This is a genomic window from Streptomyces sp. NBC_01214 (assembly GCF_026340975.1).
GTDB lineage: Bacteria > Actinomycetota > Actinomycetes > Streptomycetales > Streptomycetaceae > Streptomyces.
In genome coordinates this window covers 2,002,007-2,117,349 of the sequence record NZ_JAPEOS010000002.1, presented here as the reverse complement: position 1 = coordinate 2,117,349, position 115,343 = coordinate 2,002,007, and the positions used below count along the sequence as shown (strand labels likewise).

The following is a 115,343-nucleotide window of genomic DNA, read 5'->3' as shown; positions in this document are numbered from 1 at the left end:
CGAATCGTACGGTCCGCCGCTCTCCTGGGCGCTGGAACGGGTGCGCACGACCGGTACCGGCTGGATCCGGCTCGTACCCGACCTCCCGCCCGGGGCCCTGCCGGGTCTCGGCCGGGCCGACGAGGCCGAGTGGATCTCCTACGCCGGTGTCGTCCAGGAGCTGGTCCTGTGGTTCGGCCTGCACTTTGAGCCCGCACCGGTCACCGCGCGCAAGGCCACCGTGCTGCCCGCCCGCGCCTCGCTCACCGCGCGCGGTCTGCCCGAGCCGTCCGTGCGGCCCCCGGGCCGCTACGTGTACGTGCCGGACCCGGCCGTGGTCCACGCCGGCCTGGTCGCCGAGGTCGCCGAGGACATCGCCGGCGGGCCCCTCGACGGCGGCGGCACCCTCCTCACCTCCGACGAGCTGCGGCACACGCCGTTCGCGACGGCGTACGAGGTCATCAGGGTGCCGCCGCACGCGCCGGTGCCGGAGGAGTCGGAGGAGTTGGTGGAGTCGGTGGAGTTCGTCGTCGCCCGGGCGGACGGCCCCATGACGCTGAGCACCGTTCCCGTCCCCGTGCCCGTACCCGCCCCGTTCCCGCAGGCGCCCTGAGGGCCCCGCAGGGCGCTCGCGGAACGCCGGAAACCGTGCCCCGCGCTCCGTTCCCCGCGCTCCGTTCCCCGTACGGACGACGCGAACGGCCCCCGCCCCTCCGGGAGGAGGGACGGGGGCCGCCGGGTGGTGCGGGGGTGGATCAGACCTGCAGGGCCTTGATCGCGGTCGGGGCGTGGCCCGGCTCCGTCGCGAGCTCTTCGAACTCGGTGACGTCGCTCATGTCGACCGTCTTGCTCATCGCGATGTTGGTGATGCGCTCCAGGATGGCCTCGACGACGACCGGGACCTGGAACTCCTGGGCGAGCTTCTTGGCCTCCTCGAAGGCCTCGCCCAGCTTGTCCGGGTCGGTGACGCGGATGGCCTTGACGCCCAGGCCCTCGGCGACCTTGACGTGGTCGACGCCGTAGACGCCCAGCTCGGGGGTGTTGACGTTCTCGAACTCGAGGTTGACCTCGAAGTTGATGCCCAGGCCGCCCTGCGCCTGACGGATCAGACCCAGGTAGGCGTTGTTCACGAGGACGTGGACGTAGGGGACCTTGTGCTGGGCGGCGACCGCCAGCTCCTCGATCATGAACTGGAAGTCGTAGTCGCCGGACAGCGCGACGATCGGGGTCTGCGGCTCCGCGGTGGCGGCACCGATGGCGGCCGGGATGGTCCAGCCGAGCGGGCCGGCCTGGCCGCAGTTGATCCAGTTGCGCGGGCGGTAGACGTGCAGGAACTGCGCCGCCGCGATCTGGGAGAGGCCGATGGTGGTGACGTAGCGGGTCTCGGGACCGAACGCCTTGTTCATCTCCTCGTAGACGCGCTGCGGCTTCAGGGGGATGTTGTCGAAGTGCGTACGGCGCTGCAGGGTCGCCTTGCGGTCCTGCGCCGACGCGGCCCAGGCGGAGAAGTCCGGCAGCTTGCCCTCGGCCTTGAGCTCCTTGGCGATCTCGATGAAGAGCTCCAGCGCGGCCTTGGCGTCGGAGGCGATGCCGAAGTCCGGGGCGAAGATCTTGCCGAGCTGCGTGGGCTCGATGTCGACGTGGACGAACGTGCGGCCCTTGGTGTAGGCGTCCAGGTTGTAGCCGGTGTGACGGTTGGCCCAGCGGTTGCCGATGCCGAAGACGAAGTCCGACTCCAGGAACGTCGCGTTGCCGTAGCGGTGCGCGGTCTGGACGCCGACCATGCCGGCGGCCAGCTCGTGGTCGTCCGGGATGGTGCCCCAGCCCATCAGGGTGGAGATGACGGGGACGTTCACCAGCTCGGCGAACTCGACCAGCAGGTCGGACGCGTCGGCGTTGATGATGCCGCCGCCGGCGACGATCAGCGGGCGCTCCGACTCCAGCAGGAACTGCAGGGCCTTGGCGGCCTGTGCGCGGGTGGCCCGCGGCTTGTAGACCGGCAGCGGCGCGTAGGTGGCCGGGTCGAACTCGATCTCGGTCAGCTGGACGTCGATCGGGAGGTCGATGAGGACCGGGCCCGGACGGCCGGAGCGCATCAGGTGGAAGGCCTCCTGGAACACGCCGGGGACCTGCGCGGCCTCCAGGACGGTCGTGGCCTTCTTGGTGACCGGCTTCGCGATCGAGGCGATGTCGACGGCCTGGAAGTCCTCCTTGTGGAGCTTGGAGACCGGGGCCTGACCGGTGATGCACAGGATCGGGATCGAGTCCGCGATGGCCGAGTACAGGCCGGTGATCATGTCGGTACCGGCCGGACCCGACGTGCCGATGCAGACACCGATGTTGCCCGCCTTGGCGCGGGTGTAGCCCTCGGCCATGTGCGACGCGCCCTCGACGTGCCGGGCCAGCGTGTGCGCGATGCCGCCCACGTTCTTGAGCTCTCGGTAGAACGGGTTGATCGCAGCACCGGGGACACCGAACGCTTGTTCGACACCCTCGAGCTTGAGGATCTCCACTGCAGCGGCGGCGGCTGTCATACGAGGCATCGAGTTCTCCTGCGGGTCTGGCGGTCAGGCTTTTCCGTAATCCGGAAGTTTTGTTCTGCTATACGGAACAAGCTAAGCGGCGACTCCTGCGGCGTCAAGGCGGTGGGGGACCCCGGAAGCCACCAAAAGCCGCATCTCGGTCGGCGACTTGTACAAATCACTGATGCGCCGGCGGGAATCCCCCGGAAAAGGCGCGCGACCTCCCCCCGGCGGTCGCCGGTGGTGGAGCATGGACCTACGCACAGCGACGGAGGGGGTCCAGGTCTCATGGCGGAAGCGGTACCAATGCGCTGCCCGGCGTGCCTGCGCGAGAACGGCTACACCGCCCCGGTCTTCCCCTGCGCCTGCGGAAGTCCGGTCCATCCCCCGCTGGACCTGGCGGCGCCGCCGGTTCCACTGACCCATCGGACCTGGTCGGACACCTGGGTGACGGTGCGCTGCACGACGTGCGGGCGGGAGAGCGAGTGGCCGCATCCCGAGCTGGGCTGCGGCTCGTGCGGGACGGTGGTGCTCATTGCGGTCCACCCGCCGGAGGAGACGGGGACCCGGGCGGATCCGGCGGGCGCGCCCACGGCGGCCGCCCGGCCGGATTCGGGCGGGCCTGCCAACGGGCCCGCCGACGGAGTCACGGGCGGAGCCACGGGCCGGCGCCCGGCGCACATCCCGCCGCCGCCGGCCCCACCGGTGCCGCGGCCCGCGTTCCGGCCGGTGACCATCCGTACGGCCCGCGACGCGGTGGCCACGGCCGCGCTGTACCTGCGCTGGCTCGGCTTCCGCGACGTACGGCAGCCCGACGGGCGCCCGATCCCGGCGGCGACCGTGGACCTACGGGCTCCGGGCCTGGTCGCCCAGGTGGACCCGACCACGGCGCCGGCCGGGCTGCGGGCGGTGGAGTGCATCTGGCTGAACGGGCTCACGGCGTCCGCGACCAGCGTCTACTTCGCGCTCGCGGGATACACGGAGGAGGCCCGGGCCCGCGCGGACGATCTCGGGATACCGCTCTTCGTCATGGACCTGACGGGCATGCCACAGCCGGTCAACGATCCGGCGGACGCGCTGGTCGGCCCGGACGCGTAGGCCCTCCGGGAACGGGTGGACCCGGCAGGATCGAGGAGCTACCCCCTAAGCTCGTAGGCATTGCCTACTGCCTGCCCAGGAGAGCCCGATGAGCCTGTACGACATCCCGCTGACCACGCTGTCCGACGAGCCCACCAGCCTCGCCGCCCACAAGGGCAAGGCGATCCTCCTCGTGAACACCGCCTCGCAGTGCGGGCTCACCCCTCAGTACTCGGGACTGGCCCGCCTGCAGTTCGCGTACGAGGAGAAGGGCTTCACGGTCATCGGCGTGCCCTGCAACCAGTTCGGCGAGCAGGAGCCCGGCAACGCCGAGGACATCCAGACCTTCTGCGCCACCGGCTTCGGCGTCACCTTCCCGATCCTGGAGAAGTCCGAGGTCAACGGCGAGAACCGGCACCCCCTCTACACGGAGCTGGTGAAGACCCCGGACGCGGACGGCGAGGCCGGGGACGTCCAGTGGAACTTCGAGAAGTTCCTGATCTCCCCGGCCGGCGAGGTCGTGGCGCGCTTCCGCCCGCGCACCGAGCCCGAGGCCCCCGAGGTCATCGCCGCGATCGAGGCGCACCTGCCCGCGTAGCACGCGCGCGCCCTGCCTGGGTACTCCCGTACGGGCTGCTGCGCGACCGCAGCAGCCCGTACGCGCTCCGCTCGCTCCGGGTCGGCTCAGTCCAGGTCCGCCTCGTCGTACTCCCCCGCCGACCCGGCCGCAGTGAGCTCCCGCAGCTCCACCCGGCGGATCTTGCCGGACACGGTCTTGGGGAGCTCGGCGAACTCGATGCGGCGGATCCGCTTGTACGGGGACAGCACCGCGCGGGAGTGCTCGAACAGCACCCGGGCCGTCTCCGGCCCGGGCTCCCAGCCGCCCGCGAGGGTGACGTACGCCTTCGGGACCGCCAGCCGCAGCGCGTCCGGGGCCGGAACGACGGCGGCCTCGGCCACCGCCTCGTGCTCCAGCAGGGCGCTCTCCAGCTCGAACGGGCTGATCTTGTAGTCCGAGGCCTTGAACACGTCGTCGGAACGCCCGACGTAGGTGAGGTACCCGTCGGCGTCGCGCGCGGCGATGTCGCCGGTGCGGTAGAGCCCGTCCGCCATGGCCTCGGCCGTGCGCTGCGGATCGTCGCGGTAGCCGGTCGTCACCCCGGCCGGCCGGGTGCGCAGGTCCACGCAGAGCTCGCCCTCGTCGGGGGACTCCTTGCCGGTGACCGGGTCCAGCAGGACGATCTCGTAGCCGGGTGCCGGCCGGCCCATGGAACCGGGCTTGACGGGCACCCCGGGGAAGTTCCCGACCTGGAGCGTGGTCTCGGTCTGGCCGAAGCCGTCGCGGATCGTGACGCCCCAGGCGGCGCGGACCCGCTCGATGACCTCCGGGTTGAGCGGCTCCCCGGCGGCGACGGCCTCGCGCGGGGGCCGGGCCAGCTTGGTGAGGTCGGACTGGATCAGCATCCGCCACACGGTGGGCGGGGCGCAGAAGGTGGTCACGCCGTGCCGGTCCATCTCGGCCATCAGTCGCTCGGCGTCGAAGCGGGTGTAGTTGTGGACGAAGACGGTCGCACCGGCGTTCCACGGGGCGAAGAGGTTGGACCAGGCGTGCTTGGCCCAGCCGGGCGAGGCGATGTTGAGGTGCACGTCGCCGGGGCGCAGCCCGAGCCAGTACATGGTGGAGAGGTGCCCGATGGGGTACGAGGCGTGCGTGTGCTCGACGAGCTTGGGGCGGTCGGTGGTGCCGGAGGTGAAGTAGAGCATGAGCGGGTCGGTGGCGAGGGTCTCGCCGTCCGGCGTGAAGTCGCCCTTGGCGGCCGCCATGTCCGCCAACCTCACCCAGCCGTCGGGGACCTGCTCCCCGACGGCGATCCGGGTGTAGCCGCCCGGCACCTCGTCGAACTTCGCCGTGTCCAGGGCGCGCGCGATGACGTGGCGCACCTGGCCGCGTTCGACCCGGTCGCGCAGGTCGGCCGGGCCGAGCAGCGGGGTGGCCGGGATGACGACGGCGCGCAGCTTCATCGCGCCGAGCATCACTTCCCACAGCTCGCGCTGGTTGCCGAGCATGACCAGGATCCGGTCGCCGGGCGCGACGCCCTGTTCGCGGAGCCAGTTGGCGACGGCGCCCGACCGTACGGCGAGTTCCGCGAAGGTGAGGCCCCGGCTGGTGCCGTCCTCCTCGACGATGCGCAGGGCGTCGGCGTCGTTCCCGGCGGCGATGTGGTCGAACCAGTCCAGGGCCCAGTTGAAGCGGTGGGGGCGGGGCCAGGTGAATCCGGCGTGGGCGGCCGCGTAGTCGCCGCGGCGTTCCAGTAGGAAGTCCCGGGCGGCCAGGAAACGGGCGGTGGCGTCGTCCTGCGTGCTCTCGGTCGTCATGACGGGCATCGTGCCGCCTTCGCCGTACGGACCACCAGTGCGGCGTCAGCCGTGAGTTGACCGCCCGGGACGGCCCGGGGCCGACCGGGGGCCCGTGTCAGGGGTTGATCGCCCCGAACCGTACGGCCGCACCACCGCCCCCGTCGGCGCGCCCTCCCGCCGTCCCGTCCGCCGTCCCTTCCGTCATCCCTTCCACCATCAGCTCCCCTTCGGCGACGATCTCCTCCTTCGCCCCCTTCCGGACCGGACCGAACAGCTCGACGGTGAGCACCTGCCCTTCCAGCTTCCACAGGCCGGCGAGGAAGCCGTCCACGAGCAGGGTGCAGTGGGCCTGGTTCCCGGTCCACGTGCGCCCCTTGATCTCGGGGGCGACCACGCGGGCGCGGTCGGCGTGCGACAGCAGGAGGTTGTCGAACTCCGGGAGGAAGCGGGGCGGGGCCGGGACGTCCGCGTCGGGGCGGGGGGCGTCCGGGAGGTCGAAGAGCTCCACGCCGTTCTCGTCCTGGAAGACGAGGAGGCCCGGGCGCAGCCGCTCGAACGCCTCGCGCAGCCGGGTCAGTCCCGCCCAGGTCTGCATGTCCTTGACGGAGGCGGGCCCGAAGGCCGCGAGGTAGCGCAGCACGACCTCGTCCACGGGCTGCGCCGAACCGGAGGGCTTGCCGAGCCAGGTCTCGACGGTGGTCAGCCGGACCTGGCCGCTGCGCCCCCACACCCCACGGGGGGTGACCTGGACCAGCGGCAACCGGCAGCGGGCGGCGACGGACAGGGACTGCGGGTCGGCTTCGGGCCATTCCTCGAGCAGTTCCTCGCGGATCTCGCCCATGGTGCGGGGCTCGCTCTCGACGAAGGCGCGGGCGCGCTGCGCGAGCCGGTCCAGATCCACCCCCGCCAGCCCCTTGCGGAAGTAGGTGACCTCGCGGTCGCGGGCGGGCTGGACGAGGGGCCTCAGGGTCAGGGCGTCGTGGGCGGTGTGCGTGTGGATCGTCGACCGCATGGTGACCATCCGGACGACCTCGCGGGACTCCATGAGCCCGGCCAGCTCGGCGGGCCGGAAGCCGGCGAGCCGGGCGTGCAGCTGGAAGTAGGGCGGCTTCACGTTCTGCGCCTGGAGCCCGAGCAGGTGCGCGACGGCGTCCCCCGCGGACATCTCGGCACGGCTCAGCAGCAGTTGGCGGGCGAGCGTGGCACGGTTCAGAGCGCGGGTGCCGAGTACGGGGTGTGTCGTCCTGGAAGCCATGACAGCAAACTAGTCCCCCTTGCGGACAGCTTCCGTCCGCAACCCCGGCCCCACCCCCGAAGCGGACCGGAACCCCTGCCCGACCCCGGGTAGCGAGGGGCGCGGCCGGGTCGGGCCGCCCGGGAACATCACCGCACGGCTGACCGAATACGGTCGGACGGGGGCAAATGAAGTTGTCGGCGACGTCGCGGGCGTGTATTCCGATCATGGCCGACCGGACGCCGTACGGACCTCCAGGAGATCCTCTCGCGGCCTGCCGGGAGGCGACGAACCGACCCATGAACGGAGAGGCAACACGGTGCCCAACGACATGGTCCGATGGCTGAAGGAACACGCCCACCCCTTGAGCACCCTGACTCCCGGCGCGCCCGTGGAGGACCTGAAACCCCTGGGCGAGGCGCTGCGGGGGACGCGGATCGTCGGTTTGGGCGAATCCACCCACGGCACGAGCGAGTTCTTCCGGCTGAAGCACCGCATCGTGGAGTTCCTGGTCCGCGAGGAGGGGTTCACCACCTTCGCCATGGAGGCCAGCCAGTCCGCCGCGCGTGCGCTCGACGCGTACGTCCGCTACGGCACGGGCACCCCCGAACGGCTCGTCGCCCGGCTGGGCTTCTGGACCTTGCGCACCCGCGAGATGGTCGACCTCGTCGAGTGGCTGCGCGCCCACAACCGCGACTTGCCCGAAGAGCGCCGGACCCGCTTCGTGGGAACGGACCCCCAACTCTGCGCCGACTCGGTCGAGGCCGTCGCCGCCTTCCTGCGCCGGACGGCGCCCGATCAGGCCGGGCGCGTCCGCGCCGTGGACGTACTGGCCCGGGCCCGCCCGGGCTCGCTTCCGGACCCGGACAAGGCCCTGATGCGGCGCGCCGAGGAGATCGCCCGCCTCGTCGCGGACCGCGTCGAGCGGTCGGGTCCCGGCGACGGCGCCGACGAGGCCCTGGAACACGCGCGGATCCTGGTCCGCGCCGCCGACCTGGTGACCCGCCCCTTCGTCGCCCCGGCCGGCGAGGACGGCGTGTACGCCGCGCGTGACCGCTACATGGCCGAGGCCGTCGCACGGCTCGTGGACGACGACCCCGGGGCGCGCGTCATCGTCTGGGCGCACAACGGGCACATCGCGAAGGGCACGTACGGGGAACAGGTGCCGGCCCTCGGTAGCGGACTCCGCGAACGGTACGGCGACGCCTACTACGCGCTGGCCCTCCTGTTCGGCAAGGGTTCCTTCCTGGCCCGCCGGGGCAACGACCTTCAGGGCCCGCCGGCGCGCCACCGCATCGGCGCCGGCTTCCGCTCCGTGGAGGCGTGGCTCGCGGACGCCGTGCCCGGCGACTACTACGCGGACCTCCGCGCCGCGGTTTCACCCGCCGGAGCCGCGCCCTGGCTACACGCCCCGCACGCACAGCGCAGCTTCGGCGCCAACGTCCAACGGTTCTCCTACCGCTTCAACACGGCCCCGCTCGTCCCGGCCGCGGACTACGACGGCATCGCGTTCGTGGCCCGCTCGACCTGCTCCCACCTGCTGCCCCCGACAGAGGACTGAGGCTCGGTTCACCGTCGGGGGGCGATGGTGCGGGAGGCCCCGCATCAGCCGGCCTGGGCGGCCACGAAATCACAGAGTGCGTTGAGCGCCTGGAGCGCCGGGCGGGACGGGAGGTCCAGCAGGGCCGCTCGGGCCCGTTCCAAGGCTGGCCACGCCTGCGGTGATGTCCTTGATCGTCCGCCACCTGGAAGGCGAAGCCCAGTTGTTCGGCGTACTCCTCCAACGCCCGTGCCACCTGCTCGGGGCGCCCGCCTGCTGGGCTCCGATCCGCAGCGACATGGAAAGCAGGGCCGCGGTCTTGCCGGATATGACCCGGAGGCAGTGGCCGATGGGGTCCTCACCCGCACCGGGGGTCGGCGGCGAGCCGGGCGGCCTCGGCCAGGAGGAGATCGCCCACCTGCACCGCGAGCCGCTCGCCCCAGCGGGCGTTCACACTCGGTACGCCGTGCCGGGCGACGGCGGCGTCCATGACGTACCGCCTGAACCATGGCCACTGGCCCGGCCGGCCGATCGGCGCCACCACTGCTTGGCAGGAAGATGCCATCGGCTGGTCGCGGCGGGGTGACATGTCATCTTCCTGCCAGGCACGGAAAGATCAACTACACGGAATCCCCACCCTGTTACGTTCCCCAGCGAACTCACCGAGAGGGAACGGGACCTTGCACAAGAACAGAATGCTCTTCGCGGCCGCCGCCGCGGCCATGGCCGTGCTGGCCGGAACCGTAGCGCCGGCGGCCGCTTCCGGGACCGGGACCGGGACCGGGCAGCAGGGCACCACCTGCACCGACGTCAAGCTGCCGGGCACCCTGCCCGTACCGCCGCCCGGGATGTCCGCACAGCAGGACGTGAGCATCGGCGCGGACTGTGCTCCCGTCCTGGGGCAGGTGCGGTTCGTCCCCGTCGTACCTGCGGACCGGGCCCGTTCCCTCGCGGTGGCGGGCGCCGACGCGCCCACGGGGCGCCAGGTGCGCAGCTGGTCGGAGATGTACGACTGCTGCAAGATCCGCATGACGGCCCTCTACACGACGTCCACCTGGGACACCGTCAACGGTCAGGTCACCAACCCCGTGACCGAAGTGAGCCACGCGGCCAACCGCGAGCCGTGGAACGCAGGATGGTCACTGACGACGTCTCACAAGAGCGAGCAGGAATCCGGTGCCGTCGTGACGGCCCACGCGGAATTCGGCTACCGCGGAATCTTCGACATCAGCGGGAACTGGTATGCGAACACGCACGACACGACCGTGCGGCTGAACGGCGACGGGACCGCCTCCTGCACCTTCGACATCACGCTGCGGCACACCTTCATCGGATGGAACTCGGTCCGCGGCTGCTCTTGAGCGGACCTGCCCTTCCCCGGGGCAGCCCGAGGTCGCGCGTTTCCCCGGTGCCTGCACGGGGGAAACGCGCGGCCCCTGCTGTTACTTGACCGCGGACCCGGTGGCCATCGCCGGTTCTCTCTGCTCGTCAGCACTGCCGAGCTCGGCACCGGGGTGCACTACGGCGCCCGGGCCACCAGGCCTTCGCGCCGAGCATCGTGGTCACCGTCGGCACGAGGAGCAGGGCCATGACGAACTCCGACGAGGTCAAGGCCGAAGGTACGGCCTCGCCGCGGAGGGCTGCGTGACCTGCTCACCCCGTTCGATACGGATCGCCGAGCGCCTGGTGGACGACATCTTCAACGCGCCCGGCGGCGGAGGGAAGATCGTCGAATTCCACGCAAGGGGCCCGTATCACTGCGTAACCTCGACGGCATGGGGGCACCTGCACAGCAGTCATTACCGGAAACCCAACGTGACGACACGTGGCAACGGCTGAACGCCTACGCGTACCTCAGTGCGCCGGAGCGGCTGGAGTACGTCGCCGTGATGCGGGTCTTCTGCAGCACGCTCCTCGCCGACCTCGCCGTGCCGGACGTACTGGCGAAGCTGGCGGAGTCCGGTGGGCCGACGGTCGCGCTGGACGCCGAGACGCTCACCGCCCGGCTGGAACGGCTGGTGCACTGGGGCGCCCTGCTGCGGAGCAGTCACTCGGTGAAGGCGTCGAGCATCACCGAGTACCAACGGTCCCGGTCCCGCTACCAGTTGTCGAAGCTGGGCGAGCGGATCCAGCGGGACGCCGACGAGGTCCTCGCCGGGGCGGACGCAGCACGCGAAGTCAGCAGTGAGCTGCTGGCGCTGGTCGAGCGGGGACTGCGCGAACTGAACGACGCGGTCCAACGGCCCGGAGGGGCGGAGCCGCAGGACGCGCTGGAACGCGTCAGCACGCTGTTCGTCCAGTTCACCGAGTTCGCCGACTCCGTGCGGGACTTCTACGCCTACCTCGGGCAGGTGCTGGCGCGCTACGACCTGGACAGCGCCGAGTACCAGGGCTTCAAGGAACTGCTGCTCGACTACGTCGAGGCGATCAGGGAGGACGTGGCCTTCCGCGCTCCCCGCATCGCATCGGTGCTCGAGCTGCTGTGGCCGCACCTCCCCGGCCTCCTGGAGCGCCTCGACGCCCACGCCCGCGGTCTGTCGGGGGTTCCGGGCACCGGCGGCCAGCCCGAGGTCCGGGTACAGCGCAGTCGGGGCCGGGAGAAGGCCGACTGGGAGGGGCTGCGCGGCTGGTTCACCGACGTCGACGGGCAGGCCAGCCAGGTCGATCAGCTCCGTGACGCGACCATGCGCGCGCTGCAGTCCTTGCTGACCAACGCCAAGCGGATGCTGCGCTCGGCCTCGGGGGAGCTGTCGCGGCGCAAGGACCTCCTGCGGCTCGCCCGATGGTTCGACGAGGCGGCTCCGGAGGACGCGCACGACATCGCGGTCGCTGCCTTCGGCCTCTACGGCGCCCGCCACCTGGGGGTCCCGCCGGCCTCTGACGAGGCGGTTCCCGCCTACACCAGTTGGTGGAACGGCCCGGTGGTCGAGGTTCCGGTGGCGCTGCGCGAGCGGGGCAGTCGCGCGCAGCGGGGCCGGGCATCGGCCATGGAGGACCACTCGGCGCAGAAGCGGCACCTCCAGGAAGCCGCCCGCGCACAGGCCGAGTCCAGAAGGGCGGCCGCGGACGAACTGCGCAGCGCGGCCGGTCGCTTCGCCGACGTACGCCTCAGCTCCGCCGCCCTCGGGCTGCTGCTGGAACTGCTGGCGACCGCACTGGGGAACGCCCGGCTGCGGCGCACGGGACCGGGAGCGGAGGCGGGGGCGGGGGCGGGAGACCTGGACGGGGCGGCGCCGGAGTTCGGCCTGGAGTCCGCGCAGAGCGCGGACGCCGAGCTCGGGATCCAACTCACCGTACGTCGCTCCTCGGGTGCGGGGACGGTGCTGCACTCCGCCGACGGGGACCTCGTACTGGACGACTTGGAGCTGGAGATCGGACGCGCGGCCGAGGCCACACTCGGAGCCGAAGCCGAAGCCGAAGCCGAGGTGAGCGTGTCGTGACGCTCCCCTCGGCACACGACGTGGCTCTGGCCACCGAACGCCGCGCCGCCGGGCGGCTGCTCCTCGCCCACCCCCTGGTGACGTCGGTCGGCCCCCACGCGGACCTGTTCCCCCTGATCCGACGGCACGCCGACTGGCTGGGCAAACGGTTCCAGCAGGTGCTCGGCTACCGGCTCCTGGTCGACACCTCCTACGCCCGGCTGTTCAAGGCCGGGTTGGGCGCCGGCGCAGGGCACCGGCTGGAGCGGTCCACCGGTGCCGCCTTCACTCCGCGCACCTATTCCTGTCTCGCGCTCGCGCTCTCCGTGCTGGTGACGGCCCCGGAGCAGATGCTGCTTTCCCAGCTGGTCGCTGACATCAGGGCCGCAGCGGCCGACGCGGGCATCGAGCTGGAGGAGACGGGCCGGGCCGTGGAGAAGCGGACCCTGATCGCCGCCCTACGCCAGTTGATCGACTGGGGGGTCCTGACGGAAACCCACGGCAGTGTGGGCTCGCTCGTGCAGGACGAAGGCGGCGAGGCCCTGATCACGGTGGACCGCGAGGTCGCCCGGATCATCGTTGCCGGTCCGCTCGCGCAGAGCCTGGACGGGGCGGACCTGGTGAGGCGGGCTGCCGACCCCGGGTTCGGCGGTCCCCGCACCTACGTGCGCCGGATACTCGTGGAAACGCCCGTCGTGTACCTGGACGAGCTGACCGATGCCGAGCGGGACTGGCTGCGGACCAGACAACGCCGCGAGTCCCAGGCGTTCTCCGAGCTCCTGGGACTCGAGGCCGAGATCCGCGGCGAGGGCGTGGCGCTGGTGGACCCCGAGGAGGAGCTCACGGACGTGCACCTGCCCGGCACCGGAACCGTCGCCCAGGCCTCGCTCCTCCTGGTGGAGCGCCTCGTGGAACGACTGCGGCCTGCCGAGCCGGGACACCCGGCAACAGGAGGGCGACTCGTCATCGGGGTCGCCGTTGCGGACGGCCTGGTGGACGAGCTGCTGGCCGAGCTCATCACCGAGTACGGGCAGCGCGGCACCTGGCAGCGCGACTACCTGGAGGACCCCGCCTCGCTGCGGAAGGCGGTTTTGGACCTGCTGAGCCGGATGCGGATGGTGGCTCCCGCCGGCCCGCTCCGCTCCACGGGTCAGGGGCTGCCCGAGGGGTACGCGGACACGGTCCCGGAGGGCCGCTCCGTCACCGACGTGCTGGGCGCCCGCGCCGCCGACACCCACTGGGTTCTCCTCGCCGCGGCTGCGCGCTACGCCACCCACGTCACCGAACGCCGGCCCGCCGGAGCGACACCCGGCATCGACATACAGCAGGAGCTGCCGCTATGACCCCGGGCGCGAACGGCCCCATCCCGCTTCAGCGGTCCGCCACTGCGGCCGGCACGCGCTTTCGCCTGCACCGCGCGGCCATCCTCAACGTCTGGCAGTACGACGAGCAGGAATTCGACTTCGGCGACGGACGGTTGCTGCTGCGCGGCAAGAACGGCGCCGGCAAGTCGAAGGCCCTGGAGATGTTGCTCCCGTACCTGCTGGACGGCGACTCGCGCGCGCTGGACGCCACGGGTACGGGCCGAACGAGCCTGGTCTGGCTGATGCTGGACGGCTTCGAGCAGACGAACCGCCTCGGATACCTGTGGGTCGAGTTCCACATGAGGACGGACGACGGTGATGACCGGTACCTCACCCTCGGAGCGGCCATCCGGGCTTCGAAGTCGACGAAGAAGGCCGTGCCGGTCTTCTTCGTCACCCCGCTGCGGGTCGGCGAGGACTTCCACCTGGTCGAGGCGGGCAGGCCCTTGCCGGTCGACCGCCTCAAGGAGGTCGTCGGCGCGGAGAACGTCACGGACCGTTCCGTCCAGCACCGCGCGCGGGTCGCCCGCGAGCTGTTCGGCATCACCGATGCAACGAGGTACCGCAACCTCACACAGCTCCTCCACCGGCTGCGCCGTCCCACCGTCGGGGACCGGATCGAGTCCGGCGGGCTCGCCTCCCTCCTGAGCGAGACTCTGCCGGGCCTCGACGACGACGTGGTGGAGAAGGTGGCGCGCAACCTCCACGACCTCGACGCCGTCCGGGAGGAGCTCGGCCGCTTGGAGCGTACCGACCGGGCCCTTCGCACCTTCCTGGGCGACTACCGCGGCTATCTGTCCGGAGTGCTGCTCAGGACCGCGCAGCAGGTCGACGGGGAACTGGACGCCCTGGGTCAGCGACGCCTACAGGCCGGAGAGGCTGCGAAGAAGACGGGCGCCCTGAAGGAACACGAAGCCGAGGCCGCCGCACGGCTGCACGCGCTGCGCGAGGAGGAGCAGGCCGCCCGGACCGAACTCGACGCCCTGCGTGCGAGCAGCGCGTACCGCAGTTTGGAAGAGCTGTCCGAACGCCGGACCACGGTCGGCGCCCTGGGCACGGCGGCCGGCACGTCCTTCGCCGCGCTCACCACGGCGCACGACGCGGAAGAGGGCGCGGCAGACCGCCTGGCCGAGGGCATCGCACATCTGGGCGAACGCCTCGGCGAACTGGCTACGGATCACCGCGAGCTCGTGGTGCAGGCCGAGCGGGCAGGACTCCCCACCGGGCACCTCGGCGAGGCCGTCGGCCAACCCCGAACGGACGTGGCCGGAGCTTCCACGGCGGAACTCACGGGACCTGACGCGGACGTCCACGTCGTGCGCCACCAACGGGTGGTCGCCGTGGACGCCGCGGCAACGGAATCCGCGCTGCGGTCCTGGCAAGGACAGCTGGAGGACGCCGGCACGGTGGTGAAGCACCGGACCCGCAGGGTCCAAGAGGTGGTCGGCCTGGTGGCACGGGCGGCGGAGGCACGGGAGCGGGCGGCTGCTGCGGATGCCGAACACGAACGGCTCGAAGGGGAGGCGGAGGATGCCGCGGGCCGCCTCGAGGGCCATCGGGAAAAGGTGGCCGAGGAGAGCGGGGGCTACGTCCGTCAGGTGGAGGCCTGGCTGGAGCACGTCCGGGCCGTGGCCGGCGCGGACTGCCCTCCGTTGGACCCCGTCCGAGCGACCCTCGCCCGGGAGACCTCGGTGCAGGCCCCCTTCGCGGAGCGCGTGCTGCCGCCCGACATCGACGGGCAGGCGAAGCGGACCGCCCTGACGGTGCTGGAGCCGTACGGTGTGCGACTGACCCGACAGCGCGACGCCCTCGCGCTGCGCGTCGCCCGGCTCACCGAGGAACGCGACCTCCTGACCGCGGAGCAGGAGGAGTGGGAGCGGCGGACCGATCCGCAGCCGCCGGTCCCCCACCACCGCTCCGCCGAACGCGGTCCGGGGACCGGAGCGCCCTTCTACCGGCTGGTGGACTTCGCCGACGAGCTGTCCCCGACCGACCGGGCAGGTCTGGAGGCAGCGCTCGAAGCGAGCGGGGTCCTGGACGCCTGGGTGACTGCGGACGGAACGCTCCTCGATCCCCTGACGCGAGACGTTCTGCTCCAGCCCGCGACCGTACTGCCGGACGGTTCGACGCTGGCCGCCGCGCTGCGCCCCGCCGCCCCACCGGACGGCGGCATCGCCCCCGAACGGGTCCAGCACCTCCTGTCCGCCATCGCCCTCGCCCCGGCCCGGGAAGCCGTCGCCACCAGCTCGGTGCACTACGACGGCAGCTGGCGCCTCGGTCCCCTCCGCGGCCACCATGCCAAGGCCGGTGCCGAATACGTGGGCGCCGCCGTACGCGCCGAGACACGACGCCGAAAGATCGCCGAACTGGAAGTCCGGCGGGCGGAAACGGAGGAGTTGCTGTCCGACCACCGCGGACGACTCGACGGGCTCGACGCCCTCCGCCGGAACCTGGCGTCGGCCGAACGCGACTTCCCCCGGCCGCAGTCCCTCACCCGCGCCTGGCACGAGCTCGACTCCGGGGAGAAGGACCTGCGGACCGTGACCGCCAAGGCGACGAAGGCGGCCCGCCTGGCCGAGGAGGCGCGCACCCTGGCCGTGGCCGCCCGGAGCGAAGCGGAGGCGACCGCGACGGCCCACGACCTCCCCACCGATGCCGGCGCCCTGGGAGGCGTACGGATCGCCCTCGCCACCCTGCTCGGCGGCATCGGAGGCATGTGCCGGGCCATCCGGGGCGTCGCCGACGGGCTGGACCGGCACCGGGCCGATCACACCAGGTACGCACGGGCCCACCGCGACCGCCTGGAGGCAGCGGAAGGCTACGGCCTGCGACTCGGTGAACTGCGCAGGGCCCAGCAGGACCTGCGCACCCGCGAGGAAGCCATCGGCTCCTCCGAGGAGGAGGTCCTCGCCCGCGAAGAGGAAGCCAAGCAGCGCGTCTCCGCCGCCGCCCGGGCACTGCCGGGAGCCCAACGGGGGCACGAAGAGCTCCGCGACCAGAGGGTCCGCGCGGAAGAGGAGGAGAAGCGGAGCAGCGAACTGCTGCGGGACCAACAGACGGCCGTCATCACCGCGGGAAGCGCCCTGCGCGGTGCGGTCGGTCGTCCGGAGGTGATCCGTGGCGCCGGGCTGGACCGTTCTTCCCTGCCCGCACTGCTGTTGGACGACCCCGGCGCGAACGTCCGTGACCGCATCCGGTCCCTGCGCGAGCTGGCCGATGCGGTACGGGGCGGCCTCGCCCCTTCGAGGAAGGAGGTCTCGGACAGCACGCTCCTCAACGGGCACACGGCGCTGCGCGACCAGTTGGCCGGCGGGTACGACGCGCAGCTCGAGGAACTCACCGGGATCAAGGTCTGCCGCCTGGTCGATGACCACGGTCCGCACGACGTCGCCGTCGTCGGAGAACGCATTGCTGCTCGGGCCGCCGAAGCGCGCGGTCGACTCACCGAGCGTGAGAGCGAGGTGTTCCAACGCTTCCTCACCGGCGAACTCGGTGACCACCTCTCGACGCAGGTCGTCACCGCCGCCAACCTCGTCTCGGCGCTGAACGACACCCTCAAGACCGTACGGACCTCACACGGGCTCGGCGTGGAGCTGCAGTGGAAGCTGGACGAGGACGTCGACGCCGACGTGCGGGCGGCCGTCGAACTGTTGCGCAGTCCGTCGATCCTGCGCACCCGTGAGCAGGGCGAGCAGCTGCGCGAGGTGCTACAGCGCCGGATCGAGGAAGCCCGCCGGACCGATCCGTCCGCCGGGTACGCCGCCCACCTGCGCACCGCGCTGGACTACCGCGACTGGTTCCGCTTCTACACCTTCGTGGTCGAGGACGCCGTCCCCGGCCGCAAGCGCAAGCTCACCGGACGCACCGGCCTCAGCCAGGGCGAACAGCGCGTGCTGTCCTACCTCGTGCTCTTCGCCGCGGCCGCGGCCCACTTCACCACCCTCGGTGAGTCAGCGCCGCACGCTCCCCGGCTGATCCTCCTCGACGACGCCTTCGCCAAGGTCGACGAACCCACCCACGGCCGGCTCGGCCGCATCCTCGTCGACCTCGACCTCGACTTCGTACTCACCAGCGAGAGGCTCATGGGCAATTGGCCCGAGGTGCCCTCCCTGCACATCTACGAGTGCCTCCGCGACCCGCACGCACGCGGGGTCGCCACCTTGCACTACACGTGGAACGGTCGGCATCGACGCCTGGTGTCCGTATGAGCCGGCTCCCCGCCGCGACGCGCGACTGGCTGGCCGGGCCCGGCCTCGTCCGGCTCTGGGAATCGGCGCGCAAGCGCCTGGAGGGCAACGGCCTCCGGGCCACCGGTTCGGTGCGGCTGTCCGGACTGGCGGTACAGGAGAGGAACGACCTGTCGCTGTTGCTCGGCAAGCCGGTCACGGGGGCCGTCGCGGCGGTGCGGCTCGACTCGCTCGACACCCGGCTGCGTTCCTCGGCAGCCGGCCTCGGTCTCAAGGACGTGCTCCAGGAACTCGGACCGCCGCTCACCGATCGCCGCGCCGTCCGGACGCAGGCCCTGGCGCAGCGCGATCAGGTGTGGTCCTCGCTCGCCTCGTCCCTGGAGGGTTGCCGACTCGGCGACGAGGACTGGGCCTGGCGGTGGTACGACGGACTGCGCCGCGCGGGCGTACCCCGCGGTGTTCCCCCCGCAACGGCGGTCCGCACCCTCCAGCAGGCGGTCCAGGTCCTCGTCCTGCTCTTCGGTCCCGAGCGGGCCGATGCGTGGGGCCGGGGCGACCTCGCCGCCGAAGCCACCGGATCCGCCCACGGCCTGGACGACGGGACCTGGCTGGCGCGCCTCGTCCAACGGGGCATCGCCCTCGCCCACGACATCGAGCTCCCCGACGACGCGGCCGGACGCCGTGCCGTGTGGCGGCTCGCCTCCGTCACACCGGACGAGGTCTCCAGCACGGTGCTCGCCTACGGCTTGCGCCCCGACGGCGGAAGCTGGCGGGAACGCGCCCTGTACGAACGGGCGGTGCACCACGTGGAGACCCACCTCACCCTGCGCGACGTGCACGCCCTGCGGCTCTCGCTGCCGGCCGGCACGCTCATCCGCATCTGTGAGAACCCGCGCGTGGTGGAGGCCGCGGCCGACGCCGCCTGCGCACGACCCCTCGTGTGCACCTCGGGGAGTGCCGCGACCGTGGTCCTCACCCTCCTCGACGCCCTCGCCGCCACCGGCTGCCGCTTCGCCTACCACGGGGACTTCGACTGGCCGGGCATCGCCCTGGCCAACCGCGTGGTCCACCGCTACGGCGCGGAGCCGTGGCGGATGGGCGCCGCGGACTACGAGCAGCTCGCCGCGCGCACCCGGGCCCGCAACGTCCCGCAGCACCCGCTCACCGGCGCACCGACCACCGCGGACTGGGATCCGGGCCTCGCCCCCGCCATGACCGCGCTCGGCATGGCCCTCCACGAGGAGGCCACGCTCGACCTGCTCGTGGCGGACTTGGCCTGAGCCCTGCCGGACGCGTCACTCGCCGAGCTCCCGACCCCGTACCTTCGGCAGCGCGAAGACCAGGACCAGGCAGCCCGCGCACAGGACGGCCTGGAGCACCCGGCTCGATTGGCTCGAATCGCTCGGTCGGGCGGCGGGGAGACGGGCCCGCCCGTTCCTGGTGGCCCTCAGCAGTTCGGCACCCAGGCGTGGGAGCGCGGCGGGGCCGTGCCGCTCACGTTGGTCCTCGTCCGCACCTTCACGCAGCCCAGCGGCTCCTGCTGGGCCGGCTGGCCGTAGTAGACGACGTCGACCTTGGTCGCGCCCTCGGTGAGGTCGAACCCGTTGTTGAAGACCGAGCGGGGCGCGCTGCGGGCCGTCCAGGGGCAGGGGGCCGGGCCGTCGATCCAGTCGGCGCTGCCGTCGACCCACGAACACATCTCGCCCCGGCCGTCCTCCTCCGAGAAGAAGCAGACCGCCCCGCGCCAGCACCGGTCGTACCCCAGTACCCCGGCGGAGTCTCCGAAGTGGAACAGGCCCGAACCCCATACGGCGCCCAGGCCGGCCGCGAGCGCCACCGCCCCGGCCGCGATCAGCGCGCGGCGCCGCCGATGCGGTACGGGAACGGGCGGGGTCGGCGGGGCGGGCGACGGGGCGGCGACCGCCGCCGCCACCCGGCTCAGCAGCGACGCGGCAGTGTGCGCGGCCCGGTCCTCGTGTCTTCGGGCCAGGCAGTCGCGGACGATGTCCCGCCAGTGCTCCGGGAGTTCCGGCGACAGCCGCAGCTCCTCCTCGCCCCTGGCGTAGCGCAGCGCGGCGTCCCGGCGGGCGGCGGGGGTGCCGCCGGGCAGCGGTAGGGCGCCGGTCAGGACGACGTGGGCCAGTACGCCGAAGGCCCAGATGTCGGCCGTCGGGCGGATCTTCGTACCGCGTTCGCCGACCTCCGACCAGAGCAGGTCCGGCGGGGTGTAGTCGGGCGTGGCGAAGGCCGGGGAGTAGGCGTGGGTGCCCTCCAGCTCCGCGGCCATGTTGAAGTCGCCCAGTCGTGCCGTGCCGTCGGCCATCAGCAGGACGTTGCCCGGCTTGAGGTCGCCGTGCACCCAGCCCGCCCGGTGCAGTTGGTCGAGCCCCTCGCAGACCTGGGCGAGCAGGGCGGGCCCGGTCCGTGGCACTCCGTCGGCCAGCAGGGTGTCCAGGGAGCCCTGCGCCTCCTCCAGGACGAGGACGGTGGCGCCGTCGAGTTCGGGCCGGCCGGGGTCGTCGACCGTGAGCACCTCGTACAGCCGGATCAGCCGGGGCGTGCGCACCCGGCGCAGTACCTCGGTCTCGCGCTCGGCGAGTTCGACCAGGTGCCGGAGCTGGCGCGGGGTGCGGGTGCCGGTCGCGAGGACCTTGAGCGCGGCCCGGCCGGGCAGGCCCGGTTCCGGTACGGCGCGCAGGGCCGCGTAGACGCTGCCGAAGGCGCCGGCCCCCAGCAGCTGCCCGACGACCCAGGGGCCGATGCGGTAGCCGGCCGGGACCCGGAGGGCGCCGGGGGGCCCGGCTCTCCTGGTCAGCGGGCGGTACCGGTCGGGGCGGCCGGCAGGGCCGCCAGGTCCGTCTCGCGGACGAGGTCGAAGCGCAGGGCCAGCGAGACCAGGGTCTCCTTCTTGCCGACCAGTCGCGGCCCCGGATCCACCGTGTCGGGACCGGGCTTGAGGCGCAGTTTGACCGCGAGGTAGTCGATGTTCCACTGCACGGCGGCGCGGTTGGCCGCGGGCCAGGACGGCTTCAGCCGTTCGACCACCTGCTCGACGGTGGGCAGGGGTGCGTGCGGTTCGCCGCGCAGCCTCGGCTCGCAGAGTGCGGTGAGGACCAGGAAGTACCGGCTGGAGCGGTCGAGCGGGAAGGGCAGTGCGGTCGGCTCCCCGTCGGGCTCACCGGGATCGTCGCGGTCGGCGTAGTCGTGGCGCGGCGCCCAGACGTCCAGGGTGAGCAGTTCGGAGCCGGCGGGCAGGACGAGCCGGGCGAATTCGAACGGAACGGGTGCGTCGAGGCGGCCGGGGGCGATCTTGATGTGTTCGCCGGCGCCCTCGGGGTTCTCCACCACGTACGTCGCCGAGCGGGAGAAGTTGCTGAGCGACCAGTACGTGGCCGTGGCGGTGATCTCCCCCGCCGAACGGGAGACGCCGGCGTGCGGGACGTGCAGGGCGTGCGGGCCGCTCCCGGTGCCGGTGCCGATACCCGTACCGATACCGGTGCCGTTGCGCCGAAGGGGTTCACGGCCGAACCGGAGGGTCTGCCCCGGTGCCAGGCGGATCTGTGCGGCCGGGGACATGGTGGGTCCCGGAACCACGATGATGCTGTTCACGCTGCTTCCTTCCCCGAAGGTGCAGGGGAAGGTTAGCCAGCGGAATCAATCGTTCCTACAACAATGGCCTGTCTTCCGCCCTTCAGCACTCTCCTCGCCATTGGAAGCGCTCGATGGTCCGCCCCCCGGCGGGGAGGTTTCCGCGCCCCTCGTCCCAGCCGCGGTGCAGGCAGGCGCTGCCTCCCTCCCGGAAGTACACCTGCACGTGGTCGTAACCCGGCTGCGGCGTGCCGTTGTTGAAGAAGGACCTGCGCAACCCGCACGTGCTGCGGGGCTCGTCGACGGCGGAGCGGCAGACGGTGCCCGTGCCGTCCGCCCCCGAGTAGAAGCAGACGTAGCCGGGCGGGCAGTCCTGCCAGGCGGGGGGCGGCGTGCCGGTGCAGTTGCGGCTGGTGACGGTGGGCCATTCCTTCGCGTCGCCCGCGTACTCGACCCCGTCGAAGTGGACCGGGACGCGGTGGCTCTCGTCGGTGAAGTCGCCCGAGGCCAGGTAGCGCTGCTCGTAGTGCAGGTGGGACCAGGTGGAGGCGCCCGAGGTGCCGATCCGGCCGATTCGGGTGGACGGTTGGACGGCGTCGCCCTTCTTGACGTACGTCGCCGGGTCGTCCTTCAGGTGGTAGTAGGCCGTGAACCAGCCGTTGCCGTGGTTGATCTGGATGGTGTTGCCCGAACCGTTGGTCCAGTACGTGGCGGCCACCGTGCCGGCGGCGGACGGCAGGACGGGCAGCCCGTCGGAGCCGGTGTTGCCCTCCACCACGATGTCCAGCGCCGGGTTGTGGCCCCAGGTGTTCAGCTGCCAGTTGGTCCCGCACGGGAACGGCAGCTGGAACAGCGGCTTCGCCGCAGCAGGGGCGGGGACCGGGGCAGGAGAGGGGGCGGTGGTGGACGCGGAGGCGGGTGCGGGCGCACCCGCCAGCACCAGCCCCGCCAGGCACATCAGCACCAGCGCCCGCAGCCTGCTCGGATACCGCAGCACGTCTTCCCCTCCCGGCCCGTGGACGGCGCCCGGACGGGCGGTCCCCCGCGCCATGCTGGGGGACGGGGCCCGGGCAGCACCACCTCGTAGCTACGAGGGTGGGGGGCGAACACCCCCTACGGCTCGATGAGTCCGACCCGGATCGCGTACCGGGTCAGCTCCAGCCGGTCGCGCATCCCCAGCTTCTGGAGCAGATTGGCCCGGTGGCGCTCCACGGTCTTGGCGCTGATGACGAGGAGGTCGCCGATCTCCTTCGAGGAGTGGCCTTCCGCGACGAGCTTGAGGATCTCCTCCTCGCGCTCGGTGATCGCCCGGGCGGGCAGCGGATCGCCCTGGCGGGCCCGGTCCAGGTAGTTGCGGATGAGGGTGGTCTCGGCCCCGGGGTAGATGAACGGCTCGTCCCGGATCGCCGCCCGGCACGCCTCGACCAGATCGCGGTCGGCGACCGACTTGGGGACGTATCCGGCCGCCCCGGCCTTGAGCGCCTCGAAGAAGTACTGCTCGTTGTCGTACATCGTCAGGATGAGGATGCGCAGCTCCGGCCGCAGCCGGGAGAGTTCCCGTGCGGCCTGCAGTCCGGTCATCCGGGGCATGGCCACGTCGAGGACGGCGAGGTCCACCTCACCGGTACGGGCCAGGGCGACGGCCTCCGCTCCGTCCCCGGCCTCGGCGACCACCGTCAGGTCCGGCTCGGCGTCGAGGATGAGCCGGACCCCGCGCCGTACGAGGGCGTGGTCGTCGGCGAGCAGGACGCGGGTCGGCGCGCGCTCCGGGGTGGTCAAGGGTTCCCCTCCGTGGTCGCGGCGGCGGCCGTGGTGATGGCGGGCACGTCCAGCCGTACGTCGGTGCCGCCCTGCGGGCCGCTCCCGATGGCGAGGTCCGCGCCGATCAGCAGGGCCCGTTCCCGCATGCCCTGGATGCCCGCGCCCTCACCGGCGGGACCGATGCCCCGGCCGTTGTCCCGCACCAGCAGCCGGACCGCCCCGCCGGGCCGGGCCGACAGGTGCACCTCGACCTCGCTCGCGCCCGCGTGCCGGGCGGCGTTGGTCAGGGCCTCCTGGGCGACCCGGTAGACGACGAGTTCGGCCGCTTCGTCCAGCGGGAGCACGCGGGGGCCGATGACGTGCCGCACGGTCAGCGACCCGCTGGTGAACTCGGCCGTCAGCGCGCGCACGGCACTGTGCAGCCCGAGCTCCTCCAAGACCCCCGGGCGCAGCCTGCGGGCGATGCGGCGGATTTCGTCCAGGCTGGTGCGGGTCGTCTCCTGCACCTGGCGGAGCTCGTCCCGCAAGGGGGCCGGGGCACGGTCGGCGGCGTGCTTGAGCTGGAGCAGGACCGCGGTGAGGGTCTGGCCGACCTCGTCGTGGAGTTCCTGGGCGATGCGCCGTCGTTCGGCTTCCTGCGCGGAGAGGGCGCGGGCGCTGCTGCCGGCCCGTTCGGCCTCCAACCGGCCCAGCATGGCGTTGAAGGAGGTGGTCAGCTCGGCCACTTCGGCGGGGCCCTCCACCCGGGCCCGGCCGCCGGGGCGCAGCAGGTCGACCGCGCTCATCGCGCGGGTCAGCCGGCCGAGCGGTGCCAGGCCGATCCGGAGCAGGGCGGCGTTGGCGATCAGCATGGCGGCCAGGCCGGCGAGCAGCACGACGGCCTCGCCGAAGAGGACCGGGGTGGAGACGGTGACCGGGCCGAACAGCAGCAGGACGGCGGTGACGAGGACGGCCGCGTTGAGCAGGAAGATCCGCCAGTACAGCGACACGGGCGTCCCTCCGCTCGTTCCGGGATCCGCCGCTCCGACGGACCGCCTGCTTCCACTATCCCCGCCGATACGCTCCCGCACCTGCGGTGACCTGCGGTGGGACCGGTGTCCCCGCCTCAGCCTGTCGTCCGCCGGGGCGCTTGTCCATCCGTGCCGACACCCATATCCCACCCCCTGTGCGAGGTGGCACCATGAGCCCGCGCAGCAGCTGAAGCCCGCCTTCTGCCGGAGCTGCGCCGCACCACCGTCGAACACGAAGCAAGGGGGGACAGAGCCGTGCCCGCTCCACGGATGAGCACCACGCCACTGCCCGGCATCGGGGTCCAGTACGACCTCACCACCCGCGAGCGGCGCCACCTGTCGGTGATCGCCCACCGCGACGGCACCCGTACGGTGAACGTCTACCGCGCGGACGATCCTGATGCGTGCGCCCAGTCGCTGCACCTGTCCGGGGCCGAGACCACCTCTCTGATCGACGCCCTGATGCCCGCGCACCACAGCCCCAGCCTCCTGCACACCACCGACCTCGGGCTGGTCGCCGAGCGCATCGAGCTGTCCGCGCACTCGTACTGGAACGGCCGGCTGCTGGGCGAGACCCGGATGCGGACGGAGACGGGGGTCTCGATCGTGGCGGTCCTGCGGCGGGCCGAGGCCCGCCCCTCCCCCGCGCCCGACTTCCGCCTCGCCGGCGGGGACACGCTCATCGTGATCGGCACCCGCGAGGGCGTCGACGCGGCCGCCTCCCTACTCGGACGGGAGTGATCGCCTGTGCACTCTGCTCTCTTCCTGATCGAGTTCGGTGCGATCATCCTGGGACTGGGCCTGCTGGGCAGGCTCGCCGGACGCTTCCGCTTCTCCCCGATACCCCTGTACTTGCTGGCCGGTCTCGCCTTCGGCACGGGCGGGCTGCTGCCCATGGGCGCGAGCGAGGAGTTCGTGGCGATCGGCGCCGAGATCGGCGTCATCCTGCTCCTGCTGATGCTGGGGCTGGAGTACACGGCGACCGATCTGGTCTCCAACCTCAAGACCCAGTACCCGGCCGGGCTGGTCGACTTCACCCTCAACGCCGTACCCGGCGCGGTCGCCGCGCTGCTGATGGGCTGGGGCCCGGTCGCCGCCGTGGTCCTGGCGGGGGTCACCTGGATCTCCTCCTCCGGCGTCATCGCCAAGGTGATGGGCGACCTCGGCCGCCTCGGCAACCGCGAGACCCCGGTCATCCTCAGCGTCCTGGTGCTGGAAGACCTGGCCATGGCCGTCTACCTGCCGATCGTCACCGCGCTGTTGGCCGGGGTCGGCCTCGCGGCGGGCAGCCTGACCCTGGCGATCGCGCTCGGCGTGGCGGGCACGGTGCTGTTCGTCGCCGTCCGCTACGGGCGGCTCATCTCCCGGTTCGTCTCCAGCGACGACCCGGAGAAGCTGCTCCTCGTCGTCCTGGGTCTGACCCTGCTGGTCGCGGGCATCGCCCAGCAGCTCCAGGTGTCCGCCGCGGTCGGCGCGTTCCTGGTCGGCATCGCCCTGTCCGGTGAGGTGGCCGAGGGTACGCACACCCTGCTCAGCCCGCTCCGGGACCTGTTCGCCGCGGTGTTCTTCGTCTTCTTCGGCCTGCACACCGACCCGGCCAGCATCCCGCCCGTACTGCTGCCAGCGCTCGCGCTGGCCCTGGTCACCGCGGGTACGAAGATCGCCACCGGGTACTGGGCCGCGAAGCGCGCCGGGGTCGGGGTCAAGGGCCGCTGGCGGGCCGGCGGAACCCTCGTCGCCCGCGGGGAGTTCTCGATCGTCATCGCCGGTCTCGCCGTCACCGCGGGCATCGAACCGGCCCTCGGGCCGCTGGCCACCGCCTACGTGCTGATCCTCGTGGTGATCGGGCCGCTCACCGCCCGCTACACCGAGCCGCTGGCCGGCTGGTTCCGGGGGCGGCGCGCCGTGGACACCCCGCTGCTCTCGGCGGTACCCTCCCCCGCGCGGTCCCCGGAGGCCGTCGCGGAGCCGACTCCCGACCAGGATCCCGCCGGCCGGCCGTAGCGCATCCCGCCGGGCGGACGGACCCGGTCTGGTTCCGGCGGGGCCCGTACGAGACGACCTGATGGTCAGGGCGGAGTCATCGGCTTCGCCCTGCGGGCCGTACGGGGCTCCGCACCCAAGCGGTTCACCGCCAGCGCGGCCACGACCAGGCCGGCCGCGAACACGAGGCCGTTGGGCAGGGTGGCCCCGGCCACGGTGCACCAGACCCCCAGGAAGACGGCCAGCCAGGCGCCGGCCCGGCGGTGTGCCCGGGGCCGGTGCGGGCTCTGCGGTGACCGCGGGCTCTGCGGCAGCCTCGGGGGCCTCGGGCGCTCTGCGCGGGGGCTCCGGCCGGGGCCGTCGGCCCTCGTACCGTCGGATCGTGACATGCGCGGCACGGCCCCGCTCCTTTCCGTCGACCGGGCGACGGCGCGGGAGCGGGGGCCGCTCCAGGTCAACGCCGTCGGGACACGGGGGTGTTCATCGGCAGGGAGGGGCTGGCTTCGCGGACACCCCCAGCATCGCCCGGCCCACCGCCACCGCACATCGGGGCCGGCACCCATCTTCGGCACCCGCCTTCGGCACCCGTTCTCGGTGCCGGTCAGCAGATGCGCGGCAACTGCTCCCCGATCGGCAGGTCGACCACGCGGGTGCCGCCGAGGGCGGTGCGGGCCACGACGAGGCCCGGGTGGGCGTCGACGGCCTCACCGATCACCGCCGCGCGGCGGCCCAGCGGATGGGCGCGCATGGCGTCGAGGACGGCGTCGGCGTGCTCGCGGGGGACGAAGGCGACCAGCTTGCCCTCGTTGGCCACGTAGAGCGGGTCGAGCCCGAGGATCGCGCAGGCGTTCGCGACGGCCGCGGGGACCGGGACGCGACCCTCGTGGATCACGACACCGGTGCCCGAGGCGGCCGCGATCTCGTTCAGGGAGGCCGCGAGGCCGCCCCGGGTGGGGTCGCGCAGGACGTGGAGGTCCGGGGTGACGGCGAGCATGCTCCGGACGAGGCCGCCCAGGGCCGCGCAGTCGCTCTGGACGTCCACGCCGAATTCGAGCCCCTCGCGGACGCTCATGATCGCCACGCCGTGGAGCCCGATCTCACCGCTGACGATGACGACGTCTCCGGGTACGACGCGCTGCGGGCGCAGGTCCACCCCGTCGGGGATGAGCCCGATGCCCGCGGTGTTGATGTAGATGCCGTCCCCGTGGCCCGCTTCCACGACCTTGGTGTCTCCGGTCGCGACCTCCACGCCCGCCGCGCGCGCGGCCGCGCCCATGGCTTCGGCCACGCGCGCCACCACCGACATCTCGACGCCCTCCTCCAGGATGAATCCGCAGGACAGGTACGCCGCTTCGGCTCCGCTCATGGCCAGGTCGTTGACCGTGCCGTTGACCGCGAGGTCGCCGATGGAGCCGCCGGGGAAGAACAGCGGCCGCACCACGTAGGAGTCGGTGGAGAAGGCCAGCCGGACGCCGCCCAGGGTGACGGTCGCGGAGTCCCCGAGCTGGGCGAGCACGTCACCGCCGAAGGCGGGGGCGAAGAGGTGCTGGACCAGTTCGGCGGAGAGTGCGCCCCCGCCGCCGTGGCCCATCACCACGCGGGGGCGGTCGCGCAGCGGGGCCGGGCAGGTCCAGCCCGTGATGTCGAGTGCGGTGTCAGACAACGGGGCTCGCCTCCAGCGGGGCGCTCGCAGCGGTCGGGGCGGTCGCGGCGGCGGGCACGGTCCCCAGCTCCAACCGACGGTAGAGGTAGTACGCGGCGCAGGCGCCCTCGCTGGAGACCATGGTGGCGCCGAGCGGGCTGCGCGGAGTGCACAGCGTGCCGAAGGCCTCGCACTCGTGCGGTTTCAGCAGCCCCTGGAGCACCTCGCCGCTGCGGCACTCGGCCGGTTCACGGGTGTTGATGCCGGTGACCGAGAAGCGGTGTTCGGCGTCGAAGTCCCGGTAGCGCTCCGACAGCCGCCAGCCGCTGTCGGGGATGACGCCGATGCCCCGCCAGGCCCGGTCGGTGACCTCGAAGACGTCCTCCAGCATGGCGAGGGCGGCCGGGTTGCCCTCGGGGCGCACGGCGCGCGCGTAGGCGTTGTCGACGGTGTGTTCGCCGCGCTCCAGCTGCCGTACGGCCCGGCGTACGCCCTCCAGGATGTCCAGCGGTTCGAAGCCCGTCACCACGATCGGCACCCGGTGGCGCGCCGCCAGTTCGGGGTACTCGCGCACGCCCATCACGCTGCACACGTGCCCGGCGGCGAGAAAGCCCTGGACCCGGCAGCTCGGCGACTGCATGATCGCCTCGATCGCCGGGGGCACCCGGACGTGGGAGACCAGCAGGCTGAAGTTGGGGATGCCCAGCTTCTTCGCCTGGTGGACGGTCATGGCGTTGGGCGGCGCAGTGGTCTCGAAGCCGATGCCGAAGAAGACCACCTGGTGCTTCGGGTTCTCCCGGGCGATCCGCAGGGCGTCGAGCGGGGAGTAGACGACGCGTACGTCGCCGCCCTCGCTGCGCACTTGGAACAGGTCGCGGCCGGTCCCGGGCACCCGGAGCATGTCCCCGAAGGAACAGAAGATCACATCGGGGCGGGAGGCGATCTCCAGCGCCTTGTCGATGACCTCCAGCGGGGTGACGCACACCGGACAGCCCGGTCCGTGGATCAACTCCACTTGTTCCGGCAGCAGTTGATCGATCCCGTGTCGGATGATGGTGTGGGTCTGGCCGCCGCACACTTCCATCAGGGCCCAGGGGCGGGTCACGGTGGCGTGGATGTCGTCCAGCAGCCGGCGGGCGAGGGCGGGGTCCTGGAACTCCTCGATGTACTTCACGGCTGGACTTCCTCCTGCGGTGCGGTGAGGGCGGGCGCGGGCGCGGGTTCGGGACCGGGGTCGTCGGCGAAGGGCCAGGGGTCGCCGCCGGCCGCGGCGGCCTGCTCCCACGGGTCGCCGAACTCCTCCTGCAACATCCCGAGTTGCGTAAAGAGTTCGAGGGTCTGCTTGGCCGACTCCTCGTCGAGGCGCTGGAGGGCGAAGCCCACGTGGACGATGGCGTACTCGCCCACCTGGAGGTCCGGTAGGTACTCCAGGCACACCTCCTTCTGCACACCGCCGAAGTCGACGGTGGCCATGCGGGTGCCGTCCTTCTCCCCGATGTCGAGCACTCTGCCGGGCACCGCCAAGCACATGGGCTTCTCCTTGCTGTGGGTGTGTCGGGGGGCGTGTCAGGGGGCGTGTCAGGGGGCGTGGTGCGCGGCGGCCACCATGAGCTGGCCGAGGGCCAGCCCGCCGTCGTTCGGGGGGACCCGGCCGTGCCGCAGGACGGTGAATCCGGCGGCGCCCAGGCGCCGGGCGCACGCCGAGGAGAGCAGGGTGTTGGCGAAGACCCCGCCGGTCAGGGCGACGGTGTCCAGGCCGTGCCGCTCGCGCGCGAGCGCGCAGAGCGTGGCGACGAGGGCGGCGACACCGGTGTGGAAGCGGGCCGCGATCAGCGCCGGGTCCGTGCCGGCGCGGACGTCGGCCACCACGGCGGCCAGCACGGGCGCCGGATCGGCGGTGACCGGCCCGCCGTCGGGGCCGGGCGGCTCGTGCAGGCCGAAGGCGTAGCCGGGTCCGGGATCGGCTCCGCCCGCGCCCAGGGCCGCGCCCTCCAGCTCGATGGCGGCCTGCGCCTCGTAGCCGGCCAGGTGGCAGATGCCGGCCAGGGAGGAGACGGCGTCGAAGAGGCGGCCCATGCTGGAGGTCGGGACGCAGTTCAGGCCCCGCTCCAACTGGCGCTCCAACACCGCGAATTCTTCCGGCGGACAGGCGGCCGTGCAGGGCAGATCCGGGGTCCGGTCGATGCCCGCGGCCCGCAGATGGGACAGCGCCATGCGGTACGGGCGGTGCACGGCCGCGTCGCCGCCCGGCAGCGGCACGTAGGCCAGGTGGGCGAACCGGGTGAACCCGGCGTAGTCGGCGAGGAGGACCTCGCCGCCCCACACGGCGCCGTCGTCGCCGTAGCCGGTGCCGTCGAAGGCGACCCCGATCACCGGGCGGCCGGCGCCCCGGCCGTGTTCCGCCAGGGCGGAGGCGATGTGCGCGTGGTGGTGCTGGACGCGGACGAGCGGCCGGGCGCCCGCGGCGCGCTCCGCCCACCGGGTGGAGCGGTAGCCGGGGTGCCGGTCGGCGGCGAGGAGCACGGGGGCGACGCCGGTGATGGACTCCAGCTGCCGCTCGGCGCCTTCGAGGGCGTACTGGGTGGCGAGGTCGTCCATGTCGCCGATGTGGGCGGACAGCCAGGCCCGGCGCCCTTCGCCGAGGCAGAAGGTGTTCTTCAGGTCCCCGCCCGCGGCGAGGCTCGCGGGGACGGGCACGGGCAGGGTCAGCGGGAGCGGGGCGTACCCGCGCGAGCGGCGTACGGTCAGCGTCTCGCCGTCGCACACCCGCACGACGGAGTCGTCGCACGGGACGTGGATGGGGCGGTCGTGCGTGAGCCAGGCGTCGGCGAGGGCGGCGAGCCGGTCCAGGGCCTCGGCGTCGTCGGTGACGATGGGCTCCCCCGAAAGGTTGCCGCTGGTCATGACCAGCAGCCGGGGCCCCGGCGGGTCCCCGGGCAGGCCGAGCAACAGGTGGTGGACGGGGGTGTAGGGGAGCATCACGCCGAGGTCCGGAGCGCCGGGGGCGACCCCGTCCGGGCCGTCCGCGCCGGCGCGCCGGCGGAGCAGCACGATGGGCCGTACGCCGCCCGTGAGCAGCTCCCGTTCCTCGGGGCCGATGTGCACGAACCGCTCGGCGTCGGCCAGGTCCCGGGCCATCAGGGCGAAGGGCTTGTCCCCGCGGGCCTTGCGCCGGCGCAGCTCGGCGACGGCGCCCGGCTGGGTGGCGTCGCAGGCCAGGTGGTAGCCGCCCAGGCCCTTGACGGCGAGGATCGCGCCGGCCGCCAGGAGCCGCCGGGCCCCGGCGACCGGGTCCGCGTCGGTGCTCTCGCGGGGTGGTCTCCCGGTGAGCAGCCTGAGGCGGGGGCCGCAGGCCGGGCAGGCGACCGGCTGGGCGTGGAAGCGGCGGTCGGCCGGGTCCCCGTACTCCCGGGCGCAGTCGGGGCACATGGGGAAGGGGGCCATGGTGGTGTGGGCGCGGTCGTACGGCAGCCCGGTGACGATGGTGAAGCGCGGCCCGCAGTGGGTGCAGGTGATGAAGGGGTGGCGGTGGCGCCGGTCGGCCGGGTCGGCGAGTTCGGTGAGGCAGTCGGTACAGGTGGCCACGTCCGGGGAGACCAGCGTGCGGGCGGGGCCGCCGGTCCGGGAGGCGATGATGGTGAATCCGGTGCCGCCCGCGACGGGTACCTCCCAGTGGTCGACGGCGTCGACCACGGCCAGCGGGGGTGCGTCCGCCGCGAGCCGTTCGCAGAACCGCGACACCGCCGCCGGGGCGCCCTCGACCTCCGCGACGACGCCCTCGGGGGTGTTGGTGACGTGCCCGGCCAGGCCCAGACCGGTCGCGCGGGTGTAGACGTAGGGCCGGAAGCCGACGCCCTGGACCACGCCCCGGACGGTGACCCGGCGCCGCTGCACCGCCTCCATCAGCGGGTCTGCGCGACCGTGTGGACGTGCGGGTGATCGTGATCGTGGCCGTGGCCGTGGCCGTGGTCCTCGTCATGGTCGTGCTCGTGCTCGTGCTCGTGCTCGTGCTCGTGCTCGTGCTCGTGGCCATGCCCGTGGTCGTGGCCGTGGCCGTGCGCGTGCGCCTGCTGCTGACGGGCCATCACCGGTTGGTGCGTCCCGGTCCCCGCCCCGGCCGCCAGCGCCCGGTCGAGCAGGACGCCCAGGCCCGTACCGGCGCGCGCCGAGGTGAGCACCACCTCCACACCGGGATTGACCTGCTCGACGTTGGCGCGGAAGGCGGCCTCGTCGAACTCGACGGCCCGCGCGATGTCGGTCTTGGTGACCACCACCAGCTGGGCCAGTCCGAAGGCGGTCGGATACTTCAGCGGCTTGTCCTCGCCCTCGGTCACCGAGGCCAGCACCACCCGCAGCGATTCCCCCAGGTCGTAGCCGGCCGGGCAGACCAGGTTGCCCACGTTCTCCACGAAGAGCAGCCGGGTGTCCCGGGGCAGCCAGCCGTTCAGGTGCCGGCCGAGCATCGCGGCCTCCAGGTGGCACAGGCCGTCGGTGAGGACCTGCTTGACCGGTACGCCCGAACGGGCCAGCCGCAGCGCGTCGTTCTCGGTGGCCAGGTCGGCCGTCAGCGCCGCCACGGCCACGCCCCGCTCCCGCGCGAGGAGCAGTTCGCGCTCCAGCAGCGCCGTCTTGCCGCTGCCGGGGCTGGAGAGCAGGTTGACCACCGTCGTACCGCGGGCGGTGAGTTCGGTGCGCAGGACCTGGGCGGTGGCGTCGTTCTTGGCGAGCACCGCCTGCCGCAGATCGACCACTCGGCACATGGTTCAGGCCTCCTCGGGAATCGGTTCGCGGGTAGGTGCACCGGCGGGGCCGTCTTCCCAGCGCACGCTGAGGATCTCCAGCTCACGGCCCGAGAGCAGTTCCACGTCCGTGGCCCTGCCGCATCCGGGGCAGCACAGTTCGGGGGGCATGCCCACCGCCCAGGCGCCGGGGCAGGAGCCGCAGCGGGCGCGGGCCGTCACGGACTCCGTGACGAGTTCGGCGCCTTCGAGGACCGTGCCGGCGCAGGCCAGTTCGAAACAGAAGGCCAGGGCGTCGGGGACCACCCCCGCCAGCTCACCGACCCGCAGTCGTACGGAGGTGACGGCCTGTGCGCCGCCCGACCGGGCCGCCTCTTCCACCTGGCCCACGACGGCCATGGCGATCGACATCTCGTGCATCGGACTCCGTCCTGCCGGGGCTCATTGAACCGGCGGGACGGAGTCCGTGCGGTCGGGCACGCCGGTGCGCGGCGCGCCCCGTACGCCATTCGGGCGCCCGGGTGCGGACCCGCGCCCGTCGCCGCGCCCGCGGCGGTGTCACATCCGGCGCATGCGCAGGTAGCGCCGGAGGTCGGGGAGGATCTGCAGCAGGACGGCGGTGACGGCGACGGCCGCGGCCCCGCCGATGAAGGCCTTCTTCACGGTGTTCTCCTCAGTTCGCGGCCAGGCCGGTCGGTTTCGTCGTGGGTCCGGCCGTGGATCAGGTCCAGGGCCGTGCGTACGGCCTCCGGTACGGCGGCGGCCACGGGTACGCTCAGTCCGATGCCCTCCTCGATGCCGGCCGGTTCGCAGCCGAGCACCAGCGTGCGCCGCGGCGGGGTGGCTCCGGTCCCGGCGCACAGGGTGTCCAGCAGGGCGAGGACGGCGTCGGGGGACATGTGGTGGCCGTCGAGGACGGGCGGAGGCGGTGCCCCGGCGCCGGCCGGGCCCGCGCCCGGTCCCGCGCCGCCGTCGGCCTCGATCAGGTAGAGGGTGCCCGGCTCGCCGCCGCGTGCGGTGGCGTCGACCAGCAGGAGCGTGTCGTAGCCGTCGAGGAGCTGGTAGGCGAGGTGGACGCCGCGCACTCCAAAGTCCACCACCTCGACCCCGTCGGGCAGGGGGTGCTCGGCCAGCGCCCGTACGGTCTCGACGCCGAAGCCGTCGTCGCCGAGGAAGACGTTGCCGATGCCCGCGATCAGGACCCGCTCGTTCACGCGTCCTCCAGGGGGGTGACCTCGTCGGGCTGGAAGTAGAGGAACCGTCCCTGTTCCCGCCGGATGTCCGCGCCCGGGTCGTCCTCCACGGTGACGGCGAGGTGCACTCCCCCGTCGACGTCGTGCAGCACGGCCTCGACCAGGGCGGTACGGCCCTGGAGGAACAGGTCCTGGGCGTCGGTGCGGCGCAGTCCGGGGCGGAGCAGGACGCGGCTGCCGGGGCCCACCGCGGCGCCGTCGACCGTGACCCGGTCGCGGGCCGGGTCCGCGGTGTCCGCCCGGGCCGGGTCCCACCAGGGGGTGTCGGGCCGGAACACCACGTCCTCGGATGGGAGTTCCGTGAGCAGCGGCGGCTGCTCCGGGCCGGTGACCTCCCGCAGGGCGCGTACGGCGCCGTGCAGCCGCTCCAGCACTTCGGGGGGCATGGAGTCGGCGAGGTCGATCACGGCGGCCGCCCGGGGGTCGGTACCGCGGGCCTCGCGCTTCTCCTGCTCGGTCAGGGCGGCCGTGCGCAGCGCGAGGATCTCGTCGATCTCGGTGGCGTCGTACATGGCGCCCGCGCTCTCGGGGGCGATGGCCGGATGGTCCTCCAGGATGATCGGGGAGGACAGGACCACGTCGGCGCGGCCCGGTTCGCCCGCGAGCACCGGCCAGGTGTGGCGGTTCTCGCAGGCGGCCACCGCCTGCCTGGCCCATTCGGGCGGGTCGGTCATGGACAGGAACGATCCGCGGTCCAGGCCCAGCAGCAGGTGGGCGGCGACCAGCGAGTGGGGCAGGGCGGCCTCGCGGTCGGCGGGTCCGGACCCGGCGGGCGGGGTCCAGGGGCTGGTGTTCTCCACCACGGCCCGGAGCCGGAGCACCCGGTAGGCGCCGGGGAGTTCGGTGGCGTGCAGCCGCAGCACGCCCTCGATCTCCTCGGTGCGGCGCACCAGGCGGCCCACGCTGCGCCCGTCGGCGTCCAGGACGGGCTCGGGGTCGACGCGGGCGGGGCGGCGGAAGGGGAAGGTGACGCCGTTGTCGCCCAGCAGCTCGGCGACGGGGACGCTCACCGCCACCCGTTCCTCGGCGCCCTCGTCCCAGGGCACGAGGACCCGGTCGGCCAGGTGCAGTTCGGCGACCTCCGTGAAGGCGCCGTCGCCGGTGGCCCGCTGGACCGTACGCCGCTGCGCGTGCAGGAAGCGCAGTTCCAGGGCGAGGGTCGCCGTGCCCCGCGGTTCCATCAGGACCTCGGTCTGCTGGAAGACGTGCTCCTCGTGCGCGCGGCCCCAGGCCGGGGGCACGAGGACACCGAACTGCCAGCGCAGTCGGTTCTTCGCGGCCGAGGCCCGGTACGGGTAGAGCACGTACCCCTCCAGCAGGACCGCGTCGGCCACCTGCCGGGCGACCGCGAAGCGGGAGTCGGGGGTGGTCGTCGTGGTCACGGGGCCGCCCTCTCGGTGAGGCGCGGCAGGAGGGCGCCCAGCCGGACGGGCCCGGGCGGTTGCGGCGGGGCGGCCGCGTCGAGCAGGGCCCGTACGGTCGCCTCCCACGAGGCGAGGGCGTGGCGGGAGCGGAAGGCGAGCAGCTCGTCCATGGTGTCGCGGGGCAGCCGCAGCCAGCCGCAGCCGGGGAAGTGCTGTTCGACCATTTCGCGCCACACGGCCACGGGCATCCGGTACGCGGCTTCGCGGTCCCAGGGCACCGGCTCGACGCGGAATCCGGCGTCACCGGTGAAGGCGGTGCCGGAGAACAGCATCAGCAGCGGTACCTCGCCGTCCGTCAGGGCTTCGAAGTACCGGGTGGCGGCGATGTCCATGTCGTAGGTGCAGGGCACGACCAGATCGGTCTCGGTCTCCCCGGTGAAGCTCGGCACCATGACGGAGACCTGCGCGAACTGCACGGGCTGGAGGGTGTTGCCCCACCGGGAGCGTTCGCCGAACAGGTCCGCGAGCCCTTCCGCCTCGGCGGGGCCGTAGCCGCGCCGGGCCGGTTCGATGCGGATCTGGCAGCGCAGGGCGATGGCGTGCACCCGGGCGCCCCCGGCCGCGGTGATCCGCAGCCGGAAGACGAGGGTGGGACCGGCGGCGTACGCGTCGGCGCGCACCCCGGTACAGGTGAAGGCGAATTCCGTCATCGGATCCCGTCCTCGCCCTCGTCCTCGACCGCGGTCCGGGGCAGGGCCCTGGCCCGCCGTTCGACCTGCTCGAAGAAGGTCTTCAGGGCGGCCCGGGCCTCCGCCCCGCCGTCGAAGCCCTGCCACAGCAGCCGCATCCGCCCCACCAGCTCGTAGCAGATGTCGATCGGCACCAGGTAGCAGTCGGTGCGGTCCTGCGTGCGGCGCAGCAGCAGCGCCTCGACGTCGGGTTCGAGGAGCGCGGCCAGCCGGCCGCTGCCGAGCACGGTCTGCCAGGTCTCGGGGTCGAGTTCGCTCTCGGTGGCCCCGGCCGGACTCGGGTAGAGGGCGACCAGCCGGTCGAGGGCGGCATTGCGGAAGAAGAACGCGACGCCGACCGGGATCTGGAGGAGTTCCCACGCGCCGTCGTCGAGCCGGTGGTCGGGGTCGGTGAGGTAGCGGTCCGGTACGGCCCGTAGGCGTCCGGTGCCCGCGCCGGGCCGGTCGAACAGCAGGGCGCAGGCGGTGCACGCGCAGATCAGCGCGCGCTGTTCGGTCTGCACCAGGTGGCGGTGGCCGTCCGGGGACACGGCGACCCCGCACAGTTCGCAGGTCTCGGGCCGGGGCGGGCGCGGGCCCGCGAACCGGCGCAGCCCGCGCGGGGCGCGCGGGCCGTCGTGGAGGAGACCGGGCCCGCTCACGGCACCCGCGCCGGGCTCGGGGGCCGGGTGCCGATCTGCAGGAGGGCGGGGGCGGGGGCCGCGGCCGGCTCCCGCTCCACGCTCGTCACCTCGGGGGCGAAGCAGGCCAGGGTGTCCTCCAGCGTCCGCCCGGCGTCGCTGCCACCACCGGAGCCCGAGCCGCAGCCGGTGGCGGCGGCGGGGCGCAGCCGCAGGACGCCGGTGTCCGCGTCGAAGCCGAGCTGTTCCACCGGTTCGCCGTGGGCGGCCAGGGCGCGGTCGATGCGGGTGTGCACGTCCTCGGGGTGCAGGCCGTGCAGGGAGAGCAGGCTCGCCACGAGTTCGTCGTCGTGGACCGCCTTGAGCGGGCCCTCCCCGACCTTCTCGACGATCCGGGCGAGCCCGGCGCCGTAGAAGTCCATGAGGACGCGCACCAGTTCCTCGGCCGCCGCGCACGCCGCCCGGTCGCCGGTGGCGGCGAGCCGGTCGAGGACCTCCTCGACCCGGCGCCCGGCCCGGGGGCCGTCGATCGTGGCGCTCATCCGCCCAGTCCGCTCAGGCCGGTGGGCACGTGCATCGTCTTGACCGTCTTGCCGCCGCCGACGTACATGTGGACGCCGCAGGGCAGACAGGGGTCGAAGCTGCGGACCGCGCGCATGATGTCGATGCCCTTGAAGTTCTCCGGGGCGTTCTCCTCGAAGATCGGGGTGTTCTGCACGGCGTCCTCGTAGGGGCCGGGCGTGCCGTAGGTGTCGCGGGTGCTGGCGTTCCACGGGGTCGGCGGGTACGGGTGGTAGTTGGCGATCTTCCCGTCGCGGATCACCATGTGGTGCGACAGCACGCCCCGTACGGCCTCGGTGAAGCCGACGCCCAGCCCCTCGTCCGGGACCTCGAACTTCTCCCAGGTCTGGGTGCGGCCGGCGCGGACCTCGGCGAGGCCCTTCTCGGCGCAGTGCAGGGCGATGGCGGCCGCGTAGGCCTGGAAGTAGGTGCGCGCGCGGTTGCGTTCCAGCGCGTTGCTCCACTTCGGGATCTGCCACTCGAAGCGGGTCTCGGGCTTGGTCATCGTGCGCGGCAGGGTGATCACGACGCTGTGACCGGTGGCCTGTACGTAGTCGGTGTGGACCAGCCCCGACAGGGCGGTGGACCACAGGCGGGCGAGGGGGCCGCCGCCGGTGTCCAGGGGCAGGTGGTCCTTGCCGTCGAACCAGCGGGGGGACATGACCCAGCTGTACTTGTCGTCGAAGTTGCGCTTCTGCGGGGCCGGGATGGTGTGCTGGTTCCACGGGTGGCGCGGGTCGACCGGGTTGCCGAGCGGGTCGTGGGTGACGAACTGCTCCTGGCCCTGCCAGTCGTCGTAGTAGGAGCTGCCGAGCAGGATGCGGATGCCGAGGTTGATCTCGGTGAGGTCGTTGGTGACCAGTTTGCCGTCGACGATCACGCCCGGGGTGACGAACATCTTCCGTCCCCAGTCGGTCATGTTGGCGTACGTGAAGTCGCAGTACTCGGGGTCGTTGAGGGCGCCCCAGCAGCCGAGCAGGACGCGCCGGCGGCCGACCTCCTCGTACCCGGGCAGGGCCTCGTAGAAGAAGTCGAACAGGTCGTCGTGGAGGGGGACGACCTTCTTCATGAACTCGCAGTACCGCATGAGGCGGCTCATGTAGTCCGTGAAGAGCTGGACGGAGGCGATGGTGCCGACGCCGCCCGGGTAGAGGGTGGAGGGGTGCACGTGGCGGCCCTCCATCAGGCAGAACATCTCGCGCGTGTAGCGGGAGACCTGGAGCGCCTCGCGGTAGAACTCGCCCTCGATGGGGTTGAGGGAGCGCATGATGTCGGCGATGGTCTTGTAGCCGTGCTCCCCGGCGTGCGGGGCGGGCGTGCGCTCGGCGAGCTCCAGGACGCCCGGGTTGGTCTCGCGGACCATCTTCTCGCAGTAGTCGACCCCGACCAGGTTCTCCTGGAAGATGTTGTGGTCGAACATGTACTCCGCGGACTCGCCCAGGTTGATGATCCACTCGGCGAGGTGCGGCGGCTTCACCCCGTAGGCCATGTTCTGCGCGTACACCGAGCAGGTGGCGTGGTTGTCACCGCAGATGCCGCAGATGCGGCTGGTGATGAAGTGCGCGTCGCGGGGGTCCTTGCCGCGCATGAAGACGCTGTAGCCGCGGAAGACCGACGAGGTGCTGTAGCACTCCGCGACCCGCTTCTGCTTGAAGTCGATCTTCGTGTGGATGCCGAGACTGCCCACGATCCGGGTGATCGGATCCCAGGCCATCTCCACCAGGCCGCTGCCGTCTGCGGCCGCCTTCGTCTGCGGTGTCATCGTTTCTGCCGTGACCCTTCTTCGGTGCGGAGAGCGGGAGTTGGGGGGGGTGCTTCCGTGGGACTGGGGCCCGGGGACCGTCACCAGGGCGGGCGGTAGCCCGTGGTCAGGCTGCGGCCGGTCTGCCTCCACTTCGGTTCCTCGTCCACGGTGTGGGCGGTCACCGACCGGAGCCTGCGGATCAGCGCGCCGTACGCACCGCTGGCCGCCACGGACACCCTGGCGCCGGGGGGTTCGTCCATGAAGGGCATGAACTTGTCGGGGAAGCCGGGCATCGTGCAGGCGATGCAGATGCCGCCGACGTTCGGGCAGCCGCCGATGCCGTTCATCCAGCCGCGCTTGGGGACGTTGCACTTGACGACCGGGCCCCAGCAGCCGAGCTTGACCAGGCAGCGCGGGGAGTCGTAGGTCTCGGCGAACTCGCCCTGCTCGTAGTAGCCGGCGCGGTCGCAGCCCTCGTGGACGGTGGCCCCGAACAGCCAGGTCGGGCGCAGCTTGTCGTCGAGGGGGATCATCGGGGCGGAGCCGGCCGCCTGGTAGAGCAGGTAGGTCAGGGTCTCCGAGAAGTTGTCCGGCTGGATCGGACAGCCCGGCACGCACACGATCGGGATGCCGGCCTTCGAGGTCCAGTCCCAGCCCAGGTAGTCGGGCACGCCCATGGCACCCGTCGGGTTGCCCTCCATGGCGTGGATGCCGCCGTACGTGGCGCAGGTGCCGATGGCCACGACGGCGAGGGCCTTGGGGGCGAGCCGGTCGATCCACTCGCTGGTGGTGATGGGCTGACCGGTCTCCGGGTCGTCGCCGAAGCCGCACCAGTAGCCCTCGGGCTTGATCTTCTCGTTCGGGATCGACCCCTCGACCACCAGGACGAAGGGATCGATCTCGCCGCGCTCGCCCTTGAAGAACCACTCGATGAACGTGTCGGCGCCGCCGACCGGGCCGCATTCGAAGTCGATCAGCGGCCAGTGCACGGCGATCTTCGGCAGACCGGGCAGGACCCCGGTGACGATCTCCTCGATGCTCGGCTGCATCGCCGCCGTCAGGGACACGGAGTCGCCGTCGCAGCTCAAGCCCGCGTTGATCCAGAGGATGTGGATCAGCGGGTCCTCGACCGGGTCCTTAGTCGCAGTGGCCATGGGACGGCTCCTCGGGGAGGTGATCGGGAAGGGGCGCGGGGAGGCGGCCTGCCTCGCCCACACCTTTCTTGCTAACAGCAGTCCGGGGCGGGCGCCGCGTCAGGTGCGGCCAGTCCAGTGACGGCGCGCGGCCTGACGGCCGACCCGCTCAGGTGGAACGGCGTGGCGGCCGGGCGCTCCTTGCGGACGAAGGCGCGGCGCAGGGCGTGGTAGGGGGCGTCGGGGTCGAAGAAGGTCCGCCGCATCAGGGCCAGCTCGGCCCGGCGGTGGTCGGCCAGCGGCCGCTGCGCCTCGTCGCGCTCGCGCGCGGCCTTCTTCGCGGCGATCCGGGAAGCGGTGGCGGGCAGGGCGGCGAGGCGCAGCGCGAGGCCCTGCGCCTCGCGGGCGAAGTCCCCGGGCGGGCAGGGGACCGTACGGTCGACCAGTCCGAGCCCCTGGGCTGCGGCGGCGCTCAGCGGGAGGGCCTCGGTGGTGAGGCGGTCCGCGAGTGCGGGGCCGACGCGGCGGGGCAGGGTGTACGTCCAGTACTCGGAGCCGTGCAGGCCCATCAGGCGGTAGTGCGGGTTCAGGACGACGCCCGAGCGGCACCAGACCTCGTCGGCGGCGAGGGCGAGCATGGCTCCGCCGGCGGCGGCGTTGCCGCCCAGCGCGCTGACCACGAGCCGGTCGGTGGTGGTCAGCACCGCCTCGACCAGGTCGTTCATGGCGTTGATGTTGGCCCAGGACTCCTCGGCCGGATCGGTCGCGGCATCGATGACGCCGAGGTGGATGCCGTTGGAGAAGAAGTCACGGCCGCCGCCGAGGACCAGGACGCTGGTGGGGCGGGTGAGGGCCGCCCGGTACGCGTCCAGCAGGCGGCGGCAGTGCGCGGTGCTCATGGCGCCGCCGGGGAAGGAGAACGACAGGAATCCGGCTTGGCCCTCCTCGTCGTAGCCGATGTCGGACCAGTTGCTCCGGCGGGGTCCGCAGGGCGGCGGCGCGGGGACCTCGGGGAGCGGGGGCAGCCGGTCCCCGAGCGCGAGCGTGGCGGGCAGCTTGGGGGCGGCCGGGCCGCCCGGCCGGCGGCGCGGGCGCAGTTCCGGGATCCAGACGGCCCCGTCGGCCGTGGCCCGGCAGAGCGCCCCGGTCCGGGTGGCCAGCAGCGCGCCGGGGCGGCCGCGCAGGTGCTCCTCGCGGTGCCCCCCGTGCAGGTACCACTCGCCGCCGAGCAGGTCGTCGCGTACGCCGGGCTGCGAGTCGGCGGCGCGCAGCACGCGCAGGACGTCCTCGGTGGTGTCGTGCTCCCAGTCGATCCGGCGGTCGTCCTGGCGCAGCAGTGGCCGGGCGCGGCCGCTCGTCTGGGGCTGCGGGGCGTACGTGCCGGAGGCGAACCGTTCCACCGCGAGCAGGACGGCCTCCAGCGCGGCGTCGGCGATCTCGCCGCGGTAGAGGTCGCTCTTGCCGACCGGCGGCAGGGGGCACGCGACGCTCGCCCAGACGTCGCCGGCGTCCATCTCCGCGTTGGCTTGCAGGACCGTCACCCCCCATCGGGGCTCGCCGTCCTGGACGGCCCGGTCGAGGGAGGACGGGCCGCGGTCGCCGACCGGACCCGGGTGGACGACCAGGCAGGTGTGGGCGGCCCAGACCTCCTCGGGGATGGCGGTGCGCAGCATCGGGGCGATCACGAGGTCGGGGCGGTGGCTGCGTACGGCGTCGGCCAGGGCGGCGCCGGGGAGGGCGAGTTCGACCGCGACGTGGTGGCCGTGGTCGCGCAGCTCGGCGTGGACTCGCTGGGTGAGGCTGTTGAACGCGCTCGCCACGAGCAGGACGTACACGTGATCTCCCAGCGGCGGCCCGGAGCCGCGCGTGCGCGGTGCCCGGCCTGGTCGGCGGCCTGGCCGGAAGATGACCGGCCGCCTGAGATGGTCGGGGAGTTCGGGGCGCCCCCGGCCGAGCCCCGCGCGACGGGTCACTCGAAAGCGCCCGTTCCGGGGTCCGCTCGGCCCAAGGAGGCGCCGGCTAGGACCTAGGTCGTCTCTTTCGGATCGTGTCGGCCGAGCCCGCGGCGTCCGGTGCCATGGGGTCTCCCCAGGCCCGCAGGGCCGAGGGGAAGCATCGCAAGGCGGAGGTGCGCACCTGGACGTACTCGGGCGCCCCGACAACGCGGCGAGGTGCGGTGCCGGGCGTCGCGGGCCCGGCAAGTTCCGAAAGAGACGGCCTAGTCGCCGTCCTCGATGCCGATGGCCTCGGCCAGCTCCCGCTGCGCGCGGCCCGGCTCGCCCTCGTACTGCTCCAGGAGGGCGGCGGCGATGGCGTCGAGTTTGCGCTGGATGGCGTGCTCGGCCCGGCGTTCGGAGTTCTTCAGCAGGGCCAGGAGCAGCAGGGCGACGGCGCCCATGGCGTCGCCGAACAGGTGCTGCCAGCTCACGTCCAGGTGGGCGAGGTGGGCCGCGACGAATCCGGCCACCAGCAGGACGCAGAACACGGAGAAGGCGGGCGAGCTGGTGAAGTTCGAGGCCAGCTCCGCCAGCTTCTCGAAGGGTCCGAGCCGCCCCTGGCCGCCCTTCTTCGCGGGATGTTCGAAGGCCATGCCCTGCACGTGCCCGCTCGGACCGCATCCCATCCCCTCCGGGCCGTTCGAGCACCCGACCGGCCCTGTGGGGAACGGGCCGGCCCGTCGCAGGTGCAGGATGCGCAACCGGTAGGTCGACCTGTTCCGCCGACGCTCCGGTGGAGGAGACGCCCGCGTACCGGGACGGCCGGGACATGGGCATCGCGCTGCATGAAGAAGGTGGCTGGCCGGGCGCCGACCTGTCCGAGGCAAAGGAGCCGTGCCGCTTCCCCGCTCGGACCGACGGGCTCGAAGGCGCAGAGGCGGACGCCTACATCGCTGGTTGTGTGGACGGGCCCCTCGCGCACTGATCGGCGCCGACGCCGGGCGGCCGGGCGTCGACGAACCCTGCGCCCGCCGAGCCACGGGAGCCGAACCGTCTCCCGGACGCGGTCCGCAACGGCACGGGCCGCGACCGGCCCCGGGCGGTCAGCCCGGCGGTACGGGGGCCCACAGGCTGACGCTCCACACGTCCCCGTGCCCGGCGTGGTAGCCCCGCTCCTCCTCCGCGTCGTCCACGACGATCACCGAGACGTGGGACGCCGCAGCCCGGTACTCCAGGAAGCCGCCCTGGTCGCCGACCTCGAGCTCCGGGGCTCCTGGAACGCGCGCGAGCTCGTCGCGCACGTCCTCCCAGGCGACGTACCGGGGGAACTCGACCCCCGTGGTCCGGGCCCATCCCTCCGCCATGTCCGGGCCGGACGCGAGCCGGTGCAGTTCGATGGAGCCGCCAGACATCACCCACTCGTCGCCGGGGTTGAAGTAGAACTCGACGAATCCGTAGTCGCGGCGCAGCGACTCGCCCTCCTCGTCGACCACGTCGACGAAGCGGTGGCGGACGGCCCGGTCGACCTCGCCGAGGGTGGAGCCGATGCCGATCCCGTGCAGACGGCCGGTCCTCAGGAACGAGGCGAGGAATTCGATGCCGGTCACGGCCGCCGGTTCTCCCATGTGTCGATCAGGGGCTTGCACGGGCCCGGAACGGTTCTTCGGGTCGGCCCCTCGAGCCGCAGGCCCCGAAGCGGCGCCTCCGCAGCCACCCGTCCGTGGCGAGGAGGGCGACCTCCGGCTGGTAGTCGGTCAGCGGGAAGTCGAGGAGCACTTCCGGAGGTACGTCCGGACCATACTGCCACCGTCCGGCGGCCGACAGGCCGGGGCCGGAAACCGTTGGGCGTCGTCCGCGATGTGCGCAGGATGGCCACGAGCGAGGGAGGTCGGTCATGTCATCCGCCGAAGTGACCACGGAGACGGTGCGCTCCGCGGACGGGGCCACGGTCCGGGTCCGGTTCCACCGGAGGCCCGACGATCCGTCGGCACCCGTGCTGGTGTGCATGCCCGCCATGGGCACCAGGGCCGTCTCCTACACCCCCCTGGCAGAGGCCCTCGTCGAGGCGGGGTTCCAGGTGGCCCTCGGGGAGTTGCGGGGCCAGGGCACGAGCTCGGTCCAGGTGCGGCGCGGGGTGCGCTACGGCTACCACGAGATGGTGGCGTACGACTGTCCCGCGCTCTTCCGGGCGGTCGCGGCCGCGTTCCCCGGGGCGCCGCGCCACCTGCTCGGGCACAGCCTCGGCGGGCAGCTCGGCGTGCTCTACCTCAGCCAGGAGCCGCACATGGCCGCGGGCGCGATCCTGGTCGGCGCCCCGTCCTGCCACTACCGCGGCTGGCCCTTCCCGCAGAACCTGGGCATGCTCGCCGGGTTCCAGCTCGCCGCCGCCTTCGCTTCCGCGTACGGGTACTTCCCCGGCCGCCGCCTGGGGGTGCTGGGGAACGACTCCGCGCAGGTCCTGCGGGACATGGCCACCCAGGTCCGGACGGGCCGCTACGACGTGCCGTCCTCACCGGTGGACTTCGAGCCCCGGCTGGCCACGATGGACCTGCCGGTGCTGGCGGTGGCCATCGAGGGCGACCCCATGGCACCGACCGGTGGGGTGCGGGGGCTCTGCGACAAGCTCACGAGCGCGCGGGTGACGTACGAGGAGCTCGCACTCGGCGAAGGGGCGCCGGGCGGCCGCCACTACGGCTGGATCCGCGACAGCGCCGTACTCGTCGACCGGGTACGGGACTTCGTGGACCGGGCCTGACACACCTCAGCGGTGTCAGCCGAGCCGGGCCGGGGAGGAGGCTCCGGGGGCCAGCAGCCGCGGGGTGCCGCTGCCGTCGGCGGGCACGGTCCACAGGTCCGTGCTGTCGGCGGCGCCGTCGGTGGGCAGGGCGTAGGCGAGCGTACGGTCGTCGAGCCACGCGGCCTGGTCGTCCACGCTGCGCTTCTCCGCGAGCGCGTGGTCGCGCAGCGTCCCGAGGTCCATCACGTGCTCGCGCCACAGTGAGGCGCCGGCCCGGACCCGCTTCTTGTACGCGATGCGCGTCTCGTCCGGGGACAGGGAGGGGCATTCGACGTTCTTGACCAGGGTTTTGACGCTGCGCCCCGAGATCGATCCCTTGACCAGGTGGGTCTCGCCGCCGGTGGAGACGGTGGCGTAGAAGGTGTCGTCGTCCTTGGAGAAGGTGACCCCCCAGAAGTTGACGTCCTGGGCGCGGTGCTCCCGGCCGTCCATGTCGATGGCGAACTCCTCCAGGTTCGCCTCCAGCTTCCAGGTGCGGGTGTCCACGATCGCGGTACGGGTGGAGAAGAACGCGGCGCCGTAGGACTCGCCGGAGACGAAGACGGTCCAGGCGGCGAACCGGCCGCTGGGCGAGACGCGGGCCCGGCTCGGGGTGCCCGCGAGGGGGAAGCTGCGCAGCGTGCGCAGTTCGGCGTCGACGATCAGGGCCTTGTTGTCCTGGGCGAGCGCGCCGGGCGTGGAGCGCAGGCACACGCCGGTGCCCGCGGCGGCGTAGAAGCGCTGGCAGCCCAGTTCGGAGGCGGTGCGCGCGGACTCGGGTGCGTCGGCCGGGACCGAGGCGAGGGTTCCGCGGTGCGGTCCCTGCCCGCCGTTGAGGAAGGTCAGGGAGCCGGGCCGGTCGAGCGTGACGGTCCCGGCGGCGATCGTCGGTCCGCCCGCCGACGGTTCGTCGTCGCGGGTGGCGGAGCGCAGCACCAGCGCGACGGCGAGGCCCCCGAGCAGCAGCACCGCCACCGCGAGGACGAGCAGGCGGCGTGAGTTCGACAGCGTCATCTGGGGGGCCTCACGGGCTTCGGGTTCGACTTCGGGTTCGGGTCCGGGTCCGGGTCCAGGTCCGGGTCCGGTTCGGGTCCGGTGTCCCGGGGCGCTGCCGGGCGCAGGACGAAGCCGGCGACGGCGGCGCAGCACAGCAGGCCGACCGCGGCGGCGGCCAGCGCCGGGCCGGTGCCCCAGAGCGTCCAGGCGGCGCCGAAGGCCAGCGAGCAGCCGAAGCGGGCCAGCGCCTGGCCGGTGCCGACCAGGGCCATGCCGGTGGCGCGCAGCTCGCCGGGGACGGTGGCGGCGACGGCGGCGGGCAGCACGCCGTCGGTGGCGGCGTAGAACATGCCGTGCAGGGCGAGGACGAGGTAGGGCAGCGCGGGCCAGGCGGGGGCCCACAGCAGCAGCCCGTAGCCGGCCAGCAGGAGGGCGTGGCCGACGAGGAAGACGGTGCGCCGGCCGATCCGGTCGGCGAGGGCTCCGGCGGGCACGGCGAGCAGCAGGAACACGGCGGCGGTGCCCAGCGGCATGAGCGGGAACCACTGGTCGCCGATGCCGGTGCGGCGTTGCAGGAGCAGGTAGACGAAGGCGTCGCTGACGGTGGTCAGGCCCAGCAGGACGGCGCAGACGGCCAGGTTGCGCAGGCGGGGCAGGCGCAGCAGGCCGAGCGCGTCGCGCAGGCGTACGGGGGCCGGCCGGTCCGCGCCGGGGACGGCGGCGGCTTCTGCGGTGGCAGGAGCGGCGGCCGGGGCCTTGGCGGTGGCCTTGGCGGGGGCCGTGGCGGGGGCCTTGGCGGGGGCTCCGCCGGACGGCCCGGGCCGGATGTCGCCGCCGGACGGGACGAACAGCATGAGCACCACGACACCGAGTACGGCGACGCAGGCGCTGACGCCGAAGACGGCGTCGTAACCGTCGACCGTCAGGCTCAGGATGAAGAAGGCGGCGAGCGGGCCGAGCAGCGCCCCGGTGGTGTCCATCGCCCGGTGCACGCCGAAGGCGCGCCCTTGTAACTCGGGCGGTGTGGACAGGGAGATCAGCGCGTCGCGCGGGGCGGTGCGCAGTCCCTTGCCGGTGCGTTCCAGCGTGAGGATCACGCTGATCGGGCCCAGGCTGTGGGCGAACAGGAGCAGCGGTTTGCACAGGGCCGACAGGCCGTAGCCGATGCCGGCGATCAACTTGTGGTTGCGGACCCGGTCGGCGAGGTGGCCGCCGGTCAGCTGCACGAGGGCGCTGACCCCGTTGTAGACGCCGTCGAGCGCCCCGAAGCCGAGGGGGCTCAGGCCCAGACCGGCGATCAGGTACAGGGGCAGGACGGCGGTGACCATCTCGGAGGAGATGTCGGTGATCATGCTGACCGCGCCCAGGGCGAGGACGGTCGAGGCGACCGCGGGAGCCCGGACGGGTCCCCGCTCCGCAGCGGTCTTCGCACCCTCGGGCGCGGGCGCGGAGCGGTCCGCGAGGTACATGCTCTGGCGCTCCCGATGCCGACGGATTGAGTTCACTCGAACGTGCGAGTGGAACCCTAATGGTTGTACGGGCCAACGGTGCGGCGTACGAACAGATTCGGCCGTACGCCCGCGCATCGGCCGGGGGTTCAGCCCTCCCGGCTGCTCTCGTCCCGCAGCCAGGTGGAGAAGTCCTGGTCGCGGATGGCCTTGCGGGAGCCCCGGCGGGCGGCGAGCGCGGCCACCACGAACACCACCACCCCCGGCAGCAGCGCCGGTTGGGCGCGCAGCAGGGCGCGCAGATCGGCCGTGCCGGTGCGCGCGGTCTGCTCCGACACCTGCTCGGGTGCCGCCCCCGGCGCCCCACCCCGTCGCGCCGCCTGGAAGCGCTCGAACTCGGCGGAGGAGGTCGCCGCGCGGACCCGCCGCCTGATCAGGTCGGACCAGGTGCGCGGCGGACGGACGACCACCCGGGCCTCCTCGACCACGCGCCGCTCCCCGGGCCCGAAGGCGAGGGACGCGGCCAGGTCGTCGGCCATCAGCGGGGGCAGCGCGGCGATCCGCGCGTGCCCCGCCTCGGTCACGGCGATGACCCCCCGGCCGAAGAGCCCCTCGCGGACGGCGGGCAGCCGTTGCCACACCCGGTAGTACGCCCGCACCGGCCAGGCGCAGCCGCCCAGCGGGACCTCCCGGCCGGGGGCTGCGGCGAGCAGCCCCGGGCTCCGGTCCAGGGCGTCCACCAGGGCCCCCACGTCGGCGGCCCCGACGACGACGTCGGCGTCCACGTACAGCCGGGGGAAGCTCCGCGCGTGCTCGTCGCCGACCCGGAGCGCCCGGTGTTTGGAGGGGGTCGGGATCTCGACCACCCGTACGCGGTCGCCGCGCTCGCCCGCCACGCGGGCGGTGTCGTCCGTACAGCCGTTGCACACCACGACGATGTCGGGCGCGGACACCGAGGTGTCGGCCAGGAGCGCGTCGAGGAGGCGGCCGATGACCCGGCCTTCGTTGTGGGCCGGTATCACGATGCTGGTCACCCGGGCAGTATGCACCGTCGAACACCCGCTCCAGGCGATTACGTCAACTCTGCCCGGGGGTACGCCCGGTGGACTAGATTGAGCGGCGCCGACCGGATTCGGCACGCTTCGGCGGAGCCGGTGTCCGGCAGCGGGCATAGGCGGTAAGCGGTACGGGTTCGGCTGCTCGTGGGGAACGGGCGGTCGGGCCGGGGGGCGAAGCACGCGGATCACGTAGGGCATCGGTTGTGGGGGGCCATCACCGTTGAGCAGGTCACGCACCGGACGCGCAGGCGTCCGGGCTGCCGTCGACGGCATCTCCCTCCATCACACGCGTCCCGGCCATGAGTTGGCGACACGCCGCCCGGCGTGCGCGGAAGGAAGGGAAACGCAGTGAAGGACACCGCGAAGGACGCGGGGCAGGCCGCGCGCGCCACCGGCAAGGGGTCCGCCCCCTTAGGCGTCGCCGTGGTCGGTGCGGGCTACTGGGGCCCCAATCTCGTCCGCAACTTCCAGTCCAGTGACCAGTTCCGGCTGCGCTGGCTCTGCGACCTGAACGTGGACCGGGCCCGGCAGGTGCTCGGCGCGTACTCCACCGTCCAGGCGACCGGCGACTACGAGGCGGTGCTCGCCGACCCGGAGGTCCACGCGGTCGCCGTGGCCACTCCGGCGGGAACGCACCTCGACGTCGCACTGGCCGCGCTGCGGGCCGGAAAGCACGTCCTCGTGGAGAAGCCCCTCGCCGCCACGTACGAGGACGGCCTGCGGCTGGTGAACGAGGCCGAGGAGCGCGGTCTCACGCTGATGTGCGACCACACCTACTGCTACACCCCGGCGGTGGGCCGGATACGCGAGATGGTCCGCTCCGGCGAACTCGGCGAGATCCACTACGTGGACTCGGTACGGATCAACCTGGGGCTCGTCCAGAAGGACATCGACGTCCTGTGGGACCTGGCCCCCCACGACCTGTCCGTCCTGGACTTCATCCTCCCGGACCACGTGCAGCCGATCGCCGTCGCCGCGCACGGAGCCGATCCCATCGGGGCCGGCCAGTCCTGCGTGGCCTATCTGACCCTCCAGCTGAGCACCGGCGCCATCGCGCACGTCCACGTCAACTGGCTCTCCCCGACCAAGGTGCGCACCACCATGGTCGGCGGGTCCAAGCGCACGCTGGTGTGGGACGACCTCAACCCCACCCAGCGCGTAGCGGTGTTCGACCGCGGAGTGGACCTGAGCGCCCCGCAGGAGATCGGCGCGGACGAGCGCCGGGACATGCTCGTCTCCTACCGGACCGGCGACATGGTGGCGCCCGCGATCGGCGAGAAGGAGGCCCTGCGCAGCATGGTCGAGGAGTTCGCCACGTCCATCAGGACGGGACGGCCGCCGCTGACGGACGGCCGGGCGGGACTGAAGGTGCTGGACATTCTGGAAGCCGCCTCCCGGAGCCTGGAGTTCCGCGGAGCGGTCGTCGGACTGCGCACCGGGCGTTGACCGTCCGCAGTCCGATCACGTGCAAGACCACGACCGAAGATTCAGTGGGGGCAGGGCGTTGAGCAGCGTACGAGGCAAGAGGATTCTGGTCACCGGAGGGGCGGGCACGATCGGCTCGCACCTGGTGGACCTGCTGGTGGACAACGGAGCACGCGAGGTCGTGGTGCTCGACAACTTCGTGCGGGGGCGGACGGCCAACCTGGCCCGCGCCCTGCCGAGCGGGGTGGTGGAGGTCGTCGAGGGCGACATCCGTGACGTGGCCGCGGTGCGCAAGGCGACCGAGGGCGCCGAGCTGGTGTTCCATCTCGCCGCGATCCGGATCACCCAGTGCGCGGAGGAGCCGCGGCTGGCGAACGAGGTCATGGTGGACGGCACCTTCAACGTGCTGGAGGCGGCCGCGGCCGCCGGGGTGGGCAAGGTGATCGCCTCGTCCTCGGCCTCGGTCTACGGTCTGGCCGAGCAGTTCCCGACCACCGAGCGCCACCACCCGTACAACAACGACACCTTCTACGGCGCGGCGAAGGCCTTCAACGAGGGGGTGCTGCGCAGCTTCCACTCCATGTACGGGCTGGACTACGTGGCCCTGCGCTACTTCAACGTGTACGGGCCCCGGATGGACATCCACGGCCTCTACACCGAGGTGCTGATCCGCTGGATGGAGCGGATCGCCTCGGGCGAGCCGCCGCTGATCCTCGGCGACGGCCTGCAGACCATGGACTTCGTCGACGTCCGGGACATCGCGCGCGCCAACCTGCTGGCCGCCGAATCGGACCTGACCGACGAGGTGTTCAACGTCGCGAGCGGCACCGAGACCAGCCTGCTCCAGCTCGCGCACGGCCTGCTGGAGGCGATGGGCGCCGAGGGCCTGGTGCCCGAGCACGGCCCGGCCCGCGCCGTGAACGGCGTCACCCGCCGGCTCGCGGACACCTCGCAGGCCGCGGCGCGGCTCGGCTTCGCCGCCGAGATCGACCTGCGCACCGGCCTTCGGGACCTGGTGCAGTGGTGGCGGGCCGAGCGCGCCGCCGACGCGGCGGCCGCGGAGTCGGGCCGATGAGCGCCCCGGACACCACTCCCGCGCGGATCCCGGTGATGGTGCCCTGGCTGGGCGAGGAGGAGGCGAAGGCCGCCGCGGACGCCGTGCTCTCCGGCTGGGTGGCCCAGGGTCCCCGGGTCGCCGAGTTCGAGCGGGCCTTCGCCGAGCGGGTGGGCGCCGAGCACGGGATCGCGGTGAGCTCGTGCACCACCGCCCTGCACCTGGCCCTGATCGCCCTGGACCTCGGTCCCGGCGACGAGGTGGTCGTCCCCTCGCTGTCGTTCATCGCCACGGCCAACGCGGTGCGCTACGTGGGCGCCCGGCCGGTGTTCGCGGACGTCGAGGAGGCCACCGGCAACCTCACCCCGGCCACCGTGGACGCGGTCCGCACCCCGAGGACCAAGGCGGTGATCGCCGTCCACCAGGGCGGGGTGCCCGCGGACGTGCACGCGCTGCGCGCGGTGTGCGCCGACTGGGACCTGGCCCTGGTGGAGGACGCGGCCTGCGGCATCGGCGCGACGGTCGGCGGCAAGTCGGTGGGCCACGGAGCACTGCTCGCCGCCTGGTCCTTCCACCCCCGCAAGGTGATCACCACCGGCGAGGGCGGCATGCTGACCACGGACGACGCGCAATGGGCGGAGCGGCTGCGCCGGCTGCGCGAGCACGGCATGAACGTGTCCGCCGCGCAGCGCCACGCGAGCAGCAAACCGATCGTCGAGAGCTACCTGGAGGTCGGCTACAACTACCGGATGACCGACATCCAGGCCGCGGTCGGTCTGGTGCAGCTCGGCAAGCTGGACGAGATCGTGGCCCGGCGGCGCTCACTGGCGGCCCGGTACACGGAGCTGCTGAGCGGGATCCCGGGCCTGCGACCGCTCCGGGACCCCGGTCACGGCCAGGGCAACTTCCAGTCGTACTGGGTGCTGCCGGCCGAGGACTTCCCCGTGGGCCGGGACGACCTGCTCGCGGCGCTCTCCGAGGCCGGGATCTCGGCCCGGCGCGGGATCATGGCCTCGCACCTGGAGCCCGCCTACGCGGACCACGGCGCGGCGCCGCTGCCGGTGACCGAGCGGATCAGCCGCGACTCGCTGATCCTGCCGCTGTTCCACACGATGACGCGGGAGCAACAGGACCGGGTGGTGGCGGTGCTGCGCGAACAGGCGGGCGGATGAGCGGCCCGCCGCCGCGGACCGAGGACCTGCTGATCGTCGGCGCGGGCGGGTTCGCCCGCGAGACCGCCCAGGCGGTCCGGGACGCGGCCGCCGCGGCGGCCGCGTACGGCCGTGCTCCGCGGTGGCGCCTCGCCGGGCACCTCGACGACGATCCGGGCCTGCACGGCCGGGAGGTCGACGGGGTGCCGGTGCTGGGCGGCAGCCACCTCGTGCACGAGCTGCCGGCGGCCCGGGTGGTGGTCTGCGTGGGCAGTCCGCGCGACTACGCCGTACGGGCCCGCCTGGTGCGGCGCCTGGGGCTGCCCGGGAGCCGGTACGCGACGGTGGTCCATCCCACGGCGGTGGTCTCGGGGTCCTCGCTGCTCGGCGCGGGCTCGGTCCTGCTCGCGCACTGCGTGCTGACGGCCGCCGTCCGGCTCGGGTCCCACGTGGCGGTGATGCCGCACGTGGTGCTCACCCACGACGACCGGGTCGGGGACTTCGCCACGCTCGCCTCGGGCGTCCGCCTCGGCGGCGGGGTGCGGCTGGGGCGCGGGGCCTACCTGGGCGCGGGAGCGCTGGTGCGCGAGGGCACGTCGGTCGGCGCCTGGTCGCTGACCGGTATGGGAAGCACGGTCCTGGCCGACGTGCCGCCCGGTGAGGTGTGGGCCGGGAGCCCCGCCCGCCGGCTGCGCGCGGCGGGTGGCCCGGCGCTCGACGAGCTGCGGGCCGATGGCGAGGAGACGGCCGGCCGTTGGCCGGAGACACGGATGGGGAGCACAGTCGCATGAACCAGATACCGCTGGTCGACCTGAAGGCGGCGCACGCCGAGGTCGCCGAGGAATTACGGGCGGGCTTCGACCGTGTGCTCGCCGACACCGCCTTCATCGGCGGCGCGGAGGTCCGCGCGTTCGAGCGTGAGTACGCCGACTTCGCGGGGGTGGGGCACTGCGTGGGTGTCGCCAACGGCACCGACGCCCTCGAACTCGCCCTGCGCGCCAGCGGGGTGGGCGTCGGCGACGAGGTGGTGCTGCCCGCGAACACCTTCATCGCCACCGCGGGCGCCGTGGCCCGGATCGGTGCCCGGCCGGTGCTGGTCGACTGCCTCCCGGACACCCTGCTGATGGACCCGCGGGCCGCCCTGGAGGCCGTGGGCGCGGCCACCCGCGCGGTGGTCCCCGTCCACCTCTACGGGCAGTGCGCGGACACCGCGGCGCTGGCGGCCGGGCTGCCGGCCCACGTGAAGGTCGTCGAGGACGCCGCACAGAGCCAGGGTGCGACCCGCGACGGCCGCGCCCCCGGCAGCGGGGGCATCGCCGCGACCAGCTTCTACCCGGGCAAGAACCTGGGTGCGTACGGCGACGCGGGCGCGGTGGTGACCGACGACGAAGAGGGCGCGGACCTGGTCCGGGCCCTGGCCAACCACGGCGGCATCGCCAAGTACCGCCACGACGTGGCCGGGTTCAACAGCCGGCTCGACGGCCTGCAGGCCGTGGTCCTGCGGGCGAAGCTGGCCCGGCTGGCCGAGGGGAACGCGGCCCGCCGGGCCGCCGCCGCCCGCTACGACGAACTGCTGGGCGACCTCGCGGCCGCCGGGCGGCTCACGCTGCCGGTCACGGCCGCGGGCAACGTCCACGTGTGGCACCTGTACGTCGTACGGGTCACCGGAGCGGACCGCGACGCCGTCGTCGGCAAGCTCAACGCGGAGGGCATCGGTGCGGGTGTGCACTACCCGGCGCCGGTCCACCTGACCCCGGCCTTCGGTCATCTCGGCCACGGCCGCGGCGACTTCCCGCACGCCGAACAGGCGGCGGACCGGATGCTTTCGCTCCCCCTCTTCCCGCAGATCACCGCTGACCAACAGCAGCGGGTCGTGGAAACGCTCCGCAACGCCCTGCGCTGACCCCGCGCTCACGCAAACAATGAGGTCCAGATGAACAGACGGACAAGGTTGCTCCGTTACGGTCTCTTCACCGTGATCGCGGCCTTGATGGCCACGGTCCTGCCACCGGCGGTGGTGGCCGGTGCGGTCGATCCCTGCGGTCCCACCACGAACGCGATCGTGTGCGAGAACTCCAAGCCCGGCACGCCGATGGAGGACTGGTTCGCACCCAGTGCGTACGGCGACATCAAGGGTTTCCCGGCCCAGACGAGCGTCCAGGCCGGCGAGACCGTGCAGTTCAAGATCCAGTCGCCGACCGCGTACAAGGTCTCGGTCTACCGCCTCGGCCACTACGGGGGCACCGGCGCGCGCCTGATGTCGACCGCGGCCCAGGCGGCCCAGACGTACCCGGCGAACTTCCTGCCGGGCGGCAACCCGGCGACCTGCGCGAAGAAGGCCGCCACCGGCCTGGTCGACTGCGGGAACTGGCCCGTCACCGCGACGTGGACCGTGCCGGCGGACGCCGTGTCCGGGCTCTACGTGGTCAACTTCGACCAGGCGGACGGCAACGGCGTGATGCCGTACCCGTTCGTCGTCCGCAACGACTCCAGCCACTCCGACATCGTCGTGCAGACCAGCGACCAGACCTGGCAGGCGTACAACAACTACGGCGGCCAGGACCTGTACGACGGCGGCGGCCCCGCCCCGGACGGGCGGGCGTACGAGGTCAGCTACAACCGGCCGATGGACATCGGCGGGGACAACGGGATCTACGGGTCCGAGTTCCAGATGGTCGCCTGGCTGGAGCGCAACGGCTATGACGTGAGCTACATGTCCGGGATCGACATGTCGGTCCGCGGCGGGACACTGCTGCAGAACCACAAGGTCTTCATGTCCTCCGGGCACGACGAGTACTGGACCCAGGAGCAGTTCACCAACGCGCTGAACGCGCGCCGGGCCGGGGTCCACCAGACGTACTTCAGCGGCAACGAGGTCTTCTGGAAGACCCGCCTGGCGCCGAGCATCGACGGCGCGGGCACCGCCAACCGGACCCTGGTCTCGTACAAGGAGACCAAGCTGTCCTTCCCCCAGCCGAACGGCATCCCCGACCCGAGCGGGATCTGGACGGGCACCTTCATGGACCCGGCCAGCGCCACGAACGGCCGGCCCTTCCAGCCGCAGAACCAGCTGACCGGCTCGATGTTCAGCGTCAACGGCTACCGCAGTGACGCGATCACGGTGCCGGGCACCTTCGCCAAGCAGCGGCTGTGGCGGGGCACCACGGTCGCGAACCTCACCCCCTCGCAGACCGCCACCTTCCCCACCGGCACGCTCGGCTACGAGTGGGACAGCGACGTGGAGAACGCCAGCCGGCCGGCCGGGCAGATCACGATGTCCTCCACCACGGTGGACATCGAGGACGGCAAGCTCCTCAAGGACTACGGCAACACGTACGGGAACGGCACCGCGACGCACAGCCTGGTGGCCTTCCGCGACCAGACCTCGCACGCGCTGGTGTTCGGCGCGGGCACCGTGCAGTGGTCGTGGGGCCTGACCAACATGCCCACGAGCAACCCGGACGACACCGTGATCACCGCGGACAAGCGGATGCAGCAGGCCACGGTGAACGTCTTCGCCGACATGGGCGTCCAGCCCAAGTCCCTGCAGAGCGACCTGGTCGCCTCCACCGCCTCCACGGACACCGTGGGCCCGGCCGTGACGGTGACCAGCCCGGCGGCGAACGCCACCGTTCCGGCGCTGCGTCCCGTGACCGTCACGGGCACGGCCGCCGACACCGGCGGCGGCGTGGTCGCCCGGGTGGAGGTGTCCACCGACGGCGGCACGACCTGGAAGGCGACCACGGGACTCGGTTCCTGGAGCTACACGTGGACCCCGACCGTTCCGGGCGCCGCGCAGGTCAAGGTGCGCGCGGTGGACGACAGCGTCAACATCGGCGCCACCACCACGGTGCCGCTGACCGTGGGACCCCAGCAGTGCCCCTGCACCGTGTGGCCCGCCGCGGCGGTCCCGGGCACGGTCAACGCCGGTGACGGCAGCGCCGTCGAGCTCGGCGTGAAGATCCGGTCCTCGGTGGCCGGTTCGATCACCGGTGTCCGCTTCTACAAGTCGCCCGCCAACACCGGCACCCACACCGGCAGCCTCTGGAGCAGCACGGGCCAGCGCCTGGCCACCGGTACCTTCACCAACGAGACGGCCTCCGGCTGGCAGCAGCTGAACTTCGCCACGCCGGTCCCGGTCAAGGCGAACACCACCTACGTCGCCTCCTACTTCGCCCCGCACGGCGGCTACTCCTTCGACACCACCTTCGCCGGATCCGACGCGGGCCTGGCCCCGCTCACCGCGCTCAAGAGCGGCACCGACGGCGGCAACGGCGTCTACCGCTACAGCGGCACGGGCGGGTTCCCGTCCACCGCCTCGTCCGGCAGCAACTACTGGGTGGACGCGGTCCTGGACACCTCCACCGCGAGCACGACCCCTCCCACCGTCACCACCACCTCGCCGCAGTCCGCGGCGACCGGCACCCAGATCACGGCGGCCGTATCGGCCACCTTCAGCAACGCCGTCGACGCGGACAGCCTGGTGTTCTCGGTGAAGGACTCCGGGGGCGCCACCGTCCCGGGCACCAAGGTGCTGGGCGCGTCGAACAGCGCGACCTTCACCCCGTCCTCCGAACTGGCCCTGAACTCCACCTACACGGCGTCCGTCCAGGCCTCCGACCTGTGGGGCAACGCCATGGCCGCCCCGGTCACGTGGAACTTCACCACCAGTGCGAGCCCGCCGACCGTGAACTGCCCCTGCACCCTGTGGAACGCCACCACCACGCCGAGCACCGCCAACGTGGGTGACGACGCCAACTCCGTGGAGCTGGGCACCCGTTTCCAGTCCGCGGTGAACGGCTACATCACCGGCGTCACCTTCTACAAGGGCCCCGGCAACACCGGTACGCACACCGGGAGCCTGTGGTCCGCCTCCGGCGCCCTGCTGGCCACCGGCACCTTCGGCAGCGAGACGGTGTCCGGCTGGCAGCAGCTGCAGTTCGCCACGCCGGTGCCGATCACGGCGGGCACCACGTACGTGGCTTCCTACCACGCGCCGAACGGCAACTACTCGGTGGACGGGGGCTACTTCACCGGGGCGCACCGCTCCTATCCGCTGGTGGCGCCGGCCGATGCGCCCGGCAGCGCCAACGGGCTCTACAAGTACGGGGCGGCCACCGCCTTCCCGACGAACACCTTCGGCTCGGTGAACTACTGGGTCGGCCCGATCTTCACCACCACCGCACCGGCCGCCGCGCAGTCCGGGCTGTCCACGGAGGTGAGCGGGCAGTGAGCACGGTCAGCGTGGTGATCCCCTGCTACAAGTACGGCCACTTCCTGGCGGACTGCGTCAAGAGCGTGCTGGACGAGCAGGAGGGCGTCGACGTCCGGGTACTGATCATCGACGACGCCTCGCCCGACGACTCCGCTGAGGTCGCCCGCGCGCTGGCGGCCGCCGACCCGCGGATCGAAGTACGGGTCCACGAAACCAACAAGGGCCACATCGCCACCTACAACGAGGGTCTGCTGGAGTGGGCCGACGGGGACTACGTCGCCCTGCTGTCGGCGGACGACCGGCTGGTCCCGGGGGCCCTGGTGCGCGCGGCGGCCCTGCTCGACGCGCATCCGGAGGCCGGTTTCGCCTACGGCAGGCCGCTGCGCTTCCAGCACGGCGGACCGCTGCCCGCGGCCCGCACCCGCAGCACCGGATCGGTCGTCTACCCCGGACGGTGGTGGCTGGACCGGCGGTTCCGGGAGGGCACCGGGTGCATCACCTCGCCCGAGGTGGTGGTCCGCACCAGTCTCCAGCGCAAGGTCGGGGGCTACGATCCGGAGCTGCCGCACGCCGGCGACATCGAGATGTGGATGCGGCTCGCGGCGCACGCCGACGTGGGCTACGTCCGCGGGGCCGACCAGGCCTTCTACCGGGTCCACGGCAACAACATGTCCACCACGGACTTCGGCGGTCAGCTCGACGACCTGCGCCAGCGCCTCGTCGCCTTCGACTCGGTGCTCGACAAGTGCTCCGGGCTACTGCCGGGGGCCGACCGGCTGGCGCTGGCGGCGCGCACCCGGCTCGCCCGGTACGCGCTGCGGCGCGCCTACCGGGCGTACGACCGGGGACGCACCGCGCTGGTACCGGTCGACGAGCTCGTGGAGTTCGCGGCCGAGTGCCTGCCCGGGGACTACACGAAGCTGGCCGAGTACCGGGCGCTGCTCAGGCGCCGGCGCATCGGGGCGCGCACCATGCCGTACCTCCAGCCGCTCGTGCTCTCGGCCGTGGTCGACCGGGGGCGCGAGTGGCTGTGGTGGCGGTCCTGGAAGCGTCGAGGGATTTGATGACTCGAACGCCGTGTTCAGCGGGTCGCCCCGGCGAGGGCGGCCCGCTCGGGCTCCTCGGCCCGGACCACCGGACCGGCGTCGGCGGCGGCCTCGTGCCGCTGCCGGCGCCGGCTCCGGCGCGTCAGGAGCCGGTCGGTCCACAGGGCCACGACCACACCGCCGACCCCGCCCAGCAGGGCCGCCCCGGCGAGGCCCCGGCTCTTGTTGCCGGTCTGCACCGCCGCGGTGGGCGGCACCAGCAGCGTCACGCTCATCCGCGCGGATTCCGGGACCCCTTGCTGCGTCTGCATGTCCGTCAGGTGCTTGGTGTAGATCTCGATGATCTTCCGGACCGCCGTGTCGGCAGCGGCGGGTTCGGCCTGCTCGGCCTGGATCTGGAGCGAGGGGATCAGATAGCGCGGGGTGACGCTGGTCCCGCTGTTCCGCGGGATCAGCCGGTACGTGCCGCGCACCCCCGCGGCGCGCAGCTCCTGCGTCCCCTCGGGCGAGTCCAGCTGCTGGACCGCGGCGTAGGAGACGGCGGCGAGCGGCGGTTGCAGATTGGCCAGCTGGTTGGGCTGGTTGTCCGTCACCGGCGGTTTGAGCACGACGATCGCCGTACTCAGGTACGTCTGGGTGGGGTGCAGCACTTGCACGGCTCCGGCGGCCGCGAGCACCGCCGCCACGATCAGGACGTACCAGCGCCGACGCAGCGCACGGATCAACTCACCAGGCGACACAGGGATTCCTTCCGTTGTGACCGATCTTTCCAGGACACGGGTAGGTCCGCCATCAATTGCGGTGTGCTCGGGGGGTGTTCATGAGCATCGGTGAGATCCTCGCGGTGCTCCGGCGCCGCTGGTACGTGATGGTGCCGCTGACGCTGATCAGTCTGCTCGCGGGGGCGCACCTGTACCGTTCGGTGCCGGTGGCCTACCAGTCGCAGAGCTCGGTGGCGCTGCTCGACTCGACGGCGGTGGCCGAACTGGCCCCCGCCTTCGGCAATCCCATCTCGAACGCCGGCGGTTCGCTGGTGGTCACCGCGGACGTGCTGATCAGGACGCTGTCGGGGACGGACGCGGCACGGGACCTCCAGGGCATCGGGGTGACCGATCCGTACACGGTCGGGTTCGCCGCGAACACCTCGGGTCCGATGCTGACGCTGACCGTCACGGGGACCGACCGGGCGAACGTACTGGAGGAGACCAACAAGCTGACCGCTTTCGCCGGGGAGACGCTCAACGCGCTCCAGGCGGCGGCCAAGGTCAAGCCGGCGTACATGGTGCAGACGGCCCCCGTGGTGCTGCCGCAGACCCCGGTGCCCCAGATGAAGAGCCGCTACCAGCAGGTGCTGGGCGTCGTCATCCTGGGCACCACGTCCGCCTTCACCTTCTCCTTCCTGACGGACAGCCTGCTGGCGGCACTGCGGCGCAGGCGCGCGGCCGGGGCCGCTCCGGCCCGGGCGCGCGGGCGCCGCAAGCCGTGGGGGCGGCAGCTGGACGCGACGGCCCTGCTGAGCTGCTACCTGGCGCTGGCCTTCTTCATCCCCTCGAACCTGACCCTGCCGGGCATGGGCGGGGTGGGCACCCCGGCCAACGTGTTCGCGCTGCTGTGCCTGTTCTGGTACCTCGCGACGTGGATCACCGGCCGGATCCGGCCCGCCCCCGGCACCCGGCTGCCGCGGGTGGTGATGTGCCTGCTGGCCTTCTCCGTGCTGGGCTCGTACCTCGCGAACGCGATGCGCGGCAGCTCGCACAAGGAGGTCCTGGCGGCGGACCGCGGTCTGATCGGGCTGCTCGTCTGGGTGTCCCTGGTGGTGCTGGTCTCCGCGGGGATCCAGGACCGTGAGCGCCTGGACGTGCTGCTGCGCCGGGCCGTGGTGATGGGGTCGGTGGTGGCCGCCATCGGCTTCTACGACTTCTTCACCGCGACGAACATCGCCGACAGCATCAGCATCCCGGGCCTACAGTCCAGCGTCGCCCAGATCACCACGCTGGACCGGGGTTCCTTCACCCGGCCGCGGTCCACCACGGCGCAGCCCCTGGAGTTCGGCGGGATGCTCGCCATCCTGCTGCCCTTCGCGGTGCAGCAGGCCTTCGATCCGGTACGCCGGCACCTGCGCGCCTGGCGGCGCTGGGGGCCCGTGGTGCTGATGGGCGGCGCCCTGCCGCTGACGGTGTCGCGGACCTCCATCATCGGGGCGCTCATCGTGATCCTCGTGATGGTGCTGCGCTGGAAGCCGGAGCGGCGGTGGGCCGCGATCGGTCTGCTGATGGGCTCGGTCGCCTGCTTCAAGGTGATCATCCCGGGGCTGATCGGCACCATCACGGCGCTCTTCGCCTCGTTCGTGTCGAACTCCGACAGCAGCACCCAGGCCCGTACCGTCAAGTACAGCGCGATCGTCCCCTACCTCACCGAACGGCCGCTGTTCGGGCGGGGCTTCGGGACCTTCCTGCCCGAACTGTTCTTCTTCACCGACAACCAGTACATGCTCACCCTGGCGGAGATGGGCCTCGTGGGGCTGATCGCGCTCCTGGTCCTGCTGTTCACCGGGATCCACCAGGGCGGTGCCATCCGCAGGTTGGCCCGTACCGAGTCCGACCGGGAGCTCGGGCAGGCGTTCTTCGCGTCCGCCCTGGTCTCCCTCGTCATCGCCGCCACCTTCGACGCCCTCAGCTTCCCGATGTTCGCCGGGGTGTTCTTCCTGACGATCGCCGCCGGAGGCAGCTACCTCGGGTTCGTCCGGCGCGCGGCGCCGGAGCCCGCAACCGTGGAGTCCCCATGCAGTTCAGCCAGCCAGCCGCCCGCCGACCGGAGCCGGGTGCCGGCCCCGTAGCGGTCCTCGTCGTCACCTGGAACAGCGCCGGGGTGCTCCCGGAGTTCCTCGCCTCGCTGCCCGAGGGCATGGCCGGGCTCGACTGGCGCCTGGTCGTCGCCGACAACGACTCGGCCGACGGCACCGTGGAGCTGATCCGCTCCCTGGCGCCGGACGCGACGGTCGTGCAGACCGGCCGCAACGCCGGCTACGCGGCCGGGGTGAACGCCGCCCTCGGGACCGCGGCCGCGTGGGAGGGCGGCTTCCGGGCGGCCCTGGTCTGCAATCCGGACGTCCGGATGAGGCGGGGCTGCGCCAAGGTCCTCGTGGACGCGCTGGGCACCGGGGCGCCCGGCGGCGGCCGGGTCGGGATCAGCGTCCCGCTGCTGTACGAGGAGGACGGCCGTACGCTGCTGCTCTCGCTGCGCCGGGAGTCGCAGGTGACCCGGGCGCTCGGCGAGGCGGTGCTGGGCAACCGCCGGGCCGGGCGGTTCCCGCGCTGGAGCGAGATGGTCACCGATCCCGCCGCGTACGAGCGGGCGACGGTCGCGGACTGGGCGACGGGCGCGCTGATGGCCCTGTCCGGGGAGTGTCTGGAGGCGTGCGGGGCCTGGGACGAGTCCTTCTTCCTGTACTCGGAGGAGACCGAGTACTGCCTGCGGGCCCGGGACCTCGGCTTCGTCACCCGGCTGGAGCCCGCGGCCACGGCCACCCATCTGGGCGGGGACTCGCAGGTGTCGCCCCGGTTGTGGACCCTGCTGACGCTCAACCGGGTCCGGCTCTACGGGCGCCGGAACGGGGCGGCGGCGACCGCCGCGTTCCGGGCGGCCGTGCTGCTGCGGGAGACCTCCCGTGCGGTGCTCGGCCGGCCCGCGAGCCTGGCGGCCGCGAAGGCCCTGGCCAGCCCGTCCGCGTTGCGGGCCACGCCAGGGCCGTGACGCCCCCGTGACGCCCCCGGGGTGCTTCAGGGGGCCGGGGGCCGGATTCCGGTGAGCTTGTCGGGGTTGGTGACCGAGAAGACACCGCAGATCCGGTCCCCTTCGGGGGTCAGGTCCACCACGACGACGGCGAGCGGACTGCCGTCCGCGAAGACGAGCGCGCCGGGGTCGCCGGCCACCCGGCGGTAGCGCAGGTCGACGCCCGCCGCCGGGAGTGCGCGGGCAACGGCCATGAACACGGCGGCGACGCCGTCGCGGCCGTGGACGGGGTGGAGGCTGACCGCGGGGCCCTTGCCGCCGCCGTCGGTCCAGAGCGTCACATCGGGCGCGAGGAGTTCGAGGAGCGTCCGCAGGTCCCCGCCGAGCGCTGCCACGGCGAAGCGCTCGGTCACCCGGGCGTGCAGGTCCGCTTCGGGCCGGTGCCGGGGGCGGCGCGCGTGGACGTGGCGGCGCGCCCGGGTGGCGAGTTGACGGACGGCCGTCGGCGAGCGGTCCAGGATCCGCGCGATCTCCGGGTGCGCGAATCCGAACGCCTCGTGCAGGACGAACACGGCGCGTTCCAACGGGGACAACGTCTCCAGGACCACGAGCAGTGCCATCGACAGCGCCTCGGCCCGCTCGACCCCTTCGGCGCCGTGATCGTCGACGGCCGTCAACGGCTCGGGCAGCCACGTGCCCACGTAGGCCTCCTGGCGGCGGCTCATCTCGGCCCGCCGGGCGAGCGCCTGGTTCACCGCGATCCGTACGAGGTACGCGCGGGCGTTCTCGACGGGCTCCGCGCCCGGCCTGCGGTGCCGGGCGGACCAGGCCAGCCACACGTCCTGGAGCGCGTCCTCGGTGTCGGTGACGCTGCCCAGCATGTTGTAGACCACCGAGAAGAGCAGTTCGCGGTGGCCGAGGAAGCGGTCGGTGACGGAGTCGGTCGGGTGGGGCGGTGGCGTGGCGGTCATGCGTCCTCCTTGTCTGCCGTGACCGAAGAGGTCCGCCGGGCCGGAAGTGTGACACGGGGCGGCCCGGGTGTGAGCCGCGTCACGACGTCCTGCTGCGGTGTCACAGCCGGAGCCGGGTTCGCCCTCTGTGGTGGAGTCCGGGGAGGAAGGGCCTCCCCGGCTCGCAGGAGGAGGACCTTTCATGCGTACACGGATCCACGGCGTCCGCGTCTTCGACGGCGAGCGCGGTGCCGGTGTCCAGGACGTGGTCCTGGAGGACGACCTGATCGTGGCGGTCTGCACCCCCGGGGCGGCCGGGGTCGCCGACGTCGAGGTCGACGGCCGCGGCCGGACCTTGCTGCCGGGGCTGATCGACGCGCACACCCACGTCTTCGACGGCAGTCTCGCCGAGGCCCTGCGCCACGGGGTCACGACCGAGCTCGACATGTTCTGCCTGCCGCGCCCGCTCGCCCGGCACCGGCAACTCGCCGCCGAGCGCGACGACGTGGCCGATCTGCGCAGCGCCGGCCTGCTGGCGACCGCACCCGGCGGACACCCGACCCAGCTGATCGCCGCGCTGACCGGCACGCTGCTCGACCCGGCGGAGGTGACGGAGATCGACTTCGTGACCGATCCGGAGCGGGCCGCGGACTTCGTGGAGGCGCGGCTCGCCGAGGGCAGCGACTTCCTCAAGCTCGTCATCGACGACGGGACGATGCACGGCACCGACCTCCCCGTCATGTCCCCGGCGGTCGCGGCAGCCCTGACCGCGGCCGCCCACGCGGCCGGGCTCCCGGTCGTCGCGCACGCGGTCACCGCCGCCGACGTGGTCACCGCGCTCGACGCGGGGGTGGACGGGCTCGCCCATGTGTGGGCGGACCTCGCCCCGCAGGACCCGGCTTCCGGACGCCTCGCCCGGCGCGTCCGTGACCAGGGCGTGTTCGTCGTGTCCACGCTCGCCTACTTCGAGGCGGTCGACACCCAGGGCTCCGGCGCGCCGGCCTGCGTGCCCCCCGGCCGGTACCCGGCCGCCGTCGGCGCGCTCCGCGCGCTGCGCGAGGCCGGCGTCCCACTCCTCGCCGGCACCGACGCCACCCCCTTCGCGCCCGCCCACGGCGCGGGACTCCACCGTGAACTGGAACTGCTCACGCGGGACGGCGGCCTGCGACCGCAGGAGGCACTGACCGCGGCGACCGCCCTGCCGGCCCGGTACTCCGGCCTGTCCGACCGGGGCCGGATCGCCCCGGGCCTGCGCGCGGACCTGCTGCTCGTGGAGGGAGACCCGACCGAGGAGGTCTCGGCCCTCGGTGCGGTCGTCGACGTCTGGCGCCGCGGACGGCGGCAGGCCCGCTGACCCCGGGCCGGCGCGCCCGCCGTCGTCCCCCACCCTTCCAGGAAAGGAACACACCCGTGTCCCACGAACGCTTCGTCCTCCTCGATGCGGGAGAGGCCCGTCCGGGCCGGATCCCGCTCCCGCCCGCCTTCTCGGTGAAGGCGGCCACGGGGGACACCGAAGGACGCTTCTCCCTGCTCGAGGTGGTGCTGGCGCGGGAGATCCCGCCCCACACCCACCACGTGGCGGACGAGAGCGTGTACGTGCTCGAAGGCGAGCTCCTCGTCGACACCGGGGGCCGCTCCCACACCTTGACCGCCGGACAGTTCGTCCTGCTCCCCCGCGGTGTGCCGCACGCGCTGCGCCCCGGGCCGGGCAGGCCGCCGCGGGTGCTGCAGATCTCCTCGCCGGGCGGCTGGGAGTGCTTCGTCGAGGACATGATCGAAGCTGGGCCGCGGCTCACGGTCGACGGCCGGCTGGATCCGGCGCGGCTGAACCGGATCGCCCATCGGCACGGCATCACGTACGAGGAGCCGGCCGGCTAGGGGGCCGGGGCCGCTCCGTCCCAACTGGTCCAGAAGCTGTCCGGGTTGACCAGGTAGCGGACCGTCGCCCGGGGCAGGTGGCGCACCTCGTGGCGGCGGGCGTAGCGGCGGATCAGCTCCCAGTCCTCGCGGGGCAGCACCTCCGGGGTGCGGCGCAACCGGCTGAAGTGCAGGGACCGGGTGCGCCGCGCCACGAAGGCGTTGGTGTCCAGGAAGGCCTCGTGGGCGGCGCGGCGGCGGTCGAAGGGCACCGAGAGGACGTCCCGGTCGGTGCCGTCGGGCAGCACCCTGCGCAGTGCGGTGTAGACGGCGTCCGGCCCGTCGGGTGCCTCCAGCGTGGCCAGGGCCTGCTCCAGGTGGTCGGGCTCCCAGAGGTTGTCGTCGTCGAGGAAGGCCACGTAGCGCGACTCGGTCAGCCGGATCCCCACATTGCGCACGACTCCGGCGGTCGCCGTGTTGCGGGCCAGGGAGACCGCGAACAGCCTCGGGTCGGCGGGCAGTTCGGGCAGGCCGGCGCCGTCGTCGACGACGATGACCACCTGGTCGGTGACCGTCTGGCCGAGCGCGGAGCGGACCGCCGCGCGCAGTGCCTCGGGGCGCCGGTGGGTGGGGATGACGGTGGCGACGAGGGCGGCCGGGGGCTCGCCCAGGTCGGCGGCCAGGCGGCGGGTCTCGGCGTCCTCGAAACGGCGCAGCCGCAGGGCGGAGGGGGCCAGTAGGACCTTGTTCCTGGCTTCGAAGAGCACCAGCCAGCCGAAGGTCCGTTTGAGCAGTTCCCAGGGGGCGCGCGCGATCCGGCGCATCATGGCCTGTCGGTCCTTTCGGTGGTCAGGAGGCGGGTGGGGGTTCGACGGGCCTGCCGTCGGACATGCGGTTGCCCTTCCACACGTTGCCCGCGCCGCCCGCGTTCCAGGCGGTGGCGGCGCCGTAGGCCCCGGCGGCCGGGTGGTACTGGGTGGAGAAGACGTTGTTCGTGACCTGGATGCCGGTGGCGCCCGGGCCGCCGCCGTAGAGGGCGTACGCTCCCCCGGCCAGCCAGTTGCCGTCGACGACGACGGAGGAGACCACTCCGGTGTCGGCGAACAGGCCCACGGCCGCGGTGGCGCCCCGGTCCACCGCGGTGGGGTTGAGCAGGGTGTTGCGGCGGATGGTCAGCCGGCCCTTGTTGCCGCCGCCGCTGATGACGGCGTCGGTGTGCTGCCATTCGCCGCCCTGGTTGCGGAAGGCGACGATGTCGTGGACGTAGTTGTCGTGCAGGTCGCCCTGGCCCATGGACAGGGCGTTGCCGAACACCGAGATGTCGCACCAGCCGACCTCGATCGAGCTGCCGCCCATGTTGGAGACCGCGTAGTTGACGCCCCCGTTGTCGGGGCCCTTGCCGGGCACGGCGGTGATCGTGGTGTGCAGGACCTTCAGTCCGCTGTAGCCGGGTCGCAGGTTGATCCCCCACCAGTTGGTCGAGGTGATCTTGCTGTCGATGACGGTGACGTCGTTGGCGTAGATGTCGAGGGAGCCGCGGATGTCCCAGCCCTTGATGACCGTGCCGTTCTCCTTGACGGACATGTTCCCGGTGTCGTGCCGCTCCAGCTCGATCCGCGGACCGGTGCTGCGCTCATCGGGGAATCCGCAGGTGCCGGGCGAGGTGCAGGCGGGGGTGGGGGCGGTGGGCGACGGTTCGCTCGCCGCCGACGAGGCGGTCGGGGAGGGCGGGGCGGAAGAGGTGGGCGGCGGGGCGGAGGACGGGGGCGGGTCCGTGGCGGGGGGCGGGGCGCTCGCGGTGGCGCCGGGCGCCGCCGCGTGCTCGGTCACCGCGGTGCTGTCGGCCTTGTAGAGGGTGAGGACGACGGCGAGGACCACTGCGGCGAGCAGCCACGCCGTCAGGCGCCTTCGGTGCTGTGTCACAGCTGTCTACCCTTTGAGTAATGCGCGGCCGGGCAGGACGCACAGGACGTAGCACAGGGTGCCGGCGGCTCCGGTCGCCAGGAGCGCGAGCACGCCCTGGCCCAGGTACCGCTCCAGGAAGAGGAGTACGGCGGCCATCGCCGCGCCGCCGAGCAGCGGCCAGGCGCAGGCCCGGGCGACGGTGCCCACGCGGATGCCCCCGCGGTGCAGGGCGAGGAGGAAGACCGGGACCACGACGGCCCCGGCGACCAGGACGTGGCCCTGGGCCACTCCGACGATCCCGCCGGTGCGGGCGCCGATCACGAGGGCCGGGATCAGGATGACCAGCCAGAGTGCCTGGACGCCGATGAGCGAGCGGCGCCGGCCGATGGCCACCAGGCAGTCGTAGGCGAGTTCGCAGCCGATGCGGACCAGGCCGAGCGCCATCAGCCAGGGCAGGGCCCGGGCGGCCGGCAGCCAGCGTTCACCGTAAATGAGCTCCACGACGGGGGCGGCGAGCGCGGCGAGCAGGACGCAGATCGGGACGGTGCCGGCCATGACGATGCCGAGGGCGCGGGCGAATCCGGCGGCCAGCGCCTGCGGCGAGTCGGCCAGCCGGGAGAAGCCCGCGAAGGAGACGCGGCGGGCCGCTTCGGAGATGATGCGCACGGGCCAGCCGGAGATGTTGAAGGCGAGCACGTAGAAGCCCAGGGCGAGGGGGTCCAGGGCCGAGCCCACCACCATGGTGTCCACGTTGACCACGCCGAGGGCGAGCATGCTGGCCCCGGCGAGCGGCAGCCCGAACTTCAGCAGGGCCCGGGCCTGTTCCCGGTCCCAGCCGAACTTCAGGGTGCCGGGCGCGGCGAGGCAGCAGCCGATCAGCGCGGCCACGTTGCCCACCACGGATCCCCAGGCGAAGCTCATGGCGCCCCAGCCGTCGACCGCGAGCAGCAGGGTCACCGCGGTGCTGAGGACGAAGTTGAGCCCGTCGACGGCCATCCGTCGACCTTGCGCGAACTCCCGGGTGAGGAAGCCGGCGGGGACCTGGGAGAGTCCGTCGAGGACCACGCACAGGCACATCACCCGCAGGACGCCGGAGGCTTCGGGCGAGCCGAGCACCCCGGCCACCGCGGGGGCGACCGCGAACAGTACGGCGTACAGCAGGCAGCTGGAGGCGGCGCTGAGGGTGAGGACGGTCGGGGCGAAGCGGCGGGGGTCGCCCTCCCAGCGCACGATCGCCAGCGAGACGCCGAGTTCGTTGGCGGAGAGGAGGACCAGCAGGACCGTCTGGGCGATCCCGTACACGCCCCAGGCCTCGGGTCCGAGGAAGAAGCGGGCCAGGACGATGCCGGTGGCGAAGTTGCCGAGGCGCATGACCACGGTGTTGATCAGGCTCCACTTGGCGGCGGAGCCGACCTTGCGCCCCAGCGAGGGCGCCGCCGCCGTCGGGGTGGTGCTCTCGGTGTCCGCCGCGGGGCCGGTCACGGCGAGCCGGCCGTACGGGAGCCGGCGGCGGTGGAGCCGGCCGGGTGGGCGACGGTCATGTTCAAGGTGGCCGTCGGGTCACCTGCGTCGGCGGAGGCTCCCTCACCGCTGTCGCCGCCTTCGCCGGGGGCGGGCCGGTGCTTGCCGGGCGATGCCCCCCGGCGCCCCCGGGCCTCCACGAAGAAGGTGGCCACCAGGCTGAGTACGAAGCCCAGCGCGCCGGCCATGATCAGGAACTGGAGCCTGGCCTTGGTCTGTGCCTCCGGCTTCTGGGGAGGCACGATCGTGGCCATCCGGATCATGGCGTCGGGGGTCACCGACTGCTGGGTCTGGAACTCCAGCAGCCGCTTCTCCGCGTACTTGGTGAGGATCTCGTCCGACTTCAGCACGGCGGCCCGGTCGGTCCCGACGACGCTCAGCCACATGTAGGGGCCGAGCGCGTTGTCGGCGATCTTCGCCTCGTGCACTCCGGTGACGCCGAGGGACTTGAGGTCGGCCTTGGCGTCGTCGGAGTTGAGGTTGCGGGCCAGGCCGTCGGCCATGCCGGTGAGCGAGGCCTGGGTGCTCAGGAAGGGGTTGCCGTCGAAGGCCACCGTGGCCTTCTTCGAGTTCAGCAGGGTCACCGTGCTCTGCGACCGGTACTCCACCGGGACCAGCAGGTACACGGCGGCGGTGAGCGCCGCCGTGATCAGCAGTCCGGGCAGCAGCACGTACCAGCGTCTGCGCATGACCCGCCAGATCTCCGCGAGATCCATGGTCTTCCCCTTCGAATTGCGTTTACAGCACGTGCTGCGGATCGGTGACCGCCCCGCCCGACACGAGGTCGGTGGGGCGCGGCCGGGTGTGCGCGGGCGGTCCGTCGAGCAGGACCGCGGCGATGCGCTCGCTCGCCCGGCCGTCCCAGAGTTCGGGACAGCGCGCCGCGGGCGGATCGTCGAGGACCTGGTGGACGGTGGCCGTGATGCGCTCCGGGTCCGTGCCCGCCAGCACGTTCGTGCCCTCCTCGACGGTGATGGGGCGCTCGGTGTTCTCCCGCAGGGTCACGCAGGGCACCCCCAGGGCGGTGGTCTCCTCCTGGATGCCCCCGGAGTCGGTGAGCACCACGCGGGCGGAGTCCTGTAGGGCGATGAAGTCGAGGTATCCGGCGGCCGGGACCAGCCGGATCCCGCCGGGCACGCCCAGTTCGGCCAGCCGCTCGGCGGCCCGCGGGTGCACGGGCAGCAGCAGTGGACAGCGGTCGGCGATCTCGCCCAGGGCCTTCAGCAGGCCGCGCAGCGCCCCGGGGTCGTCCACGTTGGCCGGCCGGTGCAGGGTGACCAGGCCGTAGCCGCCGCGGGTGAGCCCGTACCGGTCCAGGACGTCCGACTGGCGGGCCCGGTCCAGGTTGGCGAGGAGGGTGTCGATCATGACGTTGCCGACGACGTGGATCTGGTCCTCCCGGTAGCCCTCCGCCCGCAGGTTCACGGCGGCGTCGGGCGAGGGCGCCAGCAGGTAGTCGCTGAGCCGGTCGGTGGCGACCCGGTTGACCTCCTCGGGCATGCTCCAGTCACGGCTGCGCAGCCCGGCCTCCACGTGGGCCAGCAGGGGGCCGGCCTTCGCGGTGACGAGGGCGCAGGCGAGGGTGGAGTTGATGTCCCCGACCACCACGACGGCGTCCGGGGCGAGTTCGTCGATCAGCGGCTCGAAGGCGGCCATCACCCGCCCGGTCTGCTCGGCGTGGCTGCCGGATCCGGCCCCCAGGTAGCGGTCGGGCGGGCGGATGCCGAGGTCGCGGAAGAACACGTCGTTCATCGACTCGTCGTAGTGCTGTCCGGTGTGGACGAGGATCACCTCGGCGCCGCGGCGCTCCAGTGCGTCCATCACCGGTTTGATCTTCATGTAGTTGGGCCGGGCCCCGGCCACGCAGACGATCCTGGTCACGGGGTCAGAGCACCTCCACGGTGGGTCCGGAGACCCGGTTACGGCAGTCGAGGACGAAGGAGGCGTGCTCGGTGACCATCTGGTAGTCGAAGGAGTCGTGGTCGGTGAGCAGGACCACCACGTCGGCTGCCGCCAGCTCCTTGCGGGTCGGCTCGACCCGCACGAGGCGGGCGTCGACCTTGATGCTCTCCACCACGTGGGGGTCGGCCGCGCGGACCTTGGCTCCCATGTCGAGGAGCAGCTTCGCGATGCGGACGGCGGGCGACTCCCGGGCGTCGCCGGTGTTCTTCTTGTAGGCGAGGCCCAGCAACAGGACCTTGGAGCCGTTGACCGAGCGGCGCTTGGCGTTGAGCGCGTCGATCACGCGGCGCGTCACGTACTCGGGCATGTGGTTGTTGATGTCGTTGGCGAGTTCGACGAAGCGGAAGTTCTGGCCGAGCTCGCGCTGCACCCGCCAGTTGAGGTACGAGGGGTCGATCGGCAGGCAGTGTCCGCCGACGCCCGGGCCGGGGGTGAACTTCATGAAGCCGAAGGGCTTGCTGGACGCCGCCTCGATGGCCTGCCAGACGTCGATGTCCAGGTGGCGGGCGAACATCGCGATCTCGTTGACGAGGGCGATGTTCACGTGCCGGAAGGTGTTCTCCAGCAGTTTGGCCAGCTCGGCCTCCTTGGGGGAACGCACCGGCACGGTGGTGTCGACGAGGTCCCCGTAGAAGGCCTCGACGGCCTTCAGCGAGCGGGCGTCGACGCCGGAGACCACCTTGGGGGTCTGCTGGAAGCCCCAGACGGTGTTGCCGGGGTCGATGCGCTCGGGGCTGTAGCCCAGGTGGAAGTCGGCGCCCGCGGCGAGCCCGGAGCCGTCCTCCAGGATGGGCGCGAACAGTTCCTCGGTGGTGCCCGGGTAGGTGGTGGACTCCAGGATGACGGTGGCACCCGGGCGCAGGAAGCGGGCCAGGGTGTGCGCCGACTCCTCGATGTAGCGCAGGTCCGGGGCTCCGTCCTGTAAGGGAGTCGGGACCGTGACGACGGCGACGTCGAAGCCGCCGCAGTCCCGGGCCAGTTCGCTGGGGCGGTAGGTGCCGCGGGCCAGCGCGCGGGCCAGCCGTTCGGAGGAGACGTCCTCCACGTACGACTCACCGGCGGCGAGGCTCTTGACCCGCCGGGTGTCCACGTCGTACCCGATCACCTGGTGTCCGACCTCGGCGGCCCGGATGGCCAGGGGCAGTCCGACGTATCCCTGTCCCACGACGACGACGCGCATCAGTAACTCCTGTTCGCGGAAGCGGAAGCGGAACCGGCAGACGGTGTGCGGTGGATGAGTTCCCGCACCGTCATGAGGAGGAAGGCCGCATTGGTGGTGAGGTAGCGCTTGCCCAGACGGCGCGGTTCCTGGAGGGTGCGGTAGAACCATTCGAGTCCCATCCGCTGCCAGACCAGCGGGGCCCGCTTGGTGATGCCGGCGAGGATGTCGAAGGAGCCGCCGACGCCGTGGACGACGTGCGCGCCCGTGCGCTTGCCGTAGCCGGCGGTGAAGATCTCCTTCTTGGGCGAGGTCATGCCGAGGAACAGCAGCCGCGCCTGACTGTCGGCGATGGCGTCGGCGATCGCCTCCTGGTCGCCGTCGCCGAAGTAGCCGTTGCGGCTGCCGGCCACCCGCAGCTTCGGGAAGCGCTCGGAGATCTGCCCGAGCATCATCTCCAGCACGTCCTCCTGGGCCCCGAGCAGGTAGACGGGGATGTCCGCCACTTCGGCGGCGGCCAGCAACCGCATGAACAGGTCGATTCCCGCCACCCGTTCGGGCAGCCGGACGCCCAGCACCCGGCCGGCCCAGACCACCGCCTGGCCGTCGGCCAGGACCAGGTCGCAGCCGGCGACCGCCTCGGCGAGGAGGGGGTCGCGCCGCATGTTGACCAGCTTGGCCGCGTTGACCATGCCGATCTCGATCTGTTCTCCGCGCCGCACCGCGTCCAGGCAGCGCTGCACGGTTTCGTCCATGGTCAGCGGGTCGAGCGGGACCCCGAAGAGGGACTGTCGTCGTGTCATCTCTGGGGCCCTCCGAGCCAGGCGAAGAGCATCCAGCCGAACTCGTACGGGCGGCACTCGCGGTCCAACGCGCCGGGGCGGAAGATCCGGTCGAGCGGGGCGAGCCGTGCCTGCGGCGCCACCTTGGTGGTGAGCCCGCGGGCGGCCCGGACGGCCTTCTTCGGGTCGCCTCGGTAGACCTTGCGCCAGGTGACGCCGAAGTCCTCGCGGATCATCGACTCCCGCGGGCTCCCGTGGGGATCCGCGAGTTCGGGCACGTCGGTCATCCAGCGCAGCCCGCGGCGGATCGCGCCGCCGAAGTCCGTACCGCCCGCCTCGGCCAGGTCGAACAGTGCGGTCGGGGCCATGGCGTGCTGGTGCACGCTGTAGACCGGGTACCCCTCCACCAGGCCGCCCTCGCGGGCGTCGTAGTGCCACCACCACTGTCCGCCGTCGCCCTGCAGTTCGCAGATGCGGGCGGCGCAGGCGTCGGCGGCCGCGAGGGCCTGCGGGTCGTCGCCGCTCGCGTGCAGCCGGGCGAGCGCCTGCAGCGGATAGGTCTGGTCGGCGAAACAGGCCACGTGGGACCGGTAGCCGGGGACCAGCCCGGGCTCGGTGGCGTGCGGGAAGAGCGGGCTGTCGCCGACCCTGGCCGCCAGCAGCCGTACGCGGGCCGCCGCGAGGCGCTCCTCCACGTCCACCACGGCGCGCGCGGCCGCGAGTGCGGAGAGCACCCAGGCCGCCTCGACCGTGTACTGCGGCCGCCCGGGGACGTCCAGCGCGGCCACCCGGTCGAGGGCGTCGGCCAGTTTGGGATGGCCGGTCTCCGCGGCGGCCCAGGCGATGAGCGCCGCGTCGCCGAGGTTGGTCACCCCGGGGAGCCGCTCCACGAGCACGCCCGTGAACTCCTCGGCGGTGCTCCCGCCGAAGAGCGGGCGCTGCCGGTCCTCGGGCAGGAAGCGGGCTCCCAGCGCGGTGATCGCCGCGTACCGGGTGCTCGTTCCCCGCTGCTCGAGGACGGGAGTCCCCTCGGGCGAGATGACCCCCGCCCGGGTGAAGACGAAGGTCTCGGCGTCCGGCAGGTACATCGCCGGGAGCCCCGCCTCGGCCAGCGCGAGCAGCCGCTCGGCGAGGGCGTGCAGCGACGGATCCTCGTCGGCCAGTGCTCCTAATCGTGTGGTGTTCATCGGGTCCCCACCCCGATTCCCCTGGTGCTCCCCGCACCCCGTATGTCCGAGCTGTACGGCTCCAACACACCTACCCCCTCTGTTCGTTCTCCTCGGACGGACCTGGCGGTCGTCACTCCGTGGAGGGGAACTGCGCATGACGGCGTCCGCGCCCGCGGCGATGTCACGCCGACGGCACGAACCGTCCGGAGGCCGCGTCTGGATCCCCCCAGCGATGCCTCGGACCGGGACACGCGTGATCGGCAGTGTCAGCAGGCGCAGGTGTGCCCGCGCCGGCATGGCACTGCCCCGGTGCCCTCGTCGTACACAACCCCCCACTGAACATGGCCTGTTGCCTGCTCAGATCCCGTGTGCAGGGACACGTTATGCCCACGGATGTTCATTGATTGTGGTTTTGAGGAAATGCCGGTGCCCTAAATTGCCGACATTCCGTCAGGTTCGCTCGATGAGCGAGCCGTCCTTCTCTTCGTGCAGCGCTCCGGTGCGAGGACACTCCCAGGTGCCCGGCTCCCCCTCCCGCTCCACCAGGCGGACCCCGGCCCGGCCCACCCAGCCGATCCGGCGGGCCGGTACGCCCGCGACGAGCGCGAAGTCCGGTACGTCCTTGGACACGACGGCGCCGGCCGCGACGAGCGCCCAGCGCCCGACGCGCACCCCGGCCACGCACACCGAGCGGGCCCCGAGCGAGGCCCCCTCGGCGACCACGACCCCGGCGGCCTCCCAGTCGCCGTCCCGCTTGATCCGGCCCTCGGGGTCGACCGCGCGCGGGTAGAAGTCGTTGGTGAGCACCGCCGCGGGGCCGATGAAGACCCCGTCGCCGAGGACCGCGGGCTCGTAGACGAGTGCGTAGTTCTGCAGCTTCACGTGGTCGCCGATCCGTACGCCGGGTCCTACGTACGCCCCGCGCCCCACGATGCACCCGCGCCCGAGCCGGGCCTCCTCGCGGATCTGCGCCAGATCCCAGATCGTGGTCCCCTCACCGAGCTCGGCGCTCTCGTCGACCTGGGAGGAGGGTTGGATACGGACACTCACGGCGCGGTCCCCTTACGGCTGCGAGGCATGCGGAAGCACGAATGCACGGTGTACGGACGTACGCAGTGCGGGTGTACGAGGCGAGCATATGCGCCGACGGGTCGCCCCACCCGCAGATCAACCGACTGTTCACGCAACGCACTTGACCCCGGCCCGGGACGAGGGGTGAAAGGCGGCGCACGGGAGCGGAACCGTGCTCCCGCTCACGCCCGGGCGCATCGGAGGGCGTAAGGAGGTGAAACCCGATCGGGCTTGCGGCGTTAGAGGGGTGGCCCGCCGTTTCGCCCGCGGCGCAGACGAGAGGACGAGGAGCACGATGACAGACCCGAGGCCGGCCGGACGCGGCCGGATGAAGTTGGCAGCCCAGTGCCGGGTGGCCACGGAGGCCCCCGCCTTCGGGGTGGTCGTCTTCTGCGCGATCCTCTTCAACGCCGCCCTGATGGGGGTGGAGACGTACAGCGGGCTCGCCGCGGAGTACCGGCTCGTGCTCCAGGGAGCGGAGAACTGCTGCCTGGCCCTGTTCACCCTGGAAATGCTGCTGCGCGTGGGCGCCTGCGCCGACCGGCCGAAAGCATTCTTCCGTGACCCGTGGAACCTCTTCGACCTCGCGGTCGTGGCCTCCGCCTTCGTCCCGCTCGTCCGGGAGAACACCACCCTGCTGCGGCTGCTGCGCCTGGCCCGGGTCCTGCGCACCGCCCGCTTCCTACCCCACCTGCGCATCCTGCTGATCGCCGTCGGCCGCAGCCTGCCGGGCACCGCCAGCTTCCTGTTCGTCGGCGCGCTCGTCCTGTACGTCTACGCCATGGTCGGCTGGGTGTGCTTCGCGCAGTCGGACCCCGGGCACTACGGCTCGGTGGGCCGCGCGATGCTCACGCTCTTCCTCCTGACCACGCTCGACGGCCTGACGGACGCCGTCCGGGCGGGACTGCAGATCTCCCGGCTGAGCATCATCTACTACGCCTCCTACGCGCTGCTGGCCTCCTTCGTCCTGGTGAACGTGCTCATCGGAGTCGTCCTCAACTCCCTCGACGAGGCGCGCGAGATGGAGGACGAGGAGAACCGCGCTCCGGCGCCGGGCACGGATCCCGACGTCCGGGCGCGGATCGCCACCGCCCGCCGGGCCCTGGACGAGATCGAGGCCAGCCTGCCGGTGGCGGCCGACCGGCCGAAACGGCAGCTGGAGGCCTCGCACACCGGGCCCTGAGGGCCCGGCGACCGCATCACCGGCTACGCCTCGGCTTCGAGCAGCCGGACGTCCCACGTGCCGTCCGAGCGCCGGACCGAGGTCCAGCCGTCCGGCGGCACCACGAAGGGGAACTGGCCGACGAGCGAGTCCGCCTCGAAGAGCACGCCGTCGAAGCGGACCCGGCCCCGGAAGCTCGCCCGCACGAAGTCCACCGGCGCTTCGAAGACCGCCCTGTTGGACAGCAACCCGCCCTCCCACTCCGCGGACGCGAAGGAGACGGCCCCGGCGAAGCCCGCCTCGTTCAGCATGGCCAGACCGCCGAAGAACGTGCGGGAGAAGTCCGCGGTCCCGGCCACCTGGACCCCGTTCAGGTCCGCGGACGCCGCCAGCACGGCCCGGGCGAAGGAGACGTCACCGAGGAACGCCGCGTTCTTGAACCCCGCCGAAGCGTGGAAGAGCGCCCGGCGGAACGTGGCCGTTCGGTGGAAGCGGCACCGGTCGAAGTCACCGACGCGCTCGAAGACCGCGCCGTCGAGGGAGACCGGGCCGGCGAAGGCGACTCCGGCGAAACCGGCCCGGCCCTCGAAGGAGGCCCGGACGAAGGACGCGCGGTCCGAGAACTCGATGTCCGACCGGTTCCAGCCGTCCACGAAGCGTGCCCGGTCGAAGTCCGCCGGCCCCAGTGCGACGGGCCCCGGAACGCCCGGCTGCAGCGCCATGAGGAGGCGCGGCAGCAGGCCGTGGTCGAAGGTGGTGCCCCGGAGGTCCACCGGCGCCCCCGGGGACAGCGTCCCGAAGTAGGTCTCCTGGTCCTCGATCTCCAGGTGGGCCAGGCACCGCTCGTAGCCCGGCAGCCGGATGCCGATGCAGGCCCGCGGGTCGACCGGTGGGGCCTTAAGTCCGCAGGTCGGCCAGCCGATGCCCTCGTCCAGGAGCCCGTCCGCCTCCGTCAGTACCTGCCCGAGCACACCGGCGGGCGCGTGGTCGTCGGAACACACCCAGCCCTCGTCGGCGCCGCCCACCCGGTGCAGCGCGATCCGGGCCGGCGAGCCGAGCACGTCACCGAGTTCCTCGTACAGGCGGTGGGAGACGGCGAGGACGAGCGCCCCCGGGCGCACCGTCCGTCCCAGCCGGTCCGCGATCGCGGGGTGCCGCACCAGTCGGGCGCTCTCGTCCGCGTCCCCTCCCACGGCCACGCCGAGCGGGGGGTGCATCCCGTCCATGCGCCGGAATCCGTACCGGGTCATGGCTCCGGGCAGTTCGAGCAGGAGCTGGCCCGCCTTGGCGTGGGCGCCCGGCGCGGCGAAGGTGACGAGCAGCGGAGCGTCCCCTTCACCGCCGGTCAGCCGCCCGGTGACGCCCGTGTCCGCCATGAGCTCGGCCAGCATCGCGTGCGTCTCCGCCGTCGCCGAACTCCCGATCGGGACCACGCCGTCGGCGCCCGGCAGCACCGCCAGGCACACCGCGGTCTCCGTGTCCTGCGCCCGTACGGAACCCTCCAGCGCCGCCCGGAAGCCGCTCTGTTCCATCAGGGCGTCGGTCAGCAGGAACACCAGGCGGTTGGGCGAGACCGTGTGGACGACGCCGACCAGCGCGCCGCCCCGGGAGACGGGGCCGCCGCGGTAGTGCGTCCAGCCCTCCGGCTCCGCGGACAGCCGGACGACTTCGCCGTTGAGGTCACCGCCGTGCGGCAGCACCTCGCCCGTCAGGGAGACCGGGTCCCCCTGGTCCGTGCGGCCGTCGACGCGGACCTGGGCCAGCTGGTGGTCCACGGGCAGCCAGGGCAGCGGCTCCGCGCCGGCCGCCGGATCCATCAGGTCCTCGTCCGCCTGGAGCAGCAGCATCCGGGGCGCCGCGTCGTCCCACCACACCGCCCGGCAGGGGACCTCCCGGTCGCCGGGCCGCACCCAGGCCACCGAGCCGGCGGGGGGCACCGCGTCCCCGACCGTGAGGACGAGGCGCGGGGTCAGCAGGGTGCCGACCTCCTGCGGCTCGGGCATCCCGTCGTGGCGGACCCGTACGACCCGGTCGGCCAGGCCCGGCTCCCGCGGTGGCCGCGCCGCGAACGGCAGGGCCCCTTCGGCCACCCGGCGCACGCCCTCCCGGCCCGTGGTGACGCGGGTCGCGGAGAAGTCCGGGCCGGTGCGCCGGTTGCGGGACACGAACTCCCACACGCGGCGCCGGACCAGCTCCCGTACGGCGGCCACGTCCCCGCGCAGCTGCGAGCCGAGCAGCACCTCCCGTACGCCGGGTAGGAACTCGAACTCCACCTCTGCGGGGTCCTGTCCGTCCTCCCAGGTTTCGAAGAGCCCGCCGAGGGCGACCTCGGCGAGGTGGCCGTGCTCCGAGTCGCGCAGCAGGGAGCGCCGGACCAGGGTCATCACCGGCAGGGTGAGCGGTACGGCGGCCAGGTGGGCGGCGAGCTGCTGGGCCGTCGGCGAGGCGCTCGCCCGGAAGTCCTCCACCACCTCCAGGGCGCTGCGGCCGCCGCCGGGAGCGGGATCGTCCGGGGCGCCCGCGGCGGCGGGTTCCGGGTCCAGGCGCAGGCAGGCGAGGCGCCGCCACCGGCCGTCCCCGGAGACCACCCGCACCAGCCGGGCCAGGCTGCCGGAGGCGACACCGACCACGGGGACGACGGCCGGGACCGCGGTGCGGAGGCGCCTCGCGCGGGCGCGGCGGGCGGCCGGGATCCGCTGCCAGGAGCGGGTGGCGGCGGCCGGCCGGTCGGCGCGGACGGCGAAGGGGACGGGGCGGACGGCGCCGCGCGTCCAGAGCCGTTCGGGCAGGACGTTGAGTACGGCGACGGCGTTGTGCGCGCACCAGTGCCGGAGCACGCCCTGCACCGGGGCCTCGCGCCAGCCGCCCGCCACGGTGTCGGAGAGGACGAGGATCAGCCGGCGGCCCGCCGGATCGGCCAGTTCCAGGGGGTTGCGGGGCGGGCCGCCGTGGCCGCGGGTGACCATCGGGGTGCCGCCGGAGCCGGTGCCGGTCAGCTGCCAGGTGCGCACGTCGCGGAAGACGCCGCTGCGGGTCAGGACGCGGCGGAGCTCGTCCACGTGGTCCGCCCAGAGCAGCATGGAGCGGTGGGTGTCGATGACCAGGGCCAGGTCCAGCCAGCGGCTCTCGGCGGGGCGCAGGACCGGGGTCGTCACCATCCGCTCGATGCTGCGTTCCACGGTGAGCTGCTCGTCCAGTTCCTCCCCGGGGCCGCCGATGGAGCGCCTCCCGACGGGCCGGAGGGAGCGCATCAGGGCGAGCGGGTCGTCGAGGGAGGCGGCCCGCGGCAGCCGCAGGGGTGAGCCGCGGCGCCGGGCGCCGCCGTCGTCCGGTTTCCCGGTGGGGTCGCGCCGGGCGGCCGGGAAGAGCTGGACGGCCGGGTCGCCACCGGCGGAGGTGCCGGGCGGGGGCGGCGCGCCGGGCTCGGGCGACGGGGTGCCGGGCGGGGGCGGCGGCTCGCCCGGCGGGTCGGCGCCGGGGGCTGCGGGCGGGCGGGCCTCGCGGCCCGCGTCGACCCGGGCCGCCAGCCACAGGATGTCGGCGATCTCCTCCGCCCCGATGCCGGTGTTCGGGACGTTGCCGTCGGCGCCGTCGGCGAGGGCCGCGAGCAGCTCCTCGATCACGCCGTGGGCCCGGTGAGGTGCTGCATGACGGTGGCGAGGAAGCGTTCGCGGTCCGCGGGCGCGGACCAGGCGCCGGCGAGTCGGAGCTGGATGGCGTTGAGGAGCTGGTCGGTGGCCAGGTCGCCGTCCTCGCCGCGGTCGAGGAAGGCCCGGACGAGGTCCTGGTACTCCTCGCCGGATTCGATGTCGACGCCGAGCCGGCGGCGCACGATGCGGGCGAGCTTGTCCGGTCCGGGCGGCTCCAGGTGGAGGCGGACGCAGCGGCGTAGGAAGGCGGGCGGGAAGTCGCGTTCGCCGTTGCTGGTGAGGACGACGACGGGGAAGTAGCGGCACTGGACGCGGCCCTGGCTGATCCGGACGACCGCGTCGGGGTCGTCGTCGGTGCCGATGGCGACGGTGGGGTCCTCCTGGGCGAGGCGGGCGAGTTCGGGGATCAGGAAGCCGCCGTCCTCGAAGACGGTGAGGAGGTCGCCGGGGAGGTCGATGTCGCTCTTGTCGATCTCGTCGACGAGCAGCACGCGCGGGCGGTCCTGCGGGAGGAGGGCGGTACCGAGGGGGCCGAGGCGCAGGTAGCGGGAGATCGAGGGGGCGGACGGGGCGGGGGCGGTGTCCGGCGCGGGCCCGGGTACGGCGGCGGGCTGCGCGCCCGGGGTGCGCAGCTGCTCCAGGCCGGCTTCCTGGAGGCGGCCGATGGCGTCGTACAGGTACAGCCCGTCGCGCAGGACGGTCCGGCTGGTGATCGGCCAGTGCAGTACGGGCCCCAGGTTCAGGTCGGAGGCGATGCTGTAGGCGAGCGTGGACTTGCCAACGCCCGGTTTCCCGGTGACGAGCAGCGGCCTGCGCAGGTGCAGCGCCGTGTTGACGACGTCCTTCTCCGGCTCGTCGGGCACGTAGCCCTCGCCGCGCCGCCAGGTGCGCTCCCAGGCCGCTCCCGCGCACCCGGGCGGCGCGTATCCGGGGTCGGGGGCGCCGGTGAAGTCCCGCCAGGGTGGCGGGAATCCGGCCTCCAGGCGGGCACGCCGGTCCGCGCCCTCGCCGGTCCCGTGGTACAGCCACCAGTCCTTCACCACTGCGTCTGCCTCCATCTTCGGTTCCGCCGTCTGTCGGTGGTCGGGGTCAGGCCAGGGACCGGAGGCCCGGCATGTCGTCGGGATCGTCCCACAGGAGCACCAACTGGTCTCCCCCTGCGGGTGGTTGGTGGGCGCGTGCGGCTCCTCCGGCGGCGCCGGCGGCCGCCCGGCGCACGTCCCGCACGCGTGCGGGCAGGGCCAGTACGTCGAGTGCGCCGGGGTCGGGGCGGCCGTCCGGCCCGGCCGGGGCCAGCAGGTCGAGGAGTGCGGGCGCGGGCAGGCCGCCCCCGCGCCGCCATACGGCCACCGGGAGCCCGCCTTCGAGCACGGCCTCCAGCAGTCCGACGTGCGGGGCGGCCGTGGTGTGGGCGAGGACGCAGGCGGGCGGCGGCTGGGCGGCCAGCTCGATGCCGAGCGCGTCGGTGACCTCCTCGTCCGCGACGACCCGTACGGCGTCGGGGTGCCGGCCGCCCTGGGCGTGCAGCCAGCGCCAGGCGCCGTGCCATTCGGCGCGGGTGTCCGCCCGCTCCTGCGGGCAGCGCACCACCACCTGGTGGAGCAGGCCGAGGGCGCGGCGGCGGCCGGCCGGGCCGCGAGGCACCGGCCACTGGTCGAAGTCGGCGTCGAGCAGCTCGTACGGCACGTGGAACTCGATGCGGTCCACCGCGGCGACGGACGGCTGCCACCCGGCCCCGCCCCCGACCCCTCCGTCGCCCTCGCCGGCCGCCTCCGGCGCGCCGCCGATGAGGGCGAGTTGCCGTACGAGCTGCTCCCGCACCTCGTCCAGTGCGACCGGGGCTCCCTCCGACTCCCATACGTGCCGGGCCCGTTCGCCCCGCAGCCACATCCGGGCCAGGAATCCGGGCTCGCCGCCCGGCGGTGCCTCCAGCCGGACGTGCACGACCGTCCTGCGGGCCGGGGGTGGCGGCGGGGGCAGCACCGGCAGGGCGAGGCGCTCGCGGGTGGCCCGCACCCAGTCCCCGAGGCGGGCCGCCCACCGGTCGTCGCCCGCGGCGGCGGCCCGGTCCGCGAGGAACCGTACGAAGGGCACCGCCAGCGGCATCCCGCCGCGCCCGCCCTGCCGCTCGTCCAGGTCCTGGACCACCTCCAGCAGGCCGTCCCCGGGCAGACCGCCGCGTACCGGGGTGGTGCAGCCTGCCGCCTTGAACGCCCAGGCGTAGGCCTCGTAGGCGCAGCGCGGCAGTTCGCGGCCCTCGAAGAGCTCGCCGAGCCCGTCCCAGGCCGCCTGGTCGAGCTTGGCGGCCCGGGGCAGTGCGGCCCGGGACAGGTCGTCGTCGAGGAAGGAGCAGGCGTCCCAGTCCCGATCGACGATGAACTGCGGCAGCTGCCAGCCCTCGCCGCGCTCGCGCAGTTCCTGGAAGGTGCGGTGGATGCTGAGGGCGGCGCCGGGCAGCCCGCTGACGCTCTCCCGTACGGACCGTCCGTCCAGTTCGCCGAGCAGGGCCTCGGTGAACCGGCCGGCGCCGCGCTCGGGGTCGTTCTGGGCGACCTCGCCCTCGCGGGAGGCGTAGAGCCGGAACTGGCGCCGGCCCGGTACCGAACTCCCGCCCCCGTAGTCGGTGTTGCCGAAGTTCCACCGGGTGTCGCGGGGCGCGTCGACCCGGCAGGAGTCCACGAGTGCGGCCTGGAGCGGGAAGCGGCGCTGTTTGACGAGGTCGGTCCGCCACCAGCGCAGTGCGGAGTCGAGGTTGAGGTGCCTGATCTGGCTGGGGCGGGCGTCGGCGCAGGGCAGCATCAGCTCCTGGTGCGGCCCGAGGTAGCCGTGTCCGGCCCAGAAGATCCAGAGCAGGTCGCCGTCGCACTGCGGGAGTTCGTCGAGGAGCGCCGCTTTCACGTTCTCCTCGGTCGCGGGCCGGTGAGCCGTGCGCAGGGCGGTCATCGCCGGGGAGTCCGTCCAGTCGAGGTCGCCCGGTTCGTCGAGCGGGGAGAGCAGCAGCCGGACGTTGCCGGGCGGCACCTCGGCCGGGCCGGTCAGCCACCGGGCGAAGCGCAGGGCGTCGCGGGCCGGACCGCGCAGGTTCCAGCGGTGGCTGATGTCGTAGCGCTCGACCCCGGCGACGAGCGCGAAGGTGCGCTGCGGTCCGAGGGCCGGGGGCAGGAAGTCGGCGGGAGTCACCCGATCTCCGCCTCGTTCACCGCCTGTTCGATCCGCTCGTAGAGGGAGTCCTGTTTCCAGTAGGCGCTGTGGCAGGCCGGGAACGGCTGGCGGCTGCGGACCTCGTGGTCGCTGACGCGCACGTCACCGGGGAAGACGGGTGCGGCGAGGTAGGAGAGCACGTCGTGCCGGTCGTAGACGTTGAGCCAGCGCGGGAAGCCGTACGGGAGCTTCGCGCCGGGTTCGAGTGCGGTGAGCGCGCCCAGTTCGTAGAGGAACGGGGCCTGGGAGCCGACGGTGACCAGCAGCTCGGCCCCGGGGACGGCCTCGCCGCGGGCGGCGGCGAGGGTGAGGAGGTCCACCAGGGCGATCCCGCCGAGGCTGTGGCCGATGAGGACGGTCGGCCCCGGGTCGGCGGTGATCCGGGCGTGCAGGAAGTCCCGCAGCTCGTGGCCGCGGGACTGGTAGCGCAGGATGTCGCCGAGCACGGGGGTGGCGCCGACGGTGAGGGAGCCGCGCCGGGCGTCGAGGAGGGGCTGGGTGGTGACCCGCAGGGCGAGCCGGCCGAGGACGGCGGCCACGCGGGCGCCGGGAACCCGGCCGTCGCCGCCGAGCCGGGTGGTGAGCAGCTCGACGAGGCGGTCGCGTTCGGCGCCGGTGCAGTCGGCCTCGTCGGTGGCGGCGGCGGTGGCGAGGGCGGCGGCGGTCACGGCCCGGGCGAGGGCGGTGGCCAGCTCGCGGGCCTGCGGCTCGTCGACGGCGCGGGCCGCGGCCCGGGCCGCTTCGGCGGACCCGGCGGCGGTGTCCAGGGCGGCGGCGAAGCCCGCGGCGAGGCCGGTGCCGTGCAGCAGGGCGCCGAGCTCGTCCCCGGTCGGGGGCGGTGCGGGCGGTAAGCCTTCGAGCAGGGCGAGCACCCGGGCTCCGGCGGCCCGTACGCCGGGCATCGCGAAGGCGTCGCCGTACCCGGCGTCCTCGTCGTCGGCGTCACCCCGGTCGCCGGGGGCCGCCCAGCCCGCCTCGGCCAGGACCCGCAGTTCGCACAGCGGGTCGGCGAGCAGCAGCGCCCACTCGGCGGTCTCCGCGTCCACGGGGTCGGGCGTGCCCTGCGGCCCCGGGCGCAGTCCCGGCACCGAAGCGCCGCCCGCGCCGAGGGTCGCGCCGAACCGGTCGCCCCAGTAGCAGGATTCGACGGCCGCTCCGGGGAATCTGGCCGCCAGCCGCTCCCGGACCTGGGCGAACAGTCTGTCGTGCCGCTCGCGCCGCACCCCCGTACCGTGGACAAAGAGAAAACGCATCGCAGCCCGGCCCCCTCGCGCAGTCGTCCCCCGCCCGGCACCATAGCCCGGCGGGGGTAACGAGGGCCATGGAACGTCGAGTTCGGCGTGCGCGGGCGGAGGGGGGCCGCCGGCGGGGGGACCGGGGGCGGGGGCTGTGAGCACGGACACGTCCGCCCTTCGGAACCCGGGCCGCCGCTCCCCCATCGAACGAAGAGTCTGAAGGCGTCTGGGGCGGGAGCACTACATGGTCGACAAGGTTGACGAGCGGGAACGGCAGCGGGGGCGGGCCGCCCCGCGGGGTTCCGTGGTCGTCGGCCTCCTGTGCACCGTGGTCCTCGCGGGCGTCGGCTACGTCGCCTGGGAGCTGCGCGGCATCGCCGCGAACCGCGCGGACGGCGATGCCGCGCAGGGCGTCTACCAGCAGGACCCCGAACGCGCCGACAAGACGGCTGCCTCGGTGCTGGACGGGATCGTGCGGGAGGTCACGGAGCCGCCGACCGACGACAAGGCCTTCGACGCCGGCAGCGGGGCGGACTGGCGGTACGCCGGGTGGCAGCCCTCCGATCCCCTGGAGGCCCGCCCCGCCCCGGCCGAACCCGCCGTGGGCGCCCTCTTCTCCCCCGGCGGCGACGGCGACCCCGACCACCACTGCTCGGCCGTCGTGGTCCACTCCCCGCGGGGCGACCTCATCGTCACCGCCGCGCACTGCGTGTACGGCGGCGGATTCCGCACCAACCTCGCCTTCGCGCCCGGCTACCGGGACGGTGTGGCCCCGTACGGCATCTGGGTGCCGACCCGGATCGACGTGGACCCGCGCTGGACCCGGGACCAGGACCCCGACCACGACGTCGCCTTGGTCCGACTGCGCCGGCCCGGCTATCCGGGGCAGCGGTTGGAGGACGTCACGGGGGCCCTGACCATGGACTTCGGGACCGAACTACCGGCGCCCGCCCGGCTCATGGGCTACCCGAACTACGCCGAGCAGCCGCTGGAGTGCCGGAACACCGCCGTCCAGGCCGGGCCGACGCAGGTGCGCCTGGACTGCGCGGACGTACCCAACGGCACCAGCGGCGGCCCGGTGACGACCGGCCGCAGCACCCTGATCGGAGTGATCGGCGGCCGCGACGGCGGCGGGGACGAGGAGACCTCGTACAGCGTCCGCTTCGGCGACGCCGTCCGCGCCCTGTACGAGCGCTCCACCAAGCCCTGACCCCGACGTTCGCCCCGTCGGCAGGTGCACCGGAATTGCTAGGCTCGCCGGCACGGATTTCGGGCATCAGGACGCACATCGACGGGACCGCACCATGTCTCCTAAGCAACAGCGGGGCGAGGCCACCGTCGACCTGCTCCTGACCACCGCCCTGCGGGTGTTCGCCGAGTCCGGACAGCAGGGTTTCACCGTGACCGCGGTCGTCTCGGCCAGTGGGGTCAGCCTCGGCAGCCTCTACCACCACTTCGGCAGCTTCGACGGTCTTGCCGCCGCCCTCTACATCCGGTGCATGGACCAGCTGTGCGACGACATGGTCGCCGCGCTCACCCGGTGCCGCACGGCCCGCACCGGGGTGCGCGCGTGGGTGGCGGCCTACCTGACGTTCACCCAGGAACACCGGGACGTGGCGCTGTTCCTGCACGCCTCCGCGTATTCCGGATATCTGGTGGCCCACGCCGAGGAGATCGGCGCGGCCAAGGCGGAGAAGTTCGGGCCCATCGTGCGCTGGCTCGGGGTGCGCATGGAGCGCGGCGAGATCGCTGCGCTCCCTGCGCCCGTGGTCGAGGTGCTGGTCATGGGCCCGCTCGCGGAGGCGGCCCGGCGCTGGCTGTCCAGCACCTACGAGATCGACCTCACCGAAGCCGCCCGCTACCTCCCCGACCACATCTGGCGCTCCCTGCGCCCCGAGCCCGTCTGAGATCCCGATCGGCCCGGCCCGGTCCCCGGCCGTGCCGGTCGACGCGGTCGTCGATGCGGTCGTGCCGGTCGATGTGGTCGTGGCGACCGCGGGTTCGTGGGTGGTTGTCCGGCTCGTCGTCGTTCATGCCGCAGATTCTGCTGCGCGGGGGGCGCTCGGGGCAGGTCCGCGCCGGGGCGCCCGGAGGCGACCCGGGGGGCGGGCGGACTCGCTTCGAGGAGCCCGCGCGATCCGCTCAGCGCGGCAGTGCGGCGTACGAGACCCCCGTGAGCTGCTCGGAAGCCGCCCACAGCAGCTCGCCGGAGGCGTCGTCGAGGGTCCACCCGGCCCGCCAGGACCGCGCGGGCGCCCCGCGCCAGCCGAACCGCGGGCCGATGAACGCGTCCGGCCGGACCCCGGGCGCGGTGGCCGCGTAGAGGGTGGGCAGCGCGCCCGAGGAGGTGGGCTGGGCGAGGACCGCGTTGCCGAGCGCGGCCACCCGCGAGTTGAGGGTGGGGCCCTCCAGCTTCGACGCTCCGGAGTGGAGGTTGCTGGAGGCGTAGCCGGGGTGGGCGGCGACGGCGGTGATCGGGGAGGCGGCGGCCGTGAAGCGGCGGGACAGCTCGTGGGTGAAGAGCAGGTTGGCGGTCTTGGAGCGGCCGTAGGCGGTCCAGCGCCGGTAGCCGTGCTCGCCGCCCGGGTCGGCGAGTCCCGAGCCCGCGGGGCCCGCGTCGGTGGGGCCCGCGTCGGTGGGGCCGATCCTCCCCAGGACGTGGAAGCCGCTGGAGACGTTGACGATCCGGGCCCCGGGGGCGGCGGCGCGCAGTCGCGGCAGCAGCAGTCCGGTCAGGGCGAAGTGCCCGAGGTGGTTGACGCCGAACTGCGTCTCGAACCCGTCGGCGGTGCGCCCGTACGGCAGTGCCATCACCCCCGCGTTGTTGATCAGCAGGTCCAGCGCGGCGTGCCGCTGTGCGTACCCGGCGGCGAACTCCCGTACGGAGGCCAGGTCGGCGAGGTCCAGCGGCATGAACTCGGCCTGTGCCCCCGGGACTTCCGCGCGCAGCCGGATCGCGGCGGCCCGACCGCGGGCCGCGCTGCGGCAGGCCAGCACCACCGAGGCGCCGCGCCGGGCGAGCTCGCGGGCGGTGACGTAACCGATCCCGCTGTTGGCCCCGGTGACGACGGCGCTGCGGCCGCTCTGGTCGGGGATGTGCGTGGCGTTCCAGCCCGGCATGGCGGCTCCCTCGTGAGGCAGTGGGTTACCGAGGGTAGACCGAGGGGGTTCCGCGGGTGCCGCCAGGGCCGGGGCCTTGCCGGGGCCTTGCCGGGGCCAGGGCGGCGCGGGCCGCGGATCCGCAGGCCAGTAGGCTGCGGGTCCGCCCTCTTTCCCCATCCCGATCCCGTCCCCGAGGAACCGCGCCGTGAGCTCCCCGCCGCCCCCCATGCCCGTGACGGTCGTCGGCCTCGGCGCGGACGGCTGGGCCGGGCTCTGTGCCGCCGGCCGCGCCGCGCTGTCCTCGGCCGAGGTCCTGATCGGCGGGCCGCGCCAGCTGGACCTGCTGCCGGCCGCCGAGTGCGCCGGTGAGCGGGTGGCCTGGCCGAGCCCGCTGCGGCCCGCCGTGCCGAAGCTGATGGCCGAGCACGCCGGCCGCCGGATCGCGGTGCTGGCCAGCGGTGACCCGATGTTCTACGGGATCGGGCGCGCCCTCGCCGAGGAGCTCGGGCCGGGGTCCCTACGGGTCCACCCGCACCCCTCGTCGGTGTCCTACGCCTGTGCCCGTCTGGGCTGGCCGGTGGAGGACACCGAGGTGGTCACCGTGGTCGGCCGCCCGGTGGCCCGGCTGGCCGCCGCGCTCCACGAAGGCCGCCGGGTGCTGGTGCTCAGCGCCGGAGCGGCGTCCCCGGGCGAGATCGCCGCCCTGCTGCGGGAACGGGGCTTCGGCCCGAGCCGGATGCGGGTGCTGGAACAGCTCGGGTCCGAGCACGAGGACACGTACGAGGGCCGCGCCGACGCCTGGGACCGCGCGCCCGGCGATCCCCTGAACGTGGTCGCGCTCGACTGCCGCCGGGACCCGGCCCACGGTGCGCCGCGGCTCGGCGCGACCCCGGGCCTCCCGGACGCCGCGTACGAACACGACGGGCAGCTCACCAAGCGCCACGTCCGGGCCGCGACCCTGTGCGCGCTGGCCCCGGCCCCCGGCGAGCTGCTGTGGGACATCGGCGGCGGCTCCGGCTCCATCGGCATCGAGTGGATGCGTACGCACCCCTCGTGCCGGGCGGTGGCCGTGGAGCGCGTCCCGGAGCGGGCCGCACGCATCACCCGCAACGCGGCGGCGCTCGGCGTACCCGGCCTGCGCGTGGTCATCGGCGCCGCACCCGAGGCCCTGGCCGGGCTGCCGGCCCCCGACGCCGTGTTCATCGGCGGCGGGCTGACCGCGCCCGGCCTGCTGGACGCGGTCTGGGACGCGCTGGCCCCCGGCGGCCGGCTGGTGGTCAACACCGTCACCCTGGAGTCGGAGGCGGTGCTCGCCGAGCGCTACCGGCGCCACGGCGGCGAACTGGTGAAGCTCGCCGTCGCGCACGCCGCGGCGGTCGGCGGTTTCACGGGCTGGCGGCAGGCGATGCCGGTCACCCAGTGGTCGGTGACGAAGCCTGCCGAACCGGCCGCCGCATCCAAGGAGGAGGATCGAACATGACCGTGTACTTCATCGGTGCGGGCCCCGGCGCCGCCGACCTGATCACGGTGCGCGGTGCCCGGACCCTGGCCGCCGCCCCCGTCTGCCTGTACGCGGGCAGTCTCGTGCCGCGCGAGCTGCTGGCCGAGTGCCCGGCGGACGCCCACCTGGTGGACACCTCGCAGCTCAACCTGGACGAGATCATCGCCGAGTGCGTACGGGCCCACGCGGCGGGCCAGGACGTGGCGCGGCTGCACTCCGGCGACCCGTCGATCTTCAGCGCGGTGGCGGAGCAGATGCGGCGGCTCGACGCGGCCGGCATCCCCTACGAGGTCGTCCCGGGCGTCCCGGCCTTCGCCGCGGCGGCCGCCGCCCTCAAGCGGGAGCTGACCGTCCCCACCGTCGGGCAGACGGTGATCCTGACCCGGATCGCCCAGCAGGCCACCCCGATGCCGCCCGGTGAGGACCTGGCCACGCTGGGCGCGAGCGGCGCGCTGCTGGTCCTCCACCTGGCCACCCGCTACGTGGACCGGGTCGTCGACGAGCTGCTGCCGCACTACGGGGCCGAGTGCCCGGTGGCGGTCGTGGCGATGGCCAGCCGCCCCGACGAGCTGATCCTGCGCGGCACCCTGGCCGACATCGCCGCGCAGGTGAAGGAGCACGGCCTGGTGCGCACTGCCGTCATCGTGGTGGGCCGCACGCTGGGCGCGGAGCAGTTCAGAGACAGCCACCTGTACTCGGCCGATCGCGACCGGCATGTCTGCTGAACCGGCCCCCCTCCCCCCGCACCACGTCCTGATCCTCGGCGGCACGACCGAGGCCCGCCGCCTGGCGGAGGCGCTGGCACCCGACCCCTCGTGCCGGGTGACCACCTCGCTCGCGGGGCGGGTCGCCTCGCCCGTGCTCCCGCCGGGCGAGAGCCGGATCGGCGGGTTCGGCGGGGTCGCGGGCCTCGCCGCCTGGATCGTCACCCACGACGTCACCCGCGTCGTCGACGCCACCCATCCCTTCGCGGAGCGGATGAGTTTCCACGCGGCCGAGGCCCAGGCGCTCACCGGGGTACCCGTGCTGGCACTGCGGCGCCCCGGCTGGACCGCGCGGCCCGGCGACGACTGGACCTTCGTGGACGACCTCGACGGGGCGGCCGACCGGCTGCCCGGCGCCGGCTCCCGGGCGTTCTTGACCACCGGCCGGATGGGCCTGCACGCCTTCGCGCACCTCACCGACACCTGGTTCCTGGTGCGTTCGGTGGACCCCCCGGCGGCGCCGGTGCCGCCGCGCCTGGAAGTCCTGCTCGCCCGGGGCCCGTTCACCCTGGACGACGAGCGCGAGGTGCTCGCCCGGCACCGGATCGACGTACTGGTGACGAAGGACAGCGGCGGCTCGGCCACCGCCCCCAAGCTCACCGCGGCCCGCGAGGCCGGCATCCCGGTCCTCATGGTGCGCCGCCCGGCGGTTCCGCAGGGCGTACCGGAGACGGACTCGGTGGAGACCGCCCTGAACTGGCTGGACAGCGGGCGGATTCGGTAGGACACGAGGGGCCCGGCGGCCGGGGCGGCGGATCGCCCGCCCCGGATGCCGGGCCCTCTCGTTCACCTCACTCCGCGGTCGTGCCGGTGCGGGACACCGGCACCGTCACTGGCACCGGCACCGACACGAACACGGTCACGGGTAGCGGCGCGGCGTCCACGTGATCCTCGACCCGTCGGCCCGCTCGGTGACCTGCGTCTGCGAGGAGCCGATCAGCAAGATCGTGCGCATGTCGACCTCGGACGGCTCCAGTTCGTCGAGCGTGACGATCCGTACCGACTGCTCGGGGCCGCCCACGTCGCGCGCGACGACCACCGGGGTCCCGGGCGAGCGCAGCTCCAGCAGCAGCTCGCGGGCCTGGGCCACCTGCCAGGTCCGGCTGCGGGAGCCGGGGTTGTAGAGGGCGAGCACCAGGTCGGCCGCGGCCGCCGCGCGCAGCCGCTCCGCGATGACCTCCCAGGGCTTGAGCCGGTCCGAGAGCGAGATGGTGGCGTAGTCGTGGCCGAGCGGGGCGCCGGCCGCGGCGGCCGCCGCGTTGGCCGCGGTCACCCCCGGCAGGACCCGTACCGGCACGTCCTTGTACTCCGCCTGCCCGGCCACTTCCAGGACCGCCGTGGCCATGGCGAAGACACCGGGGTCGCCGCCGGAGACCACGGCCACCCGCTTGCCGCGGCGGGCGAGGTCGAGGGCGAACTCGGCGCGCTCCGACTCCACCTTGTTGTCGGAGCCGTGCCGGACCTGGCCCGGCTTGACGGGCACCCGGTCCAGGTAGGTGGTGTAGCCGACCAGCACCTCGGCGTCGGCCAGCGCGCGCCGCGTCTGCGGGGTGAGCCACAGCGGGCCGGCCGGGCCGGTGCCCACGACGACGACCTCGCCGGGGCCGGACGGCACGCTGCCCGGGTTGCCGATGCGGCTGGGGACCACGGCGACGGCGAAGTACGGCACGCTGTCGGCGTCGGTGTCGGCGAGGACGCCGGTGCGCTCGCCCGCCATGGTGGCGCGCTCGACGTAGCGGGCCTCGGCGAGCCGACCGCTGTTCTCCATCGCGCCGCGCACGGCCGGGAAGGTCCGGCCGAGCTTCATCACGACCGCCGAGTCGGTGGCGGCGAGGCGGGCGGTGAGCTCTTCCTCGGGCAGGGTGCCGGGCAGGATGGTCAGCACCTCCTCGCCCTCCACGAGCGGGGTGCCGAGCCGGGCGGCGGCGGCGCTCACGGAGGTGACGCCGGGGATGACCTCGGTCTCGTAGCGGTCCGCGAGCCGCTTGTGCATGTGCATGTACGAGCTGTAGAAGAGCGGGTCGCCCTCCGCGAGCACGGCGACGGTCAGCCCGGCGTCCAGGTGCGCGGCCAGGCGGGCCGCGGCGGCCTCGTAGAACTCCTCCATCGCGCCCTGGTAGCCGCCGGGGTGGTCGGTGGTCTCGGTGGTGACCGGGTAGACCAGCGGTTCCTCGACGTGGTCGGCGCGCAGGTGCTTCGCCGCGATCGAACGGGCGATGGAGCGGCCGTGGCGGGCGCTGTGGTAGGCCACGACGTCGGCCTCGGCGATCACCTCGACGGCGCGCAGGGTCATCAGCGACGGGTCGCCGGGGCCGAGCCCGACCCCGTACAGCCGGCCCTTGGCGGTGTCGCTCATTCGGCCACGCTCGCAATGGCGTTGACGGCGGCCGCGGCCATCGCGCTGCCGCCGCGCCGGCCGCGCACGATCAGGTGGTCGAGACCCGAGGGGTGGGCGGCGAGGGCGTCCTTGGACTCGGCGGCGCCGATGAAGCCGACGGGGACGCCGATGACGGCGGCGGGGCGCGCGGCGCCCTCCTCGATCATCTCCAGCAGCCGGAACAGCGCGGTCGGCGCGTTGCCGACAGCGATGACCGAGCCCTCCAGCAGGCCGCGGTCGCGCCAGACCTCCAGGGCGGCGGCGCTGCGCGTGGTGCCCATCTTCGCGGCGAGCTCCGGTACGGCCGGGTCGGAGAGCGTGCAGATCACGTCGTTGTCGGCGGGCAGCCGCTTGCGGGTGACACCGCTGGCGACCATCTGCACGTCGCACAGGATCGGCGCGCCCGCCTCCAGCGCCGCGCGGGCGCGCAGCACGACCTCGGGGGTGTACCCGAGGTCCTGCGGGAGGTCGGTCATTCCGCAGGCGTGGATCATGCGCACCGCGACCTGGGCGACCGTGTCGGGCAGCCCGGAGAGGTCCGCCTCGGCGCGGATCGTGGCAAAGGACTGGCGGTAGATGGCCGCGCCGTCCTTCTCGTACTCAAACACGGTGTACTCGCTCATTTCTTCACTACGTCGGGGTCGGTGCGGGCGTCCGCGAGTGCCGCGGCAAGTTCGGAGGGCCGTACGTCGTCGCGTACGGGGCGGCCGGGCGCGGCGAGCCGGTATCCGGAGCCGGTGGCGACCAGGTCCACCCAGGCGGTGCCGCGCGGATGCCCGCAGCGGCGCTCGCAGCCGGACCAGTGCACGGGCAGCGGACCGCGCGCCCGGTCGGCGACGGCCCGCGCGTCGGCGCGTACGTCCGCGCGGGACTTCGCGCAACCGGGCCGCCCGGTACAGGCGGTGACGGACTCCCAGGGGCTGTCGGGGGCGAGGACCAGTCCGGCGGACTCGATCCGGGCGGCGCCGTTGATGGGCCTCCGGGCGCTCGCCGAGGGCAGGATGACGCTGCGCCAGGGGGTGACGCGCAACTGGCGGCTCCCGCGGTCCGCGACCTGCACCAGGACCCGCCACTGCGCGGAGGTGAGCCGGCCGAGCGGGGGCAGGACGCACAGGGTCTCGCGGTCGCGCACGCCCGCGCCCCACGGCCGGGGCGGCGGAGCGTACGGCCAGTCCACCGCGCCGGTGGTCGCCGCCTCGATCCCCGCGGCTGCCAGGCGCCGGGTGAACTCGGCTGCGCGCAGGGGGTGTTCGGCGGGCAGTTCGGACACCCGCCAGGCCCGGGTACCCGCCGCCGCGTCGACGTCGAGGAAGTAGCGGGCGGCCAGCAGCGCCGCCTGCGGGGCGTCCTGCCCGGCCAGCTCCACGGCGTCGGCGGCCCGGCCGAGGCGGACCAGCGACCGGCCGCCGGGGCGGCCGAGGACGGTCACGTCGGGGCCGAGTGACGCCACGTCGCCGCGCCCGTCGTCGAAGGCGAAGAGGAACCGCCCGGACAGCGCGGCGGCCCAGGGGCTCGCGCACAGCAGCCGGTCGAAGTCCATGGCCCAGGCCAGTGCATCGGGTCGGTCCGCCGCCGCCGGCCCGTCCGGCCCGTCCGGCCCGTCCAGTCCGGACATCGGAGTCGCCACGATGTTCCGTACCCGCTCGTGGCTCGGCGCGGGAAGCAGCCCGGCCCCGTCCAGCAGCCGGGCGAGCCCGCCGCCGCAGCCGTCGGCCAGGCCGCGCAGCTGCACGTTGCCGCGCGAGGTCAGCTCCAGGTGCCCGTCCCCGAACCGGTCGGCGGCGAGCGCCAGCACCGAGGCCTGCCGGACGGTGAGCAACCCGGCCGGTACCCGGACCCGCGCCAGGAACCCGTCGTCCGCCGCGTGCAGCCGCAGCGCGCCGGGGCAGGCGTCACCGCGCTCCCGTATGACGGGTTCGTCCCGCGATGCGGCTGAAGGGGGCTGGGGCATGGCCGCGAGCATACCCACGATTGGGTCCCCCCGACCTGTGTCCGTCACCACCCCCACCAGCCACGTTCGCCCCCACCACCGCCCGAACCACCCTTTCGGCCCACCACCACCCGAAGCCCTCTCCCCCACCCCACGAAACCCTTCCCACCCCCGCCCGCCCTTTCCAGCCCCACCGAACCCTTCCCACCCCCGCCGGCCCCTCCCAGCCCCGCCCGTCCCTTCCAGCTCCCCGCCCCTCCCAGCCCCGCCGGCGTTTGAGGCGCCGGGCCCGGGGGCAGCACCCCGACCTTTCCAGCCCCGCCGGCGTTTGAGGCGCCGGGCCCGGGGGCAGCACCCCGACCTTTCCAGCCCCGCCGGCGTTTGAGGCGCGGGGTCCGGGGCAGAGCCCCGGCAGCGGCGCCGCAGCCGCACCGCACACCCGGCGAACCACCCGGCAAACCACGCGGCACGCCACCCGCCCGCCCCGGCCACACCCACCCGCCCCTAAGATGACCTTCCGGCGGACCACACGGCCCGCCGTCGCCGAGGACGGCGACATGGGAGGAAGCCCGGTGCGATTCCGGCGCGGTCCCGCCACTGTGAACCCCGCGGAGCGATCCGGCGACCGGGGTGAGTCAGGAACTCCCGCTGTCCTCACACTGCCCGGGGCGCGGAAACCCCGAGGAAGGCCTGCCGCCGCATGATCCTGCTGCTGTCGACGTCCGACACCGATCTGCTCAGCGCCCGCGCAGCGAACACGGCGGACGGCCCCGTCCCGTACCGGTTCGCGAACCCCTCCCGTCTCCCCCTCGACGACCTCCCCGGCCTCCTCGACGGGGTCGACCTGGTCGTCGTACGCCTCCTCGGCGGCCTCCGCGCCTGGCAGGACGGCCTCGACCTGCTGCTCGCCCCCGACCAGACCCGCCCGGTCGTGGTCCTGACCGGCGAGCAGGCTCCGGACGCCCAGCTCATGGAGGCCTCCACGGTCCCCATCGGCATCGCGGCCGAGGCGCACGGCTACCTCGCCCACGGCGGCCCGGCCAACCTGGAGCAGTTGGCCCGGTTCCTCTCCGACACGGTGCTGCTGACCGGCCACGGCTTCGAGCCCCCGGCCGCCTCCCCCACCTGGGGCCCGCTGGAGCGCACTCCGCAGCGCACCGAGGGCCCGCGGATCGCGGTGCTCTACTACCGCGCCCACCAGATGAGCGGGAACACCTCCTTCGTGCACGCGCTGTGCGACGCGATCGAGGCCCACGACGCCCAGGCGCTGCCCCTGTACGTGTCCTCCCTGCGCACCCCCGAGCCGGAGCTGATCGCCGCGCTGGAGTCGGCCGACGCGGTCGTCACCACCGTCCTCGCGGCCGGCGGCACCAAGCCCGCCACCGCCTCCGCCGGCGGCGACGACGAGTCCTGGGACGCGGGCGCGCTCGCCGGCCTCGGCGTGCCGATCCTCCAGGCCCTGTGCCTGACCGGGTCGCGCTCCGCCTGGGAGGAGAACGACGAGGGCCTGTCCCCGCTGGACGCCGCCACGCAGGTCGCGGTGCCCGAGTTCGACGGCCGTCTGATCACCGTCCCGTTCTCGTTCAAGGAGCTCGACGACGACGGCCTGCCCGCCTACGTGGCCGACCCCGAGCGGGCCGCCCGGGTCGCGGGGATCGCCGTGCGCCACGCCCGGCTGCGGCACATCGAACGCCGCGACAAGAAGGTCGCGCTGGTCCTCTCCGCCTACCCGACCAAGCACTCCCGCATCGGCAACGCGGTCGGCCTGGACACCCCGGCCAGCGCCGTGGAGCTGCTGCGCACCCTCATCGCCGGCGGCTACGACTTCGGTCCCACCGAGGACATCCCGGGCCTGGTCTCGGGCGACGGCGACGAGCTGATCCGCGCCCTGATCGAGGCCGGCGGCCACGACCAGGACTGGCTGACCGAGGAGCAGCTGGCCCGCAACCCGGTCCGCATCCCGGCCGCCGACTACAAGCGCTGGTTCGCCGAGCTCCCGGCCGAACTGCGCGACAGCGTCACCGAGCACTGGGGCGAGGCCCCGGGCAACATGTTCGTGGACCGCTCCGCGAACCCGGAGGGTGACATCGTGCTCGCGGCGCTGCGCCGCGGGAACCTCCTCATCCTGATCCAGCCGCCGCGCGGCTTCGGCGAGAACCCGATCGCGATCTACCACGACCCGGACCTGCCGCCGTCGCACCACTACCTGGCCGCGTACCGGTGGATCCAGGCGCGCGCCGAGGACGGCGGCTTCGGCGCCGACGCGATGATCCACCTGGGCAAGCACGGCAACCTCGAATGGCTCCCGGGCAAGAACGCCGGCCTGTCCGCGGCGTGCGCGCCCGACGCCGCCCTCGGCGACCTGCCCCTCATCTACCCGTTCCTGGTCAACGACCCGGGCGAGGGCACCCAGGCCAAGCGCCGCGTGCACGCCACCCTGGTCGACCACCTGGTGCCGCCGATGGCGCGCGCGGAGTCGTACGGCGACATCGCGCGCCTGGAGCAGCACCTGGACGAGTACGCCCAGATCTCCGCGATGGACCCGGCGAAGCTGCCGGCCATCCGCGCCCAGATCTGGACGTTGATCCAGGCCGCGAAGCTCCACCACGACCTGGGTCTGGAGGAGCGTCCGGACGACGACGGCTTCGACGACTTCCTGCTGCACGTCGACGGCTGGCTGTGCGAGGTCAAGGACGCCCAGATCCGCGACGGTCTGCACGTCCTGGGCGGCGCGCCGACCGGTGAGGCCCGGGTCAACCTGGTCCTGGCGATCCTGCGCGCCCGGCAGATCTGGGGCGGTACGACGGCCCTTCCGGGTCTGCGCGAGGCGCTCGGCCTGGACGAGTCCAAGGCCACCCGTACCTCGGTGGACGCCGTGGAGGAGCAGGCCCGGGCCCTGGTCCAGGCGATGGAGGACGCGAACTGGGACCCCTCGGCGGTCTCCGCGGTCGCGGCCGACCACTCCGCGGACGTGACGGCGGTCCTGACCTTCGCGGCGAACGAGGTGGTCCCGCGCCTGGCGGGCACCACGGACGAGATCGCCCACGTGGTCGCGGCCCTGGACGGCCGCTTCGTCCCGGCGGGCCCCTCGGGTTCGCCGCTGCGCGGCCTGGTGAACGTGCTGCCGACCGGCCGCAACTTCTACTCGGTCGACCCCAAGGCCGTCCCCTCCCGCCTGGCGTGGGAAACGGGGCAGGCCCTGGCCGAGTCCCTCCTCAACCGGTACCGCACGGACAACGGCGAATGGCCGGCCTCGGTCGGTCTGTCCTTGTGGGGCACGAGCGCGATGCGCACCTCCGGCGACGACGTCGCCGAGGCCCTGTCGCTGCTGGGCGTCCGCCCGGTCTGGGACGAGGCCTCGCGCCGCGTCACCGGCCTGGAGCCGATCCCGCTCGACGAGCTGGGCCGCCCGCGCATCGACGTGACGCTGCGCATCTCGGGCTTCTTCCGGGACGCGTTCCCGCACGTCATCGGCCTGCTGGACGACGCGGTGCGGCTCGCGGCGTCCCTGGACGAGCCCGCAGACCAGAACTTCATCCGGGCGCACGCCCAGGCGGACCTGGCCGAGCACGGCGACGAGCGGCGCGCGACGACCCGTATCTTCGGCTCGCGCCCGGGCACGTACGGGGCCGGCATCCTGCAGCTGATCGACTCCCGCGACTGGCGTACGGACGCCGACCTCGCGGAGGTCTACACCGTGTGGGGCGGCTACGCGTACGGCCGGGGCCTGGAGGGCCGCCCCGCCCGGGACGAGATGGAGACGGCCTACAAGCGCATCACGGTCGCGGCGAAGAACACGGACACCCGCGAGCACGACATCGCGGACTCGGACGACTACTTCCAGTACCACGGCGGCATGGTGGCCACGGTCCGCGCCCTGCGCGGCACCGCCCCCGAGGCCTACATCGGTGACTCCACCCGCCCGGAGACGGTCAAGACCCGGACCCTGGTCGAGGAGACCAGCCGCGTCTTCCGTGCCCGCGTCGTGAACCCCAAGTGGATCGAGGCGATGCGCCGCCACGGCTACAAGGGCGCCTTCGAGCTCGCGGCGACGGTGGACTACCTCTTCGGCTACGACGCCACGACGGGCGTGGTCGCGGACTGGATGTACGACAAGCTCACCGAGACGTACGTCCTGGACCCGACGAACCGCGCCTTCCTGGAGGAGGCCAACCCCTGGGCCCTGCACGGCATCGCGGAGCGCCTGCTGGAGGCCGAGTCGCGCGGCATGTGGGAGAAGCCGGACCCGCAGGTCCTCGAATCCCTGCGCCAGGTCTACCTGGACACGGAGGGCAACCTGGAGGGCGAGTCCGAGTAGCCCTCCCCTGCACGGCGGCCGTCCCCCTCACCCTGCCGACGGGTGAGGGGGACGGCTTTCTTCATGCAGGCCCGCGCACCCCGAGCACGCGGACCTTGGCCACTACGCCTTGACGGTCTGGTTCAGCGCGACGAGGGCCTGGGCCCAGCGGACGTACTTCAGCTGCCCGAAGTCGGCGACGGTCTTGACCCCGAACGCCTGGTGCAGCAGCTTGCCGTCCTCGTCGCTGACGCCCTTGAGCGCGGCAACGGGAGCCGCGAGCACCTCGGCGAGCGGCTTGTCGGCCCACGCCTTGTCGAGCACCTTGTCCAGATCGATCGCCATGAGTGTCCTTCCGCGAATATCGGCACCGCATACGCGGGCAAACCTAACGCAATCGGACAATCACCTCGCGCTGCGGCACGCCGACGGCGTGTCAGGAGATGTGCTCGACCCTCTTGCCGTCGACGAGGTACCTGGGCAGGAACGGCAGTTCCGGGTCGAGCGGGAAGCCCTGGTCGTGGGCGAGGCAGGCCATGGCGAGCGGGCCGAGCGCCACCCGGGCGCGCGGCACCGCCGACTCCGCCCAGTAGCCCCCGTGTTCCGCGAGGGCTTCGGCGAGCACCTCGCCAAAGGCAGCGTGGTCCCCCGTGAAGAAGCGGTGGAAGAGTGCGACCGGCTGGTAGTCGACGCGGTTGACGAACTCGTCCGGGGAGTGGGTCAGCGTCTCGGGCAGGGACGTCTGCATGGTGGCGAGCAGCTTCTCCACGACCGCGTCGCCGGGGCCGCCGGTGAGGTAGGTCTGCAGGGTGTCGATCCAGTGCAGGACGTGGGCGTCGACGGTGTCGTCCTGCCGCAGCGCCTCCATCGGGACCCCGCACAGCCGGGCCACCCGGTCGTGCGCGCGGCAGGCGAGCGCGAGGTAGACGGCGTCGAGCCAGGCACGGGCGTCCGCGGGCGGAGCCGCGGCCGTGGCGGGCAGCCGCAGGGTGTTCTCCTCGCCCAGGTACCACTGCGCCGGCTCGGCACCGGTGAACAGCGCGGAGCCGAGCCGCACGGCCGTTTCCCACGCGTCCCACGTGACCACGTCGGAGGCGCCCGGGTCGGCGACACAGCGGACGTGGGCGAGGGCCAGGGCCGAGGCGAAGGCGTCGCCCAGCCCCGACGGGTCGTGCGCGAGCCGGGCCACCGACTCCACGGTCGCGCGGCTGAGGGCGGCGGGGTCCGAGACCGCGCGGTCCGCGCCGGGCACGGCGATGCGGCCTGCGCGGTCGAGACGGACCAGCCCCTTCAACAGTCCGAGCAGGTGCTCCGGCGGCTGCAGCGACAGCGTGCGCGTGTCCTCGTCGACGACCGTGAGCGAGGTCAGGCCGCCCCGGTGCCACCAGTACACGCGCGGCGACAGAGGACCGGGACCGTCCTCGTAGGCGCCCAGGGCGTACGCGGCCAGGTCGTTGAGGGCGTCCACCACCGAGCCGTCGGCTATCGGGTGGAAGGCCAGCAGGTGCCGGGTCGGAACGACGACGAGGGCGCCGGCGGACGGCAGCGACGCACCGGTGACCTGCCGGGCCAGCTCTCCGAGGTACAGCGCCTTAGAGGCCACGAAGTGCGAGTCGCCGAAGACGGAGTGCAGCGTGGCCCGCCCCTCGAGGGGAATCTCCTCGTACGTGACGGGTGCCCGCATCAGGTTGGCGTACGCCGCCTGCCCCAGCTCCTCGATCCCGACGCGCTCCACGTCCTGGTCGGTGAGAGAGCGCACGCTGGTGGGCCCGTCGAGGGCGTAGGCGAACACCAGCTCGTCCGCCACGAGCCGGGCGTACTGCATGCCACCGGCGACCTCCGGGGTGATCAACCCGACGGGCAACAGCCGGGCGTGCACCCCGCGCAGCAGTTCCTCGGCACTCTCGCCGCCGTGACCGGCACTGGATTCAGGTGAGTTGTCTCGATTCACCCCTTGGACTCTACGAGACACCCGCACACCGTCCGGCAGCCGGGTCCGTGGGCCGCTGGTCCCGGCGGGGGCGTCACGCAATCCCTCGAAGGGGGGCATCGCCACCTGCGGGTGGTTCGAACGCCGCGTCACCGCACGGCCCATGGGGTCCGGCGGGCGGTCGCAACTGTGTGCGGACATTCGCTCCCCCGGCCCCGTGACGCCGCTCTGAACAGGCACGTTCTTGCGGCATCAGTTGGCAGCCACGGCACCTCGGGAGGAATCTTGCGATCCGGGCACGTTCATGTGGTGTTCGACCCGACACCGGGCGGGGGTGGCCGCGCATGAGGCTCCTCAAGCGGCCCGAAGTCACCGAGCCCGCCGTCTCCGAGAGCGAACGGCTCCTCTTCGGCGGGCCCCTGCGCTACGACGCCGGCTGGTCCAACCACCAGTACGCCCAGCTGGAGGGCCGACTGCTGACCACCCTGCGCTCCATGCCCCGCATGGTCGGCGGGACCCTGCGCCTCGCCTGGGACACCGACCGGCCGGCCCTGCTGACCGTCGCCGTCGCCGAGGCCGGCCAGGGGGTCACCTCCGCCGTCGGGCTGCTCGTCATCAGCGATGTGCTCCGTACGCTGCTGGGCGGGGGCAGTGCCGCCGACCGGCTGTACGCGGCCCTGCCCGCCCTCGCCGCAGGGGCGCTGGTCGCCGTACTGGGAGCCGTGTTCGCTTCCCGTTCCACGGCGGCCGCCGGGCGGCTCGAGCCCAAGATCGAACGGGCCGCGCACGAGCAGTACCTGAGCGCCGCCGTCGACGTGGAGCTGGAGGCCATCGAGGACGGGGAGTTCCGCCGGCTGCTGGACAGCGCCCAGTGGGGGCCGCCCTCGGCCCGCCGCACGGTCGGCGCGTGCGTGTCCACCCTCGGCGGGGTCATCTCCCTGGTCGCCACCGCCGGGGTGCTGACCGTACTGCACCCGCTGCTCCTGCCCATGCTGCTGCTGATCGCCGCCCCGCGCGGCTGGGGCGCGATGCGGGTGGCACAGCGCCGCTACCTGTCGATGATCACCTGGGTGGAGCACGTACGGGCCGCCCGGCTCATCGGCCAGTTGCTGGTCTCCCGTACGTCGGCCCCCGAGGTGCGGGTGCACGGCGTCGGCCGCTACCTGCTGGGCCACTACCGCAACATGGCCGAGGTCGCCGAGGGCGAGGCCACCCGCCTCGCCAAGGACAAGGCCTCCACCGAACTGCTGGCCGCCGCGCTCTCCGGCGCCGCGGCCCTGGTCACCTACGGGGCGATGGGCGCGCTCATCGTCTCCGGCCGGATGGACCTCGCCGTCGCCGGCACCGCCGTGATCGCGGTGCGCACCGGTTCGGCGAGCCTGGGGGCGCTGGTGGCCACCACCAACACCCTGCACGAGGAGTCCCTGTACGTGCGGGACCTGGAACGGTTCGTCGCCGAGGCGGCCCGCCGTGCCATCCCGTCCGGCGGTCTGCCGCTGGCCGAGCGCCTCGGTACGGTCCGGCTCCGCGACGTGGACTTCAGCTACCCGGACCGCGACGAGCCCGCCCTGCGCGGGGTCTCCCTCACCATCGAGGCGGGCCAGGTGGTCGCCCTGGTGGGCGAGAACGGCTCCGGCAAGAGCACCCTGGTGAAGCTGCTGGCCGGTCTGCACCTGCCCGACTCCGGGTCGCTGACCTGGGACGGGGTGGAGGTGGAGGATGCCGACCGCCGGCAGGTGTTCGACCGGGTCGCGCTCCTCACCCAGGACTTCGAGCGCTGGCCGGTGACCGCCCGGACCAACATCGCCATCGGTCGCCCCGGGGAGGAGGACCCCGAACGCGCTGTCGACCGGGCCGCGGAGGTGGCCGCCGCCGCCCGGTACGCGGGCGCCGACCGCATCGTCGCGCAGCTGCCGCAGGGCTACGAGACCTTGCTCGCCCGGGTGTTCAGGGGTGCGTCGGAGCTGTCGGGCGGGCAGTGGCAGAAGTTCGGCCTCGCCCGCACCCGCTACCGCGACGCCCGCGTCCTGGTCGTGGACGAGCCCACCTCGGCGCTCGATCCGGAGGCGGAGATCGCCGCCTTCGACAGCATCCGGGGCCTCGCCGGGCCCGAGCGTGCGGTCGTCCTCGTCACGCACCGGATGTCGGGCGTCAGGTGCGCCGACGTGATCTACGTACTGCACGAGGGCCGGCTCGTCGAGCGGGGCGGCCACGACGAACTGATGGCTCTGGGCGGCCGGTACGCCTCCATGTACGCGATGCAGGCGGCGCAGTTCGGCCACCACCCGCCCCGCCGGTCGCCTTCGGTCCCCCGTCAGTCCACCGCACCGCAGAACGACGACTCGGTCACCTGAAACGGCCGGGCGCCCTCCCCGTTGTCGTTCGGGGAGGGCGCCTCTGTCGTGCGCGGGTGGTGATGCCGTTGGTCAGCCGATGGTGAGGAAGGTGTTCCAGTTGTCCTCGTCGCGTCCGGTGGCTTCTCCGTAGGTGGTGGCGCCGCCCTTGAAGTAGTACTGCCAGCCGCTGCCCGCCTCGACACCCCAGATGTCGGGGATGCCGTCGCCGGTGTTGTCCTCGGTGCCCAGGACCATGGGCCAGGCAGCGCGGCTCCAGGCGGTCGTGGCGTAGGTGTAGTCGACGCCGCCTTCCGCGTTCGCCGCGTATTGCAGGGAGGTCAGGTCCGCGCCTGCGTTGGTGCCGGCCTTGCCCTTGCGCAGGGCCATGGTGCGGTTGGCGTTGGCGTTGTCGCGGAAGAGGAGGTCGGGGATGTTGTCGCCGGAGACGTCGCGGACGCCGACGATGTCGCGGGCGGCCCAGCCGGTGGCCATCTTGCGGTAGGAGGCGAAGCTGGATCCGGTGTAGCCGGAGAATGCCCAGAAGCCGTCGGCGTCCAGTGCGAACAGGTCGGGCAGGCCGTCGCCGTCGACGTCCTCGGAGACGACGATCTGCCGGAAGGTCGCCGGGTCGGGTGCGGACGCGGGGAGCTGCATCTCGATGCGGCGGCCGGCGTCGAACTGGCCGGTGCCGGTGCCGGGGTAGATGTACAGCTTGCCGTCGGGCATCCGGGCGATCATGTCGGTGATGCCGTCGCCCGGGTGCCAGTCGGTGGCATGCCCGATCAGGGCCGGGACGGTGGAGGCCGGGTCCTTGAAGTGGCCGGGTGCGACGGGTTTGCCGTCCTGGACGGCGCCGGGGATGAACGCGTCGGTGTCGCCCTGGCGGTCACCGGCGTAGGTGCGTAGGTTGCCGTCCTTGTCGATGGCCAGGAGGTCGGGGAACTGGTCGCCGGTGACGTCGCCGGGCTTGTCGGTGCCGGTGCGGGGGCTGACGTAGAAGAGGTATTCGGTGGGGACGGAGACGTTCCCGGCGTGGTTGGCGGTGCGGACGTACAGGACGTTGGGTCCGGCGGTGTCGACTTGGAGCTTGATGGAGGCGAGGTCACCGTTGGTGGGGGCGGCCTTGTTCTCCCAGGACGGCTTGTTCAGGGACCACTGGTACTCGCGGATGGTGCCGGCCGCGGTGCCGTTGCCGCGGATCTCGATGACCTGGTCGGGGGTGGAGGCCGGGTTCATGCTCCAGTCGGCGGCGTCGGGGCCGGGCGGCGGGAAGTGTGCGGAGCTGACCGCCGGGTTGGCGGGCGCGGAGTGGTCGACGGTGAAGGTGCACCATCCGCCGCCGCCGGAGTCGGCGGGGCCGGAGCCCGCGGACCACCAGCCGTCCCAGTCTTGGGTCCGTGAGAGCCAGAAGTACTTGCGGCCGGAGGTGAAGGAGGCCCACGGGACGGATTTGGTGACCACTCCGTCGCTGTTGGGCCACAGCCACTCGTTGGCGATGTTGGTTCCGGACTCGGCGTCCCAGACCTCGATCTGGACCTGCTTGAGGTTGCCGTCCCGGTCACTGCCCTTGGCCTGGAAGGACACGTCCGTCTTGCCGATGCTGGTTCCGGTGCCGCTGGTCAGGCACGGGCCGCCCGGAGAGGTGTTCATGTTCGACGCGACCGGGATGTCGGGCCGGGTGTTGTAGACGACCTCGATGTACGGGGCGCTCTCACCGTTGGCGAGGAGCTTCTTCCAGTAGTAGGAGTCCGACTCGTTCGGCGCCTTGAACCCCAGTGACAGCGCACCCCAGTTGGCGCCGGCGGCCTGGGTGACCAGACCCTTGATGTCGGGGGCGACCCAGTTGTCGGGGCAGGAGGAGTTGTAGCCGTAGCCGGCCATCTCGGTGCCGACCTTGTTTCCCCACCAGCCCGTGGTGTTGTTCCACGTCGAGGACGAGGACACGAACGGGGTGGAGTAGATGTCCATGGCCTTCTCACTGCACGACCACGAATACGTCTGCAAGGCGCGAACACTCGCCGACTGGATACCCGCACCGTGCAGCTCGGACCCGAAATAGAAATTGAACACCGAACGGGAAGTACCGCCGGAATCCGATTCGTATCCGACACGGGCCTCGTTCGTGCCCGACGCGTTGTAGTTCTGGCCGTTGTAGAAACTCGAATTACCGGCCGTCTTGTAGAGCAGCGACCAGGCATGCTTGTGACCCTTGAAGGAAGGGTCGACGAACACCGGATACACCGTGTCCGGGGCATTCAGCCATGTGGCATCCGGCTTCAGGGACAGGGTGCCGTCCTTGAGGGAGGCCGCGGCGACCGACAGGTGAGCGCGCTCGGCGCCGGCCAGGCCCGCCAGGCCCAGCGTCGGGTGCTGCTTCGCAGCGGCCGGGGCCTTCCACGCGGGCACGTCATCGGTCGTGGCGACCTTGCCCGACGAATCCCACATCAAGGGCGACGGCGAGCCCGCGACTTCTTCGCCCTTCGCGTCCCGGGCACTGAGAGAACCGGACTCGGCATCGAGCTGGAACTGGAGATCGGGTGAAGCGAGACGGTAATTGATCTCAGCCAGCAGCGGATCCGCGGCCGCCTGCTTGTCCTTCACCACCAACAGGTGCGAATAGCCGCCGTCTTGAGCTGTCATCAGCAAATCTATGCCGGGACGCACATTCTCGTACAAGGCTCGCGGACCGTCGATCACCGGCGCCGGCAACACGCCCGGCCAACTCACCGACATGTCATGCCCGTCGACATTCAGGCGCACCAGCTCGGTCCACACCTGACCCGGCACATCCACGGTCAACGCGGAGCGCACCGCACCACGCGAAGACCGCTCGGCACCTGGTGTCCCCGCGCTGAAGACGACAGCCCCGTTCACCGCCTTCGCGGCGAACCCGCCCTCAACTTGCTGTAGATCGGTGTCGATCGCCTTCCACTGATCGCCCACCCTGGCCCGGACGGCCGAGCTGGAGATGTGCTTTTTGAACAGGCCGTCCGGCTGCGCCCACGTCGTCGCGTTCGCGCTCCGCTCGGCCGTCACCTCGACGTCCTTGCCCGTCTCGGCGGCCAGCTTCCGCGCCTGCGGCGCCGCCACCGGACCACTCGCCCCGCCGGATGCCTTCTCCTTCGGCTTCTCGCCCCCACCCAGCTGCACGCCCACGGGCACGGCGACGGCCACCGCGAGCAGGGCAGCCAAACCCCCCAAGGCCCTGCGGCGCCGATACCAGCGACGCTCCAAAGCAGCAGGTGGTCCTTCTGTCACGTCTGTTGGCGGACTGGAGTCCACGGATTCGCTGACAGCCATCTCTTCTGTTCTCTCCCCCCGCGGGCGCATGCTTCGGCAGCCCTCGGTACTTGCTCGTTTTTCGGCCATCGGCCCAAGAGGCTCGGGGTCCGCTCCCCCGCTCGGCCGTCACGCGATGAACGCGCGAGCTGAGCATGAGCCATACGACGCCGATCGTCACCCCGCACCTCACCCCAACTGACCACCAGATACAGCCAGTTCGGGTGAATTGCCCCAAGGTATACGGACCGTCAGGTGATTAACGCCACACGGGCAAGCTCGAGGTGGCTTTTAGGCCACGCCGGACCACAGAATCACGTGGCTACTAGTCAGTTTCCTGTCACACGCGCGCCTTTGACGCGGTGGCAGATCGTGGGGGGTTCACATGTCGCCGTTGTCGGCCGACAGTCTTCGCCTGCCCGGAATCAGGAAGGCCCGCGCGAGACGCATGGGCCTTGCCGGGCGCACCAGCATCACGGTCTCCGTGATGCTGGTTGCATCTCTTCTACCCACTCAAGCCTGGGCCGCACCACCGGGTGACCGCGCCGGAGTGCAGCTACCGGGCCTCCAGGAGGACCTCAAGGCCAAGCTCGACAAGGTCGAGGCCGCAAAGCTGGAGGGCTGGTCCGGAGCACCGGTCCAGCCTCCGGCCGAGTACGAACCGTCGAAGGTCACTCCGCCCAGCGCCGGTACGGCGAACGTCGCTCTCGCCGGCGACCAGCTGATCCAGGCAGGATCCCTGCCGATCAGCATCGGCAAGGCCTCGCCGACGGAGACCAACCCGACCCCTCCGGCCCCGTCGGGCACGTGGTCGGTGGCGGTCGAGGCCCGCGCGGTGACCGAAGCCGCGAACATCGACGGCGCTCTCATCAAGGTCACGCCTCCGGCCGAAGGCTCGACCCCGGTCGACGTGCAGCTCGACTACAAGCAGTTCAAGGATCTGTACGGCACCGAGTGGTCGACGCGCCTGGAGCTGAAGATGCTCCCGCAGTGCTTCCTGACCACCCCCTCGCTGCCCGAGTGCAACACGGCGAAGGCCGTCCCGAGCACGAACGACCCGGCGACGGGCACGGTCCGTGCGACCGTCGACCCGGCGACCGCGCCGGGCCAGGGCATGCGCACCATGGCCGTCGGCGGAGGCGGCCCGATGGTCCTGGCCGCCTCCGACTCCGGTTCGGGCCCCGGCGGAACCTACAGCGCCACCCCCCTCGCTCCCTCCGGCAGCTGGTCGGCCGGCGGCAACAGCGGTGACTTCTCGTGGACCTACCCGCTGGGCACACCCGCCCCTGCGGCCGGGCCCGTGCCGAAGCTCGCGTTCACGTACTCCTCGCAGTCCGTGGACGGGAAGACGTCCGTCGCGAACAGCCAGGCCTCCTGGATCGGCGACGGCTGGGACTACCACCCCGGCTTCATCGAGCGCCGGTACCGCACCTGTTCGGATGACCTCAAGGCCACGCCCGGCAAGCCGAACAACGACAACTCCACGGACAAGAAGAAGAACGACCTGTGCTGGGCCGGCGACAACATGGTGATGTCGCTCGGCGGTAGCAGCACCGAGCTCGTCCGTGACGCCGCCTCGGGCCAGTGGGTCCCCGCCGGGGACGACGGCTCCAAGATCGAGCGCGTGACCGACGCGAACGTCGCCAACGGCGCGAAGGACGGCGAGTACTGGGTCGTCACCACCCGTGACGGCGTCCGCTACCACTTCGGTCGCCACGACGTCGACGGCGCCGGTACCCGGGCCGTGACCGACTCGGTCTTCACCGTCCCGGTGTTCGGCAATCACCCCGGCGAGCCGTGCTACCAAGCTGCCTTCGCCGACTCCTCCTGCAACCAGGGCTGGCGCTGGAACCTCGACTACGTCGAGGACCTCCACGGCAACGCGATGGTCATCGACTGGAAGAAGGAGACCAACCACTACGCCAAGAACGAGAAGTTCCAGGCGAAGGTCCCCTACACCCGCGGCGGCTACCCCAGCCAGATCACCTACGGCCTGCGCTCCACCAACCTCTCCGGCGCTCCGGCCGGCAAGGTGGAGTTCACCGTCAACGAACGGTGCATCAAGGAGGGTTCGGCCAAGTGCACGGACACCGAGTTCGAGTCGAAGAACTACGGTGACAAGCAGGCCTGGTGGGACACCCCGTCGTCCCTGCACTGCAAGGCCGACGCGAAGGACTGCTTCAGTACCTCGCCGAGCTTCTGGACGCGCAAGCGCCTGACCGCCGTCACCACGTACGGCCAGCGCACCGACGGCGCCACGGCCCTCTCGCTCGTCGACCGCTGGAACCTGACCCAGTCCTTCCCCAAGCAGCGCACCGACACCCACCCGCCGCTGTGGCTCGAGTCGATCACCCGCACCGGCTACGGCACCACCAAGGACACCAACGGCAACCAGGAGAGCACCTCGCTCCCGCCGGTTTCCTTCCTCGCGAACGTCCAGGACATGCCCAACCGGGTCGCCACGGGTCCGGGCGACGCCACCCCGGACTTCGACCGCCTCCGCGTGGAAACCATCCGCACGGAGACCGGCAACGAGATCTACGTCGACTACTCCGCCCCCTGCGCTGTCGGCACCACGCACCCGAAGCCGGAGGAGAACACCACCCGCTGCTTCCCGGTCCACTGGTCACCCGACAGTGATCTCGAGAAGCCCCCGCTGGCCTGGTTCAACAAGTACGTCGTCGAGCGCGTGGTCGAGAAGGACCGCGTCGCCCGCCAGCCCGACGTCACCACCAGCTACACCTACGAGGGCGGCGCGGCCTGGGCCAAGGACACCGACGAGTTCACCAAGCCCGAACTGCGCACGTACGGACAGTGGCGCGGCTACGCGTCCGTCGTCACCAAGGGCGGCGTGACGGCGAACGCCGGCAAGAGCGATGCGACGGTCGAATCCCAGACCCGCACCTACTTCTTCCGCGGCATGTCCGGTGACGCGGGACGGCCGAAGGTCACGATCAAGGACTCCACGGGCAAGGAGACCCTGGGTGAGGACCTGACCCACTACCAGGGCCGAACCGCCGAGGTGATCACCTACACCCAGGCCGGCGGCAGCGTCGACAAGCGCGTCCTCACCTGGCCCTCGAGCCAGAAGACCGCGACACGGCCCCGGGACGGAACCACCCCTCTCGAGGCCTACCGGGTCAACGACTCGCGCACGGACACGATCCAGTCGATCAGCGGCGGCCGCTTCCGCGTGGGGCGCTCCCAGAACACGTTCGAGTCCACCTACGGTCTCCTGGAGTCGGCCCAGACCGAATCGCGCGCCGAGGACGGCAGCGGCAGCTCGGTCATCGCCGACCAGATCTGCACGGTGACGACGTACGTGCACAACCCGGCGAAGCACCTGATCGGCCTGCCCCAGCGGGTACGGGCCACCACGGGCGCCTGCGCCCAGGCCGGCACCGCCGCGATGCTCTCCGACCTGCGCACGTCGTACGACGCGCTCAATGCTTTCGGAACCGCTCCGGTCAAGGGGCTGCCCTTCCAGGTGGACAGCAACGACGCGGCGGGCACCGGTTGGGTCACCACCGCGAAGACCGAGTACGACGCACTGGGCCGGACCGTCAAGGTCCACGACCCGGCCGGCAACCCCACCTCCACCGTGTTCACGCCCGCCACCGGCGTCCCCTTCAGCACGAAGACGACGAACCCTCTCGGGCACACGCGCGTCGTCAAGACCGACCCGGGCCGTGGCACCGTCCTTGAGGACATCGACACCAACAACCGCAAGTTCAGCCAGGCTTACGACAACCTGGGTCGCTCCAAGGCCGTCTGGACGCCGTCGCAGAAGACCACCGACCCGGCGTCCCAGACCTTCGAGTACCAGATCTCGGAGCACGAGCCCCCGGTCGTCACCAGCAAGACCCTCCGGGACAACGGCAGCTACGCCACGTCCATCGCGATCTACGACGGCCAGCTGCGGCCGCGCCAGACCCAGGCGGACGCCCTGGGCGGCGGCCGTCTGATCACGGACACCCTCTACAACGCGAACGGCACCGTCCGGCAGACCAACAACGGCTACTACGCCGAGGGCCGCCCCAGCGGAAAGATCTTCGTCCCGGAGAGCGTCTTCCACGTTCCGAACTCGACGAAGACGGCATACGACGGCCTCGGCCGCCCCGTGCGCGCCACCACGCTGTACGCGGATGTGGCACAGCACTCCAGCACCAGCAGGTACGAGGGCGACTGGACGCTGACCCGTACCGGCATGTCGGCCGATGGTCAGGCGCCGCTCTCGGGCAGCCGTGCGGTCAAGACCTGGACCGACACGTCGGGCCGGACCTCGCTGATCCAGCACTACACGGCGACCGACCTCACCACGTGGAAGGACACGACCTACGCGTACGACGTGCGCGGCAAGCTGGCCAAGGTGACCGACCCGGTCGGCAACAAGTGGACGTACACCTACGACGCCCGCGGCCGTATGACCTCGTCGGGCGACCCCGACATGGGCGCCACGGCATTCACGTACGACAACCTCGACCGGAAGGTGTCCGCCACGGATTCTTCCGGGCGGACGCAGTACACGACGTACGACGCGCTCGGCCGTACCACCCAGATGCGCGACGACGCCCCGGACGGCCCCGTGGTCGCTTCCTGGACGTACGACACGTTGACCGGTGCCAAGGGACTGCCCGTCGCGTCCACGCGCTACGAGGGCCTGGTGGCTTACACCAGCGAGGTCACCGCCTACGACAGTGAGTACCGGCCGACCGGAACCAAGATCACGATCCCGGACGTGCCTGCCACCAAGGGTCTCGCCGGGACGTACGCGTACAGCACCACCTACACACCGCGCGGCCAGGTCCAGTCGACGACGCTGCCGGCCACTCCGGGTGGTCTGGCAGCCGAGAAGTTGATCACTCGGTACGACGCCGACGGGATGGCCAAGACCATCTCGGGCTTGTCCTGGTACACCGCAGACGTCGTGTACAGCCCGTACGGCGAAGTCCTGCGCACGGCGTCCGGCAATGCGCCGAACCGCGTGTGGACGACCAACATCCACAACCGCAACACCGGGCGTGTCGAGCAGTCGATCAGTGACCGCGAGACCGCCAGCCCGAACCGCGTTTCCGCGCTCTCCTACACCTACGACACGGTCGGCAACCCGACCTCCATCACGGACACCCAGGCCGGTGGCCGCGTCGACCGCCAGTGCTTCGCGTACGACGCGGTAGGCCAGCTCACCAAGGCGTGGACGGGCAAGACCGCCGCATGCGCCGGGCCCTCGCTGAACGACGTCACCGCCGGTCCGGACGGCGACGGCTACTGGCAGGAGTACCAGTTCGACAAGATCGGCAATCGCACCAAGCTGATCGACCACGACCTCACCAACCCGGCGCTGGACGACGAGACGAAGTACACCTACGGCGTCCAGGTCGGCGGGAACGCTTCCCTGCCTCCCGTCACCATCCAGCCCCACGCCCTGTCCAAGGCCGAGAAGACCACCAAGACGGCAGCGTCCACGGTCAACTCGCTCTCGACCTACGAATACGACGCCTCCGGCAACACCAAGTCCCGGCGCATCGACGGCGACACCCAGGCCCTCACCTGGGACCGCCGCAACAAGCTCAGCTCGGCGAGCAGCCCCGGCATCGGTGCGGTGGCCGTCACCGGCATGGCGGGCAAGTGCATCGACGTCGCCGATGGCTCCAGCGCGGACGGCACGGCCGTCCAGCTCTATCCGTGCAACACGACCGCGGCTCAGCAGTGGAAGCTGAGCGGTGACACCGTCCGCGCCCTCGGCAAGTGCCTGACGGCGCAGGGCGGCGATGCGGTCCTGGCGACCTGTGACGGCAGCGCCAAGCAGAAGTTCACCTACCGTCCCGCCGACAAGACGCTGTACAACCCGGCGGCCAACGCCTGCGTCACCGTCCCCAACGACAACCCCGTCGACGGCAACGACCTCGACATCTACACCTGTGTCGCGGGCGCCGTCGCCCAGCAGTGGAGCTTCGAGAACACCACCACTTACATCTACGACGCCGGCGGCAACCGGTTGATCGAGGAGAGCGGCAACAGCCGCACCCTCTACCTCGCTGACGCCGAGATCACCGTCAACAAGGCCGGTCAGGCCATCGACGCCGTCCGCTACTACGGCGGCCCCGGCGGTGTCACCACCACCCGCCGCACGGGGAGCAAGGCAACGGGGCACAAGCTCAACGTCCTGCTGTCCGACCACCACAACACCGCGACCACCTCCGTCGAGCAGGCCGCGGGCCAGAAGGTCTACCGTCGCAAGTCCGACCCGTACGGCAACGTCCGGGGGGCGGTGCCTGCCGACTGGCCCGGTGACCGCAGTTTCCTCGGCACGGGCGTCGACGACTCCAGCACGAGCCTGACGCACATCGGTGCGCGTGAGTACGACCAGAGCACCGGCCGCTTCATGTCGGTCGACCCGGTCCTCGACATCACCGACCCGCTCCAAATGAACGGATACACGTACTCCAACGGAAACCCCGTCAGCAATTGGGACCCGTCGGGTGAGCAGCTCGAAGAGTGCATGAGCGGCATGTACGTGTGCGGCAACCGCGGCACACAGCCCATCAGCAAGGGCAGGAACTACGACCGGATCGTCTCCGAGAACATCGCCGCCATGGAGCAGGCGAAGGTCAGGCGGCTGTACGCCGAGCAGTACGGCTCAGCGAAGGTCGGCCAGGCTCAGCAGTCGTACGACCGCGCCGTGGAGCTCTACACCTCGGGTCAGAAGTACGTCCGCAACACGAGCAATACCTCGAAGGAGGAGCTGCGCAAGATCCAGGTCAAGTACGACCCGTCGAGCGGCAGCGTCACCAAGCAGGTCGCGTACAAGATGTACATGTACGGGGCGTCGATCGAGGACATCGAGTACTTCAGCGAGCACTACTGCGACTTCCTGACGTGCAACGGGCCGGTCGAAGCGGCGCTGACCGGAAACAATGTCGACACTCCCCTCTACGAACCGAACCTGTCCGAACGCATAGGCCGGGAAATCGCCGCAGGTTTTGCCTATCTGGCCTCCGGTGGCGGGAAACCCAATACGAGGTCCTGCCCGAACAGCTTCGTTGCCGGCACCGAAGTACTCCTGGCCGATGGGTCGACGAAGCCGATCGAGGAACTCGAACCCAACGATCTCGTACTGGCGACCGACCCAGAATCCGACGAGACGGCGGGCAAGGCCGTCACCGCGACGATTCGCACCGAGGACGACAAGTCCTATGTCGACATCGGGGTCCTGACTGCCGACGAAGTGCGGACGATCACCGCCACGGGCCACCACCTGTTCTGGTCGGAGTCCGAGCAGGCTTGGCTCACCGCTGATGCCCTCAAGCCCGGCATGACTCTGCGCACGGACGAGGACGGCGAGGTATCGGTCGCCTCGACGCGCAACTACCAGGCGATCAAGGTCACCTACAACCTGACCGTCGCTGACCTGCACACGTACTATGTCCTTGCCGGCGCTGAGCCGGTCCTCGTACACAACGAAAATTCTGAGCCCAGTGCGGCCGACAAGAAGTTTGCTCGCGGTGTCAACCTGCCCGCGAACAGCCCTGCAGTGATGAACCGCAATATGAGCGTATCGGATTTCATTTCCAAGTACCGGAAGGGTGGAGTTCGGCAGCAGTTGGGGAGCGACTACCTTGGCATGACTGTCGGAGACGCCCTGAAGGCAGCCAAGGCCGACGGCGATTCACAGGCGAGAAAGATGATCATCGACAAGAGGTTCGACATCGACAGCAACTACAAGGGGAAGATCTGCTAGATGCTATTCCATTACTGGAGGGATGAGAGCAATGGTGAGTACTGAGGACTGGTTTAGCTGCCGGATCAGATTTGCTCACTACTCGGACAATGACTCTATCCTTACGGTGAGGACATCGTCCTACCTGCTGAGAGCATCCGACTTCGAGGCTGCAAGGCTGCGCGCGATTGAAATCGGAAGAAAGGAGGAGAGAGTCTACCGAAATGCGGCTGACGGAATGGCGAGAATTGCCATGATCGAGGTCGACTCCGTGGACATGCTCGACGCCATCGTTGATGGCGTGGAGGTCTCCTCGATATGGTCGGACGACATCATTCCGTGCCCCTATTCATGGGACCATGTCTTTTCTCCGGAGTTGTCTCGCCCAACCAACAGCCTCTAGCAGGAGGTAGAGCCGGGCGACGGCTTCCAGGTCGCCGGACAAGCCGAAAATGAGGGCCGCGCCACACATGTGGCGCGGCCCTTTTTCATATACACGCGCCGCTTCCCTCCTCTGAAGTCCACAGGTCGTCGAATCACAAGCAGGGCGACGGCGCTGCGGAACGCCCCGTGCGTCACCTGAAGCAGTGAAATCACCCTTGTCCCACGGGCACCAGGGGTAGTGCCCTGCTGACCTCGTGCGGGGGACCGGGCCGCCGGGCCCCCGTACCCATGGACGAAAGGCCGACCCCGCCGTGACGCAGCCGTTCCAACTGCCGGATTTCTACGTGCCCTATCCGGCGCGACTGAACCCCCACCTGGAGGACGCGCGCACCCACACCAAGAAGTGGGCGCGCGCCTTCGGGATGCTGGAGGGTTCCGGGGTCTGGGAGGAGAGCGACCTCGACTCGCACGACTACGCGCTGCTCTGCTCGTACACCCACCCCGACTGCGACCGCGACGCGCTGGCCCTGGTCACCGACTGGTACGTGTGGGTGTTCTTCTTCGACGACCACTTCCTGGAGATGTTCAAGCGCTCCCATGACCGTGCCGGTGCCAAGGCGTATCTCGACCGGCTCGCCGCCTTCATGCCCATGGACCTGTCGGCCGGTTTCCCCGAGCCCACCAACCCGGTGGAGGCGGGCCTCGCGGACCTCTGGGCGCGGACGGTCCCCGCGATGTCCGCCGGCTGGCGGGAACGGTTCTCCTTGTCCACGAAGAACCTCCTCGACGAGTCCCTGTGGGAGCTCGCCAACATCGACATCGGGCGCGTGGCGAACCCGCTCGAATACATCGAGATGCGCCGCAAGGTGGGCGGCGCCCCCTGGTCGGCCGGCCTGATCGAGTACGTCTGCGCCGAGGTCCCCGCACGCGTCGCGCACGCGCGCCCGCTCACGGTGCTGCGCGACGCCTTCGCCGACGCCGTGCACATCAGGAACGACATCTTCTCCTACCAGCGCGAGGTCACCGACGAGGGTGAACTCTCCAATGCCGTACTGGTGTTGGAGACCTTCCTGGACTGCACCACCCAGGAAGCCGCCGAGGCCTCCAACGACCTGCTCACCTCCCGCCTCCAGCAGTTCGAGCAGACCGCGATCGGCGAGCTCCCGCAGCTCTTCGCCGACCACGCGCTGGACCCGGCGGAGATCGCGGCCGTCCTCGCCTACACCAAGGGCCTACAGGACTGGCAGTCCGGCGGCCACGAGTGGCACATGGTCTCCAGCCGCTACATGAACGAGGAGGCCCGGCCCACCGCCCCGGCGACCCTGCCCTTCCTGCCGTCCGGGCTCGGCACCACCGCGCTCGACCTGCGGTCGGTGTTCACACGGCGCTCGATGGAGCTGCGTCACCGCTCCTTCACCCACGTCCCCTTCGAGCGCACCGGCCCCTCCGTCATCCCCGAGATCTACATGCCGCACCGGCTCGCCCTCAGCCCGCACCTGGCGCACGCGCGCGAGGAGTCCGTGGCCTGGGCCCGGCGGATGGGCCTGCTGGACCCGCGGCCCGGCGACCCCGGCTCGGCGATCTGGACCGAGGAGCGGCTGCGCGGCTTCGACTTCGCGCTCTGCTCGGCCGGGATCGACCCCGACGCAACGCCGGAGCAACTGGCCCTCAACGCCTGCTGGCTGACCTGGGGCACGTACGGCGACGACTACTACCCGGTGGTCTTCGCCCAGGGCAAGAACCTTCCGGCCGCCAAGGCGACCACCGCCCGCCTGATCGCCATGATCCCGGTCGACCACGCCGAACAGCCGGAGCCGGTGACGGCGATGGAGCGCGCGCTCGGCGACCTGTGGGTGCGCACCGGCACCGCCATGTCCGCCGATCAGCGCACCGAGTTCCGGGCGACCTTGGTGAGCATGCTGGAGAGCTGGGTGTGGGAGGTGGACAACCAGATCCAGAACCGCATCCCGGACCCGGTGGACTACGCGGAGATGCGCCGTCACACCTTCGGCAGCCACCTCACGATGTACCTGTGCCGCCTCGGGCACCGGGGCCGGGGCATCCCCGAGGAGATCTACGCCTCCGGGACCATGCGCTCCCTGGAGAACGCGGTCGCGGACGCCGCCTGCCTGATCAACGACATCTACTCCTACCAGAAGGAGGTGCAGGTCGAGGGCGAGGTCCACAACTACCTCCTGGTCACCCGGAACTTCTTCGACATCGACTACCCGCGGGCCCTACGCATCTGCCATGAGCTGATGACCCGGCGGACCGAGGAGTTCGAGCACATCGTGGCGAACCAGCTGCCGCTGCTCTACGACGACTGGAAGCTCGGCCGGCAGGCGCGCCAAGCCCTGGACGCGTACGTGGGCGAGCTCAAGGACTGGCACGCCGGCATCCTCAACTGGCACCAGCAGATCCGCCGTTACCGCCC

The 115,343-nt window shown here is 72.5% G+C and carries 85 protein-coding genes and 1 riboswitch (2 of these 86 running past the window's edge); of the genes, 34 read left to right on the top strand and 51 right to left on the bottom strand.

Features of this window, described 5'->3' with window-relative positions; translation table 11 throughout:
• On the top strand, nt 1-592 hold the 3' portion of the coding sequence (locus OG594_RS34295; protein ID WP_266606273.1) for an SAM-dependent methyltransferase. 542 nt of this gene lie to the left of the window's left edge; the window shows 592 of its 1,134 coding nt (coding positions 543-1,134); its start codon lies beyond the left edge, outside the window; the stop codon is at nt 590-592.
• A 142-nt stretch (nt 593-734) separates the two neighbouring features.
• Here OG594_RS34295 and gcl read toward each other — a convergent pair whose 3' ends face one another.
• Nucleotides 735-2,522: a glyoxylate carboligase gene (gene gcl, locus OG594_RS34290; protein ID WP_266606272.1), complete on the bottom strand. Its 1,788-nt coding sequence runs from the start codon at nt 2,520-2,522 to the stop codon at nt 735-737.
• 285 nt (nt 2,523-2,807) lie between these two features.
• On the opposite strand from gcl, the gene OG594_RS34285 reads away from it, so the two are divergent.
• Together OG594_RS34285 and OG594_RS34280 are read left to right on the top strand one after the other, a co-directional pair.
• On the top strand, nt 2,808-3,599 hold the full coding sequence (locus OG594_RS34285; RefSeq protein WP_266606271.1) for a hypothetical protein: 792 nt from the start codon (nt 2,808-2,810) through the stop codon (nt 3,597-3,599).
• A gap of 88 nt (nt 3,600-3,687) precedes the next feature.
• Nucleotides 3,688-4,176 (top strand): glutathione peroxidase, encoded by a 489-nt coding sequence (locus tag OG594_RS34280; protein WP_266606270.1) that lies wholly within the window; start codon nt 3,688-3,690, stop codon nt 4,174-4,176.
• A gap of 86 nt (nt 4,177-4,262) precedes the next feature.
• Here the strand turns inward: OG594_RS34280 and OG594_RS34275 are convergent, their stop codons facing one another.
• Nucleotides 4,263-5,963 (bottom strand): AMP-binding protein, encoded by a 1,701-nt coding sequence (locus tag OG594_RS34275; RefSeq protein ID WP_323185376.1) that lies wholly within the window; start codon nt 5,961-5,963, stop codon nt 4,263-4,265.
• 88 nt (nt 5,964-6,051) lie between these two features.
• Complete coding sequence (locus tag OG594_RS34270) at nt 6,052-7,191, bottom strand: winged helix DNA-binding domain-containing protein (RefSeq protein ID WP_266606267.1); 1,140 nt, start codon at nt 7,189-7,191, stop codon at nt 6,052-6,054.
• A gap of 343 nt (nt 7,192-7,534) precedes the next feature.
• On the opposite strand from OG594_RS34270, the gene OG594_RS34265 reads away from it, so the two are divergent.
• Nucleotides 7,535-8,731 (top strand): erythromycin esterase family protein, encoded by a 1,197-nt coding sequence (locus OG594_RS34265; RefSeq protein WP_323185375.1) that lies wholly within the window; start codon nt 7,535-7,537, stop codon nt 8,729-8,731.
• 337 nt (nt 8,732-9,068) lie between these two features.
• On the opposite strand, the gene OG594_RS34260 is transcribed toward OG594_RS34265, so the two are convergent.
• Nucleotides 9,069-9,200 carry a polyprenyl synthetase family protein gene (locus tag OG594_RS34260; protein ID WP_266606265.1) on the bottom strand — a complete coding sequence of 44 codons (132 nt, stop codon included), beginning with the start codon at nt 9,198-9,200 and terminating at the stop codon, nt 9,069-9,071.
• Nucleotides 9,201-9,390: 190 nt separating this feature from the next.
• On the opposite strand from OG594_RS34260, the gene OG594_RS34255 reads away from it, so the two are divergent.
• The 5 genes from OG594_RS34255 to OG594_RS34235 all read left to right on the top strand — a co-directional run bounded on the left by OG594_RS34255 (nt 9,391) and on the right by OG594_RS34235 (nt 18,960).
• On the top strand, nt 9,391-10,071 hold the full coding sequence (locus OG594_RS34255; RefSeq protein ID WP_266606264.1) for a hypothetical protein: 681 nt from the start codon (nt 9,391-9,393) through the stop codon (nt 10,069-10,071).
• A gap of 414 nt (nt 10,072-10,485) precedes the next feature.
• On the top strand, nt 10,486-12,150 hold the full coding sequence (locus OG594_RS34250; protein WP_266606263.1) for a TIGR02677 family protein: 1,665 nt from the start codon (nt 10,486-10,488) through the stop codon (nt 12,148-12,150).
• The gene (locus OG594_RS34245) at nt 12,147-13,472 is read left to right on the top strand and encodes a TIGR02678 family protein (RefSeq protein ID WP_266606262.1); all 1,326 of its coding nucleotides are present in this window, start codon (nt 12,147-12,149) and stop codon (nt 13,470-13,472) included. The genes OG594_RS34250 and OG594_RS34245 overlap by 4 nt, the downstream gene beginning before the upstream one ends.
• Nucleotides 13,469-17,701 carry a TIGR02680 family protein gene (locus OG594_RS34240; protein ID WP_266606261.1) on the top strand — a complete coding sequence of 1,411 codons (4,233 nt, stop codon included), beginning with the start codon at nt 13,469-13,471 and terminating at the stop codon, nt 17,699-17,701. Before OG594_RS34245 ends, OG594_RS34240 begins: the two co-directional genes overlap by 4 nt.
• Nucleotides 17,698-18,960, top strand: coding sequence for a TIGR02679 family protein (locus OG594_RS34235; RefSeq protein ID WP_266606260.1), 1,263 nt, complete (start codon nt 17,698-17,700; stop codon nt 18,958-18,960). Before OG594_RS34240 ends, OG594_RS34235 begins: the two co-directional genes overlap by 4 nt.
• 167 nt (nt 18,961-19,127) lie before the next feature.
• On the opposite strand, the gene OG594_RS34230 is transcribed toward OG594_RS34235, so the two are convergent.
• From OG594_RS34230 to OG594_RS34210, 5 genes are all read right to left on the bottom strand, one after another.
• The gene (locus OG594_RS34230) at nt 19,128-20,495 is read right to left on the bottom strand and encodes a serine/threonine-protein kinase (protein WP_266606686.1); all 1,368 of its coding nucleotides are present in this window, start codon (nt 20,493-20,495) and stop codon (nt 19,128-19,130) included.
• The gene (locus OG594_RS34225) at nt 20,492-21,289 is read right to left on the bottom strand and encodes an FHA domain-containing protein (RefSeq protein ID WP_266606259.1); all 798 of its coding nucleotides are present in this window, start codon (nt 21,287-21,289) and stop codon (nt 20,492-20,494) included. Before OG594_RS34225 ends, OG594_RS34230 begins: the two co-directional genes overlap by 4 nt.
• A gap of 82 nt (nt 21,290-21,371) precedes the next feature.
• Entirely contained in the window at nt 21,372-22,265 is an 894-nt protein-coding gene (locus tag OG594_RS34220; RefSeq protein ID WP_266606258.1) for a peptidoglycan DD-metalloendopeptidase family protein, read from the bottom strand.
• A 116-nt stretch (nt 22,266-22,381) separates the two neighbouring features.
• On the bottom strand, nt 22,382-23,047 hold the full coding sequence (locus OG594_RS34215; RefSeq protein WP_202198956.1) for a response regulator transcription factor: 666 nt from the start codon (nt 23,045-23,047) through the stop codon (nt 22,382-22,384).
• A complete protein-coding gene (locus tag OG594_RS34210; protein WP_266606257.1) occupies nt 23,044-24,018 on the bottom strand; it encodes a sensor histidine kinase in 975 nt (324 codons plus the stop codon). The genes OG594_RS34215 and OG594_RS34210 overlap by 4 nt, the downstream gene beginning before the upstream one ends.
• A gap of 291 nt (nt 24,019-24,309) precedes the next feature.
• Here OG594_RS34210 and OG594_RS34205 point away from each other — a divergent pair, with 291 nt between their 5' ends.
• Together OG594_RS34205 and OG594_RS34200 are read left to right on the top strand one after the other, a co-directional pair.
• The gene (locus OG594_RS34205) at nt 24,310-24,780 is read left to right on the top strand and encodes a cation:proton antiporter regulatory subunit (protein WP_266606256.1); all 471 of its coding nucleotides are present in this window, start codon (nt 24,310-24,312) and stop codon (nt 24,778-24,780) included.
• Nucleotides 24,781-24,786: 6 nt separating this feature from the next.
• On the top strand, nt 24,787-26,043 hold the full coding sequence (locus OG594_RS34200) for a cation:proton antiporter (protein ID WP_266606255.1): 1,257 nt from the start codon (nt 24,787-24,789) through the stop codon (nt 26,041-26,043).
• A gap of 65 nt (nt 26,044-26,108) precedes the next feature.
• On the opposite strand, the gene OG594_RS34195 is transcribed toward OG594_RS34200, so the two are convergent.
• From OG594_RS34195 to OG594_RS34115, 17 genes are all read right to left on the bottom strand, one after another.
• Nucleotides 26,109-26,411, bottom strand: a complete 303-nt coding sequence (locus tag OG594_RS34195; protein WP_266606254.1) for a hypothetical protein — start codon at nt 26,409-26,411, stop codon at nt 26,109-26,111.
• Nucleotides 26,412-26,623: 212 nt separating this feature from the next.
• The gene (gene hypE / locus OG594_RS34190; protein WP_323185373.1) at nt 26,624-27,685 is read right to left on the bottom strand and encodes a hydrogenase expression/formation protein HypE; all 1,062 of its coding nucleotides are present in this window, start codon (nt 27,683-27,685) and stop codon (nt 26,624-26,626) included.
• Entirely contained in the window at nt 27,678-28,838 is a 1,161-nt protein-coding gene (gene hypD / locus OG594_RS34185; protein WP_266606253.1) for a hydrogenase formation protein HypD, read from the bottom strand. Before hypD ends, hypE begins: the two co-directional genes overlap by 8 nt.
• On the bottom strand, nt 28,835-29,194 hold the full coding sequence (locus OG594_RS34180) for a HypC/HybG/HupF family hydrogenase formation chaperone (RefSeq protein WP_266606252.1): 360 nt from the start codon (nt 29,192-29,194) through the stop codon (nt 28,835-28,837). Before OG594_RS34180 ends, hypD begins: the two co-directional genes overlap by 4 nt.
• A gap of 48 nt (nt 29,195-29,242) precedes the next feature.
• Nucleotides 29,243-31,567, bottom strand: a complete 2,325-nt coding sequence (hypF, locus tag OG594_RS34175; protein WP_266606251.1) for a carbamoyltransferase HypF — start codon at nt 31,565-31,567, stop codon at nt 29,243-29,245.
• Nucleotides 31,567-32,424 carry a hydrogenase nickel incorporation protein HypB gene (hypB, locus tag OG594_RS34170; protein WP_266606250.1) on the bottom strand — a complete coding sequence of 286 codons (858 nt, stop codon included), beginning with the start codon at nt 32,422-32,424 and terminating at the stop codon, nt 31,567-31,569. Before hypB ends, hypF begins: the two co-directional genes overlap by 1 nt.
• A gap of 3 nt (nt 32,425-32,427) precedes the next feature.
• Nucleotides 32,428-32,823 carry a hydrogenase maturation nickel metallochaperone HypA gene (locus OG594_RS34165; protein ID WP_266606249.1) on the bottom strand — a complete coding sequence of 132 codons (396 nt, stop codon included), beginning with the start codon at nt 32,821-32,823 and terminating at the stop codon, nt 32,428-32,430.
• A gap of 239 nt (nt 32,824-33,062) precedes the next feature.
• A complete protein-coding gene (locus OG594_RS34160) occupies nt 33,063-33,617 on the bottom strand; it encodes a hydrogenase maturation protease (RefSeq protein WP_266606248.1) in 555 nt (184 codons plus the stop codon).
• Nucleotides 33,614-35,038, bottom strand: coding sequence for a hypothetical protein (locus tag OG594_RS34155; protein WP_266606247.1), 1,425 nt, complete (start codon nt 35,036-35,038; stop codon nt 33,614-33,616). The genes OG594_RS34160 and OG594_RS34155 overlap by 4 nt, the downstream gene beginning before the upstream one ends.
• The gene (locus OG594_RS34150; protein WP_266606246.1) at nt 35,035-35,730 is read right to left on the bottom strand and encodes a DUF6084 family protein; all 696 of its coding nucleotides are present in this window, start codon (nt 35,728-35,730) and stop codon (nt 35,035-35,037) included. The genes OG594_RS34155 and OG594_RS34150 overlap by 4 nt, the downstream gene beginning before the upstream one ends.
• Nucleotides 35,727-36,410, bottom strand: a complete 684-nt coding sequence (locus OG594_RS34145) for a DUF5947 family protein (protein ID WP_266606245.1) — start codon at nt 36,408-36,410, stop codon at nt 35,727-35,729. The genes OG594_RS34150 and OG594_RS34145 overlap by 4 nt, the downstream gene beginning before the upstream one ends.
• Complete coding sequence (locus OG594_RS34140; RefSeq protein ID WP_266606244.1) at nt 36,407-36,931, bottom strand: hypothetical protein; 525 nt, start codon at nt 36,929-36,931, stop codon at nt 36,407-36,409. The genes OG594_RS34145 and OG594_RS34140 overlap by 4 nt, the downstream gene beginning before the upstream one ends.
• Nucleotides 36,928-38,712, bottom strand: coding sequence for a nickel-dependent hydrogenase large subunit (locus tag OG594_RS34135; protein WP_266606243.1), 1,785 nt, complete (start codon nt 38,710-38,712; stop codon nt 36,928-36,930). The genes OG594_RS34140 and OG594_RS34135 overlap by 4 nt, the downstream gene beginning before the upstream one ends.
• A gap of 80 nt (nt 38,713-38,792) precedes the next feature.
• Nucleotides 38,793-39,848, bottom strand: a complete 1,056-nt coding sequence (locus tag OG594_RS34130; protein ID WP_266606242.1) for a hydrogenase expression protein HypE — start codon at nt 39,846-39,848, stop codon at nt 38,793-38,795.
• Between the two features lie 71 nt (nt 39,849-39,919).
• Nucleotides 39,920-41,662, bottom strand: a complete 1,743-nt coding sequence (locus tag OG594_RS34125) for a hydrogenase maturation protein (RefSeq protein ID WP_266606241.1) — start codon at nt 41,660-41,662, stop codon at nt 39,920-39,922.
• Between the two features lie 383 nt (nt 41,663-42,045).
• Nucleotides 42,046-42,417 (bottom strand): hypothetical protein, encoded by a 372-nt coding sequence (locus OG594_RS34120; RefSeq protein WP_266606240.1) that lies wholly within the window; start codon nt 42,415-42,417, stop codon nt 42,046-42,048.
• A gap of 450 nt (nt 42,418-42,867) precedes the next feature.
• The gene (locus tag OG594_RS34115) at nt 42,868-43,371 is read right to left on the bottom strand and encodes a hypothetical protein (RefSeq protein ID WP_266606239.1); all 504 of its coding nucleotides are present in this window, start codon (nt 43,369-43,371) and stop codon (nt 42,868-42,870) included.
• 287 nt (nt 43,372-43,658) lie between these two features.
• Here OG594_RS34115 and OG594_RS34110 point away from each other — a divergent pair, with 287 nt between their 5' ends.
• Entirely contained in the window at nt 43,659-44,519 is an 861-nt protein-coding gene (locus OG594_RS34110) for an alpha/beta fold hydrolase (RefSeq protein ID WP_266606238.1), read from the top strand.
• Nucleotides 44,520-44,534: 15 nt separating this feature from the next.
• Here the strand turns inward: OG594_RS34110 and OG594_RS34105 are convergent, their stop codons facing one another.
• The 3 genes from OG594_RS34105 to OG594_RS34095 all read right to left on the bottom strand — a co-directional run bounded on the left by OG594_RS34105 (nt 44,535) and on the right by OG594_RS34095 (nt 48,018).
• On the bottom strand, nt 44,535-45,554 hold the full coding sequence (locus tag OG594_RS34105) for a TolB-like translocation protein (protein WP_266606237.1): 1,020 nt from the start codon (nt 45,552-45,554) through the stop codon (nt 44,535-44,537).
• The gene (locus OG594_RS34100) at nt 45,551-47,005 is read right to left on the bottom strand and encodes an MFS transporter (RefSeq protein WP_266606236.1); all 1,455 of its coding nucleotides are present in this window, start codon (nt 47,003-47,005) and stop codon (nt 45,551-45,553) included. The genes OG594_RS34105 and OG594_RS34100 overlap by 4 nt, the downstream gene beginning before the upstream one ends.
• Before the next feature lie 128 nt (nt 47,006-47,133).
• Entirely contained in the window at nt 47,134-48,018 is an 885-nt protein-coding gene (locus OG594_RS34095) for a glycosyltransferase family 2 protein (RefSeq protein ID WP_266606235.1), read from the bottom strand.
• 372 nt (nt 48,019-48,390) lie between these two features.
• Between OG594_RS34095 and OG594_RS34090 the strand changes: the two genes are divergently transcribed.
• The 7 genes from OG594_RS34090 to OG594_RS34060 are packed head-to-tail and all read left to right on the top strand — an operon-like array spanning nt 48,391 to nt 57,951.
• Nucleotides 48,391-49,488, top strand: a complete 1,098-nt coding sequence (locus OG594_RS34090) for a Gfo/Idh/MocA family protein (RefSeq protein ID WP_266606234.1) — start codon at nt 48,391-48,393, stop codon at nt 49,486-49,488.
• 58 nt (nt 49,489-49,546) lie between these two features.
• Entirely contained in the window at nt 49,547-50,542 is a 996-nt protein-coding gene (locus OG594_RS34085) for an NAD-dependent epimerase/dehydratase family protein (RefSeq protein WP_266606233.1), read from the top strand.
• Complete coding sequence (locus OG594_RS34080) at nt 50,539-51,693, top strand: DegT/DnrJ/EryC1/StrS aminotransferase family protein (RefSeq protein WP_266606232.1); 1,155 nt, start codon at nt 50,539-50,541, stop codon at nt 51,691-51,693. The genes OG594_RS34085 and OG594_RS34080 overlap by 4 nt, the downstream gene beginning before the upstream one ends.
• The gene (locus tag OG594_RS34075) at nt 51,690-52,463 is read left to right on the top strand and encodes a NeuD/PglB/VioB family sugar acetyltransferase (protein WP_266606231.1); all 774 of its coding nucleotides are present in this window, start codon (nt 51,690-51,692) and stop codon (nt 52,461-52,463) included. Before OG594_RS34080 ends, OG594_RS34075 begins: the two co-directional genes overlap by 4 nt.
• Nucleotides 52,460-53,575, top strand: coding sequence for a DegT/DnrJ/EryC1/StrS aminotransferase family protein (locus OG594_RS34070; protein ID WP_266606230.1), 1,116 nt, complete (start codon nt 52,460-52,462; stop codon nt 53,573-53,575). The genes OG594_RS34075 and OG594_RS34070 overlap by 4 nt, the downstream gene beginning before the upstream one ends.
• 30 nt (nt 53,576-53,605) lie before the next feature.
• Complete coding sequence (locus OG594_RS34065; protein WP_266606229.1) at nt 53,606-56,905, top strand: DUF4082 domain-containing protein; 3,300 nt, start codon at nt 53,606-53,608, stop codon at nt 56,903-56,905.
• A complete protein-coding gene (locus OG594_RS34060) occupies nt 56,902-57,951 on the top strand; it encodes a glycosyltransferase (protein WP_266606228.1) in 1,050 nt (349 codons plus the stop codon). The genes OG594_RS34065 and OG594_RS34060 overlap by 4 nt, the downstream gene beginning before the upstream one ends.
• Before the next feature lie 17 nt (nt 57,952-57,968).
• Here OG594_RS34060 and OG594_RS34055 read toward each other — a convergent pair whose 3' ends face one another.
• Nucleotides 57,969-58,673, bottom strand: coding sequence for a Wzz/FepE/Etk N-terminal domain-containing protein (locus tag OG594_RS34055; RefSeq protein WP_266606227.1), 705 nt, complete (start codon nt 58,671-58,673; stop codon nt 57,969-57,971).
• Nucleotides 58,674-58,753: 80 nt separating this feature from the next.
• Here OG594_RS34055 and OG594_RS34050 point away from each other — a divergent pair, with 80 nt between their 5' ends.
• Both OG594_RS34050 and OG594_RS34045 read left to right on the top strand, forming a co-directional pair.
• Nucleotides 58,754-60,769 carry an O-antigen ligase family protein gene (locus OG594_RS34050; RefSeq protein ID WP_266606226.1) on the top strand — a complete coding sequence of 672 codons (2,016 nt, stop codon included), beginning with the start codon at nt 58,754-58,756 and terminating at the stop codon, nt 60,767-60,769.
• Nucleotides 60,715-61,686: a glycosyltransferase gene (locus OG594_RS34045; RefSeq protein ID WP_266606225.1), complete on the top strand. Its 972-nt coding sequence runs from the start codon at nt 60,715-60,717 to the stop codon at nt 61,684-61,686. The genes OG594_RS34050 and OG594_RS34045 overlap by 55 nt, the downstream gene beginning before the upstream one ends.
• A 26-nt stretch (nt 61,687-61,712) precedes the next feature.
• On the opposite strand, the gene OG594_RS34040 is transcribed toward OG594_RS34045, so the two are convergent.
• Complete coding sequence (locus OG594_RS34040) at nt 61,713-62,636, bottom strand: sigma-70 family RNA polymerase sigma factor (protein ID WP_266606224.1); 924 nt, start codon at nt 62,634-62,636, stop codon at nt 61,713-61,715.
• Between the two features lie 181 nt (nt 62,637-62,817).
• Between OG594_RS34040 and OG594_RS34035 the strand changes: the two genes are divergently transcribed.
• Entirely contained in the window at nt 62,818-63,969 is a 1,152-nt protein-coding gene (locus OG594_RS34035; protein WP_266606223.1) for an amidohydrolase family protein, read from the top strand.
• A 56-nt stretch (nt 63,970-64,025) separates the two neighbouring features.
• On the top strand, nt 64,026-64,493 hold the full coding sequence (locus tag OG594_RS34030) for a cupin domain-containing protein (RefSeq protein WP_266606222.1): 468 nt from the start codon (nt 64,026-64,028) through the stop codon (nt 64,491-64,493).
• Here OG594_RS34030 and OG594_RS34025 read toward each other — a convergent pair.
• The 9 genes from OG594_RS34025 to OG594_RS33985 form a co-directional block, all read right to left on the bottom strand.
• Complete coding sequence (locus OG594_RS34025; protein ID WP_266606221.1) at nt 64,490-65,299, bottom strand: glycosyltransferase family A protein; 810 nt, start codon at nt 65,297-65,299, stop codon at nt 64,490-64,492. The two genes, OG594_RS34030 and OG594_RS34025, sit on opposite strands and share 4 nt — an antisense overlap.
• A 22-nt stretch (nt 65,300-65,321) precedes the next feature.
• Nucleotides 65,322-66,395, bottom strand: coding sequence for a hypothetical protein (locus tag OG594_RS34020; protein ID WP_266606220.1), 1,074 nt, complete (start codon nt 66,393-66,395; stop codon nt 65,322-65,324).
• 6 nt (nt 66,396-66,401) lie between these two features.
• Complete coding sequence (locus OG594_RS34015; protein ID WP_266606219.1) at nt 66,402-67,859, bottom strand: oligosaccharide flippase family protein; 1,458 nt, start codon at nt 67,857-67,859, stop codon at nt 66,402-66,404.
• Entirely contained in the window at nt 67,856-68,614 is a 759-nt protein-coding gene (locus OG594_RS34010) for a chain length determinant protein (RefSeq protein WP_266606218.1), read from the bottom strand. The genes OG594_RS34015 and OG594_RS34010 overlap by 4 nt, the downstream gene beginning before the upstream one ends.
• Before the next feature lie 22 nt (nt 68,615-68,636).
• Nucleotides 68,637-69,779: a non-hydrolyzing UDP-N-acetylglucosamine 2-epimerase gene (gene wecB, locus OG594_RS34005; protein WP_266606217.1), complete on the bottom strand. Its 1,143-nt coding sequence runs from the start codon at nt 69,777-69,779 to the stop codon at nt 68,637-68,639.
• A gap of 4 nt (nt 69,780-69,783) precedes the next feature.
• Nucleotides 69,784-71,040 (bottom strand): nucleotide sugar dehydrogenase, encoded by a 1,257-nt coding sequence (locus OG594_RS34000; protein WP_266606216.1) that lies wholly within the window; start codon nt 71,038-71,040, stop codon nt 69,784-69,786.
• A complete protein-coding gene (locus tag OG594_RS33995) occupies nt 71,040-71,822 on the bottom strand; it encodes a WecB/TagA/CpsF family glycosyltransferase (protein ID WP_266606215.1) in 783 nt (260 codons plus the stop codon). The genes OG594_RS34000 and OG594_RS33995 overlap by 1 nt, the downstream gene beginning before the upstream one ends.
• Nucleotides 71,819-72,988 (bottom strand): hypothetical protein, encoded by a 1,170-nt coding sequence (locus OG594_RS33990; RefSeq protein ID WP_266606214.1) that lies wholly within the window; start codon nt 72,986-72,988, stop codon nt 71,819-71,821. Before OG594_RS33990 ends, OG594_RS33995 begins: the two co-directional genes overlap by 4 nt.
• Nucleotides 72,989-73,420: 432 nt before the next feature.
• Nucleotides 73,421-74,020, bottom strand: coding sequence for an acyltransferase (locus OG594_RS33985; RefSeq protein ID WP_266606213.1), 600 nt, complete (start codon nt 74,018-74,020; stop codon nt 73,421-73,423).
• A gap of 316 nt (nt 74,021-74,336) precedes the next feature.
• On the opposite strand from OG594_RS33985, the gene OG594_RS33980 reads away from it, so the two are divergent.
• On the top strand, nt 74,337-75,224 hold the full coding sequence (locus OG594_RS33980; protein ID WP_266606212.1) for an ion transporter: 888 nt from the start codon (nt 74,337-74,339) through the stop codon (nt 75,222-75,224).
• Between the two features lie 23 nt (nt 75,225-75,247).
• Here OG594_RS33980 and OG594_RS33975 read toward each other — a convergent pair whose 3' ends face one another.
• From OG594_RS33975 to OG594_RS33960, 4 genes are read right to left on the bottom strand one after another with little or no spacing between them, the layout of a single operon-like run.
• A complete protein-coding gene (locus OG594_RS33975) occupies nt 75,248-78,826 on the bottom strand; it encodes an SAV_2336 N-terminal domain-related protein (RefSeq protein WP_266606211.1) in 3,579 nt (1,192 codons plus the stop codon).
• Nucleotides 78,823-79,911: a MoxR family ATPase gene (locus OG594_RS33970; RefSeq protein WP_266606210.1), complete on the bottom strand. Its 1,089-nt coding sequence runs from the start codon at nt 79,909-79,911 to the stop codon at nt 78,823-78,825. Before OG594_RS33970 ends, OG594_RS33975 begins: the two co-directional genes overlap by 4 nt.
• 31 nt (nt 79,912-79,942) lie before the next feature.
• Nucleotides 79,943-82,033, bottom strand: a complete 2,091-nt coding sequence (locus OG594_RS33965) for a caspase family protein (RefSeq protein WP_266606209.1) — start codon at nt 82,031-82,033, stop codon at nt 79,943-79,945.
• Nucleotides 82,030-83,307 (bottom strand): hypothetical protein, encoded by a 1,278-nt coding sequence (locus OG594_RS33960; RefSeq protein ID WP_266606208.1) that lies wholly within the window; start codon nt 83,305-83,307, stop codon nt 82,030-82,032. Before OG594_RS33960 ends, OG594_RS33965 begins: the two co-directional genes overlap by 4 nt.
• A gap of 226 nt (nt 83,308-83,533) precedes the next feature.
• On the opposite strand from OG594_RS33960, the gene OG594_RS33955 reads away from it, so the two are divergent.
• Nucleotides 83,534-84,499, top strand: coding sequence for a serine protease (locus OG594_RS33955; RefSeq protein ID WP_266606207.1), 966 nt, complete (start codon nt 83,534-83,536; stop codon nt 84,497-84,499).
• Between the two features lie 94 nt (nt 84,500-84,593).
• Nucleotides 84,594-85,196, top strand: coding sequence for a TetR/AcrR family transcriptional regulator (locus OG594_RS33950; RefSeq protein ID WP_266606206.1), 603 nt, complete (start codon nt 84,594-84,596; stop codon nt 85,194-85,196).
• A 235-nt stretch (nt 85,197-85,431) separates the two neighbouring features.
• Here the strand turns inward: OG594_RS33950 and OG594_RS33945 are convergent, their stop codons facing one another.
• Nucleotides 85,432-86,409, bottom strand: a complete 978-nt coding sequence (locus OG594_RS33945; RefSeq protein WP_266606205.1) for an oxidoreductase — start codon at nt 86,407-86,409, stop codon at nt 85,432-85,434.
• Between the two features lie 208 nt (nt 86,410-86,617).
• Here OG594_RS33945 and cbiE point away from each other — a divergent pair, with 208 nt between their 5' ends.
• Genes cbiE through OG594_RS33930 form a run of 3 tightly spaced genes read left to right on the top strand, consistent with a single transcriptional unit; the run spans nt 86,618 to nt 89,380 of the window.
• Nucleotides 86,618-87,871: a precorrin-6y C5,15-methyltransferase (decarboxylating) subunit CbiE gene (gene cbiE, locus OG594_RS33940; protein WP_266606684.1), complete on the top strand. Its 1,254-nt coding sequence runs from the start codon at nt 86,618-86,620 to the stop codon at nt 87,869-87,871.
• Nucleotides 87,868-88,617 (top strand): precorrin-4 C(11)-methyltransferase, encoded by a 750-nt coding sequence (gene cobM, locus OG594_RS33935; protein WP_266606204.1) that lies wholly within the window; start codon nt 87,868-87,870, stop codon nt 88,615-88,617. Before cbiE ends, cobM begins: the two co-directional genes overlap by 4 nt.
• Nucleotides 88,607-89,380, top strand: coding sequence for a cobalt-precorrin-6A reductase (locus tag OG594_RS33930; RefSeq protein ID WP_266606203.1), 774 nt, complete (start codon nt 88,607-88,609; stop codon nt 89,378-89,380). The genes cobM and OG594_RS33930 overlap by 11 nt, the downstream gene beginning before the upstream one ends.
• Nucleotides 89,381-89,515: 135 nt before the next feature.
• On the opposite strand, the gene OG594_RS33925 is transcribed toward OG594_RS33930, so the two are convergent.
• From OG594_RS33925 to OG594_RS33915, 3 genes are read right to left on the bottom strand one after another with little or no spacing between them, the layout of a single operon-like run.
• Nucleotides 89,516-91,012, bottom strand: a complete 1,497-nt coding sequence (locus tag OG594_RS33925; protein ID WP_266606202.1) for a precorrin-2 C(20)-methyltransferase — start codon at nt 91,010-91,012, stop codon at nt 89,516-89,518.
• Nucleotides 91,009-91,656, bottom strand: a complete 648-nt coding sequence (locus OG594_RS33920) for a precorrin-8X methylmutase (protein WP_266606201.1) — start codon at nt 91,654-91,656, stop codon at nt 91,009-91,011. The genes OG594_RS33925 and OG594_RS33920 overlap by 4 nt, the downstream gene beginning before the upstream one ends.
• Entirely contained in the window at nt 91,653-92,984 is a 1,332-nt protein-coding gene (locus tag OG594_RS33915; RefSeq protein WP_266606200.1) for a cobalamin biosynthesis protein CobG, read from the bottom strand. The genes OG594_RS33920 and OG594_RS33915 overlap by 4 nt, the downstream gene beginning before the upstream one ends.
• Nucleotides 92,985-93,524: 540 nt before the next feature.
• Nucleotides 93,525-93,608: riboswitch (cobalamin riboswitch) on the top strand.
• A gap of 55 nt (nt 93,609-93,663) precedes the next feature.
• Here OG594_RS33915 and cobN point away from each other — a divergent pair.
• The gene (cobN, locus tag OG594_RS33910) at nt 93,664-97,281 is read left to right on the top strand and encodes a cobaltochelatase subunit CobN (protein ID WP_266606199.1); all 3,618 of its coding nucleotides are present in this window, start codon (nt 93,664-93,666) and stop codon (nt 97,279-97,281) included.
• 102 nt (nt 97,282-97,383) lie between these two features.
• Here the strand turns inward: cobN and OG594_RS33905 are convergent, their stop codons facing one another.
• Complete coding sequence (locus tag OG594_RS33905) at nt 97,384-97,605, bottom strand: hypothetical protein (RefSeq protein WP_030715088.1); 222 nt, start codon at nt 97,603-97,605, stop codon at nt 97,384-97,386.
• Between the two features lie 91 nt (nt 97,606-97,696).
• Nucleotides 97,697-99,211, bottom strand: coding sequence for an immunity 49 family protein (locus tag OG594_RS33900; protein ID WP_266606198.1), 1,515 nt, complete (start codon nt 99,209-99,211; stop codon nt 97,697-97,699).
• A gap of 323 nt (nt 99,212-99,534) precedes the next feature.
• On the opposite strand from OG594_RS33900, the gene OG594_RS33895 reads away from it, so the two are divergent.
• Complete coding sequence (locus tag OG594_RS33895) at nt 99,535-101,544, top strand: ABC transporter ATP-binding protein (protein WP_266606197.1); 2,010 nt, start codon at nt 99,535-99,537, stop codon at nt 101,542-101,544.
• A gap of 72 nt (nt 101,545-101,616) precedes the next feature.
• Here the strand turns inward: OG594_RS33895 and OG594_RS33890 are convergent, their stop codons facing one another.
• Nucleotides 101,617-104,718 carry an FG-GAP-like repeat-containing protein gene (locus tag OG594_RS33890; RefSeq protein ID WP_266606196.1) on the bottom strand — a complete coding sequence of 1,034 codons (3,102 nt, stop codon included), beginning with the start codon at nt 104,716-104,718 and terminating at the stop codon, nt 101,617-101,619.
• Nucleotides 104,719-105,292: 574 nt separating this feature from the next.
• Between OG594_RS33890 and OG594_RS33885 the strand changes: the two genes are divergently transcribed.
• From OG594_RS33885 to OG594_RS33875, 3 genes are all read left to right on the top strand, one after another.
• Entirely contained in the window at nt 105,293-112,546 is a 7,254-nt protein-coding gene (locus tag OG594_RS33885) for a ricin-type beta-trefoil lectin domain protein (protein ID WP_266606195.1), read from the top strand.
• 31 nt (nt 112,547-112,577) lie between these two features.
• A complete protein-coding gene (locus OG594_RS33880; protein WP_266606194.1) occupies nt 112,578-112,928 on the top strand; it encodes a DUF4288 domain-containing protein in 351 nt (116 codons plus the stop codon).
• Between the two features lie 292 nt (nt 112,929-113,220).
• Nucleotides 113,221-115,343, top strand: the 5' portion of a protein-coding gene (locus OG594_RS33875; protein WP_266606193.1) for a germacradienol/geosmin synthase. The gene runs 94 nt beyond the window's last position; 2,123 of the gene's 2,217 nt are visible here — the first part of the coding sequence; the start codon lies at nt 113,221-113,223; its stop codon lies off the right edge, out of view.

What these genes read in the sequence shown, in the direction of transcription:
- OG594_RS34045 (WP_266606225.1), top strand. Translation starts at nt 60,715, where the DNA reads ATGCAGTTCAGCCAGCCAGCCGCCCGCCGACCGGAGCCGGGTGCCGGC.
- OG594_RS34280 (WP_266606270.1), top strand. Translation starts at nt 3,688, where the DNA reads ATGAGCCTGTACGACATCCCGCTGACCACGCTGTCCGACGAGCCCACC.
- OG594_RS34195 (WP_266606254.1), bottom strand. Translation starts at nt 26,411, where the DNA reads ATGTCACGATCCGACGGTACGAGGGCCGACGGCCCCGGCCGGAGCCCC.
- OG594_RS33990 (WP_266606214.1), bottom strand. Translation starts at nt 72,988, where the DNA reads ATGAACACCACACGATTAGGAGCACTGGCCGACGAGGATCCGTCGCTG.
- cbiE (WP_266606684.1), top strand. Translation starts at nt 86,618, where the DNA reads ATGCCCGTGACGGTCGTCGGCCTCGGCGCGGACGGCTGGGCCGGGCTC.
- OG594_RS33920 (WP_266606201.1), bottom strand. Translation starts at nt 91,656, where the DNA reads ATGAGCGAGTACACCGTGTTTGAGTACGAGAAGGACGGCGCGGCCATC.
- OG594_RS33895 (WP_266606197.1), top strand. Translation starts at nt 99,535, where the DNA reads ATGAGGCTCCTCAAGCGGCCCGAAGTCACCGAGCCCGCCGTCTCCGAG.
- OG594_RS34025 (WP_266606221.1), bottom strand. Translation starts at nt 65,299, where the DNA reads ATGATGCGCCGGATCGCGCGCGCCCCCTGGGAACTGCTCAAACGGACC.
- OG594_RS34105 (WP_266606237.1), bottom strand. Translation starts at nt 45,554, where the DNA reads ATGACGCTGTCGAACTCACGCCGCCTGCTCGTCCTCGCGGTGGCGGTG.
- OG594_RS34285 (WP_266606271.1), top strand. Translation starts at nt 2,808, where the DNA reads ATGCGCTGCCCGGCGTGCCTGCGCGAGAACGGCTACACCGCCCCGGTC.
- OG594_RS34010 (WP_266606218.1), bottom strand. Translation starts at nt 68,614, where the DNA reads ATGGATCTCGCGGAGATCTGGCGGGTCATGCGCAGACGCTGGTACGTG.
- OG594_RS33980 (WP_266606212.1), top strand. Translation starts at nt 74,337, where the DNA reads ATGACAGACCCGAGGCCGGCCGGACGCGGCCGGATGAAGTTGGCAGCC.
- OG594_RS34075 (WP_266606231.1), top strand. Translation starts at nt 51,690, where the DNA reads ATGAGCGGCCCGCCGCCGCGGACCGAGGACCTGCTGATCGTCGGCGCG.
- OG594_RS34260 (WP_266606265.1), bottom strand. Translation starts at nt 9,200, where the DNA reads ATGGACGCCGCCGTCGCCCGGCACGGCGTACCGAGTGTGAACGCCCGC.
- OG594_RS34065 (WP_266606229.1), top strand. Translation starts at nt 53,606, where the DNA reads ATGAACAGACGGACAAGGTTGCTCCGTTACGGTCTCTTCACCGTGATC.
- OG594_RS34205 (WP_266606256.1), top strand. Translation starts at nt 24,310, where the DNA reads ATGAGCACCACGCCACTGCCCGGCATCGGGGTCCAGTACGACCTCACC.
- OG594_RS34050 (WP_266606226.1), top strand. Translation starts at nt 58,754, where the DNA reads ATGAGCATCGGTGAGATCCTCGCGGTGCTCCGGCGCCGCTGGTACGTG.
- OG594_RS34035 (WP_266606223.1), top strand. Translation starts at nt 62,818, where the DNA reads ATGCGTACACGGATCCACGGCGTCCGCGTCTTCGACGGCGAGCGCGGT.
- OG594_RS34080 (WP_266606232.1), top strand. Translation starts at nt 50,539, where the DNA reads ATGAGCGCCCCGGACACCACTCCCGCGCGGATCCCGGTGATGGTGCCC.
- OG594_RS33885 (WP_266606195.1), top strand. Translation starts at nt 105,293, where the DNA reads ATGCTGGTTGCATCTCTTCTACCCACTCAAGCCTGGGCCGCACCACCG.
- OG594_RS33930 (WP_266606203.1), top strand. Translation starts at nt 88,607, where the DNA reads ATGTCTGCTGAACCGGCCCCCCTCCCCCCGCACCACGTCCTGATCCTC.
- OG594_RS33925 (WP_266606202.1), bottom strand. Translation starts at nt 91,012, where the DNA reads ATGAGCGACACCGCCAAGGGCCGGCTGTACGGGGTCGGGCTCGGCCCC.
- hypB (WP_266606250.1), bottom strand. Translation starts at nt 32,424, where the DNA reads ATGTGCCGAGTGGTCGATCTGCGGCAGGCGGTGCTCGCCAAGAACGAC.
- OG594_RS34165 (WP_266606249.1), bottom strand. Translation starts at nt 32,823, where the DNA reads ATGCACGAGATGTCGATCGCCATGGCCGTCGTGGGCCAGGTGGAAGAG.
- OG594_RS34120 (WP_266606240.1), bottom strand. Translation starts at nt 42,417, where the DNA reads ATGGCCTTCGAACATCCCGCGAAGAAGGGCGGCCAGGGGCGGCTCGGA.
- cobN (WP_266606199.1), top strand. Translation starts at nt 93,664, where the DNA reads ATGATCCTGCTGCTGTCGACGTCCGACACCGATCTGCTCAGCGCCCGC.
- OG594_RS34250 (WP_266606263.1), top strand. Translation starts at nt 10,486, where the DNA reads ATGGGGGCACCTGCACAGCAGTCATTACCGGAAACCCAACGTGACGAC.
- OG594_RS34070 (WP_266606230.1), top strand. Translation starts at nt 52,460, where the DNA reads ATGAACCAGATACCGCTGGTCGACCTGAAGGCGGCGCACGCCGAGGTC.
- OG594_RS34000 (WP_266606216.1), bottom strand. Translation starts at nt 71,040, where the DNA reads ATGCGCGTCGTCGTCGTGGGACAGGGATACGTCGGACTGCCCCTGGCC.
- OG594_RS34130 (WP_266606242.1), bottom strand. Translation starts at nt 39,848, where the DNA reads ATGGCCACTGCGACTAAGGACCCGGTCGAGGACCCGCTGATCCACATC.
- OG594_RS33905 (WP_030715088.1), bottom strand. Translation starts at nt 97,605, where the DNA reads ATGGCGATCGATCTGGACAAGGTGCTCGACAAGGCGTGGGCCGACAAG.
- OG594_RS33950 (WP_266606206.1), top strand. Translation starts at nt 84,594, where the DNA reads ATGTCTCCTAAGCAACAGCGGGGCGAGGCCACCGTCGACCTGCTCCTG.
- hypF (WP_266606251.1), bottom strand. Translation starts at nt 31,567, where the DNA reads ATGGAGGCGGTGCAGCGGCGCCGGGTCACCGTCCGGGGCGTGGTCCAG.
- OG594_RS33970 (WP_266606210.1), bottom strand. Translation starts at nt 79,911, where the DNA reads ATGGAGGCAGACGCAGTGGTGAAGGACTGGTGGCTGTACCACGGGACC.
- OG594_RS34135 (WP_266606243.1), bottom strand. Translation starts at nt 38,712, where the DNA reads ATGACACCGCAGACGAAGGCGGCCGCAGACGGCAGCGGCCTGGTGGAG.
- OG594_RS33915 (WP_266606200.1), bottom strand. Translation starts at nt 92,984, where the DNA reads ATGCCCCAGCCCCCTTCAGCCGCATCGCGGGACGAACCCGTCATACGG.
- OG594_RS34040 (WP_266606224.1), bottom strand. Translation starts at nt 62,636, where the DNA reads ATGACCGCCACGCCACCGCCCCACCCGACCGACTCCGTCACCGACCGC.
- OG594_RS34110 (WP_266606238.1), top strand. Translation starts at nt 43,659, where the DNA reads ATGTCATCCGCCGAAGTGACCACGGAGACGGTGCGCTCCGCGGACGGG.
- gcl (WP_266606272.1), bottom strand. Translation starts at nt 2,522, where the DNA reads ATGCCTCGTATGACAGCCGCCGCCGCTGCAGTGGAGATCCTCAAGCTC.
- OG594_RS33880 (WP_266606194.1), top strand. Translation starts at nt 112,578, where the DNA reads ATGGTGAGTACTGAGGACTGGTTTAGCTGCCGGATCAGATTTGCTCAC.
- OG594_RS33995 (WP_266606215.1), bottom strand. Translation starts at nt 71,822, where the DNA reads ATGACACGACGACAGTCCCTCTTCGGGGTCCCGCTCGACCCGCTGACC.
- OG594_RS34140 (WP_266606244.1), bottom strand. Translation starts at nt 36,931, where the DNA reads ATGAGCGCCACGATCGACGGCCCCCGGGCCGGGCGCCGGGTCGAGGAG.
- OG594_RS33960 (WP_266606208.1), bottom strand. Translation starts at nt 83,307, where the DNA reads ATGCGTTTTCTCTTTGTCCACGGTACGGGGGTGCGGCGCGAGCGGCAC.
- OG594_RS34100 (WP_266606236.1), bottom strand. Translation starts at nt 47,005, where the DNA reads ATGTACCTCGCGGACCGCTCCGCGCCCGCGCCCGAGGGTGCGAAGACC.
- OG594_RS33945 (WP_266606205.1), bottom strand. Translation starts at nt 86,409, where the DNA reads ATGCCGGGCTGGAACGCCACGCACATCCCCGACCAGAGCGGCCGCAGC.
- OG594_RS34275 (WP_323185376.1), bottom strand. Translation starts at nt 5,963, where the DNA reads ATGCCCGTCATGACGACCGAGAGCACGCAGGACGACGCCACCGCCCGT.
- OG594_RS34235 (WP_266606260.1), top strand. Translation starts at nt 17,698, where the DNA reads ATGAGCCGGCTCCCCGCCGCGACGCGCGACTGGCTGGCCGGGCCCGGC.
- OG594_RS34180 (WP_266606252.1), bottom strand. Translation starts at nt 29,194, where the DNA reads ATGTGCTTGGCGGTGCCCGGCAGAGTGCTCGACATCGGGGAGAAGGAC.
- OG594_RS33955 (WP_266606207.1), top strand. Translation starts at nt 83,534, where the DNA reads ATGGTCGACAAGGTTGACGAGCGGGAACGGCAGCGGGGGCGGGCCGCC.
- cobM (WP_266606204.1), top strand. Translation starts at nt 87,868, where the DNA reads ATGACCGTGTACTTCATCGGTGCGGGCCCCGGCGCCGCCGACCTGATC.
- OG594_RS34150 (WP_266606246.1), bottom strand. Translation starts at nt 35,730, where the DNA reads ATGACGGAATTCGCCTTCACCTGTACCGGGGTGCGCGCCGACGCGTAC.
- OG594_RS34270 (WP_266606267.1), bottom strand. Translation starts at nt 7,191, where the DNA reads ATGGCTTCCAGGACGACACACCCCGTACTCGGCACCCGCGCTCTGAAC.
- OG594_RS34240 (WP_266606261.1), top strand. Translation starts at nt 13,469, where the DNA reads ATGACCCCGGGCGCGAACGGCCCCATCCCGCTTCAGCGGTCCGCCACT.